This is a genomic window from Serratia sp. H1w (assembly GCF_000633355.1).
Classification (GTDB): Bacteria; Pseudomonadota; Gammaproteobacteria; order Enterobacterales; family Enterobacteriaceae; genus Chania.
The window spans coordinates 1-115,343 of sequence record NZ_AYMQ01000045.1; the positions used below are offsets into that span (position 1 = coordinate 1).

Annotated in this window: 99 protein-coding genes, 5 tRNA genes and 1 pseudogene (1 of these 105 running past the window's edge); 70 read left to right on the forward strand and 35 right to left on the reverse strand. The window is 55.4% G+C overall.

Annotated elements, in window-relative coordinates:
• On the forward strand, positions 1 to 2,009 hold a 2,009-nt coding region (locus U869_RS0108635), incomplete at its 5' end, for an RHS repeat-associated core domain-containing protein (RefSeq protein WP_025123973.1).
• A 3-nt stretch (positions 2,010 to 2,012) separates the two neighbouring features.
• Positions 2,013 to 2,498, forward strand: coding sequence for a hypothetical protein (locus U869_RS0108640; protein WP_025119085.1), 486 nt, complete (start codon positions 2,013 to 2,015; stop codon positions 2,496 to 2,498).
• A 48-nt stretch (positions 2,499 to 2,546) separates the two neighbouring features.
• On the opposite strand, the gene U869_RS0108645 is transcribed toward U869_RS0108640, so the two are convergent.
• Positions 2,547 to 3,032, reverse strand: coding sequence for a hypothetical protein (locus tag U869_RS0108645; protein ID WP_025119084.1), 486 nt, complete (start codon positions 3,030 to 3,032; stop codon positions 2,547 to 2,549).
• A gap of 199 nt (positions 3,033 to 3,231) precedes the next feature.
• The gene (locus U869_RS0108650; protein WP_025119083.1) at positions 3,232 to 3,858 is read right to left on the reverse strand and encodes a DNA-binding protein; all 627 of its coding nucleotides are present in this window, start codon (positions 3,856 to 3,858) and stop codon (positions 3,232 to 3,234) included.
• 270 nt (positions 3,859 to 4,128) lie between these two features.
• Between U869_RS0108650 and rhuM the strand changes: the two are divergent.
• Positions 4,129 to 4,788, forward strand: a pseudogene (rhuM, locus tag U869_RS0108655) (RhuM family protein); the annotation flags it as partial.
• A 56-nt stretch (positions 4,789 to 4,844) separates the two neighbouring features.
• Here the strand turns inward: rhuM and xylB are convergent.
• Positions 4,845 to 6,296, reverse strand: a complete 1,452-nt coding sequence (xylB, locus tag U869_RS0108660) for a xylulokinase (protein WP_025119081.1) — start codon at positions 6,294 to 6,296, stop codon at positions 4,845 to 4,847.
• A 48-nt stretch (positions 6,297 to 6,344) separates the two neighbouring features.
• Complete coding sequence (xylA, locus tag U869_RS0108665; RefSeq protein WP_025119080.1) at positions 6,345 to 7,664, reverse strand: xylose isomerase; 1,320 nt, start codon at positions 7,662 to 7,664, stop codon at positions 6,345 to 6,347.
• Positions 7,665 to 8,056: 392 nt separating this feature from the next.
• Between xylA and xylF the strand changes: the two genes are divergently transcribed.
• The 4 genes from xylF to xylR all read left to right on the forward strand — a co-directional run bounded on the left by xylF (position 8,057) and on the right by xylR (position 13,069).
• Entirely contained in the window at positions 8,057 to 9,055 is a 999-nt protein-coding gene (gene xylF, locus U869_RS0108670) for a D-xylose ABC transporter substrate-binding protein (protein WP_025119079.1), read from the forward strand.
• A gap of 26 nt (positions 9,056 to 9,081) precedes the next feature.
• The gene (locus U869_RS0108675; protein WP_025119078.1) at positions 9,082 to 10,623 is read left to right on the forward strand and encodes a xylose ABC transporter ATP-binding protein; all 1,542 of its coding nucleotides are present in this window, start codon (positions 9,082 to 9,084) and stop codon (positions 10,621 to 10,623) included.
• Complete coding sequence (gene xylH / locus U869_RS0108680; protein WP_025119077.1) at positions 10,601 to 11,785, forward strand: xylose ABC transporter permease XylH; 1,185 nt, start codon at positions 10,601 to 10,603, stop codon at positions 11,783 to 11,785. The genes U869_RS0108675 and xylH overlap by 23 nt, the downstream gene beginning before the upstream one ends.
• Before the next feature lie 105 nt (positions 11,786 to 11,890).
• Positions 11,891 to 13,069 carry a D-xylose utilization transcriptional activator XylR gene (gene xylR, locus U869_RS0108685; protein WP_025119076.1) on the forward strand — a complete coding sequence of 393 codons (1,179 nt, stop codon included), beginning with the start codon at positions 11,891 to 11,893 and terminating at the stop codon, positions 13,067 to 13,069.
• Between the two features lie 237 nt (positions 13,070 to 13,306).
• Here the strand turns inward: xylR and U869_RS0108690 are convergent, their stop codons facing one another.
• The 12 genes from U869_RS0108690 to U869_RS31860 form a co-directional block, all read right to left on the reverse strand.
• Positions 13,307 to 14,806, reverse strand: a complete 1,500-nt coding sequence (locus U869_RS0108690; RefSeq protein ID WP_025119075.1) for a helix-hairpin-helix domain-containing protein — start codon at positions 14,804 to 14,806, stop codon at positions 13,307 to 13,309.
• A 5-nt stretch (positions 14,807 to 14,811) separates the two neighbouring features.
• Complete coding sequence (locus U869_RS0108695) at positions 14,812 to 16,341, reverse strand: PP2C family serine/threonine-protein phosphatase (protein ID WP_025119074.1); 1,530 nt, start codon at positions 16,339 to 16,341, stop codon at positions 14,812 to 14,814.
• Positions 16,341 to 17,381, reverse strand: a complete 1,041-nt coding sequence (locus tag U869_RS0108700; protein WP_025119073.1) for a TerY-C metal binding domain-containing protein — start codon at positions 17,379 to 17,381, stop codon at positions 16,341 to 16,343. The genes U869_RS0108695 and U869_RS0108700 overlap by 1 nt, the downstream gene beginning before the upstream one ends.
• Before the next feature lie 84 nt (positions 17,382 to 17,465).
• Positions 17,466 to 18,104, reverse strand: a complete 639-nt coding sequence (locus tag U869_RS0108705) for a VWA domain-containing protein (RefSeq protein WP_025119072.1) — start codon at positions 18,102 to 18,104, stop codon at positions 17,466 to 17,468.
• Entirely contained in the window at positions 18,101 to 18,745 is a 645-nt protein-coding gene (locus U869_RS0108710) for a TerD family protein (RefSeq protein ID WP_025119071.1), read from the reverse strand. The genes U869_RS0108705 and U869_RS0108710 overlap by 4 nt, the downstream gene beginning before the upstream one ends.
• Before the next feature lie 20 nt (positions 18,746 to 18,765).
• Positions 18,766 to 19,404 carry a VWA domain-containing protein gene (locus U869_RS0108715; protein ID WP_025119070.1) on the reverse strand — a complete coding sequence of 213 codons (639 nt, stop codon included), beginning with the start codon at positions 19,402 to 19,404 and terminating at the stop codon, positions 18,766 to 18,768.
• A 218-nt stretch (positions 19,405 to 19,622) separates the two neighbouring features.
• Positions 19,623 to 20,096, reverse strand: a complete 474-nt coding sequence (locus U869_RS0108720; protein ID WP_025119069.1) for a tellurium resistance protein TerW — start codon at positions 20,094 to 20,096, stop codon at positions 19,623 to 19,625.
• Positions 20,097 to 20,098: 2 nt separating this feature from the next.
• Positions 20,099 to 21,055: an HpcH/HpaI aldolase/citrate lyase family protein gene (locus tag U869_RS0108725; RefSeq protein ID WP_025119068.1), complete on the reverse strand. Its 957-nt coding sequence runs from the start codon at positions 21,053 to 21,055 to the stop codon at positions 20,099 to 20,101.
• On the reverse strand, positions 21,055 to 22,134 hold the full coding sequence (locus U869_RS0108730) for a cysteine protease StiP family protein (protein ID WP_025119067.1): 1,080 nt from the start codon (positions 22,132 to 22,134) through the stop codon (positions 21,055 to 21,057). Before U869_RS0108730 ends, U869_RS0108725 begins: the two co-directional genes overlap by 1 nt.
• 1 nt (position 22,135) lies before the next feature.
• Entirely contained in the window at positions 22,136 to 22,909 is a 774-nt protein-coding gene (locus U869_RS0108735; protein ID WP_025119066.1) for a hypothetical protein, read from the reverse strand.
• Complete coding sequence (locus tag U869_RS31855; protein ID WP_025119065.1) at positions 22,902 to 24,032, reverse strand: phosphoribosyltransferase domain-containing protein; 1,131 nt, start codon at positions 24,030 to 24,032, stop codon at positions 22,902 to 22,904. Before U869_RS31855 ends, U869_RS0108735 begins: the two co-directional genes overlap by 8 nt.
• A gap of 3 nt (positions 24,033 to 24,035) precedes the next feature.
• Entirely contained in the window at positions 24,036 to 25,100 is a 1,065-nt protein-coding gene (locus U869_RS31860) for an ATP-grasp domain-containing protein (protein WP_025119064.1), read from the reverse strand.
• 325 nt (positions 25,101 to 25,425) lie between these two features.
• On the opposite strand from U869_RS31860, the gene U869_RS0108750 reads away from it, so the two are divergent.
• The 7 genes from U869_RS0108750 to U869_RS0108780 all read left to right on the forward strand — a co-directional run bounded on the left by U869_RS0108750 (position 25,426) and on the right by U869_RS0108780 (position 31,422).
• On the forward strand, positions 25,426 to 26,013 hold the full coding sequence (locus U869_RS0108750) for a TerD family protein (RefSeq protein WP_025119063.1): 588 nt from the start codon (positions 25,426 to 25,428) through the stop codon (positions 26,011 to 26,013).
• Positions 26,013 to 27,179 carry a TerD family protein gene (locus U869_RS0108755; protein ID WP_025119062.1) on the forward strand — a complete coding sequence of 389 codons (1,167 nt, stop codon included), beginning with the start codon at positions 26,013 to 26,015 and terminating at the stop codon, positions 27,177 to 27,179. The genes U869_RS0108750 and U869_RS0108755 overlap by 1 nt, the downstream gene beginning before the upstream one ends.
• A 23-nt stretch (positions 27,180 to 27,202) precedes the next feature.
• Positions 27,203 to 27,658, forward strand: a complete 456-nt coding sequence (locus U869_RS0108760; protein WP_025119061.1) for a tellurite resistance TerB family protein — start codon at positions 27,203 to 27,205, stop codon at positions 27,656 to 27,658.
• Positions 27,659 to 27,682: 24 nt separating this feature from the next.
• Positions 27,683 to 28,726 (forward strand): TerC/Alx family metal homeostasis membrane protein, encoded by a 1,044-nt coding sequence (locus U869_RS0108765; protein ID WP_025119060.1) that lies wholly within the window; start codon positions 27,683 to 27,685, stop codon positions 28,724 to 28,726.
• 56 nt (positions 28,727 to 28,782) lie between these two features.
• Positions 28,783 to 29,361, forward strand: coding sequence for a tellurium resistance membrane protein TerD (gene terD / locus U869_RS0108770; protein ID WP_025119059.1), 579 nt, complete (start codon positions 28,783 to 28,785; stop codon positions 29,359 to 29,361).
• Positions 29,362 to 29,433: 72 nt separating this feature from the next.
• Positions 29,434 to 30,009, forward strand: a complete 576-nt coding sequence (locus tag U869_RS0108775) for a TerD family protein (protein ID WP_025119058.1) — start codon at positions 29,434 to 29,436, stop codon at positions 30,007 to 30,009.
• Positions 30,010 to 30,180: 171 nt separating this feature from the next.
• Entirely contained in the window at positions 30,181 to 31,422 is a 1,242-nt protein-coding gene (locus U869_RS0108780; RefSeq protein ID WP_025119057.1) for a VWA domain-containing protein, read from the forward strand.
• Positions 31,423 to 31,608: 186 nt separating this feature from the next.
• Here U869_RS0108780 and U869_RS0108785 read toward each other — a convergent pair whose 3' ends face one another.
• Positions 31,609 to 32,301: an HAD family hydrolase gene (locus U869_RS0108785; protein ID WP_025119056.1), complete on the reverse strand. Its 693-nt coding sequence runs from the start codon at positions 32,299 to 32,301 to the stop codon at positions 31,609 to 31,611.
• Between the two features lie 266 nt (positions 32,302 to 32,567).
• Between U869_RS0108785 and U869_RS0108795 the strand changes: the two genes are divergently transcribed.
• The 4 genes from U869_RS0108795 to U869_RS0108810 all read left to right on the forward strand — a co-directional run bounded on the left by U869_RS0108795 (position 32,568) and on the right by U869_RS0108810 (position 35,027).
• Positions 32,568 to 33,602: a YeeE/YedE family protein gene (locus U869_RS0108795; RefSeq protein WP_025119055.1), complete on the forward strand. Its 1,035-nt coding sequence runs from the start codon at positions 32,568 to 32,570 to the stop codon at positions 33,600 to 33,602.
• Between the two features lie 4 nt (positions 33,603 to 33,606).
• A complete protein-coding gene (locus tag U869_RS0108800; protein ID WP_025119054.1) occupies positions 33,607 to 33,834 on the forward strand; it encodes a sulfurtransferase TusA family protein in 228 nt (75 codons plus the stop codon).
• A gap of 177 nt (positions 33,835 to 34,011) precedes the next feature.
• Positions 34,012 to 34,635: a histidine phosphatase family protein gene (locus U869_RS0108805; RefSeq protein WP_025119053.1), complete on the forward strand. Its 624-nt coding sequence runs from the start codon at positions 34,012 to 34,014 to the stop codon at positions 34,633 to 34,635.
• A 155-nt stretch (positions 34,636 to 34,790) separates the two neighbouring features.
• Positions 34,791 to 35,027 (forward strand): DUF4282 domain-containing protein, encoded by a 237-nt coding sequence (locus U869_RS0108810; RefSeq protein ID WP_025119052.1) that lies wholly within the window; start codon positions 34,791 to 34,793, stop codon positions 35,025 to 35,027.
• A gap of 49 nt (positions 35,028 to 35,076) precedes the next feature.
• Here U869_RS0108810 and U869_RS0108815 read toward each other — a convergent pair whose 3' ends face one another.
• The gene (locus U869_RS0108815; RefSeq protein ID WP_025119051.1) at positions 35,077 to 35,826 is read right to left on the reverse strand and encodes an NAD(P)-dependent oxidoreductase; all 750 of its coding nucleotides are present in this window, start codon (positions 35,824 to 35,826) and stop codon (positions 35,077 to 35,079) included.
• Between the two features lie 630 nt (positions 35,827 to 36,456).
• Here U869_RS0108815 and bglF point away from each other — a divergent pair.
• On the forward strand, positions 36,457 to 38,337 hold the full coding sequence (bglF, locus tag U869_RS0108820; protein WP_025119050.1) for a PTS beta-glucoside transporter subunit IIABC: 1,881 nt from the start codon (positions 36,457 to 36,459) through the stop codon (positions 38,335 to 38,337).
• Positions 38,338 to 38,360: 23 nt separating this feature from the next.
• The gene (locus U869_RS0108825; RefSeq protein ID WP_025119049.1) at positions 38,361 to 39,761 is read left to right on the forward strand and encodes a glycoside hydrolase family 1 protein; all 1,401 of its coding nucleotides are present in this window, start codon (positions 38,361 to 38,363) and stop codon (positions 39,759 to 39,761) included.
• Between the two features lie 267 nt (positions 39,762 to 40,028).
• Here the strand turns inward: U869_RS0108825 and U869_RS0108830 are convergent, their stop codons facing one another.
• The gene (locus U869_RS0108830; RefSeq protein WP_025119048.1) at positions 40,029 to 40,628 is read right to left on the reverse strand and encodes an HD domain-containing protein; all 600 of its coding nucleotides are present in this window, start codon (positions 40,626 to 40,628) and stop codon (positions 40,029 to 40,031) included.
• 129 nt (positions 40,629 to 40,757) lie between these two features.
• On the opposite strand from U869_RS0108830, the gene U869_RS0108835 reads away from it, so the two are divergent.
• The 3 genes from U869_RS0108835 (at position 40,758) to U869_RS0108845 (ending at position 43,290) form a co-directional block, all read left to right on the forward strand.
• Positions 40,758 to 41,183, forward strand: coding sequence for an organic hydroperoxide resistance protein (locus tag U869_RS0108835; RefSeq protein WP_025119047.1), 426 nt, complete (start codon positions 40,758 to 40,760; stop codon positions 41,181 to 41,183).
• A 211-nt stretch (positions 41,184 to 41,394) separates the two neighbouring features.
• Positions 41,395 to 43,089: a kdo(2)-lipid A phosphoethanolamine 7''-transferase gene (eptB, locus tag U869_RS0108840; RefSeq protein ID WP_025119046.1), complete on the forward strand. Its 1,695-nt coding sequence runs from the start codon at positions 41,395 to 41,397 to the stop codon at positions 43,087 to 43,089.
• Positions 43,090 to 43,213: 124 nt separating this feature from the next.
• A tRNA-Pro gene (locus U869_RS0108845) sits at positions 43,214 to 43,290 on the forward strand.
• Between the two features lie 324 nt (positions 43,291 to 43,614).
• Here the strand turns inward: U869_RS0108845 and U869_RS0108850 are convergent.
• Together U869_RS0108850 and U869_RS0108855 are read right to left on the reverse strand one after the other, a co-directional pair.
• Positions 43,615 to 43,962, reverse strand: a complete 348-nt coding sequence (locus U869_RS0108850; protein WP_025119045.1) for a glycosyl transferase family 1 — start codon at positions 43,960 to 43,962, stop codon at positions 43,615 to 43,617.
• Positions 43,959 to 44,249, reverse strand: coding sequence for a DUF6516 family protein (locus U869_RS0108855; protein WP_025119044.1), 291 nt, complete (start codon positions 44,247 to 44,249; stop codon positions 43,959 to 43,961). Before U869_RS0108855 ends, U869_RS0108850 begins: the two co-directional genes overlap by 4 nt.
• Before the next feature lie 663 nt (positions 44,250 to 44,912).
• On the opposite strand from U869_RS0108855, the gene dppA reads away from it, so the two are divergent.
• The 5 genes from dppA to dppF all read left to right on the forward strand — a co-directional run bounded on the left by dppA (position 44,913) and on the right by dppF (position 50,601).
• Positions 44,913 to 46,520: a dipeptide ABC transporter periplasmic-binding protein DppA gene (dppA, locus tag U869_RS0108860; protein ID WP_025119043.1), complete on the forward strand. Its 1,608-nt coding sequence runs from the start codon at positions 44,913 to 44,915 to the stop codon at positions 46,518 to 46,520.
• A 166-nt stretch (positions 46,521 to 46,686) separates the two neighbouring features.
• On the forward strand, positions 46,687 to 47,706 hold the full coding sequence (gene dppB / locus U869_RS0108865) for a dipeptide ABC transporter permease DppB (protein ID WP_029987210.1): 1,020 nt from the start codon (positions 46,687 to 46,689) through the stop codon (positions 47,704 to 47,706).
• Positions 47,707 to 47,717: 11 nt separating this feature from the next.
• Positions 47,718 to 48,620 (forward strand): dipeptide ABC transporter permease DppC, encoded by a 903-nt coding sequence (gene dppC, locus U869_RS0108870; protein ID WP_025119041.1) that lies wholly within the window; start codon positions 47,718 to 47,720, stop codon positions 48,618 to 48,620.
• 14 nt (positions 48,621 to 48,634) lie between these two features.
• Positions 48,635 to 49,615: a dipeptide ABC transporter ATP-binding protein gene (gene dppD / locus U869_RS0108875; protein ID WP_025119040.1), complete on the forward strand. Its 981-nt coding sequence runs from the start codon at positions 48,635 to 48,637 to the stop codon at positions 49,613 to 49,615.
• A complete protein-coding gene (gene dppF / locus U869_RS0108880; RefSeq protein ID WP_025119039.1) occupies positions 49,612 to 50,601 on the forward strand; it encodes a dipeptide ABC transporter ATP-binding subunit DppF in 990 nt (329 codons plus the stop codon). The genes dppD and dppF overlap by 4 nt, the downstream gene beginning before the upstream one ends.
• 692 nt (positions 50,602 to 51,293) lie before the next feature.
• Here dppF and bcsG read toward each other — a convergent pair.
• Genes bcsG through bcsE form a run of 3 tightly spaced genes read right to left on the reverse strand, consistent with a single transcriptional unit; the run spans position 51,294 to position 54,651 of the window.
• Entirely contained in the window at positions 51,294 to 52,892 is a 1,599-nt protein-coding gene (bcsG, locus tag U869_RS29315) for a cellulose biosynthesis protein BcsG (RefSeq protein ID WP_051588636.1), read from the reverse strand.
• A 2-nt stretch (positions 52,893 to 52,894) separates the two neighbouring features.
• A complete protein-coding gene (gene bcsF / locus U869_RS0108890; protein WP_029987209.1) occupies positions 52,895 to 53,092 on the reverse strand; it encodes a cellulose biosynthesis protein BcsF in 198 nt (65 codons plus the stop codon).
• Complete coding sequence (gene bcsE, locus U869_RS0108895; RefSeq protein WP_025119038.1) at positions 53,089 to 54,651, reverse strand: cellulose biosynthesis protein BcsE; 1,563 nt, start codon at positions 54,649 to 54,651, stop codon at positions 53,089 to 53,091. The genes bcsF and bcsE overlap by 4 nt, the downstream gene beginning before the upstream one ends.
• A gap of 193 nt (positions 54,652 to 54,844) precedes the next feature.
• Here bcsE and bcsR point away from each other — a divergent pair, with 193 nt between their 5' ends.
• From bcsR to U869_RS0108940, 9 genes are all read left to right on the forward strand, one after another.
• On the forward strand, positions 54,845 to 55,039 hold the full coding sequence (gene bcsR / locus U869_RS0108900) for a cellulose biosynthesis protein BcsR (RefSeq protein ID WP_025119037.1): 195 nt from the start codon (positions 54,845 to 54,847) through the stop codon (positions 55,037 to 55,039).
• 3 nt (positions 55,040 to 55,042) lie between these two features.
• Entirely contained in the window at positions 55,043 to 55,780 is a 738-nt protein-coding gene (gene bcsQ / locus U869_RS0108905) for a cellulose biosynthesis protein BcsQ (RefSeq protein ID WP_025119036.1), read from the forward strand.
• Positions 55,777 to 58,380 carry a UDP-forming cellulose synthase catalytic subunit gene (gene bcsA / locus U869_RS0108910; protein WP_025119035.1) on the forward strand — a complete coding sequence of 868 codons (2,604 nt, stop codon included), beginning with the start codon at positions 55,777 to 55,779 and terminating at the stop codon, positions 58,378 to 58,380. Before bcsQ ends, bcsA begins: the two co-directional genes overlap by 4 nt.
• Before the next feature lie 64 nt (positions 58,381 to 58,444).
• The gene (bcsB, locus tag U869_RS0108915) at positions 58,445 to 60,754 is read left to right on the forward strand and encodes a cellulose biosynthesis cyclic di-GMP-binding regulatory protein BcsB (RefSeq protein WP_025119034.1); all 2,310 of its coding nucleotides are present in this window, start codon (positions 58,445 to 58,447) and stop codon (positions 60,752 to 60,754) included.
• A gap of 5 nt (positions 60,755 to 60,759) precedes the next feature.
• Positions 60,760 to 61,875 (forward strand): cellulose synthase complex periplasmic endoglucanase BcsZ, encoded by a 1,116-nt coding sequence (bcsZ, locus tag U869_RS0108920; RefSeq protein WP_029987208.1) that lies wholly within the window; start codon positions 60,760 to 60,762, stop codon positions 61,873 to 61,875.
• Complete coding sequence (bcsC, locus tag U869_RS0108925) at positions 61,857 to 65,330, forward strand: cellulose synthase complex outer membrane protein BcsC (protein ID WP_025119032.1); 3,474 nt, start codon at positions 61,857 to 61,859, stop codon at positions 65,328 to 65,330. Before bcsZ ends, bcsC begins: the two co-directional genes overlap by 19 nt.
• A gap of 285 nt (positions 65,331 to 65,615) precedes the next feature.
• The gene (gene hmsP, locus U869_RS0108930; RefSeq protein WP_025119031.1) at positions 65,616 to 67,628 is read left to right on the forward strand and encodes a biofilm formation regulator HmsP; all 2,013 of its coding nucleotides are present in this window, start codon (positions 65,616 to 65,618) and stop codon (positions 67,626 to 67,628) included.
• A gap of 303 nt (positions 67,629 to 67,931) precedes the next feature.
• On the forward strand, positions 67,932 to 69,224 hold the full coding sequence (locus tag U869_RS0108935) for a dicarboxylate/amino acid:cation symporter (RefSeq protein WP_025119030.1): 1,293 nt from the start codon (positions 67,932 to 67,934) through the stop codon (positions 69,222 to 69,224).
• A 320-nt stretch (positions 69,225 to 69,544) separates the two neighbouring features.
• The gene (locus U869_RS0108940) at positions 69,545 to 71,041 is read left to right on the forward strand and encodes a pitrilysin family protein (protein WP_025119029.1); all 1,497 of its coding nucleotides are present in this window, start codon (positions 69,545 to 69,547) and stop codon (positions 71,039 to 71,041) included.
• A 37-nt stretch (positions 71,042 to 71,078) separates the two neighbouring features.
• Here U869_RS0108940 and ppiC read toward each other — a convergent pair whose 3' ends face one another.
• A complete protein-coding gene (ppiC, locus tag U869_RS0108945; protein WP_025119028.1) occupies positions 71,079 to 71,360 on the reverse strand; it encodes a peptidylprolyl isomerase PpiC in 282 nt (93 codons plus the stop codon).
• Positions 71,361 to 71,599: 239 nt separating this feature from the next.
• On the opposite strand from ppiC, the gene rep reads away from it, so the two are divergent.
• The gene (gene rep / locus U869_RS0108950; protein ID WP_025119027.1) at positions 71,600 to 73,624 is read left to right on the forward strand and encodes a DNA helicase Rep; all 2,025 of its coding nucleotides are present in this window, start codon (positions 71,600 to 71,602) and stop codon (positions 73,622 to 73,624) included.
• A gap of 255 nt (positions 73,625 to 73,879) precedes the next feature.
• Here rep and ppx read toward each other — a convergent pair whose 3' ends face one another.
• Both ppx and rhlB read right to left on the reverse strand, forming a co-directional pair.
• Positions 73,880 to 75,373 carry an exopolyphosphatase gene (gene ppx / locus U869_RS0108955; protein WP_025119026.1) on the reverse strand — a complete coding sequence of 498 codons (1,494 nt, stop codon included), beginning with the start codon at positions 75,371 to 75,373 and terminating at the stop codon, positions 73,880 to 73,882.
• Between the two features lie 9 nt (positions 75,374 to 75,382).
• Positions 75,383 to 76,672 carry an ATP-dependent RNA helicase RhlB gene (gene rhlB / locus U869_RS0108960; RefSeq protein WP_025119025.1) on the reverse strand — a complete coding sequence of 430 codons (1,290 nt, stop codon included), beginning with the start codon at positions 76,670 to 76,672 and terminating at the stop codon, positions 75,383 to 75,385.
• Between the two features lie 131 nt (positions 76,673 to 76,803).
• Here rhlB and trxA point away from each other — a divergent pair, with 131 nt between their 5' ends.
• The 20 genes from trxA (at position 76,804) to U869_RS32180 (ending at position 94,972) form a co-directional block, all read left to right on the forward strand.
• Positions 76,804 to 77,130, forward strand: coding sequence for a thioredoxin TrxA (gene trxA / locus U869_RS0108965; RefSeq protein WP_025119024.1), 327 nt, complete (start codon positions 76,804 to 76,806; stop codon positions 77,128 to 77,130).
• 446 nt (positions 77,131 to 77,576) lie between these two features.
• Positions 77,577 to 78,836: a transcription termination factor Rho gene (gene rho, locus U869_RS0108970; protein ID WP_025119023.1), complete on the forward strand. Its 1,260-nt coding sequence runs from the start codon at positions 77,577 to 77,579 to the stop codon at positions 78,834 to 78,836.
• Positions 78,837 to 79,168: 332 nt separating this feature from the next.
• Complete coding sequence (gene wecA / locus U869_RS0108975; protein ID WP_025119022.1) at positions 79,169 to 80,266, forward strand: UDP-N-acetylglucosamine--undecaprenyl-phosphate N-acetylglucosaminephosphotransferase; 1,098 nt, start codon at positions 79,169 to 79,171, stop codon at positions 80,264 to 80,266.
• Positions 80,267 to 80,287: 21 nt separating this feature from the next.
• A complete protein-coding gene (wzzE, locus tag U869_RS0108980) occupies positions 80,288 to 81,340 on the forward strand; it encodes an ECA polysaccharide chain length modulation protein (protein WP_029987207.1) in 1,053 nt (350 codons plus the stop codon).
• A gap of 87 nt (positions 81,341 to 81,427) precedes the next feature.
• Entirely contained in the window at positions 81,428 to 82,558 is a 1,131-nt protein-coding gene (wecB, locus tag U869_RS0108985; protein WP_025119020.1) for a non-hydrolyzing UDP-N-acetylglucosamine 2-epimerase, read from the forward strand.
• Complete coding sequence (wecC, locus tag U869_RS0108990) at positions 82,555 to 83,817, forward strand: UDP-N-acetyl-D-mannosamine dehydrogenase (protein WP_025119019.1); 1,263 nt, start codon at positions 82,555 to 82,557, stop codon at positions 83,815 to 83,817. The genes wecB and wecC overlap by 4 nt, the downstream gene beginning before the upstream one ends.
• Complete coding sequence (rffG, locus tag U869_RS0108995) at positions 83,814 to 84,878, forward strand: dTDP-glucose 4,6-dehydratase (RefSeq protein WP_037408119.1); 1,065 nt, start codon at positions 83,814 to 83,816, stop codon at positions 84,876 to 84,878. The genes wecC and rffG overlap by 4 nt, the downstream gene beginning before the upstream one ends.
• Positions 84,879 to 84,947: 69 nt before the next feature.
• The gene (gene rfbA / locus U869_RS0109000) at positions 84,948 to 85,829 is read left to right on the forward strand and encodes a glucose-1-phosphate thymidylyltransferase RfbA (protein ID WP_025119017.1); all 882 of its coding nucleotides are present in this window, start codon (positions 84,948 to 84,950) and stop codon (positions 85,827 to 85,829) included.
• Positions 85,807 to 86,526: a dTDP-4-amino-4,6-dideoxy-D-galactose acyltransferase gene (gene rffC, locus U869_RS0109005; protein WP_025119016.1), complete on the forward strand. Its 720-nt coding sequence runs from the start codon at positions 85,807 to 85,809 to the stop codon at positions 86,524 to 86,526. The genes rfbA and rffC overlap by 23 nt, the downstream gene beginning before the upstream one ends.
• The gene (gene rffA, locus U869_RS0109010; protein ID WP_025119015.1) at positions 86,513 to 87,643 is read left to right on the forward strand and encodes a dTDP-4-amino-4,6-dideoxygalactose transaminase; all 1,131 of its coding nucleotides are present in this window, start codon (positions 86,513 to 86,515) and stop codon (positions 87,641 to 87,643) included. The genes rffC and rffA overlap by 14 nt, the downstream gene beginning before the upstream one ends.
• Position 87,644: 1 nt before the next feature.
• Positions 87,645 to 88,895, forward strand: coding sequence for a lipid III flippase WzxE (gene wzxE, locus U869_RS0109015; RefSeq protein ID WP_025119014.1), 1,251 nt, complete (start codon positions 87,645 to 87,647; stop codon positions 88,893 to 88,895).
• A complete protein-coding gene (locus U869_RS0109020; RefSeq protein ID WP_025119013.1) occupies positions 88,892 to 89,977 on the forward strand; it encodes a TDP-N-acetylfucosamine:lipid II N-acetylfucosaminyltransferase in 1,086 nt (361 codons plus the stop codon). Before wzxE ends, U869_RS0109020 begins: the two co-directional genes overlap by 4 nt.
• A complete protein-coding gene (gene wzyE, locus U869_RS0109025; RefSeq protein WP_025119012.1) occupies positions 89,974 to 91,341 on the forward strand; it encodes an ECA oligosaccharide polymerase in 1,368 nt (455 codons plus the stop codon). The genes U869_RS0109020 and wzyE overlap by 4 nt, the downstream gene beginning before the upstream one ends.
• Positions 91,342 to 91,349: 8 nt before the next feature.
• A complete protein-coding gene (wecG, locus tag U869_RS0109030) occupies positions 91,350 to 92,090 on the forward strand; it encodes a lipopolysaccharide N-acetylmannosaminouronosyltransferase (protein ID WP_025119011.1) in 741 nt (246 codons plus the stop codon).
• 344 nt (positions 92,091 to 92,434) lie between these two features.
• Entirely contained in the window at positions 92,435 to 93,838 is a 1,404-nt protein-coding gene (locus U869_RS0109035; protein WP_025119010.1) for an amino acid permease, read from the forward strand.
• Between the two features lie 135 nt (positions 93,839 to 93,973).
• Positions 93,974 to 94,050, forward strand: a tRNA-Arg gene (locus tag U869_RS0109040).
• Between the two features lie 70 nt (positions 94,051 to 94,120).
• A tRNA-His gene (locus U869_RS0109045) sits at positions 94,121 to 94,196 on the forward strand.
• Positions 94,197 to 94,243: 47 nt separating this feature from the next.
• Positions 94,244 to 94,330: transfer RNA gene (locus tag U869_RS0109050), tRNA-Leu, on the forward strand.
• Positions 94,331 to 94,406: 76 nt separating this feature from the next.
• Positions 94,407 to 94,483: transfer RNA gene (locus U869_RS0109055), tRNA-Pro, on the forward strand.
• Positions 94,484 to 94,723: 240 nt separating this feature from the next.
• Complete coding sequence (locus U869_RS32180) at positions 94,724 to 94,972, forward strand: hypothetical protein (protein ID WP_157834727.1); 249 nt, start codon at positions 94,724 to 94,726, stop codon at positions 94,970 to 94,972.
• Positions 94,973 to 95,628: 656 nt separating this feature from the next.
• On the opposite strand, the gene hemY is transcribed toward U869_RS32180, so the two are convergent.
• Genes hemY through hemC form a run of 4 tightly spaced genes read right to left on the reverse strand, consistent with a single transcriptional unit; the run spans position 95,629 to position 99,651 of the window.
• Entirely contained in the window at positions 95,629 to 96,822 is a 1,194-nt protein-coding gene (gene hemY, locus U869_RS0109070) for a protoheme IX biogenesis protein HemY (RefSeq protein ID WP_025119008.1), read from the reverse strand.
• Positions 96,823 to 96,825: 3 nt separating this feature from the next.
• On the reverse strand, positions 96,826 to 97,950 hold the full coding sequence (hemX, locus tag U869_RS0109075) for a uroporphyrinogen-III C-methyltransferase (RefSeq protein WP_025119007.1): 1,125 nt from the start codon (positions 97,948 to 97,950) through the stop codon (positions 96,826 to 96,828).
• Positions 97,951 to 97,972: 22 nt separating this feature from the next.
• Complete coding sequence (gene hemD / locus U869_RS0109080) at positions 97,973 to 98,713, reverse strand: uroporphyrinogen-III synthase (protein ID WP_025119006.1); 741 nt, start codon at positions 98,711 to 98,713, stop codon at positions 97,973 to 97,975.
• Positions 98,710 to 99,651: a hydroxymethylbilane synthase gene (hemC, locus tag U869_RS0109085; RefSeq protein WP_025119005.1), complete on the reverse strand. Its 942-nt coding sequence runs from the start codon at positions 99,649 to 99,651 to the stop codon at positions 98,710 to 98,712. Before hemC ends, hemD begins: the two co-directional genes overlap by 4 nt.
• 314 nt (positions 99,652 to 99,965) lie before the next feature.
• On the opposite strand from hemC, the gene U869_RS0109090 reads away from it, so the two are divergent.
• Positions 99,966 to 102,524 (forward strand): class I adenylate cyclase, encoded by a 2,559-nt coding sequence (locus U869_RS0109090; protein ID WP_025119004.1) that lies wholly within the window; start codon positions 99,966 to 99,968, stop codon positions 102,522 to 102,524.
• A 39-nt stretch (positions 102,525 to 102,563) separates the two neighbouring features.
• Here the strand turns inward: U869_RS0109090 and cyaY are convergent, their stop codons facing one another.
• Positions 102,564 to 102,884 carry an iron donor protein CyaY gene (cyaY, locus tag U869_RS0109095; RefSeq protein ID WP_025119003.1) on the reverse strand — a complete coding sequence of 107 codons (321 nt, stop codon included), beginning with the start codon at positions 102,882 to 102,884 and terminating at the stop codon, positions 102,564 to 102,566.
• A gap of 77 nt (positions 102,885 to 102,961) precedes the next feature.
• Here cyaY and U869_RS0109100 point away from each other — a divergent pair, with 77 nt between their 5' ends.
• From U869_RS0109100 to uvrD, 6 genes are all read left to right on the forward strand, one after another.
• Positions 102,962 to 103,156, forward strand: a complete 195-nt coding sequence (locus U869_RS0109100) for a lipoprotein (protein ID WP_304412823.1) — start codon at positions 102,962 to 102,964, stop codon at positions 103,154 to 103,156.
• 69 nt (positions 103,157 to 103,225) lie between these two features.
• Positions 103,226 to 104,050: a diaminopimelate epimerase gene (gene dapF, locus U869_RS0109105; RefSeq protein WP_025119001.1), complete on the forward strand. Its 825-nt coding sequence runs from the start codon at positions 103,226 to 103,228 to the stop codon at positions 104,048 to 104,050.
• Positions 104,047 to 104,751: a DUF484 domain-containing protein gene (locus U869_RS0109110; protein ID WP_025119000.1), complete on the forward strand. Its 705-nt coding sequence runs from the start codon at positions 104,047 to 104,049 to the stop codon at positions 104,749 to 104,751. Before dapF ends, U869_RS0109110 begins: the two co-directional genes overlap by 4 nt.
• Positions 104,748 to 105,659, forward strand: coding sequence for a tyrosine recombinase XerC (xerC, locus tag U869_RS0109115; protein ID WP_025118999.1), 912 nt, complete (start codon positions 104,748 to 104,750; stop codon positions 105,657 to 105,659). The genes U869_RS0109110 and xerC overlap by 4 nt, the downstream gene beginning before the upstream one ends.
• The gene (gene yigB / locus U869_RS0109120) at positions 105,659 to 106,375 is read left to right on the forward strand and encodes a 5-amino-6-(5-phospho-D-ribitylamino)uracil phosphatase YigB (protein WP_025118998.1); all 717 of its coding nucleotides are present in this window, start codon (positions 105,659 to 105,661) and stop codon (positions 106,373 to 106,375) included. Before xerC ends, yigB begins: the two co-directional genes overlap by 1 nt.
• 78 nt (positions 106,376 to 106,453) lie before the next feature.
• Positions 106,454 to 108,616 (forward strand): DNA helicase II, encoded by a 2,163-nt coding sequence (gene uvrD, locus U869_RS0109125; RefSeq protein ID WP_025118997.1) that lies wholly within the window; start codon positions 106,454 to 106,456, stop codon positions 108,614 to 108,616.
• Between the two features lie 144 nt (positions 108,617 to 108,760).
• Here uvrD and U869_RS0109130 read toward each other — a convergent pair whose 3' ends face one another.
• Positions 108,761 to 109,234 (reverse strand): WbuC family cupin fold metalloprotein, encoded by a 474-nt coding sequence (locus U869_RS0109130; protein WP_025118996.1) that lies wholly within the window; start codon positions 109,232 to 109,234, stop codon positions 108,761 to 108,763.
• 196 nt (positions 109,235 to 109,430) lie between these two features.
• Here U869_RS0109130 and ysgD point away from each other — a divergent pair, with 196 nt between their 5' ends.
• From ysgD to U869_RS0109140, 3 genes are all read left to right on the forward strand, one after another.
• Positions 109,431 to 109,502, forward strand: a complete 72-nt coding sequence (ysgD, locus tag U869_RS32875) for a YsgD/CorL family protein (RefSeq protein ID WP_363136375.1) — start codon at positions 109,431 to 109,433, stop codon at positions 109,500 to 109,502.
• 166 nt (positions 109,503 to 109,668) lie between these two features.
• The gene (gene corA / locus U869_RS0109135) at positions 109,669 to 110,619 is read left to right on the forward strand and encodes a magnesium/cobalt transporter CorA (RefSeq protein ID WP_025118995.1); all 951 of its coding nucleotides are present in this window, start codon (positions 109,669 to 109,671) and stop codon (positions 110,617 to 110,619) included.
• A gap of 132 nt (positions 110,620 to 110,751) precedes the next feature.
• Positions 110,752 to 111,813 (forward strand): AbrB family transcriptional regulator, encoded by a 1,062-nt coding sequence (locus U869_RS0109140; protein WP_025118994.1) that lies wholly within the window; start codon positions 110,752 to 110,754, stop codon positions 111,811 to 111,813.
• Here U869_RS0109140 and rarD read toward each other — a convergent pair.
• Together rarD and U869_RS0109150 are read right to left on the reverse strand one after the other, a co-directional pair.
• Entirely contained in the window at positions 111,805 to 112,692 is an 888-nt protein-coding gene (gene rarD / locus U869_RS0109145) for an EamA family transporter RarD (protein WP_025118993.1), read from the reverse strand. The two genes, U869_RS0109140 and rarD, sit on opposite strands and share 9 nt — an antisense overlap.
• Before the next feature lie 104 nt (positions 112,693 to 112,796).
• Positions 112,797 to 113,267: a thioesterase family protein gene (locus U869_RS0109150; RefSeq protein ID WP_025118992.1), complete on the reverse strand. Its 471-nt coding sequence runs from the start codon at positions 113,265 to 113,267 to the stop codon at positions 112,797 to 112,799.
• Between the two features lie 202 nt (positions 113,268 to 113,469).
• On the opposite strand from U869_RS0109150, the gene pldA reads away from it, so the two are divergent.
• Positions 113,470 to 114,351 carry a phospholipase A gene (gene pldA / locus U869_RS0109155; protein WP_025118991.1) on the forward strand — a complete coding sequence of 294 codons (882 nt, stop codon included), beginning with the start codon at positions 113,470 to 113,472 and terminating at the stop codon, positions 114,349 to 114,351.
• A gap of 46 nt (positions 114,352 to 114,397) precedes the next feature.
• Positions 114,398 to 115,343 carry the 5' portion of an ATP-dependent DNA helicase RecQ gene (gene recQ / locus U869_RS0109160; RefSeq protein WP_025118990.1) on the forward strand. The gene runs 887 nt beyond the window's last position, so only the first 946 of its 1,833 coding nucleotides appear in the window; the start codon lies at positions 114,398 to 114,400; its stop codon lies off the right edge, out of view.

Here is a 115,343-nt window from a genome sequence, read left to right on the forward strand (position 1 = left end):
AAGAAACCCGGTACGGTTCAGATCGCCTGAACAGAACGCTTCACTACGGCTATGACGTGGAAGGTCATCTGCTCAGCCTGGATAACGCCAACGGCGGCATCTATCGCTTTACCCGGGATGCAGAAGGCCGCTTGCAGGAAGAACAACGTCCGGATGATACCCGCTACGGTTACCGTTTTAATGCTGATGGGCAGGTTACCGAAGTTGTGCAGCGTGGTACTACAGACGACAAAGGGCACCGACCGGAGAAAGTTAGCCAACTGACCTACGATGCGCAAGGCCAGGTGATTGTGCGCCAGACTCAGACCGAACGGGTAACGTACCAGTGGGATGCGATGGGCAGCTTACTCAGCGCCAGCCGTACGCCTACCGAGCAGGGTGAGAAACTGGGTATCCAGCCCAATACCGTCACTTTTGAACGGGATGCGCTGGGGAGGATGACCAGGGAGCATAACGGCGTCGAGGCACTCACCTACCAGTATGATGCATTGGGCAACCTGATCACGCTTGGCCTGCCGAACGACGACCAGTTCCACTGGCTGCACTATGGCTCTGGGCACGTCACCGCCATCCGTTTCAATGATCAACTCATCAGCGAGTTTGAGCGCGATGCGCTGCACCGGGAGACCAGCCGTACCCAAGGTACACTGACGCAACATCGTCGTTATGACCGCCTGGGCCGCCGCCAGTGGCAAACCAGTATCAGCAACCGCCTCACAGATGCGCTCACCTATCCAGAGCAGGGAATCTTGTGGCGAGCCTATTATTATGATGAGCTGCACGAACTGGCGGCGGTGGAAGACAACAACCGGGGCATGCTGAGTTACGGCTATGATGTTGAAGGGCGGCTGCGTAGTAGCTATTCGGCACAAACCGGCCAAACCGCAGTACATTATGACCAGGCTGACAACGCGCTGATACTGCCGATGCAGACCCCGGAGAATTCGGCGTACGTCCGTGGCAGTGAACCTTATCAGGACAACCGGCTGACACGCTGGGAGCGATGGCAGTATCAGTATGATGCCTTTGGCAACATGGTGGAGCGGCGAAACGACGGTCTGGTCCAGCACTATCGGTATGATGCGGATAACCGTTTGGTGGGAGCCAAAGGCAGCGGGCCCAAAGGGCTGTTTGAAGCGCAGTATCATTATGACGCGCTGGGCCGCAGGTCAAGCAAGGTCGTTACCCTTCGTCAGGAACGGCATGAAACCCATTTCTTGTGGCAGGGGTTGCGGCTGTTGCAAAGTCGCACTGACGATAATCAGCAAACCTACTGCTACGACCCGAACGAAGCCTACACGCCGTTGGCCTGTATTGAAAAGCATTACACCGGGGACCGGTTGTACTGGTATCACACCGATCTGAACGGTTCACCACAGGAAGTGACCGACGCGCAGGGCGAGATGGTCTGGTCGGGGCAGTATGGGATATTTGGGCAGGTCACCCGGCAGACCGATGCCATGTGGAGCAACCTCAGCAGGCCGTTGGGCAGATTCAGCCAGCCGCTGCGCTACGCTGGGCAATATGTGGATGAAGAGACCGGGTTACATTACAATACTTACCGGTATTATGCGCCTGAGGTAGGGCGGTTTATCACGCCTGACCCGATTGGTTTGGCCGGTGGGCTGAATCTTTATCAGTACGCACCAAATCCGCTGAGTTGGGTCGATCCGCTTGGTTTGAGCTGTAAGCCGAACCATAAATCGGGTATGAGCACTAAAAAGTATGGGCATGCACGAAATCGACATGGCTCCCAACATAGTGAACAATCGATGAGGGATAGAGCAAGGTCTACTGGCAATCCTCAAGGTCACTTTAGTGATAATAGAATGATCGAAGAGGCATTCGAGAAGGCTCCAATAACACCAGGTGTTCATGACGTTAAAGTATCGCAGTCATCAAATGTTTACTATCCAAATGGAGCGACGAAGGACACATATATAGTCAAAGTGATTATAAGTGAAAACAAAGGGCCAGTTACAGCCTATCCTTATGTATTAGGAGATTAAAAAATGCAGGTAAAGTTAAGAATAAATGAAAAAAAAGTTGAGTTAGATGAGTTTTTAGATGAGGAGGAAATGGAGTTGTCGCCGTTTCATTTTTCACTTATAGAGCTGTCACAGTATGTCAATGGCTATATTGATATTGTGTTCAGTGAGGCCGAAAAAATAACTTTGGACTTGTTTTCTGATTTCTCAGTGTGTTTTGATGATATCGTTGACTGTATAAAATCTGCGAAACTATCTTCTAAAAAGAAAGAAACAATATGGTTTTGTGAGCAAGGTTCTGATTTTTACCTAGATTATGAGGTGGAAGGAGATATTATGGTGTTATCTTTTAGGAAAGGAAAGGGGGTCGGAATGATAAATAAAAATGTATCTGACTTCACGGTAGAGGTTAATAAGTCGGAGTATATCCACCATTGGATGAAGATCTTTGAGGAGTTAGCTAGACTATTCGAAGCTAAGCTTAATAGAAAAAACGCGTTACCCTTTTGAAAGGATTATTCATCCTGCCGCAGTGCTGCGACAGGGTTTTAATGATTATCAATCTGAATTTACGTTAGTGAAATTGTTTTTCTCGATAACATGATTTATAGAAAAGTAGCTAAAGAGGGCCATGAAAACTGTGAATATACAGCCGCTTATTATGAATGTAATAAAGCTTTTTAAGCTATGCTCTATAGGTGATGTCATCATTGAGTAAAGTGCTGAGCAAGTTACACCAATAAACATCAATGTTGCGTAATTAAAGAATTTTGCCAAAATCATTTTGTGTCTAAAGTTTGATGGTTTAATTAGTACGGTAGTAGGTGAGTGAGCAAAGGTTTTTTTAATAAGCCATAAAACAAGGATGATAGCTAATAAATGAATGAACCAATCTGGTGGAGAGTTAGGATTCACCACCCTATCAATTATTGAGTATACCATGGCACCCAAAAGAGACATGCTTAATGCGCTCAGATATCCTTTCATATGGTGGTAATGAAATTTATTATCCTCGTTGATTGGTACTAGGTATTGTTTTAGCATTATAACCTCTTCCGTGTTGAGATAATTACTAGGATATATTTATATTATCGTGAGTGAATTTTCAAGTTTATTTTTTTATACTGAAAGTTGCAAGAAAAAGCATTAGGGGTACTTGGTGAGAGTTACTCAATTATCAATATTAAATAGCTCCTTTTTTATCATGTGATTGATTCTCTTATTTGACTCCTGTGTTCGAGCATCAGACACCGTGATATACCGGTACAGGGCGAAGAGTCGCCGTGAAACTATCCCACACCTGGACCTCTGAAGTCGCAATGCGCATCCCCTTTTTTCTGAGTATTGCCACATCGGCGGCGATCCGCTGCATACCAAACCAAAACAGACCATCCAGCGCCGTTACCGCCAGCCCGTTTTCCAGCGCCTGTTTAAGCCTCTCGCGCGGCATTTTTATTTCTTTGGCAATCTCCCGGTAAGGCGCTGCGGTATCACCTGACGCTTCTTCTCGGCGAATGCGAGTAGACAGACAGTATTGAAATTCATCCGGCACCTTACTCAAATCAGCCTTTACGCTGTAAACACAGCCAAAGCGCTTGCCGTTAAACAAGACGTTTTTCTGGCTGAGTTGTAGTTCATCTCGCAACCCGGCAATCAGTTGTGGGGCGCGCACCAGCAGCAAACGAAAAGGCAGCTCAAAGCTGGTGACATAATCCACATTCAGCAAAGCGATGCGCAGACGCTCGATACTTCCAGCTTGTCCCAGGCGGCATTCTTCGATGACTTCAGCCCACTGCTGCGTAATGCGCGGTGTTTGATTAACTTCCGTGAAGCTGTATTTTTCAATCTGGTAATCAATACGTTCGACCATGCTAGTTTCCCTTCACCTACCCATCGGTGACTTTATCAACAGCCTACGATAACCGGAAGTCAATTTGTTGATGGTAGTGAGGTGGCGCACAACGCCCGGCGCATATACAAGGCAGGCGCTATATGCAGTCATTCCGCAACGTAGGGAATGCACCGTACCAACACAGGTCTGCCTACAAAATAAACGCTATTCGTGTAATGAGCTTCAACATGGTTCTTTGGCATACTAAACGCATTACAGCGTTGTAAGTCAGATTAAAACGGAGGCGATATGACAGATGTGAATCTAACATCATCCCCGGCAGGCGAATTTGTCATGTTCGCTAGTGGCGATGGAAGAGTTCGCGTTGAATGCCTTTTTGAATGCGACACTCTTTGGCTATCTCAGGCAATGATGTGTGAGCTGTACGGCAAAGCTAAAGCAACCATTAGCGAACACATCAAAAATATCTTTGAAGACGGCGAACTGGTCGAAAATTCAGTTGTTCGGTTTTACCGAACAACTGCCAGTGACGGAAAAAACTATCAGGTTCAATATTTTAGTTTGCCGATGATACTCGCCGTTGGCTACCGTGTCCGTTCCACCCGAGGCACCCAATTCCGCCAGTGGGCCACCCAAACGCTTCAGGAATACCTGATCAAAGGGTTCGTGATGGACGATGAGCGGCTTAAAAACCCGCCCGTTGGCTCATCCGCTGTGCCCGACTATTTCGACGAGATGCTCGAGCGCATCCGCGATATCCGCGCCAGCGAGCGCCGGGTGTTTTTGCGGGTTCGGGAGATCTTTGCGCTAGCCGCCGACTACCAGCCCTCCCTCACAGAGACAACGCTGTTCTTTCAAACCATCCAGAACAAACTGCATTTTGCCTGTACCGGTCATACTGTTGCCGAACTTATCCATCAGCGTTCCGATGCCAGCCAGCCTCAAATGCCCCCAAACTCCAAATCATCTGGGGGCACCAGTAAACACCATTCCAACCACAACTCTTACATCAACGGCAGCAAACACTCATACAACTGCCGGAAAGTCTCCCGTCGCTCAGCATAATGCCGATGACGTTCAGCATCCGGCGTATGGACTTGTTCCAGCGGCAACGCGGGCAGCAGTTCCGCCAGCGAACGCTGCGGATTTAACGCAATCTGCGCCAACCGTGCCGCGCCGAGCGCCGGGCCAACATCCCCGCCGGTGCGGTATTCCAACCGCTGGCCGCTGATATCCGCCAGCATCTGCCGCCAGAATGGGCTACGTGCGCCGCCGCCAATCAGCGTAATGCTGATCGGTTGCAGGCCGCTGGCGTGCAACACATCCATGCCGTCGGCCAATGCGAAACCTACGCCCTCCAACACTGCACGGGCCAAATCATTCGGGCCATGCTGATGGGTCAGCCCCCAAAACACGCCTTTGGCATTCGGGTTGTTGTGTGGCGTGCGCTCGCCGGAAAGGTAGGGCAGGAACCACAGCGGGGCTTCCGCTGGTTCTGCCTGCTCGACGTTGTGTAGCAGCGTCGCAACGCTGTTTACATTGGTCAGTTTGCATACCCAGTCAAGGCAGGAGGCAGCGCTGAGCATCACCGACATCAGGTGCCAGGTATTGGGCAGCGCGTGGCAGAAGCTGTGTACGGCGCTGGCCGGGTTGCTGAGAAAGCCGTCGCTGACGGCGAAGTAAACCCCGGAAGTCCCGAGCGACAGCATTGCTTGCCCGGCTTGATACAGCCCAACGCCTACCGCACCGGCAGCGTTGTCGCCTCCCCCTGCCACCACCGGTACTGGCGGCATACCCCAGCGTAGCGCCAGTTCATTGTGGATCCGGCCGGTGATCTGGTTGCCTTCAAACAGTGCTGGCATGTGATCGCGCGTCAGCCCGCAGGCGGCCAGCATGTCGTCGCTCCAGTCGCGTTTGGCGACATCTAACCACATCGTGCCTGCCGCATCCGACATATCGCTGGCGAACTCGCCGGTGATGCACCAGCGCAGATAGTCTTTCGGCAGCAGCACCTTATCGATCTGGCCGAAGACTTCGGGTTCGTGCTGTTTTACCCACAGCAGTTTGGGTGCGGTGAAGCCCGGCATCATCAGGTTGCCGGTGATTTCACGCGATTTCGGCACCGACTGTTCCAACGCCTGGCATTGTTCGAAGCTGCGGCCATCATTCCAGAGGATGGCGGGGCGTAGCACCCGCTGGCGCTTGTCCAGTAGCGTGGCGCCGTGCATCTGGCCGGTCAGGCCAATGGCCTTCACCTGTTGCAGGGCGTGTTGTTTGCCGAGCGCCAGCATGGCGCGATCGGTCGCCTGCCACCAGGCCTGCGGATCTTGTTCAGACCACAGCGGCTGTGGGCGGGAGATGTCCAGTGTTTCACCGTGGCTGGCCAGCAGTTGGCCCTGCTCGTCGAGCAGGATGACCTTTACGCCGGAAGTGCCGAGATCGATGCCGATATACATAGGGGCTCCTTTTGCTGAGCGGCGGGGTTAGCCGCCGCTGCTTACCCATTAACCGAACAGGTAACGGTTCACCAGATTTTCATATTTCTCTTGATGCCCGCTGTGGTGCTGCGGTGCCAGATTATGCTGTTCGGCATACTTCGCCAAGGCTTCCAGCGGTAGTTTTCCCTGCAAAATCTGCTGGCCCAGCTCGCCGCTCCAACCGGCATAGCGCTTGGCCACCTGTTGGTGCAGTTGGCCGTCTTCGATCATTTTCGCGGCCACCTTCAGCGAGAGGGCCATGGTGTCCATTGCGCCAATGTGGCCGTAGAACAGATCGTATTTATCCGTGCTCTGGCGGCGGACCTTGGCGTCGAAGTTCAGGCCGCCGGTGGTGAAGCCGCCCGCCTTGAGGATTTCGAACATCACTAGTGCGTTTTCTTCCACGCTGTTCGGGAACTGGTCGGTATCCCAGCCAAGCTGTGGATCGCCGCGGTTGGCATCGACGGAGCCGAAGATTCCGAGCGCAATTGCGCTGGCGATTTCATGGTGGAACGAATGGCCGGCCAGCGTGGCGTGGTTGGCTTCGATGTTGACCTTGATTTCCTTTTCCAGCCCGAACTGTTTCAGGAAGCCGTACACCGTGGCAACGTCGTAATCGTACTGATGCTTGGTCGGTTCTTGCGGTTTAGGTTCGATCAACAGCGTGCCCTGGAAGCCGATTTTGTGTTTGTGCTCGACCACCATTTGCATAAAGCGGCCGATTTGCTCGCGTTCCTGGCGCAGGTCGGTATTCAGCAGGGTTTCGTAACCTTCGCGGCCCCCCCACAGCACGTAGTTTTCCCCGCCCAGTCGTTGGGTGGCGTTCATGGCGGTATAGACCTGGGTGGCGGCCCAACTGAACACTTCCGGATCCGGGTTGGTGGCTGCACCTGCACCGTAGCGTGGGTGGCTAAAGCAGTTGGCGGTGCCCCACAGCAGTTTCACGCCGCTGTTTTGCTGTTGTTCAGCCAGCACGTCGGTCATCACCGCAAAGTTGTTCAGATACTCCTTCAGCGAAGCGCCTTCCGGCGAAACGTCCACGTCGTGGAAGCAGTAGAACGGCACGTTCAGCTTGTGGAAGAATTCGAATGCCACCTCGGCCTTACGTTTTGCCAGCCCCAGGGCGTCGCCCGGCTGTTGCCATGGGCGGTCGAACGCGCCAACACCGAACATGTCTGCGCCGTTCCAGCAGAAGGTGTGCCAGTAGCAGGCGGCGAAGCGCAAATGCTCGGCCATGCGTTTGCCCAGGATGATTTCATCCGGGTTGTAATGGCGAAACGCCAGGGGGTTGTTGCTGTGGGTGCCTTCGTAGCGAACTTGTTCCAGCTGATCAAAATAAGATTGCATTCTCAACTCCTTGGTAGCGGGGCCCGGCTTTACGGGATGAGTTAATCCTAGGAGTTCAAACCGGCGGTCACAATTACGTTATTTCACACTCAAATTCAAAGAATTATTAAATGTGCGGTAGATCTCATATTGGAGGTTAATTTGCTTAAGCGGCTGTGTGTCGGGCATTTTCATTTGCAGTAGTAGAATTTTACATGGCTAAAACATGATCGCTATCATAAAACCAACATTAAACCAAAAATCATAATTGGTGGGTAAAAATCAGTAATTGCCCAAGTGCAAATAAGCGACAACAATCCGTTGGTCGTTAATCAATAACCGGCTGTTTCATTATTACCCCTACAACGCATACCCACTTAAACATTATGGGTTATATAAACAAGGTATATAAGATGAAATTAAAGCACCTGTTACTCTCCGCCTGCGCCATGCTGGTGTTGGCCAGCCAACCGGGATTCAGTAAAGAAGTTAAGATCGGCATGGCGATCGACGATCTGCGCCTGGAGCGCTGGCAGAAAGACCGCGATATCTTCGTTAAAAAGGCCGAGTCGTTGGGGGCGAAAGTGTTCGTCCAATCCGCCAACGGCAACGAAGAAACCCAGATGGCGCAGATTGAAAACATGATCAACCGCGGCGTCGACGTGCTGGTGATCATTCCCTACAACGGGCAGGTGCTGAGCAATGTGATTAGCGAAGCCAAGCGCGAAGGCATTAAAGTGCTGGCCTACGACCGGATGATTAACAACGCCGATATCGATTTCTACATCTCGTTTGATAATGAAAAAGTGGGTGAGTTGCAGGCGCAAAGCCTGGTGCAGCGCGTGCCGCAGGGAAATTACTTCCTGATGGGCGGTTCCCCGGTGGATAATAACGCCAAGCTGTTCCGCAAGGGACAAATGAACGTGCTGCAACCGTTGATCGACAGCGGCAAGATAAAAGTGGTCGGCGACCAGTGGGTGGACGCCTGGCTGCCGGAAAATGCGTTGAAAATCATGGAGAATGCCCTGACCGCCAATAACAACCACATTGATGCGGTGGTGGCCTCCAACGATGCGACCGCTGGCGGCGCGATCCAGGCGCTGGCCGCACAAGGGTTGGCGGGCAAGGTTGCGATATCCGGGCAGGATGCCGATCTGGCGGCGGTAAAACGCATTATCGCCGGTACTCAGACCATGACGGTGTACAAACCGATCAGCAAGCTGGCCGATGAGGCCGCCGATATTGCGGTCCAACTGGGCAGTGGTGAACAGCCGAAATCCAACGCCACTTTAAATAATGGCAGTAAAGAAGTTCCTGCCTGGTTACTGACGCCGATCTCGGTCGATAAATCCAATGTCGACAGTACCATCGTTGCCGATGGTTTCCATAAAAAAGCCGATCTGGATAAATAAATTAATACCATCGATCGGAGGGAATTATGCCCTGTTTATTGGCAATGAAGAATATCAGCAAACAATTTGGCGCGGTTAAAGCGGTTGATAATGTCAGCCTGACGCTCGAAGCCGGCCAGGTCATGTCTTTATGCGGTGAAAATGGATCGGGCAAATCAACCTTGATGAAGGTGCTGTGCGGGATATATCCGCACGGCAGTTACCAGGGGGAAATTTATTTTTCTGGCGAGTTGATTAGTGCTAAAACCATTCGCGATACCGAGCAGAAAGGCATTGCCATCATTCACCAGGAACTGGCACTGGTAAAACAGATGACGGTGCTGGAAAACATGTTTCTCGGTGCCGAGTGGGGCCGCTTTGGCCTGATGGATTTTGATGCCATGTACCTGCGTTGCCAACGGATGTTGGCGCAGGTCAAGCTGGCGGTGGACCCTAATACCCGCGTTGGGGAGCTGGGGCTAGGCCAGCAGCAACTGGTGGAAATCGCCAAGGCCTTGAATAAGCAGGTGCGTCTGCTGGTGCTGGATGAGCCGACCGCCTCGCTGACCGAAAGTGAAACCGCCACCCTGCTGGCGATCGTGCAGGATCTGCGTCATCACGGTATCGCCTGTATTTATATTTCGCATAAGTTGAACGAGGTGAAGGCGATCTCGGATGTGATCTGCGTGATCCGCGATGGCAAGCATATCGGCACCCGCCTGGCGGCAGAGATGAGCGAGGAAGACATTATCGCCATGATGGTGGGGCGCGAACTGACGGAGCTTTATCCGCAGGAACCGCACAGCATCGGTGAGGTGGTGTTGCAGGTCGATAACCTGACCGCCTGGCATCCCATCAACCGGCATATTCGCCGGGTCGACGATGTGTCATTCACTCTGCGGCGCGGCGAAATCCTTGGCGTCGCCGGGCTGGTTGGCTCCGGCCGCACCGAAACCATGCAGTGCCTGTTTGGTGCCTATCACGGCCGCTGGCAGGGCAGCATTACCCTGGAAGGCCAACCCGTGGTGATCAATAACTGTCGTCAGGCCATGCGTTATGGCATCGCCATGGTGCCGGAAGACCGCAAACGTGACGGCATCGTGCCGGTGATGGGCGTTGGCGCCAACATGACTCTGGCGGCGCTGGATGATTTTAGCGGTCCACTGTCGATGTTGGACGATGCGCGCGAGCAGGCCACCATTCAGCAATCGCTGGTGCGGCTGAAGGTAAAAACCGCGTCGGCGGAGCTGCCGATTGGCCGTTTGAGCGGGGGCAATCAGCAAAAGGCAATCCTCGCCAAGTGCCTGCTGCTGAACCCGAAAATCCTGATCCTGGATGAACCGACGCGGGGTATCGACATCGGTGCCAAATACGAAATCTACAAGTTAATCAATCAGCTGGTGCAGCAAGGTATCTCGGTGATCGTCGTGTCTTCCGAACTGCCAGAAGTGTTGGGGTTAAGCGATCGGGTCTTGGTGATGCATGAAGGGAAAATCAAAGCCGCGCTGGAAAACCGCAATCTGACCCAGGAACAGGTGATGGAAGCCGCGTTGAGGAGTGACAAATATGTCGAAAAACACGCAATCTGAAGCAAGTATGCCACCATTGGCGGAGAAAAAGCCGCTATTGCCGCTTAAATCACTCAATCTGCAAGTGTTCGTGATGCTGGCGGCGATCGTCATCATTATGCTGTTCTTTACCTTCACCACCGAAGGGGCGTATCTCAGCGCGCGCAATATTTCCAACCTGCTGCGCCAGACGGCGATCACCGGCATTCTGGCGGTCGGCATGGTGTTCGTGATTATTTCGGCGGAAATCGACCTGTCGGTCGGCTCGATGATGGGCCTGCTGGGCGGTGCGGCGGCGATCTTCGATGTCTGGCTCGGCTGGCCGCTGCCGTTGACCATCGTGGTGACGCTGCTTGCCGGTTTGCTGCTTGGCGCGTGGAACGGCTGGTGGGTGGCGTACCGCAAGGTGCCGTCGTTCATCGTCACGTTGGCCGGGATGTTGGCGTTTCGCGGCATCCTGATCGGTATCACCAACGGTACCACCGTGGCCCCTACCAGCGATGCGATGTCGCAGATTGGCCAGAGTTATCTGCCGGGCGGTCTAGGCTTTGGCATTGGCGCGTTGGGGCTGATGGCGTTTGTGGCCTGGCAATGGCGCAGCCGCAGCAAGCGCGTACGGTTAGGCCTGCCGGTGCCTGCGGCGGGTGGCAACGTTGCCCGGCAAAGCATCATGGCGGTGATCGTACTTGGCTCCATCTATTTGCTGAATGACTATCGCGGCGTACCCACACCAGTGCTGATCCTGACGGCGCTGATGCTGGCGGGGATATTTATGGCCAGCCGCACCGCTTTTGGCCGGCGTATTTACGCCATCGGCGGCAATATCGATGCGGCGCGGCTTTCCGGGGTGAACGTCGAGCGCACCAAGCTGGCGGTATTTGCCATCAATGGCCTGATGGTGGCGATTGCTGGCCTGATCCTCAGTTCACGGCTGGGGGCCGGTTCGCCTTCCGCGGGCAATATCGCCGAGCTGGACGCCATCGCCGCCTGCGTGATTGGCGGCACTAGTCTGGCGGGAGGGATCGGCAGCGTGGCCGGTGCGGTCATGGGCGCGTTTATCATGGCTTCGCTGGATAACGGCATGAGCATGCTAGACGTACCGACCTTCTGGCAGTACATCGTCAAAGGCGCGATCCTGTTGCTGGCGGTGTGGATGGACTCGGCCACCAAGCGTCGTGCCTAAATAACGCTAAGCTAGTTGGCGGTACCTCACAATTCTGGCCGGATTTTAACTGCTCACTGAAAGGCTATGCTATTCAGTGAGCACGTGGTTTTTCGGGGATAGGGCATGTTCGAGAAGCGTTTCCGTATTACGTTGCTGTTCAACGCCAACAAAGTCTACGACCGGCAGGTGGTGGAAGGCGTAGGTGAGTATTTACAGGCATCGCAGAGCGATTGGGATATTTTCATCGAAGAGGATTTCCGCTGCCGTATCGACAACATCAAAGACTGGTTAGGGGATGGGGTGATTGCCGATTTCGACGATCGTGAAATCGAACAACTGCTGCATAACGTGAAGGTGCCGATCGTCGGCGTGGGCGGTTCTTATCACCGTGAAGCGGATTACCCGCCAGTGCATTACATCGCCACCGATAACCATGCGCTGGTGGAAGCGGCTTTCATGCATTTGAAAGAGAAGGGCCTGAACCGCTTTGCTTTCTACGGCTTGCCGGTTGAGGGAGGCAAGCGCTGGGCACAGGAGCGTGAGCACGCTTTTCGCCAGCTGGTGGCGAAAGAGCAATATCAGGGCGTGGTCTATCAAGGCATGGAGACGGCACCGGAAAACTGGCAGTACGCACAGAACCGGCTGGCGGACTGGGTGCAGACGCTGCCGCAGCAAACCGGCATTATCGCCGTCACCGATGCGCGGGCGCGGCATCTGTTGCAGGTGTGCGAGCATCTGGATATCGTGGTGCCGGAAAAGCTGTGTGTGATTGGCATCGATAACGAAGAGCTGACACGCTATCTGTCACGCGTGGCGCTGTCGTCGGTGGCGCAAGGCACCCGCCAGATGGGGTATCGTGCGGCGAAATTGCTGCATCAGTTGCTTAATCAGCGCGAGTTGCCGTTGCAGCGTATTCTGGTGCCGCCGGTCAAGGTGATTGAACGCCGCTCTACCGATTTCCGCTCGCTGCGCGATCCGGCGGTTATCCAGGCGATGCATTATATTCGCCACCATGCCTGCAAGGGCATCAAGGTGGAGCAGGTCTTGGATGCGGTGGGCATGTCGCGTTCCAATCTGGAAAAACGCTTCAAGGATGAAACCGGCCAGACCATCCATTACGTCATTCATGAAGAGAAGCTCGATCGCGCCCGCATCCTGCTGACCACAACGTCGCTATCAATCAACGAGATATCACAGATGTGCGGTTATCCCTCGTTGCAATATTTCTACTCGGTGTTCAAGAAAGATGATGATATGACGCCCAAAGAATATCGCGATAAATATGGCGAGGTGGTGTGCTAGGTCAGTTGTTACGATGTCGTGATACCCCTCACCCACAGGGAGAGGGGACCGTACTTGCCACAATTTTACTCCTGCATCTGTCTGAGCACGGGCGCAGCATGCAGCGCCCCTACGCAGGATCACATTAGCTGCAAACGACACCGGACAGCTCCCTCGCCCTTTGGGAGAGGGTTGGGGTGAGGGGAGTGGTGGCCTTTTGGCTGAAGAAAACCGAACTGCGTCCGCGCTCCTCTTAGCCTAGTTAGACACCAACTGCACCACGACTAACCTGCCGCCTTCTTCGGTGGAAAGCACGAACTGCACGCCATCGTTCAGCGCCAGCTTGTCGCCAATCGGCACGACCTTTTTATCCGGTAAGGACAACAGCCCGCTGATACCTTCATTCACCAGCCACCACTGATCGTTATGGAATACGAAATAGCCCACGCGTTTTTTCTGCGCGTCCGGTGTGCGTTCGTTGGGGGCGATCAGGCGGTTAACGTGCCAGGCATAAATCGACTGGCCGCTCCAGACCATCAGGCGATGATCGTCGGGGCGGAAGCTCCCGGCCTTACGTGAGGAGTACAGATTCAGGATTGGCAGCTTGCCCTTGAACGGTGTGCCGCAATACGGACAGGCCGGGCGATTCTTACCGGAGAACACGTACCATTTCTGCTCGCAGGCAGCGTTCTGGCACGGCTGGATCAGATCGACCGTTTTCACCAGCGCCGTTTCCCACTCATCGGCGGTTGGCCGCTTGGTCGGTTCGTGCAAGCCCTCGATGAACGCTCTTTCAAACAGCGGCGTCAGGTAGGGCCCCATTATGGTGTAGGGCACTTTCTGCGGATCGGCCCAAGGCAGCGAGGAAGGGCTGACCTGGTTGAGTTTGACCGCATTGCTGTGGTCGGTCGGGTGCTCAATAAACAGCGCTCTCTCGCCCATTGCCAGCGATTCATCGCGCATCTCATCGTCCATGTCATGGATCTTGCCGCCGCGCAGCGGATGGCGGAAGAACAGATACATGTAGATGAGCACGGACAAGGCGTGCCGGTCGGTAGAGATGCTTGGCAGAATGCGCTGCGGGTCCTCTTTCGGCAGATGGCTGGTTTTCACCACTTCCGGGGCGATAAAGTCCGGTGTGCCGACCACGTCTGGTGGATACTTGCCCGGAACAACCAGCCCGTCGACATCAATGATGCAGGCATGGCCCTGTTCGGGGTCGATCAGCACGTTTTTATAGCTCAGATCGCTGTGGCACAGGCCGGCGGCGTGCATACGCCGGACGGCCCGGGTCAGCAACAGGCACACCTTCAGGTAATTCAGGGTGTTGCCGCGTTCACGCGGATCGAGAAACTTGTTCTGGTTATTGGCGCTGGCGAACCATTTGCCTTCCTTCTCGCGGCCTTTAATGCCCAGGAAGTCGTTGTTCTTCGAGCCGTACTTGAAGAAGAAGTGGCTCTGGTAGGTGGGCACCACGATGCCGATTTTGCCGTCGTGTTCCACTATGCTGGTCGGCCAACAAAACAGCCCTTGCCAGTAATCGCCACCGGACTGTTCGAAAATGTTCTGCCGGTAGCGGCCGGTGATCATCTCGATGCGTTCTTTCGCCTGCTCGTTCTGCGGCTTTTTATAGAATGCCACCACGTAGGACTTATCCGGCGAAAAGTAGACGTCCTTCATCGAGCCGGAGCCGATGATTTCATCAACATACTGGATGGTTGCGCCATCCCTGGTGGTACAGGTAACAATATTTGCCATTTTACTCACCATGCCACGATCAGGGTCCGATCGTCGTGATTACCCGGGGAGAAGAAGTTCAGCCATTCAGCCAGCCGCTCTGCGGGCTGTGAGGGATCGCTCAGGCAGGGCGTCAGTTCCGCGATCAGTGCGTCCCACTTCTGGCTATTGAGCAGGCCGTTATCCGTTTCAAAGCGGGGATCGGAGACGCCGTCCGTCATCAGCACCAGATGGGAGACCTCGGTCCATTTACCGATGCTGATGCGCTTACTGAAGTTGGCATCGTTCACCGCATCGGCATCCAGGAAGCGCGTTTGGCCCGCATACTCGCCGCTATCCGGCGTACCCAGCACGCGTACCTTGCCGACTGGTCCGTAGGCCGCAATTGCCCCGTCGCCCAGCCAGAAAGAGGCGGCGAACAGCTCGTCCCCAGTGCGGAATGAAACGGTGACCAGCAAGGTGGTGGAATAGGATTTAACGCTCTCTTCCGCGCGGATGGATTCATTGCTGATGGTGTTGACGGCCATGATTGAGGCCTGGCGGAACAGGCGATTAAACGCTTCCCACACCACCCGCTGATCGTCCGTTTCCCAGCGAATAACGCATTGTTTTAGCTCTTTGCCTTTGTCGCTGTTCAACTGATCCGTCAGATAGCTGCCCACGGTTTGCGTCACGATGCGAGAACCTTCGCGCGAGTTTTTCGCGCTGCCTGCGCCGTCCGCTACCAGCATGATGTTCCAGCCGGTCTCGCTATTGCTGGCGATGTAAAAGTCATCGTCTCGGAAGGTGCCGGCATGTTCGTGCGAGCGCCCTCTGCGGCTGGCCGCCACGATGTTCACGCCGGGTTCCTGGATATGCTGATGGGCAACATGCGGTTTGAAATAGTGGGAGTCGGCCGGTGGCTCAACGATTTTCCACAGGCTGCGCGGATCGGGGTTGACGATAAAAGGGATCTTGGTAGAGCTTTGCGGCACCGCTGGGCAGGACCAGGTGACCGTGATTTCAAAGTCGCCGCTTTCGGTCGCGGTTCCCACTAGTGCAGACGTCGCGGGATCGAAAGTGATGCCGATATCTTGCGAGAACTCGACGGCCACCACTGCGGCGGTCGTGCCATCGTCCAGCACGATATCGATTTCAGAATGGAAGGGCACGCCGCTGCGGGCATTGGCCACGTTGATTTTTGCCTGTGGCTGAACGTTCAGAGGCATACTTACTGGCGTGGTAGTCCCTGATGGGATCTGGCCCGGTTTCAGGTCTTCTTTTGCAGTTTCAGGCACGGTGACGTCTCCTTGTTCTTCCAACGGAGTAAACGGCATTTTCTGCCAGTCAGCGGGGGTTGCCTCGGCTACCGGGATGTCTTCGCTTTTGGTGAGGATCACCTTCGGTATTTCTTCGGCGTCGGGCGGGGTCACTCTGGCCGTCACGTTCTTAATGAGAATGGTGAGTAAGGCGCCGATTTCCTCATCGGCACTGAGGCTGACAAGCTTGGCGTCGTCCACCGATGCTGTGGTTTCCTCCAGGATCAGCGTCAACACTTTCTGGTGTAGGTCTTCCATCAGCCTTTCCCTCGCGTCACGTCAAAATCAGAGTCGCCGCCGTTGTCCCTGAACGTCAGGCCCTTGTCGCACCACGGACAGATAACGTCATCGGGCCCGTTGATACACAGTAGCTTGCCGCAGCTACACATGGCGAACGCGCTGGCATTGCCGCAGTAAGGGCAACCCGGCACTCCGTGCAGCTCGCTGGTGTTAACTTGGATCGCGGACGCGGACTCATCGCTCCAGGCAAAATAATCCTCATCGATCGGGAAGCAGCCGTTGAGGTTAAAGCCGTTGATATTGAGCTTGAAATCCAGCGAGGAGAGGTTAACGGCCGGGCGCTCGTATTTCATCAGGTAAGGGCGGCGTGACTTGCTGCACCGGCCCGTCAGGGTAACGCAGTTCTCGTCGTAGGCTCTGGCGATATCATCTTTGGCCAGCCGTACAATGTGATCGGTGTGGGTGAGCAGCGGAGGCGCATCTTCCCCAACGCTGCGGCTGTGCGCGGAAACGGAAGCGGTGATCCACTTGATGAACTGGGTGAAATCACCTTCCTGGCTATCGGTGAACAGCAAGACGTTGTCGGTCAACTGCCGCAGGATGTTCATATCGGCGGAAGGGCCAAGGCCAATGGCGATTAGGTTGACCTTGCTCGCGTACTGTTCTTTCCAGCGTTTGATTTCGGGGATGGGGTCATCCGTTGGGCGGCCATCGGTGAGCAGGTAAACTACCGGTTTCCAGTCGCCTTTGCGTTCCTGGGTGGTTTTTCTGACCTGTTGGTCAAGCTGGTGGGTGAGCTCCCGCAAAGCCGCACCCAGATTGGTGCCACCGCCGATCGGCAGGCGCGGGGGATAAAATGACACCACCTCCACCAGCGGCACGATGGTTTTTGCTACCCCGGCGAAGGCGATCACCGATAGCCAGGCGGTCTCCAGCGCGTGGGGGTCTTTTTTCAGGTCGCTGACGATCCTTTGCAGGCCATCATTCATTTTCTTCAGGCTTTCCCCGATCATGGACTCCGAGCAGTCCAGTACCAGGAAAATAGGCAGTCTTCGCATGGTTAAAAACCTCGTCAGGCCGAAACTTCGTCGTGGGGGCGAGAAAAAACAGGCAAAGTCTCGGGTTGAGGCTTTGCCTGTTGGCTACAGAACCAGCTGTATTTCCGGTGGCGGCGGCGGCAGATTGTCCTGCCCGGCGGTGACACCGGCACTGGAACTGCCCGACGCCACGCTGGCTGACACCCATTTGAAGAAGCCGGAAAATGCCGTTGAATCCAGAGTTTCAAGGGCCACAACCTGGGAGGTCAGTTGCTTGAGGTGCTCATGTTTGGCCTTCGGCCCAACCGCGCAAGCGATAATGGAGCCGAAGGAGCGTTTTTTGACTTCCTTGATCGCCTCGCCATAGGCATAGCTGTCTGACGGGGTGCCATCGGTCATCAGGAACACCAAAGGCCGCCAGTCGCCTTTCTGATCGCCATCGGAACGATGAATATCGCGGTCAACGCACTGGATCAGACATTCCAGCGCGGCACCGGTGAAGGTGCCCCCTGCGCTAGGGACGACAATATCGCTAAATTGAAACTCTTCCAGCGAAGTCAGCGGGATAAACTCCCGGGCTTCGTTATCAAAGGTGATGATGGAGATATGCACGCTTTCCAGGGCATACGGATCCTGGCGTAGCGCGCTCATCATGGACTGAATGCCCACGTTAACGGCATGGATCGACTCCCCGCGCATTGACCCGGAGGTATCAATCAACAGATAAACGGGTAGCCTTCTCATTGCAGGTAGTTCTTCAAGTGGGACACGAAGGAGTCGGACTCGGAAGGCTCGCCAATCGCATTCAGTTTCCAGCCGGTGCTTTCACGCACCAACTCGGCAAACAGCATTGAACGCTGGCCATCAAAGGCGGCCCCGCCCGAAAGATCGAAACGCGCCATCTCCACGTTTTTGGCATCGACCGCACGGATAAAGGCGTTTTGCACCTTACCGAAGTGCTGCTTCAGCTCCTGGCCGTTATAAATCTGCACGATGAAGACGATTTTTTCATACTTGGGATCGAGGGAGTTCAACTGGGCGATGATCTGCTCGTCATCACCGTCGCCCGCGCCGGTGCGGTTGTCACCGGTCAGCCAGATGTGGCCCGACTTGTGGCGCAGGCTGTTGAAGAAAATGATGTCACCGTTGACCAGCGAAGGCCTGCCGTTTTCCACATCACCCAAATCGGTCACTTTGCCTTGGGCGTTACACAGGAAGGCGATGACGTCGAGGTCATACTCCGGCTCTTTCTTGCCAAACAAACCACCCAGCAGACCTTTCTTCTCTTCATTGATATCCCAGCCAAGCCCAATGGTGACTGAGGAAAGGTCGTGTTCGTTTTTACGCAGGCTGACGCTTTGTCCTTTACGCAAACTGACAGACATAAAATCTCCTTGAAAATGTTTTATAAAACAACGTTAACTTCGGGTGGTGGTGGGGGCAAATCGTCCAGGCCGATAACTTCCTTTTTACCTGACTCGACTTTCTGGCTGCCGACGGAAATGCTGGCCGACACCCATTTAAAGAAGGCTTTGATCGAGGTAGAGTCCGCCGTGTCTAGCTTGAGGACAATCTCGGTGATTTCCTGCAGCACTTTGGTTTCGGCGCTGTGGCCGGCGGCACAGGCAACGACCACGCCGGTTCGGGCGGCTTTAAAGTCGCTGACGCCTTTACGCCAGTCATCCGTTGGCGAGCCATCGGTCATGATGAACACCAGCGGGCGCCAGTCGCCTTTGGTCTCGGCGGTGGTTTTCTGCACTTCGTTGCTGATGCTGGTGGCTACTAATGAGAGAGCCTCACCTAGCGCAGTGGTACCGCTGGCCACCAGTTCTGGCAGCTTGAAGCTCAACAGATCGGTGAGGGGCACCGCCTGACGTGCGGAGGAATCAAAGGTGATCACGGAAACATAGGCGGTTTCGAGGGCGTAGGGATCTTGTCGCAGGGTAGAGAGCAGTGTTTGCACTCCATTTTTGACCGCTTCAATAGGTTCGCCCGTCATGGAGCCAGAAGTATCAAGTAGCAGATAGACCGGAAGTCTTCTCATAATTTCCCTTGCTTTATAGAGTGCCGAGTTTCTCCATCATAATTGTTCTGGTCGTTATCTCAACAGAAATACCCAGGGTTATTGGGAGATTATTCGCCCCTCACCCCAACCCTCTCCCATAGGGCGAGGGAGCCAGTTCAGCAACGTTGGCAGTACGTAGGGGCGCTGCATGCTGCGCCCGTGTGAAGGTCATATGCGAGGGGCAGGGCGTGGGGGCGTTATGGCTTTGGCTTGCTGGCCTGAATGCTGCGAACCAGCTCATCGATACAGCGTTCAACCACCATATCCACCGCTTCGCTGCGAGTCGTTTCGGTGATCCTGGCTAAGCGGTCAATTTTGCGTAACACCGACATTTTCAATGACAGCGAAACGGCTTTCTTCTTCTCTTTATCCAGATAGACCCGGCTGACGACTTCACCGGTTTTCAGCTCCGAGTTGGCCGCTAACGCATCCTGCATACGACGAAAATTCTTCTTGTCCAGATGGCCAGGCTGCGTCAACTGATAGGAATGCGTGGCCTTGCGGTATTTAATCTCCGCCTCGTAGGCATCTCTCAGTTCCTTGAGCACGCGTGTCAGGGTTGGCCCCGAGCAGTCTAACTCGGTGATGATCTTCTCTGCGGACACGGGTTTGCCGGAACTGAGCAAAATGGCCAGCTTGTAGATCCGTGCCTGTCGCGTATTGAGTTGCATGATTAATGGCTGCCTGCGTTGATGCTGAACCGGTGGTTTTCCTGGGATGACTCGGTGGCAATACCATACACCTGAGCGCGTGCCAGGATCTCTGACGCCCAGCGGCGATGGGTTGCCGGTTCACACATGGTGCCCTGCGATTTAAACACTGCCTGCGAGGAGTTAAGGATCCGCAGTGCATCGGTATGATCGTTGGCTTGCACCATCAGAGCCTTTTCGATCTTGCCGATCTGGTTCGGATGGATGGCCGTTTTGCCGACCAGGCCATGGGCGATATCGAGTGCCAATTCTCGATCCATAATCTGATGATCGTCAATGTGCTCGCAAACCGGTGCCGTCAACGCGAAATCACGCGGGGAAAACACGGCGACCAGCATTTTTATCACATAACCCATCGGGCCGTCATACAGTGTCAGGCTACGCGGTCTTCTGAGCGCGACCACGTTCATCAGGTCGTTGCCGCCGATACGCAGCGCGATAATCCGCCGATAGCACGGATGAAGGTGCAAGGCGTTGGCCAGCTCACGCATCTGCACCACGTCGAACACTTCTTCTGTCTCCAGCGTCGGCATCATGCACAGGTGCGAGTCCTGCATCATGCTCCACCAGTAAGGCAGCGAAGCCAGCGTGAATTTGGGCAGCACAAAGCCGTCCATCGCGCTGAAATCCATACTCGCCAGCAGCTGTTTACCCATTTCTTTATGTCGGGGCCGGACGAATACCAGTGGCCAGTGTTCGTTGCCATCCGCGGCCTTGGCCTGGGCCAGGGTCTGGGTAAGCTCGCGCAGATTGTCTAATGCCTGTGGGATATCGGCATCGCTGACGGCATCTTCCAGGCACACGATCAGTGAGCGTAAGCCGGCGATCTTGTTATTGAGGATCGTCTCGGCGATATCCGTTCTGGTGGCTGGCATATACAGCGAAGCGCCCAGCCGCCATGGGGAAAGTCGTTGGTTCATCAGAGCACCTTCTTGATAATGGTTACCGCACGGTACTGCCCGATCTCATCACCGACTTCGGTGATGGTCAGCCCCTTTTCGCGCGCCAGATAGACCAGCAGCGCGACGTCGGGATCGTCTACCGTTCGGACCAGAACGTGATCCGGTACTCTGCGTAGCACGGCTCGCGTGGCCTCTGCGATCCCTGGTTTAATTCGGTTAACACTGGCAACCTGATATTTCTCTGCCAGATTGCGGACTACCTGTTCGCTTTGCTGCTTCAGGAACGCCTTTCTGTCGGCATCCTGAGTGCAGGGTTCGATGGCTGCCAAATCCTGCGTGGCGCGATATTCAGCTACGGTATCAACCAGCAGGCGGCTGCATTCAAACCGGGCGAGATGATCGCATTGCACGCAGCCGTGCAGGCCTTCATTGGTCCAGATAGAGCGTGAGATCATACCGGAAACCGGCGCACCCATAATGCCAAATGGGATCAGCCAGTCGTCGTCGCTGGCGGACAGCCACGCACACCCACAGGGGTCGGCAAGTACGACCAGGCGGGGCTGAGCGGGATATCCAGGCCGGTCTTTCAGAGAGCGAACCAGTTCACCGGTAATGGCCCCTTTGCCCGTCCAGCCATCGACAAACACGATCCCTTCGGTACCGTGACGTTCCTCGATCCAGTCGAGCGCGACCATATCAATGCCCCGGTCGCGGATGATGCTGATGCCGTAATGATACGACGCTTTGCCCATGGCCCGCAGCGTTTGCTGGAGCATTACGCCCAGAGGAACACCCGCACGTACCAGGCTGGTCAGCACAATCGGCGTATCGCCAAACCGTGCAATCAGCGCAACGGCCAGCATCGAGACTTCTTTTGCCAGGCGTCCTGCTCCCTGATCGAGCGCACGGGTAAACAGGTCGAGGTGTGAAGGCGTCGGCTCCGGTTCCTGGCTCAACATTTCCGAGTAGTGACGGGCACCGGACTGGATCAGCTGTTCTTTCTGATCGACTGGCGTCATCTCCATTTCTACCGGTTGCAGTAGAAAGTGCACGTCCTCGGGCAGGTATGAACCGGAAAAGGGCACAAAGTCAGACATATTACTGCTCTCCGAAAATATGGCGGGAGATCGCTTCGGCGAACTGGCTCTGGCGCGGCAGGCCAAACCAGGTGCAAAGCTTCATAAAACGATGATCGCTGAGGCTGTCGCCCAAGCCGATAACCGGGAACACGCCGCGTTCCTGCCGCAGCTTTTCCAGCAGGAAGGTGACGGCCAGCCCTTTTTCTACCACGGTCGGCAACCAGGCAACGTTGTTGCTGTTACGGTGGACGTAGTAGCCGTCGGTAGGGAACAGCTGCTCAATCTCATCGGCGATGGCGTAAAGTTCGTCCAGGCGGGTGCTGTCGCGGTGTTTCATCACCAGATAGACCGGCGTGTCGCCGTATTCATAGTTGATCCGCGCCCAGCCATTGATATTCCGTTCGGCCATCAGTTCGGTGATCTTGTGCTGCATTGCCAGCAAATTGGCGGCATAAGGTTGCAGCTTTGCCAACATCAGCGCCTGCCAGGCGGCATCTGCCTGCCCCTGCGGGTTGAGGATCACCGCACCGTGCGTTGTCACCGCCCATGATTGGAACGGGATACTGACCCGGGCGATCTCTTCTGTGCCCCGCGCGGTCACCGGGATAAGCTCGGCATGCTCCAGCATCCAGTCTACCAGCATCGACTGTTCTTCGGTCATGAAGCTGCGTGGTTCCAGGCTGCGATCCAGGGCACCGGTGCGATACGGGGCCAGGTCAAGCTCGTCGACCATCTTGCGGCGTGTCTGGAACAAGGTGTCGTCCAGATCGGAGAAAATGACCGGCTTATTCATAGCAAATAACCTCAACGGTGGGGGCAACCTGTTGCAGCGCCGCAATTAACGCGGGGTCAACGCTTGCCGCTGGGGTCTCGGTACACAATAGGATCCGGTCAAAGTGTTGATGGGCCACATTGTAGACATAGTTGGGGATGCCCAACCCATAGTTATCGCCAAAGGCAATGGCGGACTGGATGGCGAACCCGGTGGCAATCGGCGAGCGGGTGGTGGAGCTGAATTTGACCTCCGCCCCCTGTTTTTCCAGGCGTTCTGCCAGCAGGAAGGGTTCCCAGACAAACTCGCTGCTGCCCAGCACCAACACTTTCTCTCCAGGATACGCCTGAATATCGCTGCCCAGATCGGCACTTGGCGCTGACATGCCCAGGCGGCCCCAGCTTTGTTTGCCGACGATCGGCACGCTGCCAGTGGCCGTGACGTTGACGGCTGGCATAACGGGGACCGGAGCATCTGGATTGGTTTCCCAGTGCCAGTCCCCCTGCACCAGTGAAACATACTGGATGGGGATTGGGCTACGCTGGGCGAGCGCATCGCCGCTCCAGTCCGTAAGCGTGACGGTGATGGCGCGGGCAATATTGTGCAACCCGGCATCCTGCTGCAAGGCCTGCAACAGGTTGATGAAGGTGTTACCGGTGGTGGCTTCATCGTCGATCAGCACCACGGTTTTGGCTGCGAGTACGCGACGGCGCAGCTCGGCATCCTGTGGCAGGTAAATCAGGTGATCGGTGGCATGGCTGTGGTTTTCTTTGAACTCGCACAGCAACTCACCGCCCTCAACCGGGTGACGGGTTGAGGTCAGATACACCGGATCGCTGACGCTACCCCGGACTTCGTCAAACACACCAGCGCCGAATCCGACGGCGGTTTCCGCCATGCCGATAAACAGCACCGGGCCTGCATCACAGGCCGGGAACAGCGCGGCCAACTGTTGATAGACAGCACGCATCGCGCTTGGCGGTACCGGAATATGGCGGCCCAACACTTTGCTGACGAACAGAAAGGCGCGTTTCGGGTTGCGCCGTTCGGCCACGTCGAACAGATCGTCCAGCGCGATCGTTCCGCCTGTAGGGGTGACCGTTAGCGTACCGCAGGACAACGTGCGGGAATAAATTGGCGTCATGGGTTAGTCCTTAACCAGCAGGTTGTCGAGCACGGGATGATATCTGACGACATCGGTAATGGAACGGACGATCGCTGGCGTAAACAGGGCGTTGGCCTCATCAATTACTTGCTGTTGGCTCATTACGCCTAGCTTATACAAGGCGAACAGGCCGGGCAGGTTGACGCCGCTGAAACGGGTATAGCCGATACCGCCTGACGGGCGCAGGTTGATTTCCAACAGCACCGGACGCCCGCTGGTGTCATTGCGGGTTTGTACGTTGACCAGGCCGTCGGCCTGCATCGCGCTGGCACAGGCTTTGGCGAGTTCAAACGCCTCGCCGTGGTTTTCCAGATATTGCAGCGCCCCTTCTTTGCGGCGTGCCACGGCAGCCAGGACGGTGCCTTGATCCACCAACATATCGACGGAATATTCCGGGCCTGGCAGATAAGGCATCAGCACCAGCGGCTCAAACGCACCGGCATCCGCCAGCGCGCTGAGGTAGCGCTGCGGGTTTACTTTGCGGTTTTCCGGGTGGGTAAAAGCGGCCATCGGGCCTACACTTTCATCAAAACGCCAAAAACCCATGCCATAAATACCTTTCACCGGTTTCACGCACAGTTGCGCGCCAGCAAAAGGCGAATGGCTAATCAGGTCGCGCAGCTCTGCCACCGACTCAATACGCAGGGAGGGGACGACTGGCAGCCCCTGTTGCTCCATAGCCTGGGCAAACGCCACTTTGTCATCGGCCAGTTCAAACATGGCCTGGCTTTTGGCTCCGGTAGTCAGCGAGACGCCGGCAGCCTCGATCTGTTGACGGTGTGATTCAAACCACTGGGTGTTGCGGCCCGTGTGGATGGCATTGATACCGCACTGTTTTACCGTCGAGAGGATAAAAGGCAACCGCAGCTCGTCTTCTTTCGGTTCGAACAGCGCCACGTCTGCCTGGGAGAGGATCTCGTTACGTTCATTACGGTGTGAGGCAACGACGGTCACGGCAGTTTGCTTGGTGTCAGCCAATGAAACCATGCCCTGAATAATATCCCGCTGGGAAGATAAGCCTTCCATGAGCCAAATTTTGAGTGTCATTTTTTGAGTGTACCGTTCAGGGCTTGAGGTGCTGGTTAAAAGGATCCGCGGCGTCAGTATACCGTTTTCAATGTCAATCATAACATGATGTCAGTCTAGAAGTGAAAATTTACGTTAAAAAGTGGCGTTAAAGGCAGTTTGTAGCCAAAAAATTACCAAATGTGAAAAAAATAAATTCTTTAAAAATAGTGTGTTAACCAAATTAAAGCCGCAGGTCAGCAAAATGGGGCTTGTGCGTGAACACCATCATGATATGATTTTCTACTCATGGATTTTGGTGTAAAAAAATCACTATTTTCAATACCAACTTGAAGGAACTCAGACCATGGTTTCATTAACCAAGAACCAGACCGTTTCGCTCAGCAAGCAGTCCTCTTCTATCAACCAGCTGCACTTCGGCCTGGGTTGGGATCCGATCAAGAAGAAAGGCGGTCTGCTGAGCAAGATGTTCGGCGGCGGCAGTGATGCCATCGATCTCGATGCTGGCTGCGTATTGCTCGATAGCGCGGGCAAAACCATCGACACCATCTGGTTTCGCAAGCTGGAGTCCAGCTGCGGCGCGGTAGTACACAGCGGCGATAACCTGACCGGTGAAGGCGATGGCGATGATGAAGTGATCAATGTAGAGCTGGCAAAACTGCCGGCGCAGGTGGAATACCTGGCCTTTACCGTTAACAGCTTCCGTGGGCAGTCGTTCAACGATGTCGAGAACGCCTTTTGCCGCGTGGTTGATCAGGCCAACAAGGAGCTGGCACGTTACGAGTTGCAAGAGCAGGGCGCTCACACCGGTATCGTGATTGCTTCACTGCGTCGTAACAACGGCCAATGGGATTTTACCGCGCATGGCAAAGCGTGCAGCGGCAGAACCATTGATGACATGCATGCTGACATTGTAGCTACCGTGGTGCGCTAATGAATATGACTCCGGGGGCCAATGCCCCAGTTCCAAGCAAATTACTGAAGGTGCGCGTGCTGTCTGGCGCACCGGTTGATGCCTCCGCTTTCCGTCTGTATGCCGATGGCAAAGTGAAGGGCGACGCGGACATGATCTTTTATGGTCAGCCCAAGAGCGATGACGCTACGGTATCGCTGACCAATGAAGGTCATAACGCCAACTTCGCGGTAGACGTCAGCCGTCTGCATCCGGACGTGCAGAAGGTGGCCTTTACGGTGACCTGCGAAGGGGCACAGACCGTGGCGGGCCTGCAACGCCTGCTGATCCAGATCGAAGCGGATAACGAAGTACTGCTGGTGGGTACCGTCGAGCTGAATGGCCGCCAGGAAGCCGCCTTGATCCTGGGTGAGCTGTACCGTCGCAACAGCGAATGGAAGTTCCGTTTTATCGCGCAAGGCTTCAACGGCGGGCTGAAACCGCTGGCTGAGCACTTTGGTGTGGATGTGGCAGATGCTCCGGCACCTGCCCCGGCGGCGGCTCCAGCGCCTGCTCCAGCCCCAACGCCGGAGCCAGCCAAAATCAGCCTGAGCAAGGTGTCGTTAACCAAAGAAAAACCGGCTATCAGCCTGACCAAGCGGGATAACTTTGGCGAGATCCGCATCAACCTGAACTGGCATCGCGGCAGCGGCCCAACAGGGTTACGGGCCATGTTCAGTTCGAACAAGGGCATCGATCTCGATCTGGGGGCGTTTGTCGAAATGGTCAACGGGGAAAAAACGGTGATCCAGGCGCTCGGTAAGCGTTTCGGTGACTACAACCGCGAACCCTATGTCCAGCTGCAAGGCGATGATCGCACCGGTGAAGTTTCGGACGGCGAATGGCTGCATATCAACGGACGTGAATGGAAAAACATCCGCGAAGTGTTGGTGTTTGCCTTCATCTACGAAGGGGTGGCCAGCTGGGATAAAACGGATGGCGTTGTCACGTTGCATATTCCTGACCAGCCGCCGATTGAAACACGTATGACGGAAGGCCAGAACAACCGCAACATGTGTGCCATTGCGCGTCTGGTGAATGAGAACGGCAGTATCAAGGTGGAGCGTGTTAACCGCTTCTTTAACGGACATAGTGATATGGATCAGGCATTCGGCTGGGGTTTCAGCTGGAGAGCAGGGTCAAAGTAACTAATTTCACAGAGGATTTCACCATGAGTTTTTTCAACAAGGTTAAAGGGGCATTCAATGCCAGCCGCGACGAGCTGACCAAGCAGGTGAGCCGTTTCAAGAACAAGAAGTTCATGCAGGGCACCGTTGCCGTGTGCGCGCGCATCGCCGTGGCCAGTGACGGCGTCAGCTCTGAAGAAAAACAGAAGATGATTGGGTTCCTCAAGGCATCTGATGAACTGAAAGTGTTCGAGACCGCTGAGGTCATCGAATTCTTCAACAAACTGATCGCCAGCTTTGAGTTCGATGTGGAAATCGGCAAGGGCGAAACCATGAAGTACATCCTGGCGTTGAAAGATCAGCCAGAAGCGGCCCAGTTGGCCATTCGGGTTGGTATCGCGGTAGCTAAAAGCGACGGCGACTTCGATCAGGATGAACAGAAAGCAGTACGCGAAATTGTGGCTGCACTTGGCTTTGAAGCGGCCGAATTCGGTCTTTAATGTAATATCCACTAAAGGTTAACTATGGTATCCACGCACATCGGCTTCCCGACCGAAACAGTCATTGTTTTCATTGTATTGGCTGTCGGGGCCATTTTTATCGACTTGTTTATGCACCGCGATGACAAGCCTATTTCGCTGAAGAGCGCAGCCTTATGGTCTGTGTTCTGGGTCGCCGTGGCGATGGCGTTTGCCGGTTTCCTGTATATCCACCACGGCGCCGAAGTGGCCAGCCTGTTTGTCACCGGTTATGCCTTAGAGAAGGTGCTGTCGGTTGATAACCTGTTTGTCATGATGGCGATCTTCTCCTGGTTTGCCGTGCCGGATCGCTTCCGTCACCGGGTGCTCTACTGGGGCATTATCGGGGCTATCGTGTTCCGCGGCATCTTCGTGGCCATCGGTACCGGCTTGCTCAGCCTCGGGCCATACGTTGAGATTGTCTTTGCGCTCATCGTTGCCTGGACGGCCGTGATGATGTTGAGAAGCGGCGATGACAATGATGAAATCGAAGACTACTCGCAGCATCTGGCGTATCGCATGGTCAAACGGTTCTTCCCGATCTGGCCGAAGCTCAGAGGTCACGACTTCCTGCTAAGCCAGAAAGAAGTGGATGAAGAGTTGGCCAAACCGGAAAACAAAGATGTGACCATCGGCCGTGGTGCCAAAGCCTGGCGCTATGCCACTCCGCTGATGCTGTGTGTGGCCGTGGTCGAGCTGTCCGACGTGATGTTTGCGTTTGACTCGGTACCGGCCATCATCGCGGTCAGCCGTGAGCCGCTGATTGTTTACAGCGCCATGATGTTCGCCATCCTGGGCCTGCGTACGTTGTATTTTGTGCTGGAAGCGCTGAAGCAGTACCTGACGCACCTGGAAAAAGCCGTTATTGTGTTGCTGTTCTTCATTGCGGTGAAACTGGGTCTTAATGCCACCGACCATATCTGGCATCATGGGTACAGCATTTCAGCCACGGCGAGCCTGTTTGTCGTGCTGGGCGTTCTTGCGGTGGGTATTCTCGCGAGCGTCATGTTCCCCGGCAAGCCCGACGCTGAGGAGAAAAAGGAGAGCTGATCTCCTGTCCAGCCGAAATCAACTTGAATGAATTTAATTTTTGAGAGGTTAGAACAATGAGTGTTTCTTTATCTAAAGGCGGTAATGTTTCCCTGAGTAAAGCAGCCCCAACCATGAAGAATGTGTTGATTGGTCTGGGTTGGGATGCACGCTCCACCGATGGTCAAGACTTTGACCTGGATGCCTCTGCCTTCCTGCTGGCCGCCAACGGGAAAGTGCGCGGTGATGCTGATTTCATTTTTTATAACAACCTGACCTCTTCGGACGGTTCCGTTACCCATACCGGTGACAACCGTACCGGTGAAGGCGACGGCGACGACGAGTCCCTGAAAATCAAACTGGATCTGATCCCGGCTGACGTCGACAAGATCGTGTTTGTGGTCACTATCCACGATGCGCAGGCTCGTCGCCAGAGCTTCGGCCAGGTATCCGGTGCCTTTATCCGTCTGGTGAACGATGACAACCAGACTGAAGTCGCTCGTTATGACCTGACTGAAGATGCATCCACCGAAACCGCCATGCTGTTCGGTGAGCTGTATCGTAACAACGCCGAGTGGAAATTCCGCGCGGTAGGTCAGGGTTATGCCGGTGGCCTGGCCTCCGTGTGTGCTCAGTACGGCATCAACGCGTCCTGATCGACAAGTTAGTTAATCTTACGGGCAGTACACCACTGCCCGTATCATCCCCTACAAAGCAGGAGCTTTAAAATGGCAGTTTCTCTCGTAAAAGGCGGCAACGTATCCCTGACTAAAGAAGCACCAACCATGAACATTGCCATGGCTGGCTTAGGTTGGGATGCACGCGTCACCGACGGCCAGGGCTTTGACCTGGACGCCTCCGTATTTATGGTTGGTGATGATGGTAAGGTGCTGGGCGACAGCAGCTTTATCTTCTTCAACAACAAGAAAAGTGCCTGTGGCTCCGTTGAGCATCAGGGCGACAACCGTACCGGTGAAGGCGACGGCGACGATGAGCAGGTCAAGATTGAGCTAAGCAAAATCCCTGCTGAAGTCAAAAAGCTGGTGTTCGCCGTGACCATCTATGATGCCGAAGCGCGTAAACAGAACTTTGGCATGGTCAGCAACAGCTACATGCGCATTTACAACAACGATAACGGCACCGAAATCGCTCGTTTCGACTTGTCTGAAGATGCTTCTACCGAAACCGCGATGGTCTTCGGCGAGCTGTATCGCCACGGCACAGAATGGAAATTCAAGGCAGTGGGTCAAGGCTTTGCTGGTGGCCTGTCCGCGCTGGCCTCGCAGCATGGTGTGAATATCTAAGTTAGCTAGTCACTTTAGCAGTTTGAACACGTTACTTGACTGCTGCACCGCACTAGCTCCCTCTCCCTTTGGGAGAGGGTTGGGGTGAGGGGGCATAAAACTCCCTCGCCCAGCCCCACCCGCTTCTATCCCCGTTACGGAAAATAGCTATTTTAACAGGAGGTTATCCTGATGATTTTACAGTCTGGCCAGAATCTGGTGGTGAATGGCACCCAGCTCAACCTGACGCTGAACTACCCCGCCAACCCCGGTTTTCGTAGTGAGCCTGACACAGCGGTATTCCTACTGAATGCCGAGGGCAAAGTCCGTGGCGATGCCGATTTCATCTTCTTCAATCAAACCGCTACCCCCAACCGCAGCGTCGTTTTGCAAACTACCCATCAAAGCAGCTCCCTCTCGCTAGATCTCAGCAAAATTGACGCCGACGTCAGCAAGATTGCCATCACGCTGGTGATCGACGGTGCCGATGCGGTCTCTGGGTTGCAACACCTGAAGATGGATGCACAGAACGTCGCGCAATACAGCGTGGAAACGCAAGGTCGCCAAGAGAAGGCGCTGATTGTGGCTGAGGTTTATCGCCATGCCGGTAACTGGAAACTGCGCGCATTGGGGCAGGGATTTAACGGTGGTCTGGAACCGCTGGCCTTGAATTATGGCGTTGATGTGGCTCAACCTGCCGCACCGGTGACTCCGCCGCCTACCGTCAGCCTGGAGAAAAAACTGCAGGACAAGGCTCCGCATCTGGTCAGCCTGGCGAAGAACGTGACGGTCAGCCTGGCGAAATTCAATCTGCAATCGGTTAAGGCCAAGGTCGCGTTCGTACTGGATGCTTCAGGATCGATGTCTGGGCAGTTCAAAAAGGGCAATGTCCAAGCGGTGCTGGACCGCATTGCCGTGCTGGCCGTGCAGTTTGATGATGACGGTTCGATGGATGTCTGGGGCTTTGCGGAAAAGCACGCCAAGTATCCCGATGTCACGCTGGATAATCTCGATGGTTATATCAAGGCGATCCAGGGCAGCGGTAAGCGCTCAATGTGGGAGATCCTGCCAAAGCTGGGCGGTACCAATAATGAACCGCCGGTGATGGAAGAACTGATCGAGACGTTTAAACACAGCGATATGCCGGTGTATGTGGTGTTTATTACCGACGGCGGCATCAGCAAAACGCGCCAGATCAAAGAGGCGATCAAACGTTCCGCGAACTACCCGATTTTCTGGAAGTTCGTCGGTTTGGGTGGCTCGAACTACGGAGTGCTGGAGAATCTGGATACCTTCACCGATCGCCGGGTGGATAACACAAACTTCTTTGCGATTGACGATTTTGCCACGATGAAAGAAGACCGTTTGTACGATCTGCTGCTGGAAGAGTTTAAAGACTGGTATGACGCTGCCAAGGCGGAGCGGATTATTTAGCTGTAATGCTCCTTCCCCTCACCCTAACCCTCTCCCAAAAGGAGAGGGAGCTAGTTCAGCGTCGTTGTCAGGTAATGTGGCGTAGGGGCGCTGCATGCTGCGCCCGTGTTAAGGCCAGGTGCGGGAGTAAAACTGTGGCACGTTAGGTCCCCTCGCCCAGTGGGAGAGGGTTGGGGTGAGGGGTGATTACTGCTCGGTCTTACCTATGACATTTGGCTCCGCCACGCGTATCCGTTTCACCGCAGAACGGCGCTTGGACCAGGCCGGATGGAAATGCCGCCAGTGCGCATCTTGGGCAGCCGCCAACAGTTCGTAATCCCCACGGGTGTCGCCCCAGGCTCTGAGATGATAATTCCCCATTGGGCCATAGATACTTTCCAGGCGTTCGACCTTCTGCCCGCAACGGCAGTTATGGCCGGTGATGTGTCCGGTGAGCTTCCCGTCGACGATTTCCAACTGGGTGCCAATCAGCTTGATGCCCAACCGATCGGCGAACGGCTGGAGCACCAGGGCGGGTGACGCGGAACAAATCGTGACTTCTGCGCCAGAACTAACTTCCATCGCCACAGCAATCAGCCCAGAAGGCCGCATCAGTTTGGTCCAATAGGCCGAACAAAACTTCTCCGCCTGCTCACGAAACCAGTGCTCATCCACCCCCGTCAGGAAAACCTTGATCAGGGTTTCTTTTAACTCGTCACGGGTGAGCTTTTTGCGCATATGCTTAAACGCAGGCTGCGCCAGCTGCAACAAGCGACGGGCAAAAACGCGTCGCCCAAAAGCGAAGCGCAAAAATGGGATAAAACTGTCATGGTGAGTTAGCGTTCCGTCGAAATCAAAAACCGACAAAACTTGTGTTGTACGACTTGCCTCTGTATCCATCTCTAAATCATACCTCTACTGTGCAACACCGGGCGTTCCCCCCAATCTGGTGGAATGATAGCAGAACTCCCCCGCAGGTTGAATTTTTGGCGGTATTGGCCCGCAAACCCACTTTCCTGCAACATCTAAAACCCGACCCCCTCCGCAATATCCCTCCTTTTTGTGTGACCTCTCTGCCTCTAGCGGGTAAAATGCCCGCGCCCAACCAAGGGCAGGCTTTTTACAATTTGGATATGGCGTAGCCATAAAAAAGGAGTTTTTCCCTTATGACAGGTCTGTTTCTGGGGTTCCTTCTTGGATTTATCATGCAACGCGGGCGCTTTTGTATGGCCGGCGGTCTGAGAGACCTCTATCTGTTTCGCGACGGGCGCATGACCCTCGCTATCCTCATCATCATCACCCTGCAAAGCATCGGTCTGTTCGCCTTCGTTGCCCTCGGCTGGGCCAAACTTCCCGGTGGGGATTTCCGTTGGCTGGCAACGTTGGTCGGTGGAGTCACCTTCGGTCTCGGCATGGGGCTGGCAGGCTCCTGTTCCACCGGCGCTTACTACCGCGCTGCCGAGGGGCTGGCCGGCAGCATGATTGCCGTGGTCGGTTTTGTGGTCGCCAGTTGGTATATCCGCCAGCTAGGCGGCAAGCAGTTGTTCGCTCCTATCAACGCCCCGACCTTAGCGGATGCTTCACTGATGCAGACGTTCGGCATGTCTCCCTGGCCTGCGGTGGTCGTGTTAACCGTGCTGACGGGTGTGCTGGTCTGGCGTCATCTGCAACGTAAATCCTTCCCCATCCCGCAACCTAAACCGCGTAAGCAAGGCATTGCCCATTGGTTGTTCGAAGCACGCTGGCATCCTTTCTTCAGCACGGTGCTGATCAGCGTGATTGCTTTGCTGGCATGGCCTTCCAGCCTCGAGTCGGGCAGGGTCGGCGGTTTGGGGATCAGTGGCCCCAGCGCACAGTTATTCTCGTTAATTACCGAAGGCAAGACCGGCTTCTTCGGTTGGGCTGGCTATCTGCTGATGGGGATTTTCGCCGGTGCGCTGGTGGCTGCCTGGGGAAGTCAGGAACTGCGGCTGCGCTCACCCGGCATTCCGACCATGGTCAAAAGCCTTTGTGGTGGCGGGTTGATGGGCATCGGCAGCGGACTTGCCGGGGGCTGTATGCTGGGCAATACCGTCGTCAACACCGCATGGTTCTCCTGGCAAGGCTGGCTGTTTATTCCGTGCATTCTACTGGGTAGTTGGCTGGTCAGCTATTTCACCATTATTCTTCCAAATCAATCTTGTAAAGTAAAAGAGGGCTAAAAATATGAAAACGATAACTCTGGATACTACCGGTAAACTTTGCCCGTTCCCGCTGATTGAAGCTAAAAAGCATATTGAGCAACTGGGGGCTGGCGATCTGCTGGTGATTGAGTATGACTGCGCACAAGCGACGGAAAACCTGCCGCGCTGGGCTGTAGAAGCAGGGCACAGCGTGACGGATTTCCAGCAGACTGGCGATGCTCGCTGGCAGATTAGTATTCAGAAGGGGTGAGGCATGCGGTGCCCCTAGAAATTCAACAACACTGTCACTGTGTCATCAACGACCTGAATCAGAAAGAATTGTATTCGCTTTCCTGGCATAAATGCGGCGTTATCTCGTATTGTTCGCCACGCTAATGTGTAGCCATAGGCTATAGTTAATGCCTCGTCATGGATGGAGAGGAACGTGATGCGTTTTATTGTTATCAGACATGCTGAATCACAATGGAATCGGGAAGGGATTATCCAGGGGCAGTTGGATAGCCCGGTTACTCAACAGGGCTACAGGCAGATAGCGGCGTTGATGGTGGCATTGAAGGAAACACCGTTCAATCAGGTTTTCAGCTCGCCTTCTGGACGTGCCATGACCACCGCGCAGGCGCTGGCAACGCATAGCCAATGTGCGGTCAGGAGCGATGTACGGCTGCATGAACAGCATTTTGGCTGCTTTCAGGGGCAACCCTACCATCAGGCAATGCGCAACCATCACGATATTATTTCCCGCATCTTTGCCGGGGAGCCATCGGCTTCGGCCCCTAACGGGGAGTCAGCTTTTGACGTTGCGCAGCGCTTGTTGGCCTTTTTCTTGAGTTTTCCCTCTTCTGCGCGCGGCACTTTTGGTGTGGTCACTCACGGGCATGCTCTTCAGGCGCTGATTTGGCGCTTGAAAGGCGGGAATTGGATCGATGATACCAGTCAATATGGTCACCCCAACTGTTGTTACTCAATCATTGAAGTGGGGAATGGGCAACTGCAATTGCAAAGCTGGGGAGTGGCCACGCATTTGCGAGCGTTGCAGCTGGCGCCGATTTAAAGTGGATCCGGCGTCAAACTCAAACAACATATAAACATAACTGCTTACTCTTTGTAATAATTGGCCGATATGCTTACTATCTGCTTGCCGCCTGGTATTTGAGTGGCGCATTGCCCTCTGTGGGAGGGTTAACCTTGACGAAGAAAGGATACACAGTGAAAAACATTTTCTTTTTTGACGCGATGCTGACGCCGAAAATAATTACCGGCGTTTATTGGCTCTGCCTATTGGGTATCTTGGTCGGTGGGATTGGTTCAATGTTCTATGGCGAGTTTTTCCGCGGCCTGCTGGGCATGATCTTTGGCGGTGTACTTACCCGTGTCTGTTTTGAAATGGTGATCATCGCCTTTAAAAACAACGAGTATCTGCGCAAGATTGCTGAAAAACCGTGATGTTGCGTAGGCTGGAGATGGCATCATTAGCGCCACCTTCCCGCCAATGTTAACTAAAGCCGAGCAGGGTGAACGCATCGTCCTCGGGGTAGTAGTCAAGCAGGCGCGTGGTTTCTTCTAACGATAATCGCTTATAGCGGTTGTTAGAGATGCCATGCACCACCGCATGCTGCACATCGGCAACCCGGATGCAACGATCGAGCAGATCGGCGGCATCCCGGTGGCTCAGGAAGGCGCTCATATCCCGTGCGCTGATCTGCTGGCCCACTTCCAGGGTCGTGAAGTTGGCAATCCGCACCGACAGTGCCGAAAGCCCCTCCTGATGGGCAAAATAGGCGGCGATACCTTCGCCAAACGCCTTGCTGGCCCCATACATGTTCTTTGGCTTCGGCGCATCGTCCGGGCGCACCTGATAATCCAACGGATAGCCTTCCACCGCTTGCGCGCTGCTGGCAAATACCACACGTCGGCAGCCAGCGTCCTTCGCTGCCCGGAAGATGTTGAATGTGCCCAGGATATTGTTGTTCATCAGTGAAGAGCAGAAATCGGCTTCTGCAGACGGATCGGCGGCTAAATGCAGGACAGTATCGATGTTGGCACAGGCCGCACGGCAAGCCTGGATATCGGTGATATCAAACGCCAACACCTCATCGTTGGGCCGTAAATGGGTAAGCAAGCCGATTTCTCTTTCCGCCAGGCGAAAGTCGTAACGGTGGCCTGCGAAGTGCCTGAATGCCGTCGCCACTCTGCCACCGGCACCGGTAATCAACACGCGACCAAGTTCTGTACGTAATGCCATGGCGGCTGCTTTCCCTAAAACAAATTTTCTGGAGACTAGTAATAATACCCTGAGCTTTTTTTGTCCACTATTTAGTTAGTATTTCTGATGTGTTAAACATCTCTATTAGGATGTTTCCTGTATTTTTGGCGACTTAAGTCAGGATTTTTAAGCATGCCCTCACCTTAAAGCGTTAGAGGCTGAGAAAACAAAACGAAGACTCAAAAATTTTAATGTGATGTTTTTTATGTATTTTTATTGATTTAGTGCGGTGTGCATCGTTTGCCAAAACGGTCATTTACGGTAACTTACACTTCAAAAATAAGTTAGATATTCTAATATTTTTTGTCTGGTTCTGCTTTCTCCACAGCGAGAACCCGCCGGGGGAAATAATGTATGCCGGATCACACTTCGGCAACTTTGTGGCGGAAAGCCTTGCCGCACCGAAAAACAGAATGTTACCGTCATAGCTCAACCGATTTAGGGTTGTCACTGCTTTGGCAGGCAAAACCTAAACCTCGAGTTTCTGTTTCCCCACGTTGGGAGCAGAGGCAGCGAGGTTTAGGTTTTTTTTTGCGCTGAATTCCTTCACGACGATTGGCCATCGTCGTTGGCCTGGGAGCAGCAAAGTTGAGCGTTAAGGATATAGCGATGAAATATCAGGAATTAGCCAGTGAGATCTTGGCCGGCGTCGGTGGCCGCGACAATGTGAAAAGCTTGGTGCATTGCGCCACCCGTCTGCGTTTTAAACTGCAAGAGCACAGTAAGGCGGATGCGGAGGCGCTGAAGAAGAATCCGGGCGTCATCATGGTGGTGGAAAGCGGCGGCCAGTTTCAGGTGGTGGTGGGCAACCACGTCGGGGATGTCTATAACGCCTTGGATGCCCAGCTTGGGTCGGGTGAGAAAGCCTCCGCCAGTGCATCAGAGGAGAAAAAGGAAAACCTGCTCAGCCGCTTTATTGACGTGGTTTCCGGCATATTTACCCCGCTGCTCGGTGTGATGGCGGCGTCGGGGATCCTCAAGGGCTTCCTGGCGTTGAGCCTGGCCTGCGGTTGGCTGTTGGATAGCAGCGGCACCTACAAGTTGCTGTTTGCGTCCAGCGACGCGCTGTTCTATTTCCTGCCGATCATGCTGGGTTACACCGCGGGCAAAAAATTTGGCGGTAATGTTTTTGTCACTATGGCTATCGGTGGAGCGCTGACGCACCCGTTGATGATGGGAGCTTTTGAGGCGGCCCAGGTTGTGGGCGCTCAGCCGGAATATTTCCTTGGTATCCCCATCACCTTTATCAACTACAGCTCGTCGGTCATCCCGATCATTTTTGCCGCCTGGGTATCCTGCCGCCTGGAGCCGCTATTTAACCGTGTACTGCACAGCGCCCTGCGAAACTTTGTGACGCCGCTGATGTGCCTGGTGATCACCGTACCGCTTACCTTCCTGCTGATTGGCCCTGCGGCAACCTGGCTGAGCCTGATGCTGGCCAACGGCTATCAGGCTATCTATGCCTTTAACCCGATCGTTGCCGGTGCCTTTATGGGCGCTGCCTGGCAGGTCTGTGTGATCTTCGGCCTGCATTGGGGGCTGATACCACTGATGCTCAACAATATGAGCGTGTTTGGGCGCGATACTCTGTCGCCGCTGCTGTTGCCTGCGGTCATGGGGCAAGTGGGCGCCACGTTGGGGGTGATGTTGCGTACCCGTGATGCCAAGCTGCGAGTGATGGCCGGGTCTGCCGTTACGGCCGGTATCTTCGGTATTACCGAGCCTGCGGTGTATGGGGTCACACTGCCTAATAAACGGCCCTTTATTTTCGGCTGCATCGGTGGGGCGCTGGGTGGCGCGGTGATTGGCTACTTCCACACGGCTACCTACTCGTTTGGTTTGGTCAGTATCTTCACCTTTGCCCAAATCATCCCGGCGGGCGGCTTTGATGCGACGGTATTGGGGGCCATTGCCGGTACTTTGGTGTCGTTTGTCTTTGCAGCCGTTGCCAGCTATCTGTTCGGCATCGTGCCGCCAGCGGAACAACCGGCTGAGGCTGAACCCGCCCCGCAGGCCACATCAGCTCCGCTCAACCGCAAGCAGCAGGTGACCAGCCCGATTGCTGGCGACATCATTCCGCTTGAGCAGGTGCAGGATGCCACCTTCGCCAGCGGCCTGCTGGGTAAAGGTGTGGCGATTGTGCCGCATCAGGGCCGTGTGGTTGCCCCGGTCGATGGCTATGTGGCATCGCTGTTCAAAACCAAGCACGCCATCGGCATTGAATCGGATGAGGGCGCCGAGGTGCTAATCCACGTGGGCATCGACACGGTCAAACTTAACGGCCTGCATTTTACTGCGCATATCAAAGAGGGCGACCGCATCAAGCAGGGCGATCTGCTGATCGAGTTTGACCAGGAGGCGATCCGTGCCGCCGGTTTTGATACCACCACACCGATCATCATCAGCAACAGCGACGATTATGTCGATGTACTCACCAGTGGCCAGAGCCCGGTGCAGGAACAGGCGCCGCTGCTGACATTATTACGTTAATCAGATTTATTGAGGAGAAAGCGATGAGTTGCAAATTTCCACAGCATTTTCTATGGGGCGGCGCGGTTGCGGCAAATCAGGTGGAAGGAGCGTATCTGGAGGATGGCAAAGGCCTTTCGACCTCAGATCTGCAACCCCAAGGGATCTTTGGCGGGCTGACGCCGCGTGTTGCTGGCGACAGCGGTATCAAGGATGTGGCGATCGATTTCTACCACCGTTATCCTGAAGATATCGCGCTGTTTGCCGAGATGGGCTTCAAATGCCTACGTACTTCCATCGCTTGGACGCGTATCTTCCCGCAAGGGGACGAAGAAGTACCTAATGAAGCCGGGCTGGCATTTTACGACCGGTTGTTCGATGAGATGGCGAAATACGGCATTCAGCCGCTGATCACCCTGTCGCATTACGAAATGCCGTATGCACTGACGCAAAAATATGGTGGCTGGGGCAATCGCCAGGTCATTGAATTCTTCGAGCGCTATGCCCGCACGGTGTTCGAACGCTATAAGCACAAGGTCAAACACTGGCTGACCTTTAATGAAATCAACATGTCGCTGCATGCCCCGTTCACCGGCGTGGGCCTACCGGAAGACAGCAGCAAGAGTGAGATTTACCAGGCGATCCACCATCAGCTGGTGGCTAGCGCCAAGGCGGCCAAAGCCTGCCATGAGATCGTGCCGGGCGGTAAGATCGGCAATATGTTGCTGGGTGGTATTCTGTATCCGCTGAGCTGTAAGCCGGAAGATCTGTTGGAAACCCAGCGCCAGAACCGCGACTGGATGTTCTTTGGCGACGTGCAGGTGCGTGGGGCTTACCCGGCCTACATGAAGCGTTTCTTCCGTGAGAACGACATTCAGGTGACCATCACCGAGGAAGATAAGCAGGCACTGCGTGAAACCGTCGACTTTATCTCGTTCAGCTACTACATGAGCGGCTGCGTCACCACCGACGAAGAACAGAACAAGACCGCCCGGGCCAATATCCTCAATATGGTGCCCAACCCGCATCTGGCAAGCTCGGAATGGGGCTGGCAGATCGACCCGGTAGGGCTGCGCTATCTGCTCAACGTGCTGTATGACCGCTATCAGAAGCCGCTGTTTATCGTCGAGAATGGGCTGGGGGCGAAGGACCGCATCGAAGCCGATGGCAGCATCAACGACGATTACCGCATCGACTATATCAACGACCATCTGGTGCAGGTTGCGGAAGCGATTGACGATGGAGTTGAGGTGATGGGGTATACCAGTTGGGGGCCGATCGATCTGGTCAGTGCATCTAAAGCGGAAATGGCAAAACGCTACGGCTTTATCTATGTCGATCGCGATGATGCGGGCAACGGTAGCCTGGAGCGCCGCCGCAAGAAGAGTTTCTACTGGTATCGCGATGTGATCCACAGCAACGGTAGCAGCTTGAAAATCAAGTAATCACCCCTCACCCTAACCCTCTCCCACAGGGAGAGGGGACCGATCGAGTTGGCTGGAAATTGGGCGCAGCATGCAGCGCCCCTACGCAGTACCACATTACCTATCAACGACGCCGGACAGTACCCTCGCCCTTTGGGAGAGGGTACTGATCGAGTTGGTTGGGAATTGGACGCAGCATGCAGCGCCCCTACGGAGTACCACATTACCTATCAACGACGCCGGACAGCTCCCTCGCCCTTTGGGAGAGGGCTGGGGTGAGGGGATTTGTTATATCACGTCGTTTTCCTGGTAGCGCTGCCGGGCATGTTCAAACCAGCGGGCCGGGACGTTATGTGGTGGTAGTAGCAGCGTTTGTAAACCTTGTTCGATGATGTAGCTGGCCTGCCGCCACAGCTCTGGGTCACCTTCGGTCAGCACTTCCAGCAGGCGCTGCTTTTCCACCAGATAGGTTTTGGCGAAGTGGCTATCGTATCGCAGCAGGGAGCGGGTGTTGTCGATCAAATCTGCCAGCTTGATGGTTTTGGCCTGTGGGGAAGCGCTGGCACTGTGCCGACGATCGCGGTTCTTGCGTTGATAGCGATTATCCGCGCTGCCGACGCTGACGTTGGTCAACATCGCCACCAAACCAGCAACCTGCGCGCCAAAATGGCTTTCGATATCGGCCAGCGTCGAGGGGGTATCTTCAACTGTGTCATGCAACCAGGCGGCGGCCAGCATCTCTTCGCTGTGTGGCACGCTGCTGACAATCTCCATCACTGCCTGTGGATGCACGATATACGGGTCGTTAGTGTATTTACGGCGTTGGTCGATTGCCCCATGTGCCTTGGTGGCATAGCGGCGGGCGCGTTCGGCCAGTGTGTCAGTCATCTTTTTGCTTTCCCTTCGGCATCCGATAGATCAATCTAGCATACCGTGCTTAACGTCAGCCGTGCAGCCAGGGTTTTGTGCAGAATGGTCTACACTGGATCGGGTCACTCACCCGAAAAGGAACCAACAATGTCTATTGAGAAAGTGGTTTATCGCGCCCATGCCAAGGCAACCGGTGGCCGAGATGGCCGTGCAATCTCATCCGATGGCGTATTGGACGTGAAACTAGGCGTGCCGAAAGAGATGGGCGGAGCCGGGGGCGAAGTCACCAACCCGGAACAGCTGTTTGCTGCGGGCTATTCGGCCTGTTTCCTGGGGGCACTGAAGTTTGTCGCCGCTAAGGAAAAGGTGAAAATTCCTGCCGAAGCCTCCATCGAGGGCACCGTGGGTATTGGTGAAATCCCCAACGGTTTTGGCATTGAGGTGCAGTTGGATATCAGCCTGCCAGGCGTTGAACGCAGCGTTGCGGAAGATCTGGTGAAGAAAGCCCATGTGGTTTGCCCGTATTCCAATGCTACGCGCGGCAATATCGATGTCACCCTTAACATTAAGTAATGTTTCCTGCCCAACACCCGTGAAACAGGGGGACAACGTTCCCCCGACCCTTCCCGCCGTTTTCCGCATTAAAGTGGCAAAAAATGCCTGTTTGGTGAGATTTTTCTTGATTCTGTAACTCAGATTAGTGCTTATTGCCCATCGGCTGAACCTGAGGGCATATCGACTGTCTCAAGGTGTCAGAACTTGAAGCCCGGGGCCACTGCGTTACATGAACAAAGTTAAATCGCTATCACAGCAGAATTTATCGTTATTGTTAGCGATCTATATCGGCATCTTTTTAAACCTTTCCGTTTTCTATCGTCGCTTTGATTCTTTTGCGCACGGCATTCAGGGGATCAAGGTTGTCTCGGCGGTGACGGAAATCATCGCTATTGTCTTGTTCACCTTCTTTATCATGCGGCTGGTATCCCTGGGGGGCCGGCTGTTCTACCGTATCGTTGCTTCTTTACTGGTGCTGATCTCCGTCGCCGCCAGCTACTACATGACGTTCTTCAACGTGGTGATTGGCTATGGGATTATCGTATCGGTGATGACCACCGATATCGATCTCTCCAAAGAAGTGATCGGTCTTAACTTCGTGCTGTGGATGATCGTGGTCAGCGCCTTGCCGTTGCTGTGTATCTGGAGCAACAACCTGCGCGACACCCTGATCGAACAGATGAAAACGCCGGGGCAGCGAATGAAGCCGCTGCTGATCATGTTGGCGGTGGTAGCGCTGGTGTGGGTGCCGCTGCGTACTCTGGATAAAAAGCAAAGCGCACAGGAAAAGATCACCAATATCGATCTGCCAAGCTATGGTGGCGTGGTTGCGCACTCTTATCTGCCTTCCAACTGGATTTCGGCGTTGGGGCTGTTTGCCTATACCCGCTACGATGAAAGTTCGGATGCAGCGAACATGTACGATCCGAGCAAGCACTTCACCTATGTTGCCCCCGAGGGGATTGATGATACCTACGTGGTGTTTATCATCGGTGAAACCACTCGCTGGGACCATATGGGTATCCTGGGCTATGAGCGCGATACCACGCCTAAGCTGTCACAGGAGAAAAATCTGGTGGCATTCCGCGGGCAGTCTTGCGATACCTCCACCAAGCTTTCGTTACGCTGCATGTTTGTGCGTGAGCATGGCACCTCGGATAATCCACAACGTACGTTGAAAGAGCAGAATATCTTTGCGGTGCTCAAAGAGTTGGACTTCACCTCCGAGCTGTTCGCAATGCAGAGCGAGGTGTGGTTCTACAACAACACCGATGTGGATAACTATTCGTTCCGTGAAATGATCGCCTCTGAGAAGCGTAACGACGGCAAGTCGGTGGACGACATGCTGTTGGTGGATGAGATGAAAGAGTCGCTGGCTCGTTATCCAGACGGCAAACATCTGGTGATCCTGCATACCAAGGGCTCGCATTACCTCTATTCGCAGCGCTACCCGCGCAGCTTTGCCCGCTATCAACCTGAATGTATGGGTGTTGATGAGTTCTGCTCCAAGGAACGCTTGATTAACGCCTATGACAACTCGGTGCTGTATACCGATACCTTTATCGACAGCGTGATCGATCAGGTGCGCGATAAGAAAGCCATCGTGTTTTATGCGGCTGACCATGGTGAATCCATTGGTGAGAACTCGCATCTGCACGGTACGCCGCGTGAAATGGCTCCGCCGGAGCAGTTCCGTGTGCCGATGATCGTCTGGGCTTCTGATAAATTCCTTGAAAACCCGCAGCATCAGAGCGCGTTTGAGCAGTTGCAGGCCCAGCAGCGTGTTGGCCAACCCCATCGTCACGTTGAGCTGTTTGACTCTATCCTCGGCTGCCTGGGGTACACCTCGCCAGACGGCGGTATTGTTGAGAGCAATAACTGGTGTCATATTCCGCAGAGCAAAGCGACTGAGAAAGAGCTGTAAGCCGGACCAGAAAGGCCGTATCCGGTCAGATACTGGCCTTTCTGGCGCTTTTCACACCACTTGATATGCCGTGGTGAAAAAGAGATTGACGCGTATACGGCCCGGCAGTAATATGCGCCCGCATCGGCGAGTAGCGCAGCTTGGTAGCGCAACTGGTTTGGGACCAGTGGGTCGGAGGTTCGAATCCTCTCTCGCCGACCACTTTCAAGAAAACCTGCTTTTTTAAGCAGGTTTTTTTACGTCTGGAGTTTATGAGGATGAGAACCTCCGCGGAGGTCGACAAATCTGCCGGGAGCAGATTTGCATATCGCGCCAGCGATACCCCGAAGGGGCGAGTATCATGGACGATACGAGTGAATCCTCTCTCGCCGACCACTTTCAAGAAAGCCCGCTTTTTAAGCGGGCTTTCTTACGTCTGGAGTTTGGGGTCAGTTCACATGCAGCGCCCCCTACGTAGCGCCACATTAGCTGCCAACGACGCTGAACTGGCTCCCTCGCCCTTTGGGAGAGGGTTGGGGTGAGGGGTTAGGCCGCTTTGCCAATGAAAAAATCGAAGTGGATTTGGTCGTAGGGGAAGATCACCCCGGCCGCGCCTTTATCGATAATGCCGCAACCCAGCAACGCCTGTAGATCCGTGTGTACGGCTTTGACATCCCGGCCAACGCGACGGGCAACTTCCCTGATTGCCAACTCCCCGGCTCCGGTCATGCTGTGCAAGATCTGCATTTTTTTGGGCGAGAGCGCCTTCCACAACGAATCCCAATCCAAAAAGGTGATGTAATTCCCCTGGTGTCGTTCGTCGCCTTCCAGCGCGGCATCCATATAGCGTTGAGCTTCCTCAAGAGAAGCTACTCGGATGGTGACAGTATTCATCTTTTGTCCTCTCTTAGCTGGGCAACCTCATCAAAGAAACTGCGTATCAGTGCTTTTGGGCTGGTGAATTTGATTGGCTGTTGTTTATCACCCAGGTGTTTGTGATCGCCTTTGCCTGCTTCATTGTCATAGCGTAAGCGGCAGATACCGTCTTTGACATAGGCGAAACGGTATTTGTAGTGATGAACACTGGCTCTGACCGAGGGTTCGACAAACCAAATAACCATTTGTACAAACTCGGTATCCGTCAGCGTGATCCTATCCTGAAAGACGAGTTGAGAAGGCATTTCCATCTCCTTCCTGTTGTTCAAATTAACAACACATCTTGGTGTTGTCAATAATGACAACACCAAGATGTCTGGCAAAACGCAAAAGCTTTTCAGGTCGAAAGGGTCATACCCCTATTTTTGGAAGCGGCCAGGCGAAATAGTGATAAATCCCGCATTGCCAACCCCCCAATCCCGCTCCCTCTTTTGGGGAGTGCCTCAGCATTTCCTCCTGTCTTTTAGCTAGATCACAAAAATAACCGTTCAGATATTCATCATTCAGCAACAATCTTTTTTGGTTTTTTATTGGAGTTTCATGCTGGCTAGAGATTGGTAACTGGTTCATGAAGCTGAGATGAAGGCCATAGCGCAAGTTTTAATGCTGTAAATGTTGCTGAAAGGTTTTTTTTATGTTTGCTTGCTGTTTCTCACAGTCTAGGTAAATCCCCACTGGTTATATTGACGGCACCCCAAACAGTTGGCAATTTGGTACCCTCAGGGATAAGAGCGAGAGGTGTATGAGTGAATTTCACACGCTCAAACGCCCTGCCATGATGCGTTCCATCCGGCATTCTCGCGCTTTATTTCTCCTGCCTTCGGGCACCGACCGCACAGGCCGCGTAACAAAAAATATAGGCTCTGGCGGTAATACACACACACCACATCACATACGGAGCACTAGCGATGACAAGTTCCTTGGGTAAATCAGGGATTCTGAAATTCGGTATCGGCCTGATTGCGCTGACCGTTGCGGCCAGCGTACAGGCAAAGACGCTGGTTTACTGTTCTGAAGGTTCTCCTGAAGGGTTTAACCCGCAGTTGTTCACCTCAGGCACCACCTATGATGCCAGCTCAGTGCCAATCTATAACCGCTTGGTTGAGTTCAAATTGGGTACCACCGAACTGGAACCCGGCTTGGCAGAGAAGTGGGACGTCAGCGAAGACGGTAAAACCTATACCTTCCACCTGCGCAAAGGCGTGAAGTGGCAAGACACCAAAGACTTTAAACCTACCCGTGATTTCAATGCCGACGACGTGGTGTACTCCTTCCAGCGTCAGCTCGATCCGAACCACCCTTACCACAAGGTTTCTGGCGGCAGCTATGAATACTTCCAGGGTATGGGCATGGGCGACCTGATCAGCAAAGTTGAGAAAGTGGACGACAATACCGTACGCTTCACGCTGACCCGTCCGGAATCACCATTCCTGGCTGACCTGGGTATGGACTTCGCTTCCATCCTGTCTGCGGAATATGCCGACAAGATGATGAAAGCCGGCACGCCAGAGAAAGTGGACCTGAACCCAGTGGGTACCGGGCCGTTCCAACTGGTGCAGTACCAGAAAGACTCCAAAATCCTCTACAAGGCCTTTGACGGTTTCTGGGGTACCAAGCCGAAGATCGATCGCCTGGTATTCTCCATCACGCCAGATGCTTCAGTGCGTTACGCCAAGCTGCAGAAAAACGAGTGCCAGGTCATGCCGTACCCGAACCCGGCTGACATCGCTCGCATGAAGCAGGACAAAACCATCAACCTGATGGAACAGCCTGGCCTGAACGTGGGTTACCTGTCGTTCAACACCGAGAAGAAACCGCTGGATAACGTGAAAGTGCGTCAGGCACTGACCATGGCGGTGAACAAACAAGCCATCGTTGATGCGGTTTATCAGGGGGCGGGTCAGCCTGCCAAGAACCTGATCCCACCAACCATGTGGGGCTATAACGACGAAGTCAAAGACTACGCGTACGATCCTGCCAAGGCCAAAGAACTGCTGAAAGAAGCGGGCATGCCAGACGGCTTCTCCATCGATCTATGGGCGATGCCGGTACAGCGTCCGTACAACCCGAACGCACGCCGTATGGCTGAGATGATCCAGTCCGACTGGGCGAAGATTGGCGTCAATGCCAAGATCGTCACTTACGAGTGGGGCGAATACCTCAAGCGTGCCAAAGACGGTGAGCATCAGACCGTGATGATGGGTTGGACCGGGGACAATGGGGACCCAGACAACTTCTTCGCCACGCTGTTCAGCTGTGCAGCCGCCAAAGACGGTTCCAACTACTCCCGTTGGTGCTACAAGCCGTTTGAAGATTTGATCCAACCGGCCCGTTCCGAAGCGAACCACGAAAAACGCGTCGAACTCTACAAGCAGGCTCAGGTGGTAATGCACGATCAGGCTCCGGCGCTGATTGTTGCTCACTCCACCGTTTACGAGCCAGTGCGTAAAGAAGTGAAGGGCTACGTGGTCGATCCGCTTGGTAAGCATCACTTTGAGAACGTTTCTCTGGACTAAGCCTGACTAATAAGGCGAGTTAAAGGACGAGGAAAGTTAATTTGCAGGGTCGCAATACGTTGCGGCTCTGCATTCCCGTCTCCAGAAGAATGTCGTGAAGCGTGTGAGTTTTAATAAGCCTGGCGGACGATGAGCTGCCGGGCACTTTATACAGAGAGTTCGGGATATGTTGCAGTTCATACTCCGACGTTTGGGGTTAGTTATCCCAACGTTTATCGGCATAACGTTGCTGACTTTTGCATTCGTCCATATGATCCCCGGCGATCCGGTGACCATCATGGCCGGGGAACGCGGGATCTCCGCAGAGCGCCATGCACAACTCATGGCAGAGATGGGGCTGGATAAACCGCTCTATCAACAATATTTCACTTACGTAACCAACGTGCTGCATGGCGATTTGGGTACGTCCCTCAAGAGCCGTATCTCCGTGTGGGAAGAGTTTGTTCCCCGCTTCAAGGCGACCCTGGAACTGGGCGTGTGTGCGATGCTGTTCGCGGTGATTGTCGGGATCCCGGTAGGGGTGCTGGCGGCCGTCAGACGAGGCTCGGTGTTTGACCATACCGCCGTGGGGATCTCCCTGACCGGCTATTCGATGCCGATCTTCTGGTGGGGCATGATGCTGATCATGTTGGTTTCGGTACAGCTCAACCTCACGCCCGTATCGGGGCGAATAAGCGATACGGTATTCCTCGATGACAGTCTGCCGCTGACCGGCTTTATGCTGATCGACACCCTGTTCTGGGGTGAGCCGGGTGATTTCACCGACGCCGTGATGCATATGATCCTGCCTGCCATTGTGCTGGGCACCATCCCGCTGGCGGTTATCGTGCGTATGACCCGTTCCTCCATGCTGGAAGTGCTGGGTGAAGACTATATCCGTACCGCGCGCGCCAAGGGCGTGAGCCGTATGCGGGTGATCGTGGTGCACGCATTGCGTAACGCTTTGCTGCCGGTAGTGACGGTGATCGGCCTCCAGGTTGGCACCATGCTGGCCGGGGCGATCCTGACCGAAACCATCTTCTCCTGGCCGGGCCTTGGCCGCTGGCTGATGGATGCGTTGCAACGCCGTGATTACCCGGTTGTTCAGGGCGGCGTATTGCTGGTCGCCTGTATGATTATTCTGGTTAACCTGCTGGTAGACGTGCTCTACGGCGTGGTTAACCCGCGTATTCGCCACAAGAAATAAGGGGCGCTCTGATGTCTCAAATTACCGAGTCTGTAGTGAAAGGTGCGCCGAAGCCAATGACCCCGTTCCAGGAGTTTTGGCACTATTTCAAGCGCAACAAAGGGGCCGTTGTTGGCCTGGTTTATATCGTTATCATGCTGGTGGTCGCAGTAGGTGCCGGGTTCCTGGCTCCACACGCGCCTGCCGAACAGTTCCGTGATGCCTTGCTTAAGCCTCCGGTCTGGGAGACTGGCGGTAGCTGGAAGTTCCTGCTGGGTACCGACGACGTGGGCCGCGATGTGCTGTCGCGCCTGATGTACGGTGCCAGGCTTTCGCTGTTGGTCGGCTGTCTGGTGGTAGTACTTTCGCTGGTCATGGGCGTGATATTCGGCCTGCTGGCCGGTTACTTCGGCGGCGTAGTGGATGCCATCATCATGCGCGTGGTCGATATCATGCTGGCACTGCCAAGCCTGCTATTGGCATTGGTGCTGGTGGCGGTATTCGGTCCATCGATAGTTAACGCCTCGTTGGCGCTGACCTTTGTTGCTCTGCCGCACTATGTCCGTTTGACCCGTGCTGCGGTGTTGGTGGAGGTGAACCGCGATTACGTGACGGCTTCCCGCGTGGCGGGTGCTGGGGCGGCGCGTCAGATGTTCGTCAATATCCTGCCAAACTGCCTGGCACCGCTGATCGTGCAGGCTTCTCTCGGTTTCTCGAACGCCATTCTGGATATGGCCGCTCTCGGCTTCCTGGGTATGGGTGCGCAACCGCCAACGCCGGAGTGGGGCACCATGCTCTCCGACGTATTGCAGTTCGCGCAAAGTGCCTGGTGGGTGGTGACCTTCCCAGGGGTGGCCATACTGCTGACGGTGTTGGCCTTTAACCTGATGGGGGACGGCTTGCGTGATGCTCTCGACCCCAAACTCAAGCAGTAACAGAGGAAGAGAGAATGGCGTTATTAAATGTAGACAAGCTTTCGGTGCACTTCGGTGACGAAGGTGCGCCGTTCCGCGCGGTAGACCGAATCAGCTATAGCGTAGAACAGGGCCAAGTGGTTGGTATCGTCGGTGAATCCGGCTCCGGCAAATCCGTCAGCTCGTTGGCAATCATGGGGCTGATCGATTTCCCCGGCAAGGTAATGGCCGAGAAGTTGGAGTTCAACGGTCAGGACCTACGGAAAATCTCGGAAAAAGAGCGCCGCCAACTGGTGGGCTCCGAAGTGGCGATGATCTTCCAGGATCCGATGACCAGCCTGAACCCGTGCTATACCGTGGGCTTCCAGATTATGGAGGCGCTGAAGGTGCACCAGGGCGGTAACCGCCGCACCCGTCGCCAACGCGCTATCGACCTGCTCAACCAGGTAGGTATTCCCGATCCGGCCTCGCGGCTGGATGTTTACCCGCATCAACTTTCCGGCGGGATGAGTCAGCGTGTGATGATCGCCATGGCGATCGCCTGTCGGCCCAAGCTGCTGATTGCGGATGAACCGACCACCGCACTCGACGTGACCATTCAGGCACAGATCATTGAACTGCTGCTCGAACTGCAACAGCGCGAAAATATGGCGCTGCTGCTGATCACTCACGATCTGGCACTGGTGGCTGAAGCGGCGCACCACATCATCGTGATGTATGCCGGGCAAGTGGTGGAATCGGGCAAGGCGGTAGAAATTTTCCGTTCGCCGCGCCACCCATACACCCAGGCACTGCTGCGTGCATTGCCAGAATTTGCTACCGATAAGGCGCGTTTGGCCTCGCTGCCTGGCGTGGTGCCGGGTAAGTACGATCGGCCGGAAGGTTGTTTGCTGAACCCGCGTTGCCCGTATGCTACCCAACGCTGTCGCGAAGAAGAGCCGGAACTGCGCAGCATTCCCGGCCGTCAGGTTAAATGTCACACACCGCTGGATGATGCGGGGAGGCCGACCGTATGAGCCAGAACCACCCTTTATTGCAGGCCATTGACCTGAAAAAACACTACCCGGTCAAGAAGGGGATGTTTGCCCCGGAGCGGCTGGTAAAAGCGCTGGATGGGGTTTCCTTTACCTTGGAGCGTGGGAAAACCTTGGCGGTGGTGGGTGAGTCTGGCTGTGGCAAGTCCACGCTGGGCCGCCTGCTGACCATGATCGAAGTTCCTACCGGTGGTGAACTGTATTACCAGGGGCAAGATTTGCTGAAGCCGGACGTTACGGCAGAAAAGCTGCGCCGCCAGAAGATCCAGATCGTGTTCCAGAATCCTTACGGATCGTTAAACCCACGTAAGAAGGTTGGGCAGATCCTTGAGGAGCCATTGTTGATCAATACCTCGCTGAGCCGCGCCGAACGGCGTGAGAAAGCGCTGGAGATGATGGCGAAGGTGGGCCTGAAAACCGAGCATTACGACCGTTACCCGCACATGTTCTCCGGCGGGCAGCGTCAGCGTATCGCTATTGCGCGTGGGCTGATGCTTAACCCGGACGTGGTGATTGCCGATGAGCCGGTCTCTGCGCTGGACGTGTCGGTACGTGCACAGGTGCTGAACCTGATGATGGATCTGCAACAGGATCTGGGGCTGTCTTACGTGTTTATCTCCCACGATCTGTCGGTGGTCGAGCACATTGCTGATGAAGTGATGGTGATGTACCTCGGCCGCTGCGTGGAGAAGGGCAGTAAAGACGCCATCTTCAACAATCCGCGCCATCCGTACACTCAGGCTCTGCTGTCCGCTACGCCGCGCCTGAACCCGGATATGCGCCGTGAACGTATCAAGCTGACCGGCGAACTGCCAAGTCCGATGAACCCACCGCCGGGCTGTGCGTTTAACGCCCGCTGCCGCCGTGCCTTTGGCACCTGCACCCAGCTGCAACCGCAGCTTAAGCAGTATGGCGATCAGATGGTGGCCTGCTTTGCCGTTGACCAGGAAGAAACGGCTGGGTCTTGAGACTCTGCTAGCACACCTCGCTTGGCTCAAAATATATGCTGTGCCCAGCTACCTCAATTGAATTGTCGCCAATCTAACGCCGGTAGAGATACCGGCGTTTTTTCAAATATTTGCTCTGGTAACTGTGGGTATTGATAGGGAATTCAATCTTGGACGCTGATATTTATGACGAAAAATGCAAGAGTATGGTTGGTCGTAGCGGTTATAGCCGGTGTAATTGGTCTTTGTAGCGGTTTTTTTAGCTTCATAATTTTAGTCGCTGCTGCCAGTGGTAGCGGTTGTAGTGGCCAGTGCTCCGTTTTATCAAATTCCGCTGCCGCTATAGGCATGTTCTTCTTGGGAGGGGCAATAGTTTCAGCGTTTTACTCAGTATTCCTCATTTGGACGAAGGAAGAGCAGGCCCCAAGGTTGTGAGGGAAGATTATCATGACGATAGTGAACCTTTTTGTTGCGCTGCTAGCCGGTTCTTCGTTCATTTTGCTGGTCAGCATCTCTGGATAGGATTTCTAACCGATCCGTTGAGCCACTTTATGCCTACGTGTGTGCTTTAATCCAACAGTTTATACAGCATAGATTGGCTGACACCTCTATCCGCAGTGGGTTTCAGCCTCTAGCCGCAAAACTAGAGGCCCCACCGCTTACTGAGGATAAGGCACCCAATCCCCACCGTTAAGGCGAATATACGCCTTGCCCTAGTACTGCATCACGATGGCATTGTCATTCTCAGAGATCACCGCCGTCTGCGGTAGGTTCTGGGTCAGCACTTGCCAATCGACGCTTGGCGCGGTGAACACCTTGCCATCTACCAGGCGGGAAACCAGTTCAGACAGTGCCAGATAGCTGCTCGGCGTTTTAATTTCCAGCGGGCTGCCCTGATGCGGAGCCTGCATCCCGATCAGCTTGATGCCAACCGGCGTATGGGTAATATTCAGGCTAGGGATATCCCGCAGGCCAGACATCTGCATCTTGTCACCCGTCAGCGCCGCGCCGTGCTCCGGTACAATCACCACCATCACCTTGCGCCCGGATTTCTGTAACTGGTCCAGGAAGGTGTTCAACTGATCAAACAGCTTCTGCGCCCGGGGCTGGTAATCGGCCGTCTTTTTACCCCCGACAAAACGGTTACCATCATGTAATGGAATAATGTTGAAGAAGGTCGCGGTACGGGCTTCGGACCCCTTTTGCTGCTGTTCGAGCCAGCGGTTGAGCAGTTCCAGATCGTTATAAATCGGTTCGCCGTCGAACGAAGCCAGTTCATTGCCGATCCCGGCCTGCGACATCAGCGGAGCCTGCATATCACCTTCTTCACGCAGCTCTTTCAGGAAGTTGCCGAACGCGCCGGAGTGATCCAGCATCAGTTGCTCTTTGAAGCCAAGCTTGGCCAGGTTATCAAACAGGTAGCACTGTTGATTGGCGGGTTGGTACAGATCGTGGTGAGAAGGCTGACCACAACTGGCACGTAACAGGCGGATAGCCGCTGGGCCGCTATAGGCAGTGGCCGAGTTGAAGTTGGTGAACATGATGTCCATCTTGGCCCACAACGGGTGGTTGCGCAGATTGACTGCGTCCAGATCGGCCCAGGCCAGCGAGCAGATGTTGATTATCAGTACGTCAAACGGCTGGGCATCGGTGGGCAGGGCGGCCGGGAAGGTGGTCGCTCTGGCTTTTTCCTGTTCGTAGAACTTATCCAGATAGGCCGTGAGGTTGGCACTGGTCGGTGGGCCATTGGCCGCAGGCTGATCGCCTGCGGGCGCAGCGGTGGCAGGTACCGATGCTGCATCCGATCCCGTGGCCGTGTTGGTTGCGGGCAGCAAGGACACTGCCGGGCCAGCAATGTTGACCACGTTCAACCACACCAATGCCGCTACGGTAAATACCGTGATGCGCAGCCATTGGGCCAGGAACAGATAGGCAATCAGCAGGACGAAGCCCGCGCCAATCATCTGCCAGTTAATAAAGCGGTTGGTCAGTTCCAGCAGGTAATCCGCGCTGAAACCGGTGAGCTGCGAGCCCTGGCTGAGAATGCTGTTAATCCCCGGCAGCCAGGTGTCGTGGTAGAACAAACCGATACCGATGGGAATGGCGATCAGGTGGCGCCAGCGATGCCACCGTGGCGACGGGATCGGCATCAGCAGAAACGCCATAAACACCAGGTTGGGCAGCGCATGGAAGTTCAGATAGCCGAACCACAGCAGGCCGAACTTGGCCAGGAAATAGAAGTTCCAGCCGCCCAGACCGCGCCAGTAACGCCATAAGGTACTGCCGGATTGCGTTTTTTTCTCGTCGCTCATGGTTATTTTTTACGCTTGATTTGAGAGGTGGAACCTGCGCGTACCCATAGCCCTGCCGACTTTAAATAGCGCGGTGATAACAACAAATTCTGCCAGGATCGATACCAGTTGGGAAAACGCCGGTGCAGCAGGTAGCCCGTAGGAATAAACACTATGGCGCACAAGATCACCAGTTGCACGATATCGCTAATACCGATCATGGGTGTTTCTCCAGCCCATAGCTCAAGAGTGTGAAGGGGACCGGCTCACGGCGTTCGGCCTGCTGGTCACTGACTACGGCGGCAGTTTTGGCCACGGTCGGTTGCAGCGTACTGGCGGGCAGCGAAAATTCGATTTGCTGCCGCAATAGCCTGATTTTATCGATAATATCCACATCCTGGTGCCAGACTACCCGATTGCTGAACGCCTCGCTGACCGGCAGACGGAAGATGAACTTTAGCGCGGTATCCAGATCGTTAATCCGGCAGGTGGAAAGGAACAGGAACAGCCGATTCTGGGCCACGGTCATGACATCGCCAAAGCGACGTAGGTGGCATAGCGTCATCGATTGTTGAGCGCTCAATCCAGGAGCGGGGCGCAGCGCGACCATCACCCCTTTGCCATCTTCCGGCAACAGGGTGTTATCCATTAGTGATGTCACCGCCCGGCTGAAATCTTCCAGCGGCAGGTAGCCTTTCAGTTGCAGTGGGCGTAGTCCGGTAAGCAGAGTATCGATATTTTCCGGAATATGGCGCGATAGCCGCTGCCCCTGAATGCCTTCCAGCATGGTCAAGAAATTGGAAAGTGGTGCCACATGGGGCACGATCAGATTGGCGCCACAGGCCAGCAGCAGGCGTTCGTCGCTGTAACGCAGGCTGGCGCTCATCTCTCGTACCACTATCTTCAACCCATCACCCCTGCTGCGGCGCAGGTTATGGATCTGATGGGCCAACTCGTCTATTTCGTCACTCTGATACAGGGCGAAGATCAGCGTGGCGGCGATGGTCAGCATACCGCGCTGCATCAGCTTGGTATTGTTCTCAAACAGTTGCCAACTGGACGATAGCGCAGGGGCACCCTCCAGGACACGCTGTTCAGCCAGGCACAGGCTTTCGTCGTTGCGTTCCGGGGTCGGTGAGGGCTGGTCGCTGTCGTCTTCCCCTTGCCAACCTTCCGGGCCTTCGGTGAGGGTGAACAACTGATTGGCGTTGATGCCGTTACCCGTACTCCACCAGTGCACCAGATACTGGGCACTGCTTTGCAGCCCTTGCAGGCTGGCCAGGCCGTTGAGAATACGGTGCTCGGCGGCGAGCTGGCCTTTGAGTTTATTTACGCCGCTACCGTGGCTGAGGATCACCAGCGTGCACTGTTGCTGATGTAGCCATTTGCCAAGCCGGGCGGCCCAGGTGCGTAGTTCATCACTGGTAAAGGTCTGCCACAGGCTGGCGTGGGCCAACAGGATCAGCAAGCGGTTGGTGGGCTTCAGCTCACGCATCAGGTCATCGCTCAGGTGCAACAGCGCCGCCTTTTTTTCCGGCAAACTATATAAGGGAACCTTGTTGATCGCTGAGGTTAGGGGCGTTGCCAATAATCTGTCGGCCTGGTCGCCACTGCAAATCAGAGCCAGTTGGGCGCTTTCGGCCTGGGCGGCGACAATTTGCCGGCAAAACAGGTTGGCATCGCTCTGGCGATCGATATTCACCCAGTACATGCCTGGGGATTGCATAACCGACAACTCTTGCCAAATGCGTCGGATACCTAATGAAAATGAGTGCGCCATGGATTTATTCTACTTTCGTTGAAAGTTTCGTAGACCAACCGGATCCGGTCACTTTAGAATCGTCACGTTAAAGTTATCATAGCAAATCTGTCCGCGGGGGCGAGATTATCCGTTAAGATTCATCTTATTGACCCCGTTTTTTCCGAACATTGCTATAGTCATCTAACATTAGCCTATTTTATGAGGCGGCAAGATGAATAATGATGCGTTGAGCAGCTTTCAGGCGAAGGCTCCGGTGGAACTTCAGGACGATTTGCAGGCCTTAAGCCGCGCCTTTTCGTTGCCCAAGCTAAACTATATCGATATTTCACGCCAGGAACGGCTAGCACAAATGATGGCCCGCTGGCCGCTGTTGGCGGAGCTGGCCAACAAGACGGGGAGTAGTTGAGTTATGCCGGTTATTGCGCTGCAAGGGGTTCGGGGCGGTCTTGGCACCACGTCAGTCACTGCGGCGTTGGCCTGGGCGCTACAGCAACTGGGCGAGTCGGTGTTGGCGATTGACTTATCGCCGGATAACCTGCTGCGATTGCACTTCAATACGCCTTTCGAACTGGACCGTGGCTGGGCTCGCGCAGAGCTGGACGGCACCGGTTGGCAGCAAGGGGCAATGCGTTACTGCAAAAAACTCGATTTTCTGCCATTTGGTCGGCTAAATGCGACGGAGCGGTTAAAAATTAGCCAATCAGAAAGTGGCACCGCGCAACGTTGGCAGGATTTTTTGGCGCAATTACGCGCTTCCGGGCATTATCGCTGGATCCTGCTGGATATCCCGGCGGGTGATGCCCCCCAGAATGAACAACTGCTGGCGCTGGCCGACCAGGTTTTCCTGTTGCTTAACCCCGATGCCAATTGCCATGCGCGCCTGCATCAGCAACCCCTGCCTACGGGGTGCCACCTGCTGATTAATCACTACTCCTCGGCCAGCCCGTTGCAACAGGATCTGCATCAGCTGTGGCTGCAAACGCTGGCAGGCCTGTTGCCGCTGGTGATCCATCGTGATGAAGCGTTGGCGGAGGCGATGGCGGTCAAGCAGCCGTTGGGAGAGTATCGGCCAGAAAGCCTGGCGGCTGACGAGGTGCTGACGCTGGCCAACTGGTGTCTGCTCAACCTGCAGGATGCCGAGGTATGAGCAGGGTATTGAGCCTGCTGCTGGTACCGCCTGTTCACCGGGCGGTGCAACAGCGCTATCGTGCTTATCGCCGCGCGGGAGCCCCGGGATTTACTGCTGGCCTCACCACCCTGATGGTGGCTATTGGCTGGCTGTTGCTGCGGTTTGAATCCCCGGCCTGGCAAAAAGTGCAGGCAGGCCAAAGCTATTGGTTCCCGCATATTTCCCCTTATCGCCCACGTCCGGCAGACACGCTGCGCTATTTCTTGCAGGGTTTCTGGCTGCTGCTGACGCGCAGCGGCCCAGCACCGATGGGGCGTTCCTACTTTGCCGGTTGGCACCGCTTGCAGTTGCGCTATGCCAACTGGTTGCAGAGTTTACCGCAGCGCTTGCAGGGTGCCGGTATGGAAGAACGCACGGTACAGCGCCTCAACCGAATGAATCACCGCGTACGCCGGGCACTGTTTACCATTGCGGCCATATTGGCCGGGTTGCTGGCTTTGCTGTGTATTTCTCAGCCCTTCGAACTGCCCGCCCAGTTTATCTTTGTCCTGCTGCTGTGGTGCATTGCCATGGTGGTACGCCGTATTCCTGGGCGGTTGCCCGGCCTGATGCTGATTGTGCTGTCGCTGACAGTTTCCTGTCGCTATCTGTGGTGGCGTTATACCTCAACGCTGAACTGGGACGACCCGCTTAGCCTGACCTGTGGCCTGCTGTTGCTGGGGGCAGAAACCTACGCCTGGGTGGTGCTGGTACTGGGCTACTTCCAGACCGTGTGGCCGTTGAACCGCCAGCCGGTGCCAATGCCTGCCGATAGCAACACCTGGCCAACCGTCGATCTGATGGTGCCGACCTATAACGAAGATCTGGGCGTGGTGAAGCCGACCATCTATGCGGCGCTGGGGATCGACTGGCCGAAGGATAAAATCAATATCTATATCCTCGATGATGGTAACCGGGCAGAGTTTAAAGCCTTTGCTGAGGAAGTTGGGGTGAAATACATTGCCCGGCCAACTCATGAGCACGCCAAAGCGGGCAATATCAACAACGCGCTGAAGCATGCCAGCGGTGATTTTGTTGCCATCTTCGACTGCGACCACGTTCCTACACGCTCCTTCCTGCAACTGACCATGGGCTGGTTCTTTAAAGACAAGAAGCTGGCGATGCTGCAAACGCCGCACCATTTCTTCTCGCCCGATCCGTTTGAACGTAACCTGGGGCGTTTTCGCCAGACGCCGAACGAGGGCACGTTGTTCTACGGGCTGGTGCAGGACGGCAATGATATGTGGGATGCCACCTTCTTCTGCGGCTCCTGTGCCATCCTGCGCCGTACTGCGTTAGATGAAATCGGCGGTATTGCGGTGGAAACGGTGACCGAAGATGCCCATACCTCGCTGCGCCTGCACCGCCTTGGCCACACCTCGGCCTATATTCGTATTCCGCAGGCTGCCGGGCTGGCAACGGAAAGCCTGTCTGCCCATATTGGCCAGCGTATTCGTTGGGCACGCGGCATGGTGCAGATCTTCCGGCTGGATAACCCGTTGCTGGGTAAAGGGCTGAAGTTTGCCCAGCGCCTGTGCTATGCCAACGCCATGCTGCACTTCCTGTCCGGCATTCCGCGCCTGATCTTCCTGACCGCACCGCTGGCGTTTCTGTTGATGCATGCCTACATCATCTTCGCACCTGCGTTGGCGATTGCGCTGTATGTGCTGCCCCACATGATCCACGCCAGTCTGACCAACTCACGTATACAGGGCAAATATCGCCACTCTTTCTGGAGTGAAATCTACGAAACCGTGCTGGCCTGGTATATCGCCCGGCCGACGACCGTGGCGCTGTTCAACCCGCATAAAGGCAAGTTCAACGTTACTGCCAAAGGCGGGCTGATCACGCAAGAGCACGTCGATTGGGTGATCACCCGCCCTTACCTGCTGTTGGTGGTCCTCAATCTGGCCGGTCTGGGATTTGGCGTGTGGCGCTTTTTCTACGGCCCGACGGACGAGATGATGACGGTGGTCATCAGCCTGGTTTGGGTGATCTACAACATGACCATCCTGGGTGGGGCGGTCGCGGTGGCGGTGGAGGCCAGGCAGGTGCGGCAGTCGCATCGCGTGGAGATTGCCATGCCTGCGGCGATAGCCCGAGCCGACGGACATCTGTTCCCCTGTACGCTGCGTGATTACTCCGACGGTGGGGTAGGTATCGAAATGCGCGTGCCGGATCAATTGCAAGAGCATGACCAGATTTCGCTGCTGCTTAAACGTGGCCAGCAGGAGTTCAGCTTCCCTTGTGTGGTGACGCGTTCCCATGGCCGTTCGGTGGGGATCCGCCTGGTCGAACTCTCGACGCGCCAACATATCGAGTTTATTCAATGCACCTTTGCCCGGGCTGACACCTGGGCACTGTGGCAAGACGGATTCCCGGAAGACCGGCCGGTGGACAGCCTGCGGGACGTACTGATGTTAGGTTTTCATGGCTACCGGCGCATGGCTGACTATGCGCCGCCAATGCTGCGCAGGATCCTGGTTGGCCTGACGTCGCTGGCAACCTGGATCCTGTCATTTATTCCGCATGGCGTAGGAAGAGAGCGTGCTCCAACGGCCCCAGAGACTGTGGCATAGGCTGTGTATCGTAACTGCCCGTTCGCAGGTTCTGTGAACCGGCCCCAACATTGATGATGATGCGATGACGAGAAAAATAACCTGGTTTACCGCGCTGGCCTTAGGCATCAGTAGCTTGTCTCAGGCGGAAACGGCCCCCACACCAGCGGCTAGCGTGACTCCGCCTGCGAGCACCGTGGCTGAAGCTCCGGTCACCGTACCTATGGGGGTGACAGCACCGCCAGCGTCCGACGCGCCGGTGCGTGATGTAAAACTGCCGTTTACCGAGGTCGCACCACCGCCTGGCACCTTTATTCTGCGTGGAACCCGTCCTGAGGGGCAGATTGAGTTTGGTGTGCGCAGTGACGAGGTGGTTTCGCAGGCGTTGCTTGACCTGGAGTTTACCCCTTCACCGTCGCTGATCCCGGTGGAGTCGCACGTCAAGATCTACCTCAACGATGAGTTGATGGGGGTAACCACCATCACCAAAGAGCAGTTGGGTAAGCCTAATCACATCCAGATGGCGATCGATCCGCGCTATATCACCGATTTTAACCGCATACGTCTGGTGTTTGTCGGCCATTACCAGAACATCTGTGAGAACCCGGCCAACAGTACGCTGTGGCTGGACGTCAGCAAATCCAGTTCGCTGAGCCTGCGCTACCAGACGCTGCCGGTGAAAAATGAGCTGTCCCATTTCCCGGAACCCTTCTTCGACAGCCGCGATATCCGGCCATTAACGTTGCCGATGGTGTTTGCCGGCCAACCGGATCTGGAGCAACAGCGCGCTGCGGGGATCCTGGCTTCCTGGTTTGGTACCAAGGCGCAATGGCGCGGTCAGTCTTTCCCGACGTTATTCAACCGCTTGCCTAACCAGCACGCCATCGTATTTGCCACCAATAAACAGCGTCCGGATTTCCTCAAGGATTACCCGGCGGTCAACGGCCCGACGGTGGAGATGATCAGCCACCCGGATAACCCTTATGTGAAACTGCTGCTGGTGCAGGGCCGTGATGATAACGACCTGATCACGGCGGTGAAGGGCATCGCGCAGGGCAATATCCTGTTCCGTGGCCAGAATCTGAGCGTGGATAAGGTTGAACAGTTAGCGGAGCGTCAGCCATACGATGCGCCAAACTGGGTGCGTACCGATCGGGCCATGAAATTCAGCGAACTGCAGCAATATGCCGAACAGTTGCAGACTAACGGCGTTGAACCTGGGCCGATCTCACTGTCGATGAACCTGCCGCCGGATCTGTTCCTGATCCACAGCACCGGCATCGATATGCAGCTGAAATACCGTTACACCTCGCCGCGTATTCAGGATGGTTCCCGCCTGAGTATCAGCCTGAACAATCAGTTTGTGCAGTCCTATTCTCTGGTGCCAGAGAATGAGAAGGGAGCGCAACTGCTGCGTTTGCCGCTGGCTCAGGGGCTGCTCGATTCCGACAAAGCGGTCAATATCCCGGCGCTGAAGTTAGGAGCCACCAACCAGCTGCGCTTTGACTTCGATTACACCACGTTGCTGGCCAGCGGTGCCGAAGGGCGCTGCGAAACCTATTCGCTGGTGCCAAACCATGCGGTGATCGACGGCAGTTCCACCATCGATTTCTCCGGCTATCGTCACTTTATCGCCATGCCCGATCTGCGCGCCTTCGCCAACGCCGGTTTCCCTTTCAGCCGCTTGGCGGATTTGTCACAGACGCTGGTGCTGGTGAACAAACAGCCACAGCCTGCGCAGGTCAGTGCCCTGCTCAACGCCATGGGTAACATGGGAGCGCAAACCGGCTACCCGGCGCTGGCCTTCTCACTGGCCGATGACTGGTCACAGGCCAAGGATAAGGACGCCGATATCCTGCTGATTGGTACCATCCCGCCGGAGCTGCGCGATGACAAGAAAATCAGCCTGCTGGTGGACGCGACCCTGAGCTGGGTGAAAATGCCGATGCACCAACTGCCGCTGCCGAGTATGGATGTGCAGCAGGATGACGCCACGCCAGACAGCAAAACCACCATCAGTTCGGAAGGCGCGATGGCGGCGGTGATCGGCGTGCAGTCACCGTTCCACGATCAACGTAGCATCGTGGCCCTGCTGGCAGACAGCCCTCGGGGTTATGAGTTACTGAATAATGCGCAAATGGACAGCGGCAAGCGTGCGGCGATGTTTGGTTCGGTGGCCGTGATCCGTGAGTCCGGTGTCGATAGCCTGCGTGTAGGAGATGTTTACTACGTCGGCCATCTGCCGTGGTGGGAACGGATCTGGTATGCGTTGTCGACGCATCCGCTGCTGCTCGGGGCAATAGCCGCGCTGGTGGTGGTGATCGTGGCCCTGTTGTTGCGGCGTGGTCTGAAGGCCTTTAGCCGTCGTCGTCTGTCACCGGAAGATCGGGATTAATTGCCATGGTAGGGATCAGCCTGCGTCGCCTGCTGCCTGGCCTGTTGCTGCTGTGTGCGTTCAGCACGGCAGCAAGCTGTGATTGGCCTGCCTGGCAGCAGTACAAACAGTTCTACATCAGCAATGAAGGGCGGGTCATCGATCCGAGCAGCCCGAAGCGCATCACTACGTCCGAAGGACAGAGTTATGGGTTGTTCTTCGCGCTGGTGGCTAACGATCGGCCCACCTTTGATAAGCTGCTGGAGTGGACCGAGAACAATCTGGCCTCCGGCGATCTGAGCGCCCATTTGCCCGCCTGGCTGTGGGGGCAGGACGACGCGCAGGCCTGGAAGGTGTTGGACAATAACTCGGCTGCTGATTCGGATATTTGGATCGCTTACAACCTGCTGGAGGCGGGGAGACTGTGGCAAAGCCGCCGCTATCAAACGCTGGGTACGCTGTTGTTGCAGCGGATTGGCCGCGAAGAGGTGGCGAATATTCCAGGTTTGGGGCTGATGCTGTTGCCGGGCAAGGTCGGTTTTGTCGCTGAGGATCGCTGGCGGCTCAACCCCAGCTATTTACCGCCGCAGTTGCTGGCCCGTTTTGCCCCACTGAACGGGCCGTGGCGAGCGATGCAAAAAACCAGCCAGCGGATGTTGCTGGAAACGGCTCCGCAGGGGTTTTCGCCGGACTGGGTCGAGTGGCAGTCCGGCAAAGGCTGGCAGCCTGATCCCGTCAAACCTAATATTGGCAGCTATGACGCCATCCGGGTCTATCTCTGGGCTGGTATGCTGGCGGACGATGATCCCCATAAAGCGGCGCTGGTGAAGCAGTTCCAACCGATGGTGCGCCTCACCGCCCAGCTTGGCGCGGTGCCGGAGAAAGCCGATACCGCCAGCGGCAAAACCAACGGCACCGGTCCGGTCGGTTTCTCTGCCGCCATGTTGCCGCTGCTGGCCGCACAACCCGATGTCCTGGCGGTGCAACGCCAACGCATTCAGGATAACCCTCTGGGTAACGATGCCTATTTCAGTGCCTCTTTGCTGCTGTTTGGCCAGGGATGGGATCAGCAACGTTATCGTTTCAATCGTCAGGGTGAACTTCAACCCGCCTGGGGTAGCCAATGCGCAACTTCACACTAGGCTGGCTAAGCCTGTTTCCATTAAGCCTGGCGCTGTTGCCGCAGGCGCAGAGTGCCGAGAGCGTTGCCCCGGAGCAGTGGCTACTGGAGCAGGTGCGTATCGGCGAGGCCAGCAACAAAGATGAGTTGGTGCGCCAATCGCTATACCGGCTTGAGCTGATGGACCCGAACAACCCGGACGTGATTGCGGCGCGTATGCGTTTGGCGCTGCGGCAGGGTAATCAGGTATTGGCGCAGCAACAGTTGGATAAGCTGAAGGGGGTTGCACCGCAATCGTCAGCATTTCGTCAGGCAGAAATGAACATGTTGCTGACCCAGCCGGAAACCCGCCAGAAACTGCAACAGGCACGCCTGATGGCAACTGCCGGGCGCCTGCCGGAGGCCAAAACCCAGTACGACGAGCTGTTCCATGGCAATCTACCGACGCTCGATCTGGCGGTGGAGTATTGGCGTCTGGTGGCTCGGTTACCCGGCCAGGAACCGGCGGCGATAAAGCAACTACAGGCATTGGATCAGCAATATCCCGGCAACGTTACGTTGCGTATGGCGCTGGCGCAGATGCTGTTCAGCCAGAATAGCGATGCCAAAGCCTACGATCTATTGCAGAGGGTGGCCGCCGATCCCGCAGGCCGTGGTCCAGCCGCGGATTTGTGGCTGGCAAAGGTTAAAGCGCTGCCGGTCAGCCCGCAAAGCGTGGCGGCGTTAAACCGGTTCCTGGGCGTGTTTGAAAGCGGCGAACAGGCACTTAGCGCGCAACAGGAACTGGCTCGGCAGCGGACGCTGTTGTCCGACCCGGCCTATCGTGCGCGCATGGCCGGATTGGCACAGGTGAACAGCGGCGGCAGCCGTGCGGCGATCCCTGAATTGAAACAAGCGTTAGCTAGTGCGCCCAATGATGCCGAAGTGCTTGGCGCGCTTGGCTTGGCCTATTCCCGCGCGGGTAACCGTCAGCAGGCGCTGAGCCTGTTCCAGCAGGCGCAGAAGGCCGATAAGAATAATTACGACAGCGGCAAGTGGCAGAGCCTGATCCAAACCACCCGTTACTGGCTGGCGATCGATGCGGGTGACAAGGCGTTGAAGGCCAATAACCTGCCGCTGGCGCAGCAAAAATATCAGCAGGCACGGCAGATTGATAACAGCGACAGCGATGCGCTGATCGGCTTGGGTGACGTTGCCGTGGCGGGTAAAGATGATGCCGCCGCCGAGCGCTATTATCAGCAGGCCCTGCGTCTGGATCCGAGTAGCGGCAGCGCGGTGCGCGGGTTGGTGAATATTTACCAACGGCAGTCGCCACAAAAGGCATTGGCCTATCTCAATAGTCTGCCTCGTGGGCAACAGAACAAGTTACGCAGCACGCTCGATGGGCTGCAACTGGACATGCTCAAGCAGCAGGCCGATGAATTAGCCCAGCGCCAGCAGTGGCCTGCGGCGGCAGAAAAGTATCGGCAGGCGCACCAGAAGGATCCTGATGACGTCTGGCTGACCTATCACTATGCGCAAACGCTGCGCCAGGCCGGGCAACCGCAGCAGGCCGACGTGCTGATGCGCCAGCAGGCCGCGAAGAAGCCCGGCGATCCACAACAGGTTTACGCCTATGCGCTCTACCTGGCTGGCAGCGATCGCGATAACCAGGCGCTGGCCCAGTTGCATACGGTGCCCAAGGCGCAGTGGAACGACGGTATGCGTGAAATGGCCCAGCGTTTACAGATGCAGGCCACGCTCGATCATGCCGAACGGCTGCGTGCTGCCGGTGATGAACCTGCGGCAATCGCCTACCTGCGTCAGCAACCCCCGGCAACGCGTATCGATCTGACCCTGGCCGATTGGGCGCTGGAGCGGGGAGAGTATGACGCCGCGCTGGCGGATTATCAGCGAGTACGGGTGCGTGAGCCAAATAACCCGGATGCGCGCCTGGGTGAAATCGAGGCTTATGTGGCGCAAGGTCAGCTGAGTGAGGCTCGCCAACGGCTGCAAACGGCACCGGCACAGCCAGATGAATCGATCAACGGTCAGCGCCGGGTTGCCAATGCCTGGCGGGCGGTGGGCGAACCGCAGAAAGCGACCGATATCTTCCAGCAGCTAAAAGTTGCCGCCCAGCAAGAGCCGCCAGGGCAGGTTAAAGCCTTGGTGTATCGTGATGCCGCCAGGTTGGAGCAGGCGCAACTGCAACCAGAGCCGGTGCAGCAGGATTATCGCCAGGCGATGGTGGCCAGCTGGATTGCGCCAACGGTCCCTGCGGATAATGACGGTTACACCCGGCTAACCCGCAATAACGCGACGGATGATTGGTTAAAGCGCGGCATCCGCTCCGATGCCGCCGATCTCTATCGCCAACAGGACGTCAGGGTCACGCTCGATCACGACTACTGGCGTTCAAGCGGCACCGGTGGCATCTCGGATTATCAGGCGCATGACACCATGTTGCAGGTGGATATGCCGCTGTATGACGGCCGGGCGTTCTTGCGTACCGACACCGTCCAACTGAACGCGGGCAGTTTCTCGACCGATAATAACGGCAAGTACTTCGAAACCTTTGGCACCTGTAATACCCAGGGCTGTAGCGGTGACCAACGACAGAAAACCACCGGCACCAGCGTGGCGGCCGGTTGGGCCAACGACCATTGGCAAACCGATATCGGCACCACCCCGATGGGATTTGAGGTGGTGGATTGGGTCGGTGGCGTGGCCTATAGCGGCGACTGGAACCACATCGGTTGGACGCTGGGGGCTTCGCGGCGGCCGGTAACCAGCTCGCTGTTGGCCTTTGGCGGCACCCGCGATCCGAACACTGGCATTACCTGGGGTGGCGTGCGTGCCACCGGCATTAACCTGAGCGCCAGTTACGACCGTGGTGAAGCCAACGGCGTATGGGCTGATCTCAGTGCTCATCAACTGACTGGCCAGAACGTTGAGGATAACCAGCGTGAGCGCTTGATGGCCGGCTATTACTACAAGGTGATTAACGAAGATAACCGCCGTGCCACCGTTGGGTTGAGTACCATGCTCTGGCACTATCAGAAGGACTTGAGCGGTTACTCTCTTGGCCAGGGGGGTTATTACAGCCCGCAGCAATATGTTTCGCTGGCGGTACCGGTGAACTATCGCCAACGCACGGAAAACTGGTCGTGGGAAGTGGGGGGCTCGGTGTCGATCTCGCACTCGAAAACCAACGATGAAAAGCGCTATCCTCTGCAAGGGCTGATACCTGATTCTCTGCCAGACAAGGGCGCGATAGAAAGCGGGGGCTCCTCCTCCGGCGTAGGCTATACGCTGCGCGCTCTGATCGAACGCCGTCTCAGTTCCCATTGGACGCTGGGAGCCGGTATCGATATTCAACAGGCCAAAGACTACACGCCTAGCCATGCGTTAATTTATCTGCGTTACTCGCTCGCGGGTTGGCAGGGCGATCTCGATTTGCCACTGCAGCCGCTGACGCCGTACGCCGACTTTAAGTAATCTTAAATTGGTCGATTCATGGTGTCGCCCACAGGGTTGTTTTGCTACCCTGTGGCTATTCCGGTTCGGATAATACCGAAACCCGTGCTTTTCCTGCTGTTGACAAGCGGTTGATAAGGCAAAGGCGCGGGGCAATCGAGTATACTCAAGCCGCTTATCCAGCAAGCAATATTTCCCTTTACCCCGGTTCTTTTTTTGTAGCAGAGACTGGGGTGAGAAGCGTCACCTTAAGCACGGCGCTGCACCATCCGGCATTTTTTCAGTTAACTCTAGGGGAGCAGGTTTTTGCGGGTCAGGCGTTCGTTAACGATTAAGCAGATGGCGGCGGTGTCTGGTGTGGCGCTGGTGACGATCTGTATCTTCATCGTGATCCAGTTATTCCACTTTGTGCAGCAGCGCAGGGATGACTACGTCCAGCAATTGGAGAATGTGGCTCACGCCGTACGCCAAGCCCTGTCAGAAGCGGTGTTGCGCATGGATGTGCCAGAAACCAAACGCGTACTCAATGGCCTGCGGCCGGTGGGGATCCTCACCCGGGCAGATATCGTCCTGCCGAACGAGTTTCAGGCGTTGCACGCCGATTTCCCGCCGGAACGCCCAGTTCCCGCATTAGTGGCGCGTATTTTTGAGCTGCCGGTACAGATTTCAGTGCCGCTCTATTCGATTGAACGGGTGCCGGCCAATCCTCAGCCGCTGGCTTATCTGGTGTTGCAGGCCGATTCGTACCGCATGTATCAGTTTATCCTCAGCACGCTGTCGACCATGTTGTCGACCTACCTGCTGTTGGCACTGATCCTGTCGGTTGCCGTGAGTTGGTGCATGAACCGGCTACTGGTTTATCCGTTGCGCGCCATGGCGCGTGAGCTGCAAAATATCTCTGCAGAAGATATCCCATACCACCAATTGACGCTGCCTAGCCAACATCAGGACGACGAATTAGGCTTGTTGGTGCGTAATTACAACCGCAACCATCAAGCGCTGGCCAAGGCGCATACCGCCATGAGCCGCCTGAGCACCCATCACTCGATTACCGAATTGCCTAATCCGGCGTTGTTTACCGCACTGCTTGAACAGCATATTGCTACCAGCATGCGGCCACCGCGCTTTAACCTGCTGGTGGTGGGTATCGAAACCCTGCATGAAGCCTCCGGCGTGTTGAACCCCTCAATGCGTGAGGCACTGTTGCTGGCGTTGGCGAAAAAACTGCGTCAGGTCATCGGTGTGGACTGCGTGCTGGCTCAGTTGAGCAACGCCGAGTTTGCCATCCTGGCGAAAAATATCGAACAGCCCCTTCACGCCATGCAACTGGCCAGAAAAGTGATGGCGGCCATCAATGCGCCGTTGAACCTGCAACAGAAGATGCCGCTGCGGCCAAGTGCCAGTATCGGCATTGCCCATTACCCCAATCCAGGGGAGAGTGCGGAGCAACTGCTGCGCAGCGCTACCTCGGCCATGATGTCGGCGCATCGTGAGGGTAAAAACCAGATCCTGTTCTTCGAGCCTTGCCTGACCGAAAAAACCCAAAAGCGCCTGACGCAGGAAAGCGAGATCCTGCAAGCCATAGAGCAACGCCAGTTTATGTTGTTCCTGCAGCCTCAGTGGGATATGCAAACCTGCGAAGTGACCGGCGCGGAAGCGTTGTTGCGTTGGCAACTGCCCGATGGCCAGATCATTCTCCCGGCGGAGGTGATCCCGCTGGCGGAAGAGTTGGGCGTAATGGTGCCTCTCGGTAACTGGGTGCTGGAAGAGTCATGTCGTATTCTGGCCGCGTGGCAATCCCAGGGCATCACGTTGCCGCTGGCGGTCAATATTTCGGCGCTCCAGTTGCAGCATAAAGACTTTGTGCCTCACCTGAAGCGGCAGTTGGACGAGCAGCAGATCGACCCACGTAAACTGTTGCTGGAAATCACCGAGACGGTGCGGATCCACGACCTCGATCGGGCGCTGGAATTGCTCCGTGAATTGCACGACTTAGGCGTGTCGATTGCCCTGGATGACTTTGGTATGGGCTATGCCAGCCTGCATTATCTCAATCGCCTGAAATCCCTGCCGATCGATCTGATTAAAATCGACAAGAGCTTTATTGATGGGTTGCCAGAGGATGATGCGATGGCGCGGATCGTCAGCTCGATTTCCGAGGTGCTTCACCTGCCGGTGATGGCGGAAGGGGTGGAAACCGAGGCGCAGCGAGACTGGTTGCTACAGCACGGCATTCGCATTGGCCAGGGCTTCCTGTTTGCCAAACCTTTGCCCCGTGAGGCGTTTGAAGCGCAGTTTGCCCCTGTTACCAAAGCGTGATTTGAATTTTCTGTCGCTGAATTTTTATCTTCCCGCCGGTACTTTTGCCGCGGGAGATCCCCAGCTCGTCCCCCTTCTTTATGGCTACCTATTCTGAGTTAATGCAAAGAAAAGCTTACGTAACGCCGGAACTTGTACACTGACTGACGCGTTTCAGCTCTTAAATTCACACCAACATGCCTTGATTACGACAACAAGTTATTTCCATGTTGTTATGGGGGTGTTATTTTCCGCGCAAGCGAAAATACAGGATGGACGATTGATTGCCCGCCTGCCGCGTTGTCTCCCCCAAAGGATGTGCATATGAAAACAACTATATTTAAGAGCCTCTATTTTCAGGTATTAACAGCGATTACGCTGGGGATCCTGCTTGGCCATTTCTACCCTGACCTTGGTGCCCAGATGAAACCCCTGGGTGATGGATTTGTTAAATTAATCAAAATGATTATCGCTCCGGTGATTTTCTGTACCGTGGTGACCGGCATCGCGGGCATGGAAAGCATGAAGGCCGTGGGCCGTACCGGGGCGATTGCCCTGCTGTACTTTGAGATTGTCAGTACCATTGCGCTGCTGATCGGTCTGGTCATAGTTAACGTGGTGCAGCCGGGCGCCGGGATGAACGTCGATGCGGGAACGCTGGATGCCAAAGCGGTGGCCGTATATGCCGAGCAGGCTTCTCAGCAGGGCATCGTGCCATTCCTGCTGGATATTATCCCGGGTAGCGTAGTTGGCGCCTTTGCTAGCGGTAACATCCTGCAGGTGCTGTTGTTTGCGGTACTGTTCGGTTTTGCTCTGCATCGCCTGGGTGAGAAAGGCCAGGTGATCTTTAACGTCATCGACAGCTTCTCCCGCGTGATTTTCGGCATCATCAATATGATCATGCGCCTGGCGCCGCTGGGGGCCTTTGGTGCCATGGCGTTCACCATCGGTAAATACGGTGTAGGCACCCTGCTACAACTGGGCCAGCTGATTGTCTGCTTCTATATTACCTGCGTGCTGTTTGTGGTGGTGGTACTCGGCTCGATTGCCCGCTACAACGGCTTCAACATCTTCAAATTTATCCGCTATATCAAAGAAGAACTGCTGATCGTACTGGGCACCTCGTCTTCCGAATCGGTGCTGCCACGCATGCTCGATAAAATGGAGAATCTGGGGTGCAAGAAATCGGTGGTGGGGTTAGTCATCCCAACCGGTTACTCGTTCAACCTTGACGGTACTTCAATCTATCTGACAATGGCCGCGGTGTTTATCGCCCAGGCGACCAACACCCATATGGACATCATGCATCAGGTGACGTTGCTGGTGGTGTTGCTGCTCTCCTCTAAAGGGGCTGCAGGGGTGACCGGCAGTGGCTTTATCGTACTGGCAGCGACCATTTCGGCGGTAGGGCATTTACCGCTGGCCGGCCTGGCGCTGATCCTCGGTATCGACCGCTTTATGTCCGAAGCCCGTGCCTTGACCAACCTGGTCGGTAACGGTGTAGCGACGGTAGTGGTAGCCAAATGGTGTAACCAACTGGACGAAAAGCAGCTGCAAGACGTGCTGAACAACAGGGCAGATAAGGTTTCTGCTGACAAAAAGCTGCCTTCTGCCTGATTCTTTTTCCTCCCTTGTGTATCGGCTGCAGCCGCAGCCGATACCATTTCCGCTTGCTTATTGCTCATTTTTTCTCCATAACACCCTACCGGCTATTATTTTTCACTGTGATGAGTGACATCCGCAAAGGCGCGCGGTCTAACAGAATGGTACACTTTGCGCTTTCCACCCTACGGTGAAACTCAGGGTGTGATTGTTGCTGTGCCACGCACAGTTCAGGCCGTACTCGTCGTCATCGTGGCGAGACGCAGCCTTATATTCCATTGACTGGAATACCTTATTCGCATAAAAAATTGGCTAGTCATTAAGTAGGGGTTCACATGCAGGGCACCAGAATTCGTCTTTTAGTGGGTGGGCTGCTGTTGGTTGCGGCCAACGGCAGTGTGCACGCTGAAGCGCTACAACCTGATCCTGCCTGGCAGCAGGGGCAGTTGAATAACGGGTTCTCTTGGCAGATCCTGGATACACCACAGCGCCCGAGCGATCGCGTTGAGTTACGGTTGATGGTCAATACCGGATCGCTGGTGGAGTCTTCCCAGAAGATCGGTTTTGCCCATCTGTTGCCGCGTATTGCGATTACGCGCAGCGAGAGTTTTACCCAGCCGCAGCTACAGTCGCTGTGGCAACAGAGCGTGGACAGTGAACGGCCATTGCCGCCAGCCATCAGCTCTTATGATTTCACCATCTACAACCTGAGCCTGCCCAATAACCGCCCCGATCTGTTGAAAGAGGCGCTGGCCTGGCTGGCGGATACCACGGGCAAGTTGGCTATCGATGAGCCAACGGTAGAAGCGGTGATGAACGCCAATATGGATCCGATCGGCACCTTCCCGCCGAATCCCAAAGACACCTGGTGGCGTTATCGCCTGAAAGGCTCAACGCTGCTGGCACACGATCCGGGTCAGCCGGTCAAGCGGCCGGTCAATATCGAACAGCTGCAGAAGTTTTATCAGCAGTGGTATACCCCGGACGTCATGACGCTGTACGTCGTGGGTAAAGTCGATAGCCGTAGCCTGAGTGAGCAGATCAACAAGGCGTTCTCGCCTCTGCAAGGTAAGCGCGAGACACCGGCAACCATGCCAACTCTGACGCCATTGCCGCCGCAGCCGGTCAGCCTGATCAGCGATCAGGTAAAGCAGGATACGCTGTCGATCATGTGGGATACGCCATGGCATCCGATCCGCGATTCGCAAAGCCTGAGCCGTTACTGGCGCAGTGATATGGCCCGTGAAGCCCTGTTCTGGCACATTCAGCAGGTGCTGCAAAAGAGCGATCAGAAAAATATCAAGCTGGGCTTCGACTGCCGGGTGCAGTATCAACGTGCCCAGTGTGCGATCCATCTGAACTCACCGAATGACAACCTGAACAACGGCCTGGCGTTTATTGCCCGCGAATTGGCCAATGTGCGTAATAACGGTCTGTCTCAGGATGAGTTTAACGCCCTGCTGGCACAGAAGACCGATCAGTTGAGCAAACTGTTTGCCACCTATGCCCGCACCGATACCGACGTGCTGATGAGCCAGCGTCTGCGTTCACAGCAGAGTGGTGTGGTGGATATTGCTCCCGAGCAATACCAGAAGCTGCGTCAGGCCTTCTTGTCGTCGCTGACGCTGGAATCGCTGAATCAGGAACTGAAGCTGCAACTGTCGCAGGATGCCACCTTGGTGCTGTTACAGCCTAAGGGGGAGCCGGAGATGAACATGAAGCAGTTGCAGGAAACCTACAACGGCATCATGACGCCAGCACCAGCCGTGGTGAGTGAAGAGCCAAAGCCGGCTGATGCGACTCCAGCGGCACCGGAAACCAGCGCCCAGTAATCACGGCCCCTCACCCTTTGGGTGAGGGGAAAATCGCTTAACTGCGATACAGCACCTTGATGATGTGATAGCCGAACTGGGTTTTCACCGGGCCATAAGGCTTGAGCAACGGGATGCTGAACACTGCCTTATCGAAGGCGGCGACCATGGTTCCCTTGTTGAATTCACCCAAAGAGCCGCCGTTGCGCTTGGACGGGCAGCTCGAATATTTGCGCGCCAGCGTATCAAAGCTGACGCCGCGCTTGAGTTTAGCCATCAGCTCGTTTGCCAGCGTTTCGTTATCCACCAGAATGTGCAGGGCACTCGCGGTCTTGGCCATCGTTTTATCCGTTTAGTCATGAAGAATTCGCCGCATTATACCTGTCTTACCCTATGAATTTCGAGTTGTAGCTAGGCGACAAGAGCGTAAATCCCCAGGAGCTTATTTTTGATAAGTGACTGGGGTTTATGCTCGCAGGTAACAACGCTACAACTTGAAAGGCGACGGGTATAAATCTGGTCGGCGCTTTCTGCTACAATTCATCCCCCCAGCACACCACTATTGAGCAATAAAACGCCATGCGATTAAACCCCAGCCAACAACAAGCCGTCGAATTCGTTACCGGGCCCTGCCTGGTGCTGGCCGGTGCCGGTTCCGGCAAAACGCGTGTGATCACCAATAAAATCGCCCATCTGATCCACCAGTGTGGTTATCAGGCCAAACATATCGCCGCCGTGACCTTTACCAACAAGGCAGCGCGCGAGATGAAAGAGCGTGTGGCGCAAACCATGGGGCGCAAAGAGTCGCGTGGCCTGATGATCTCAACCTTCCATACGCTGGGGCTGGAAGTGATCAAACGCGAATATGCCGCGCTGGGGATGAAATCCAATTTCTCGCTGTTTGACGATCAGGATCAGCTCGCGTTGCTGAAAGAATTGACCGAGAAGTGGCTGGAAAATGACAAAACATTGGTGGCGCAGCTGATTTCGACCATTTCCAACTGGAAGAACGATCTGGTGGATCCGCAACGGGCCATGGGGCTGGCGCGCTCCGAGCGGGACAAACTGTTTGCCCACTGTTACGGGCTGTACCATGACCATATGAAGGCCTGTAACGTACTGGATTTTGACGATCTGATCCTGCTGCCCACCTTGTTGCTACAGCGTAATGAGGAAGTGCGCGAACGCTGGCAGAACCGGATCCGCTATCTGCTGGTGGATGAATATCAGGACACCAACACCAGTCAGTATGAGCTGGTGAAACTGCTGGTGGGCAACCGCGCACGTTTTACCGTGGTGGGGGATGACGATCAGTCCATTTACTCCTGGCGTGGGGCACGCCCGCAAAACCTGGTGTTGTTACAGGAAGATTTCCCAGCGTTACAGGTCATCAAACTGGAGCAGAACTACCGTTCCAGTGAACGTATTCTGAAGGCCGCCAACATACTGATTGCCAACAACCCGCACGTATTCGAGAAACGCCTGTTCTCCGAGCTGGGCTACGGCGAAGAGTTGAAGGTGGTGACGGCTAACAATGAAGATCATGAGGCCGAACGGGTGGTGGGGGAGCTGATCGCCCATCACTTTGTGAAGAAAACCAATTATGGCGACTACGCGATCCTTTATCGCGGTAACCACCAGTCGCGGTTGTTTGAAAAAATGCTGATGCAGAACCGCATTCCGTACAAGATTTCCGGCGGCACGTCGTTCTTCTCGCGTCCGGAAATCAAGGATTTGCTGGCCTATCTGCGGGTGCTGACCAATCAGGATGACGACAGCGCCTTCCTGCGCATCGTCAACACGCCAAAGCGGGAAATTGGCCCGGCGACGCTGCAAAAGCTGGGGGAGTGGGCCAATCAGCGCAACAAGAGCCTGTTCCGTGCCAGCTTCGATCTTGGCCTGGGCCAGTATTTGACCGGCCGGGGATTGGAGTCATTACAGCGTTTCACTCATTGGTTGGAAGGGATTATCCAGATGGTGGAGCGTGAGCCGGTGGCGGCAGTGCGCGATCTGATCCGTGGCGTCGACTATGAAAGCTGGCTGTTTGAAACCTCGCCCAGCCCGAAAGCGGCCGAAATGCGCATGAAAAACGTCAACACGCTGTTTGGCTGGATGACCGAGATGCTGGAAGGCAACGATCTGGACGAGCCGATGACGCTGACCCAGGTGGTCACGCGCTTTACTCTGCGCGACATGATGGAGCGCGGCGAAAGCGACGAAGAGTTGGATCAGGTACAACTGATGACCCTGCATGCCTCCAAGGGGCTGGAGTTCCCCTATGTGTTCCTGGTGGGAATGGAGGAGGGGTTATTGCCACATCAGAGCAGTATTGATGAGGATAATGTCGATGAAGAGCGACGTTTGGCCTATGTGGGGATCACACGCGCCCAGAAAGAACTGATTTTCACCCTGTGCCGTGAACGTCGCCAATACGGCGAGTTGGTACGCCCTGAGCCCAGCCGTTTCCTGTTGGAACTGCCGCAGGATGATTTGGCCTGGGAGAGCGAGCGCAAGGTGGTGAGCCCGCAAGAGCGGATGCAGAAAGGGCAGAGCCATTTGGCCAGCGTGAAAGCGATGTTGGCCAAGGCCAAAGGCGGTAGCTGACCCCGAGGATTCTCCCCTCACCCCAACCCTCTCCCAAAGGGCGAGGGGGCTGTCCAGCGTTGTTGATAAGCCGGTGCCGCTACGGGAAACGTTGGAATATTAGCGAACTCGCTCGGTTCCCTCTCCTTGGGGCGAGGGGGCTATCCGGCGTCGTTGATGAGCCCGTGTTGCTTCGGGAAACGTTGGAATATCAGTGAACTCGAGCGGTTCCCTCTCCTTGGGGAGAGGGTTAGGGTTAGGGTGAGGGGACTACTCTCAGTGCTGCTCTTCTAAAAACAGCGGCCAGTGGGCATAGCTCTGCCAATGGCTTTCCTGATCCAGCGCCTCTGCGCGTAGCGGATGCCGTTCCAACCAGCCTTGCGGCAAAATCACATGCAGCTCTTCATCGTTGGCACGCAAGCGTACCGCAGGCAGGGTATCGTCACGGCGGCGGCTGGCAAAGATGATGGCCAGACGTAACAGACGGCACATGCGCTGTGCCACACGCGGCGGTACGGCATTCTGTTGGCTTAGCAGCGGTAGATCGAGGGCGTTGCTCTGGTTTTGCAGCAGGGTGGCTAACAGTTTTTTCTGTGCCGGGGTAAAGCCGGGCAAATCAAGATGGCTGACTAGATAGGCGGCGTGTTGGGGCGCCTGTTTGAAATCGACGCTCAGGCCGATTTCGTGGATCAGACAGGCCGCATGCAGTAGCTCGCGACATCGCGTATCCAGTTGCCATTCATTGGTGGTTTGCAGACAGAAGTTCGCAGCCAACTGGCTGACACGTTCGGCCTGATCGATATCCAGCAGATAACGGCGTTGCAGGTTACGCAACGTGCGGCTGCGGATATCCTGTTCGACCGGCAGATGCAGCATGCCATACACCAGCCCTTCGCGCAGAGCGCCACCGGCCAGCGTCATACTTTCGATACCCAGCTCCTGGAAAATGGCCAGCAGTATCGACAGGCCGCTTGGGAACACCAAGGCGCGTTCCAGCGTCAGCCCTTCGATTTCCAGTTCTTCCAGCTTGCCACATTGAATGGCCCGCTGTTTTAACTGCCGCAGCTTGGGCAAGGTAATGCGTTCATCCATTCCCTGCGCCACCATGATTTCCTGTAGCGCTTGCACGGTACCGGATGCGCCGACGCAAATCTGCCAGCCATGTTGACGAAGTTGTGGGACGATGGGCCGCACCATTTCACGCGCGGCCTGTTCGGCGGCTTCGAAATTATCCCGCTCCAGATTGCGATCGCTGAAGAAGCGCTCAAGCCAGGTGACACAGCCCATCGAAAGGCTATACAACTGCGCGGCCTGCGCTCCAGTGCCTGCAACCAACTCCGTGCTGCCACCCCCGATATCGACCACCAGACGCCGATCAGGGCCGCCGGTAGTGTGGGCAACGCCATGGTAAATCAGGCGGGCTTCTTCTTCGCCGCTGATGACCTGCACGGGGCAGCCAAGGATGGTTTCGGCGGTTTGCAGGAATTCGGCTGCGTTATTAGCCAGGCGTAGCGTTGCAGTAGCGACGACCCGGATCTGATCGCGCGGGATGTCCTGCAGGCGTTCCGAGAACAGCCGCAAGCATTGCCACCCGCGCTGCATGGCTTCCTGTGACAGGTGATTGTGCTGATCCAGCCCGGCCGCCAGGCGCACTTTGCGCTTGATGCGAGCCAGCGTCTGGATACTGCCAGCCACCTCACGTACCACCAACATATGGAAACTGTTGGAACCCAGATCGATGGCGGCATAGAGGGTGCTGGAACCTGGCATAGTTATCTATCAGCCCGAACGTTTACGGTTGTTACGCGGCGCACCACCACGACGTGGCGCGGAAGAGTTACGGCGTGGGCCGTTATTGCCACGTGGGCGCACCAGGCGCTTAGGTGCAGGCAGATCGCTCATCAGCGCATCGCTGTTGTACTTGCTCACAGGAATGCTGTGGCCGGTATAGGTTTCGATGGCTGGCAGGTTAAGCGCGTACTCTTCACAGGCCAGGCTGATGGAGTGACCGCTTTCACCCGCGCGGCCAGTACGGCCAATACGGTGTACGTAGTCTTCGCAGTCGTCCGGCAGATCGTAGTTGAAGACGTGAGTCACCAACGGGATATGCAGGCCGCGTGCGGCGACATCGGTGGCGACCAGGATATCCAGGTTGCCTTTGGTGAAGTCATCCAGAATACGCAGGCGTTTTTTCTGCGCCACGTCGCCGGTCAGCAGGCCTACGCGGTGACCGTCAGCGGCCAGATGGCCCCAGATGTCTTCACAGCGGTGCTTGGTGTTGGCGAAGATGATGCAGCGATCTGGCCACTCTTCCTCGATCAGCGTCTGTAACAGGCGCATTTTTTCTTCGTTGGAAGGGTAGAACAGCTCTTCCTTAATGCGGTGGCCGGTTTTCTGTTCCGGTTCAACTTCCACATATTCGGCATTGTTCATCTGCTCAAAGGCCAGTTCGCGTACGCGATAGGACAGGGTGGCAGAGAACAACATGTTCAGGCGTTGATCGACCGCAGGCATGCGGCGGAACAGCCAACGGATATCTTTGATAAAGCCCAGATCGTACATGCGGTCGGCTTCATCAAGCACCACAACCTGGATAGCACCCAGATCGATATAGTTCTGTTTGGCGTAGTCGATTAAACGACCGGTGGTGCCCACCAGAATATCCACGCCGCTTTCCAGCACCTTCAGCTGTTTGTCGTAGCCGTCGCCGCCGTAGGCCAGGCCAAGCTTCAACCCGGTAGACTGCGACAGGGCTTCTGCATCGGAATGGATCTGTACTGCCAGTTCACGTGTAGGCGCCATGATCAAGGCGCGCGGCTGGTTGGTCTGGCGACCTTCTTTCGCCGGGTGGGACAGCAAATAGTGAAAAGTAGACGCTAAAAATGCCAGCGTCTTTCCGGTACCGGTTTGCGCCTGACCTGCAACGTCGCGCCCACTGAGGGTGAGCGGCAATGCCAACGCCTGGATGGGCGTGCAGTTGTGAAACCCTTTTTTCTCAAGGGCTTCAAGGACTAACGGGTGCAGGGCGAAGTCGGAAAACTTCTGTTCGGTCAAGTGTGTTTTGCTCATAGTGTGGTAGAATATCAGCTAACTATTGCTTTACGAAAGCATATCCGTTGAAATAAAAGCGGTGAAATAAAATCACCCAAGTTGGTTTGATGCTACACCAACAAGGTAGACCTAATCCTGTGGAGTAGAACATGAGCGATAAAATTATTCACCTGACTGACGACAGCTTCGATACCGATGTACTGAAAGCCGAAGGGCCTATCCTGGTCGATTTCTGGGCTGAATGGTGTGGTCCGTGCAAGATGATTGCTCCGATCCTCGACGAGATTGCCGAAGAGTTCGCCGGCAAGCTGACCATTACCAAACTGAACATCGATCAAAACCCGGCTACCGCGCCTAAATACGGCATCCGCGGTATCCCGACGCTGTTGTTGTTCAAGAACGGTGAAGTGGCAGCGACCAAGGTCGGCGCGTTGTCCAAGGGCCAGCTCAAAGAGTTCCTTGAAGCGAATCTGTAATTAGGGCGGGAAGCCCCGTGACGGGCGTCTGGAGGGGGATTTTCATTCACCGCTAGACGCCTGCCAAGAAGCGTGTTAAGTTTAACCATACTGCATTTAGAACTTGCCATAAGTATTAAATCTAAAGAGTCTGAATCTAAGCATTACTCTACGTTGAACCATCGGCACTAGCATTTTACTGTGACCCGAGCCGTGTTTTGACGATCAAACGGTTTTACAAAAAATCAGTTTTAAGGCACCTTCGATCTTAAACCGTCAGCGTGTGCGCCCCAGCTAAGCCATTTCTTACTGCGGTGACCCAGCTTCCCGGCGATCGAACGTCCAGTAACAGGCACGCATACCCGATCAACTTCACTTAGTAGCTTGAAAGGCGAATGGGTTTAACACGCTGCCATACCATTCACGATACTAGTTCGAGACACACCCCGAGTTTAAGAACCCCCACTATGAATCTTACCGAATTAAAGAATACGCCGGTTTCTGAGCTGATTACTCTCGGCGAAAATATGGGGCTGGAAAACCTGGCCCGCCTGCGCAAACAGGACATTATCTTCTCTATACTCAAGCAACATGCGAAAAGCGGAGAAGATATCTTCGGTGATGGCGTGCTGGAGATATTGCAGGATGGATTTGGTTTCCTCCGTTCCGGAGACAGTTCCTACCTCGCAGGCCCCGACGATATCTACGTTTCTCCTAGCCAAATCCGCCGTTTCAACCTCCGCACAGGTGACACCATTTCCGGTAAGATTCGTCCGCCAAAAGAAGGCGAGCGCTATTTTGCCCTGTTGAAAGTTAACGAAGTCAACTACGACAAACCGGAAAACGCCCGTAACAAGATCCTGTTCGAAAACCTGACGCCGCTGCACGCTAACTCACGTTTGCGTATGGAACGTGGCAACGGCTCTACCGAAGATCTGACGGCTCGCGTACTGGATCTGGCATCGCCAATTGGCCGCGGCCAGCGTGGTCTGATTGTGGCACCACCGAAAGCCGGTAAGACCATGCTGCTGCAAAACATCGCGCAGAGCATCGCTTACAACCACCCAGACTGTGTGCTGATGGTGTTGCTGATCGACGAACGTCCGGAAGAAGTGACCGAGATGCAGCGTCTGGTAAAAGGCGAAGTTATCGCTTCTACTTTTGACGAGCCAGCATCTCGCCACGTACAGGTTGCCGAAATGGTGATCGAGAAGGCCAAGCGCCTGGTCGAGCACAAAAAAGACGTGATCATCCTGCTGGACTCCATCACCCGTCTGGCACGTGCCTACAACACCGTCGTACCTGCCTCGGGCAAAGTGCTGACCGGTGGTGTGGATGCCAACGCCCTGCATCGTCCGAAGCGTTTCTTCGGTGCGGCCCGTAACGTTGAGGAAGGCGGCAGCCTGACCATCATCGCTACCGCACTGGTCGATACCGGTTCGAAGATGGACGAAGTGATTTACGAAGAATTTAAAGGTACGGGTAACATGGAACTGCATCTGGCGCGTAAAATCGCCGAGAAGCGCGTATTCCCTGCTATCGATTACAACCGTTCCGGTACGCGTAAAGAAGAGTTGCTCACCACCTCTGAAGAACTACAGAAGATGTGGATCCTGCGCAAGATCATTCACCCAATGGGCGAGATCGACGCGATGGAATTCCTCATCAACAAGTTGGCGATGACCAAAACCAACGACGAATTCTTCGACATGATGAAACGCTCATAATTAAGTAAAATATTCGAGGAACGCCACGCCTAGTCGTGGCGTTTTTTGCTTTTGGCGGATACGATAAGTAACAGTAAAGGAAAGTAAGTTATTCCTGCGACTTATTGAGAACTCATCTTATTTGCGCCAGTTGTAGCGTTGCAGCAAGACACGTCTTGGCATCGATAAGTTGAATGTCTTTACCCTATGAGTTTCAAGCGCAGGTAACGACACTGCGGTTTGAAGGGCGGCGGGTATTTTGTCATAGGAAATGACTGAAAGGTTGCTTGGTCATGTGGCGCGGTTTGTTACCCATGTTAAGCTGCCTCATCTTCTTCAGAGATTTGTTAACCGTGAACTTACTCACCATGAGTACTGAAATTCTTTTTGTTTTTCTGTTTTCTCTGGCTTTTTTATTTGTTGCTCGCAAGGCAGCAAAACCTATTGGTTTGGTTGATAAGCCTAATTATCGCAAACGTCATCAGGGGTTGATCCCGCTGGTGGGTGGGATTTCAGTTTACGCAGGCATCTGCTTTGCCTTCCTGATCACCGACCAGACGATTGCGCACGGTAAACTCTACCTCGCCTGTGCTGGCGTCCTGGTTTTCGTCGGGGCGCTGGACGATCGTTTCGATATCAGCGTCAAGATCCGCGCCACCATCCAGGCGTTGGTCGGTATTGCCATGATGGTGTTTGCCGGCCTTTATCTGCGCAGCCTTGGCTATGTGTTTGGCGGTTGGGAAATGCAGCTGGGGCCGTTTGGTTACCTGGTGACGCTGTTTGCCGTATGGGCCGCGATTAACGCCTTTAACATGGTCGATGGTATCGATGGCCTGCTAGGCGGTCTCTCTTGCGTGTCGTTTGGCGCGATGGGGATCCTGCTGTATCAAGGCGGCCATAGCGATCTCGCCTTCTGGTGCTTCGCCATGCTGGCGGCCATTGTTCCCTATATTCTGCTCAACCTCGGCATCCTTGGCCGTCGCTATAAAGTCTTTATGGGCGACGCCGGCAGTACGCTGATCGGTTTTACCGCCATCTGGCTGCTGGTGCAAAGCTCGCAAGGGCCAAATCATCCGATCAAGCCGGTGACCGCGCTGTGGATTATCGCCATCCCGCTGATGGATATGATTGCCATCATGTATCGCCGCCTGCGTAAAGGCATGAGCCCGTTCTCGCCAGACCGTCAACACATCCACCATTTGATAATGCGTGCGGGCTTTACGCCTCGTCAGGCCTTTGTGCTGATCACCTTGGCCGCGGCGCTGTTGGCAGCGATTGGCGTGGTGGGCGAACGCCTGACTTTCATTCCTGAATGGGTTATGTTGGCATTATTCTTGCTTGCATTCTTTTTCTATGGCTATTGCATCAAACGTGCATGGCGGGTTGCGCGCTATATCAAACGTCTCAAGCGCCGCCTTCGTCATTCCACGAACAATAAGCAAGTACCTTAACCTTGAGGCTTTAGGGCAGTGATGATTCCTGAAACAACGTCTGACAAGAATACCCCGGTGGTCGATAACGAGCTCGATATCCGCGGTCTGTGCTGCACCCTGTGGCGTGGCAAAAAATGGATTATCGGTTTTGCGGTGCTGTTTGCTGCCGTTGCGCTGATCGTTTCCTACCTGGTGAAACAGGAGTGGAGCGCCACGGCGATCACCGATAAACCTACGGTGAATGCGTTGGGGGGATATTACTCTCAGCAGCAGTTCCTGCGTAATCTGGATCTGCGGACTCTGCCCGCGGTTGCCAGCGATCAGCCAGGTATCGCCGATGAAGCCTATAATGAATTTATCATGCAGTTGGCCGCCTATGACACGCGCCGTGATTTCTGGCTGCAAAGCGATTACTACAAGCAGCGCCAGGAAGGGGATGCCCGTGCCGATGCGGCGTTGCTTGATGACCTGATCAACAATATCCAGTTTACGCCGCGCGATGACAAGAAAGTGCTCAACGACAGCGTGAAGCTGACCGCAGAAACGGCGCCAGACTCCAACCATCTTCTGCGTCAGTATGTTGCCTTTGCCAGCCACCGTGCGGCGCAGCATCTGAACGAAGAGATCCAGGGTGCCTGGGCGGCACGGACTACCTCGATGAGTGCCCAGGTAAAGCGTCAGGAAGCGGTAGCCGATGCGGTTTATCAACGCGAACTCAAGACCGTGCAGCAGGCGCTGAAAATCGCCGAGCAGCAGGGGATTAGCCGTACGCAGACCGATACGCCAGCGGAACAGCTACCTGACTCCGACCTGTTCCTGTTGGGCAAGCCGATGCTGCAAGCGCGCCTGGAAGGGCTTCAGGCTTCCGGCCCTACGTATGATCTGAGTTACGATCAGAACCGGGCGATGCTGGCAACCTTGAACGTTGGCCCGACGTTGGATGCCAAATTCCAGACCTACCGTTATTTACGTACGCCGGAAGAGCCGGTGAAACGTGATAGCCCACGCCGGGTATTCTGGCTGATTATGTGGGGCGCAATCGGTGGCCTGGTTGGTGCGGGCGTGGCTCTGGTACGCCGGCCACGTAGTTAACCCATACTATAATAATTTCGCTGTTGGGCTCCTCGGAGCCCAACTTTGCAGGTTCGCCTGCACTTCACCGACCAAAAGAGATTCGCTGTGAAAGTGTTGACTGTTTTTGGCACCAGACCGGAAGCCATTAAAATGGCACCTCTGGTACATGCTCTGGCTCAGGATGATGCCTTTGAATCAAGAGTCTGCGTTACGGCACAGCATCGTGAGATGCTGGATCAGGTATTGCGTTTGTTTGAAATCGTACCGGATTACGACCTGAATATTATGAAACCTGGCCAGGGGCTGAGTGAGATCACCTGCCGCATTCTGGAAGGGTTAAAGGGCGTACTGGAGGATTTCAAACCGGACGTGGTGTTGGTGCACGGTGATACCACGACCACCATGGCGACCAGCCTGGCGGCGTTTTATCAGCGTATCCCGGTGGGACATGTGGAAGCGGGCCTGCGTACCGGTAATCTCTATTCTCCGTGGCCTGAAGAGGCCAACCGCAAGTTGACGGGGCATTTGGCGATGTATCATTTCTCGCCAACCGAAAACTCACGTCAGAACCTGCTGCGCGAATCGCTGCGGGACGACCATATTTTCGTCACGGGCAACACCGTGATCGATGCGTTGCTGTGGGTGCGCGATCGCATCATGCACAACCAGGAATTGCGCGAGAGCCTTGATCAGCGTTATCCGTTCCTGGATGCCAGCAAGAAACTGATCCTGGTTACCGGCCACCGCCGTGAAAGCTTTGGTGGCGGGTTCGAGCGCATCTGTAGCGCCCTGGCCGAGATTGCCTGCCAGCACCCAGACGTGCAGGTGGTGTATCCGGTGCACCTCAACCCGAACGTTAGCGAGCCGGTCAACCGTATTTTGAAGGGCATCGATAACATCATTCTGATCGATCCGCAGGATTACCTGCCGTTTGTCTATCTGATGACGCGATCTTATCTGATCCTGACCGACTCTGGCGGCATTCAGGAAGAGGCGCCATCGCTGGGTAAACCGGTGCTGGTAATGCGTGATACTACCGAGCGGCCAGAAGCGGTAGACGCGGGCACGGTACAGCTGGTGGGCACGGACGTAGCTAAAATTGTTGATGCGGTAACCCGGTTATTGACAGACGAAGGCGAATACCACGCCATGAGCCGGGCGCATAACCCATACGGTGACGGGCATGCCTGCCAACGTATCCTCGAAGCTTTAAAGAATCATCAGGTGACACTATGAGTTTTAACACTATTTCAGTTATTGGCCTGGGTTATATCGGCTTGCCAACGGCGGCGGCGTTTGCTTCCCGCAAGAAAAAAGTGGTGGGCGTAGATGTTAACCAGCACGCGGTAGATACCATCAACCGTGGAGCCATCCACATCGTCGAACCCGATCTGGATCGCGTGGTAAAAGAAGCCGTTGAAGGCGGTTATTTACAGGCTGTGACTAAACCACTGGCGGCCGATGCTTTCCTGATTGCCGTGCCAACGCCGTTCAAAGGGGATCACGAACCCGATCTGGCCTATGTCGAAGCTGCCGCCAAGTCACTGGCTCCGGTACTGAAAAAAGGCGACCTGGTGATCCTGGAGTCCACCTCACCGGTGGGCGCTACCGAGCAAATGGCATTGTGGCTGGCAGAGGCGCGTAGCGATCTGAGCTTCCCGCAGGATGCCGGTGAGCAGGCCGATGTCAACATTGCCTACTGCCCTGAGCGTGTGCTGCCTGGTCAGGTGATGGTCGAACTGATCCAGAATGACCGTGTTATCGGCGGCATGACGCCGAAATGCTCCGAGCGCGCCAGCGCGCTGTACAAAATTTTCCTCGAAGGTGAGTGTGTTATCACCAACTCGCGCACCGCCGAGATGTGCAAACTGACGGAAAACAGCTTCCGTGACGTTAATATCGCGTTTGCCAACGAGCTTTCGCTGATCTGCGCCGATCAAGGCATCAACGTGTGGGAACTGATCCGCCTGGCTAACCGCCACCCGCGCGTCAACATCCTGCAACCCGGCCCAGGCGTGGGTGGACACTGCATCGCCGTGGACCCTTGGTTCATCGTGGCGCAGAACCCGCAGCAGGCTCGTCTGATCCATACCGCGCGTCTGGTTAACGACGGCAAACCACTCTGGGTGGTCGATCGCGTCAAGGCAGCCGTGGCAGATTGCCTGGCGGCAACCGACAAGCGGGCTTCCGAAGTGAAGATTGCCTGCTTCGGTCTGGCGTTCAAACCTAATATCGATGACCTGCGTGAAAGCCCGGCGGTTGAAGTGGCTCACCTGATTGCCGATTGGCACGTGGGTGAAACCCTGGCGGTAGAGCCAAACGTTGAGCAACTGCCCAAGTCACTGGCAGGCCACGTTACGCTGAAAACACTGCCAGAGGCGTTGCAGCAGGCAGACGTGATCGTGATGTTAGTCGATCATAAACAATTCAAGGCGATCAAGCCGGAAGAGATTAAGCAGTCCTGGATCGTGGACACCAAAGGAGTTTGGCGTTGAAACGTATTTTGGTCACCGGCGGTGCCGGATTTATCGGCTCTGCCGTAGTCAGACATATCATCGAAGGAACCCGCGATAGGGTGGTGGTGGTTGATAAGCTCACCTATGCCGGTAACCTGGAGTCGCTGACCGGTGTGGCAGACAACGAACGCTATGCTTTCGAACAGGTCGATATCTGCGACCGTGCCGCACTGGATCGCGTATTTGCGCAGTACCAGCCGGATTTCGTGATGCACCTGGCGGCGGAAAGCCACGTAGACCGCTCAATCGACGGTCCCGCGGCCTTTATCGAAACCAACATCGTGGGTACTTACACCATGCTGGAGGCCGCCCGCCATTATTGGCAGGCACTGGCGGCAGAGAAAAAACAGGCTTTCCGTTTCCACCATATTTCGACCGATGAAGTGTACGGCGACCTGCACGGCACCGACGATCTGTTTACCGAAACGACGCCTTACGCGCCAAGCAGCCCATACTCTGCCTCCAAGGCTTCGAGTGATCATCTGGTGCGCGCCTGGTTGCGTACCTACGGTTTCCCAACCGTAGTGACCAACTGTTCCAACAACTACGGCCCTTACCACTTCCCTGAGAAGCTGGTGCCGCTGGTGATCCTCAACGCGATTTCTGGCAAACCGCTGCCGGTCTACGGCGACGGTGCACAGGTGCGTGACTGGCTGTATGTGGAAGACCATGCGCGGGCGTTATATCAAGTGGTGACCGAAGGTGTGATTGGGGAAACCTATAACATCGGCGGCCACAACGAGCGCAAGAATATCGAAGTGGTGCATACCATCTGCGATCTGCTGGAAGAACTGGCACCTAACAAACCGCAGGGCGTGGCGAAGTATCGCGATCTGATCACCTATGTGACGGATCGCCCCGGCCACGATATGCGTTATGCCATCGATGCAGGCAAAATTGAACGTGAACTGGGTTGGCGCCCGCAGGAAACCTTTGAAAGCGGCATCCGCAAGACGGTCTCCTGGTATCTGAACAATGAAACCTGGTGGCGCCGCGTGCAAGATGGGTCTTACGCCGGCGAGCGTTTAGGCCTGAACTAATCATCCCATTCAGGAGCACGCACGGAGGGCGGCAAGCGCCGTGCGGCGGTCAAAAGTTCAGGAGTGAAAATGAAAGGTATCATTCTAGCCGGCGGTTCGGGGACGCGTTTGCACCCGATCACCCGTGGCGTCTCCAAGCAGTTGCTGCCCATTTACGATAAACCAATGATTTACTATCCGCTCTCGGTGCTGATGCTGGCCGGGATCCGCGACATTCTGATTATCTCCACGCCTGAAGATCTGCCCTCGTTTCGCCGTTTGTTGGGCAGCGGTGAAGAGTTTGGCATCAACCTCAGCTACGCCGAGCAACCGAGCCCGGATGGGTTGGCACAGGCCTTCCTGATTGGCGAAGAGTTCATCGGCGGCGAGCCAAGCTGCCTGGTGTTGGGCGACAATATTTACTTCGGCCAGGGCTTCAGCCCGAAACTGAAAAGCGTGGTCCAGGGTCTGCAAGGCGCCACGGTATTCGGTTATCAGGTCATGGATCCCGAGCGTTTTGGCGTGGTGGAGTTCGATGATAACTTCCGTGCGCTGTCGATTGAAGAAAAGCCGTTGAAGCCGAAGTCCAACTGGGCGGTCACCGGCCTTTACTTCTATGACCATCAGGTCGTGGACTTCGCCAAGCAGGTGAAGCCTTCCGAACGCGGCGAGCTGGAAATCACCAGCATCAACCAGATGTATCTGGAGCGTGGCGAACTGAGCGTCGAGCTGCTGGGGCGTGGTTTTGCCTGGCTCGATACCGGTACCCACGACAGCCTGATCGAGGCCAGTACCTTTGTGCAGACGGTAGAAAAGCGTCAGGGGTTCAAGATTGCCTGTCTGGAAGAGATCGCCTGGCGCAACGGTTGGCTGGATGATGAAGGTGTAAGGCGGTCGGCGCAGGCGTTAGCCAAAACCGGCTATGGCAAATATCTGTTGGATTTACTGCATGTCCGTCCACGCCAATATTGAGCCGTTAGGCTGGGAAAGCGAGTATTTCCAACTTGCCAGCGCCAAGCTGCATTTTGACGATGCCGCTCCCGCGCTTACTGCCGCTGCATTGGATGCTTTTGCGCTGGTTCAGGCCAAGATCCCGGCTCAGCGCCTGGATTTAGCCGATAGTTTGGCCGCCGCAGGGTTTCGGCTGGTGGAGGGCGAGGTGGATTTTGCCCTGGCGATTGGCATAGATTGTGCATTAGATTTACCGGCCATCCGCATCGCCCAGCCTGACGATATTCCACTGCTGCGTACGGTGGCGGCCAAGGTGTTTGCCGCCAGCCGTTTTCGTGCGCCTTGGTATCAGCCGCAGGACAGCGGGCGTTTTTACGCCACCTGGATTGAAAAGGCGGTGCTGGGGACGTTTGACCATCAATGCCTGCTAGTGCTGGGCAGTGATGGGGAGCCTGAAGGGTTTGTCAGCCTGCGCGATATCGGCCAGCAAGAGGCGCGTATCGGTTTGTTGGCGGCATTCCCAGGTGTACAAGGGAAAGGGACCGGTTCACGGTTGATGGCTGCCGCGATCGCCTGGTGCCAGCAGCAACAGCTGCAGCGCCTGCGGATCGCGACTCAGATCAGCAATATCGCCGCGTTACGGCTCTATCAACGGCACGGTGCCACCATTACGAGCACCGCGTATTGGTTCTACAGAGGTTTACATGATCCCATTTAACGCTCCACCGGTTGTTGGCACGGAACTCGATTACATGCAGGCTGCCATGGGCAGCGGCAAACTCTGTGGCGACGGTGGTTTTACCCGTCGCTGCCAGCAGTGGATGGAACAGCATTTTGGCTGTCCGAAAGTGTTGCTGACGCCGTCTTGCACCGCGTCGCTGGAAATGGCCGCCATCCTGCTGGATATCCAGCCGGGTGATGAAGTGATCATGCCGAGCTATACCTTCGTCTCCACTTCTAACGCCTTTGTGTTGCGTGGTGCGGTGGTGGTGTTTGTCGACCTGCGTCCAGACACCATGAACATCGATGAAACCAAGATTGAAGCGGCGATCACCGATAAAACCCGTGCCATCGTGCCGGTGCATTACGCTGGCGTGGCCTGCGAAATGGACACCATCATGGCGCTGGCGAAGAAGTACAACCTGATGGTGGTAGAAGATGCCGCGCAGGGCGTGATGTCCACCTATAAGGGTAAAGCCTTGGGGACCATCGGCCATATCGGTTGCTTCAGTTTCCATGAGACCAAAAACTACACCGCTGGCGGTGAAGGTGGCGCAACGCTGATTAACGACCCGGCCCTGATCGACCGTGCCGAAGTGATCCGCGAGAAAGGCACCAACCGCAGCCAGTTCTTCCGTGGTCAGGTGGATAAATATACCTGGCGCGATATCGGTTCCAGCTACCTGATGTCAGATCTGCAAGCCGCCTACCTGTGGGCGCAGCTGGAAGCCGCCGAGCCAATCAACCAGCGCCGCCTGAAGCTGTGGCAGAACTATTATGACGCTTTCAAACCATTGGCGAATGCAGGGCGCATCAGCTTGCCGACTATTCCGGCCAACTGCGTGCACAACGCCCATATGTTCTACATCAAGCTGAAAGACGTGCAGGATCGCACCGCGTTTATCGACTATCTGAAAGAAGCCGAAATCATGTCGGTGTTCCATTACATCCCGCTGCATGCTTGCCCGGCAGGTGAGAAGTTTGGCCGTTTCTCCGGCGAAGACCGTTTCACCACCAAAGAGAGCGAGCGCCTGGTGCGTCTGCCGCTGTTCTTTAACATGTCAGACGTCAATCAACGTACGGTGATCAATACCATCCTGAGCTTCCTCGCCTGATATGTCACTGGCAAAAGCATCGATTTGGACCGCTGGCTCCACGCTGATCAAGATCGGCGTGGGATTGCTGGTGGTAAAAATGCTGGCGGTGGCCTTCGGCCCCAGCGGGGTCGGGCAGGCGGGTAACTTCCGCCAACTGATCACCGTGTTGGGCGTGCTGTCGGGTGCCGGGATTTTTAACGGTATCACCAAGTATGTGGCGGAGTACCATCAGGATCCGCAACGCTTGCGGTTGGCGGTGGGGACCGCTTCCAGCATCGTGCTGGGCTTCTCAACCCTGCTGGCATTGGTGTTCCTGTTTGCCGCCGAACCGATCAGCCGTGGGCTGTTTGGCCATGGCGACTATGTGAATGTGGTACGGGCGGTGGCGTTTATCCAGATGGGGATTGCCTACGCCAACCTGTTCCTGGCGATCCTCAAAGGTTATCGCGATGCGATGGGCAACGCCCTGGCGGTGATCGCCGGTAGCCTGATCGGCGTGGTGGCTTTCACACTATGCTTTAAACTGGGCGGTTATGAAGGCGCGCTGGCCGGGTTGGCTCTGGTTCCTGCCTTGGTGGTATTACCTGCCGGTTTCATGCTGTGGCGGCGCAAAGTGTTGCCACTGCGCTATCTGAAGCTGGCCTGGGATAAGGCGCTGGCAACCCATCTTGGCAAGTTTACCCTGATGGCGCTGATCACCTCCGTGACCTTGCCGGTCGCCTATGTAATGATGCGTAACCTGCTGGCAGAACATTACGGCTGGGATGAAGTGGGGATCTGGCAAGGAGTGAGCAGTATCTCCGATGCCTACCTGCAATTTATTACCGCTTCGTTTACCGTTTATCTGCTGCCGACATTGTCGCGTCTGCAAGAGAAAAGTGCCATCTCACGCGAGATCGTGCGCTCGCTGAAGTTTGTGTTGCCTGCGGTGGCCGCCGCCAGCTTTACCGTCTGGCTGCTGCGTGACTTTGCCATCTGGCTGCTGTTCTCAGAGAAATTCGTTGCCATGCGCGATCTGTTTGCCTGGCAACTGGTGGGCGACGTGCTGAAGGTCGGAGCCTACGTTTTCGGCTACCTGGTGATTGCCAAGGCGTCACTGCGTTTTTATATTTTGACAGAGGTCAGCCAGTTCGCCTTGCTGACGCTGTTCTCGCACTGGCTGATCCCGCTGCATGGCGCATTGGGGGCGGCACAGGCCTATATGGCAACCTACATCGTGTATTTCGCGCTCTGTAGCTGCGTATTTATTCTTTACCGTAGACGAGTATGACCATACTAATCCACGTACTGGGATCTGATATCCCACATCATAATCAGACGGTGCTGCGCTTCTTCAATGATGTGCTGGCCGCACGCCTGCCCGCAGATCATGTGTGTCATTTTATGGTGGCAGCCAAAGATGTTGCCGCGCTGGGCCACTTTCCCAAACTGACCATCGAGGCTTTCCCGGGTAAAAAGAGCCTGGCAGAGGCGGTGATTGCGCGTGCCAAGGCCAACCGTGACACTCGTTTTTTCCTGCATGGCCAATTTAACGCAGCGCTGTGGCTGGCTTTGCTGAGTGGCAAGATCAAGTCGCGTCAGGTGAGCTGGCATATCTGGGGGGCCGATCTGTATGAAAACGCCACCAGTTGGAAATATCGCCTGTTCTACGTGCTGCGCCGCATTGCTCAGGGGCGGGTTGCCCATGTGTTTGCCACCCGAGGCGATCTGATCCACTACCAGCAACGACATGCGCGCGTTCCGGCTTCGCTGCTGTATTTCCCAACGCGGATGGATCCTGCCCTGACGGGGATTGAAGTCGAAAAGAACCTGGCCGGGCCGATGACCATCCTGGTAGGGAACTCTGGCGATAGCACCAACCGCCATATCGAGGCGCTACAGGCGATCCATCAGCAATTTGGTGCCAAGGTGCGGGTGATTTTGCCGATGGGCTACCCGGCCAATAATGACGCCTATATTGCCAAAGTGCGCGAGGCGGGTCTGAAGCTGTTCTCTGAGCAGAATCTGCAACTGCTGACCCAGCAGGTGGCGTTTGACGATTATCTCAATATCCTGCGTGAGTGCGATCTCGGCTACTTTATTTTCGACCGTCAGCAGGGTATCGGCACGCTGTGCCTGTTGATCCAGTTCGGTGTGCCTTTTGTGCTCAGCCGCAAGAACCCATTCTGGCAAGACCTGGCCGAGCAGCATCTGCCGGTGCTGTTCTATGGCGATTCGCTGGATGAAGCGGTAGTGCGCGAGTCACAACGCCAACTGGCGACGTTGGATAAACAGTCCATCGCCTTTTTCAATCCGAACTATGTTGATGGCTGGCAGCAGGCATTGGCGCTGGCGGCAGGAGAGCATCCATGACGCTGGCTCAGTTTGGCGGGCTGTTTGTTGTTTATCTGATCGGGGCGCTGTTTGTGCTTTTCCTGACCTATCAGGAGTTTCGGCGCGTCCGCTTCAACTTTAACGTCTTCTTTTCCCTGCTCTATCTGCTGACGTTTTATTTTGGCTTCCCGCTGACCTGCCTGCTGGTGTTCCAGTTTGACGTCGCCGTGGTGCCGGTAGAATACCTGCTGTACGCGATCCTTTCTGCGACCAGCTTCTACGCGATTTACTATGTCAGCTACAAGACGCGGTTGCGTAAACGCACTAATCAGCCGCATAAGCCGGTGTTCACCATGAACCGGGTAGAAACGCATATCACCTGGATATTGTTGGCGCTGGTGGCGATCGGCACCGTTGGCATCTTCTTTATGCAGAACGGATTCCTGCTGTTCAAGCTCAATTCCTATAGCCAAATCTTCTCCAGCGATGTGTCCGGGGTGGCGCTCAAACGCTTCTTCTACTTCTTTATCCCGGCGATGTTGGTGGTCTATTTCCTGAAACAGGATCTGCGTGCCTGGTTCTTCTTCCTGGCGGCCACGGTGGCGTTTGGTATTCTGACCTACGTGATCGTAGGCGGTACTCGTGCCAACATCATTATCGCCTTCTCGCTGTTCCTGTTTATCGGCATCGTTCGCGGCTGGATTTCGCTGTGGATGCTAGTGGCCGCCGGGGTGTTCGGCATTGTCGGCATGTTCTGGTTGGCGCTGAAACGCTATAGCCTGGATGTCAGCGGTCCAGAGGCGTTCTACACTTTCCTGTATCTGACGCGCGACACCTTCTCGCCGTGGGAAAATCTGGCGCTGCTACTGCAAAATTACGACAAGATCGATTTCCAGGGGCTGGCACCGACCGTGCGTGATTTTTACGTGTTTATCCCAGCCTGGCTGTGGCCGGGTCGGCCGGATCTGGTGCTGAATACCGCCAACTACTTTACTTGGGAAGTGCTGGACAACCACTCCGGGCTGGCGATTTCCCCTACGCTGATCGGTTCGTTGGTGGTGATGGGCGGCGTGCTGTTTATCCCGCTGGGAGCGGTGGTGGTCGGTCTGATCATCAAGTGGTTCGACTGGCTGTATGAACTGGGTAAAAGCGAGCAGAACCGCTTTAAGGCGGCTATTTTGCAGGGCTTCTGCTTTGGCGCGGTGTTCAATATCATTGTGCTGGCGCGTGAAGGGGTGGATTCCTTTGTCTCGCGCGTAGTGTTCTTCTGCATCATTTTTGGTGCCTGCCTGGTAGTGGCAAAATTACTGTACTGGCTGTTTGATGCCGCCGGGCTAATCAAGACTCGAATTATGCGCAAGCGCGCGTTGGCCCCGGTTGCCAACTCCCTTGTGCCAAGGTAATAGTGACGATGGAAGCAAAGATTTCGGTTCCCAAGTATGAGCTGCGCGGTTTCAGTCTGTGGGGCTTTCGCAGCATGGCGCAGTGCATGGATTTTCTGTTCGACGGTGGCAGGGTAAAGCAAGGTACTCTGGTGGCGATGAACGCCGAGAAAATCCTCAACGCGGAAACCGATCCGGCGCTGCATGCCCTGTTGGATGAAGCGGAGTACAAGTATGCCGACGGGATCAGCATGGTGCGTTCTATCCGCCGTAAATATCCAGGGGCGGAGGTGTCTCGCGTGGCCGGGGCCGATCTGTGGGAGGCCATGATGCAGCGCGCCGGGCAGGAAGGTACGCCAGTATTTTTGGTTGGCGGCAAGCCTGAGGTGTTGGCAGAGACCGAGCAGAAGCTGCGTAGCCAGTGGAACGTGAATCTGGTGGGTAGCCAGGATGGTTATTTCACGCCGGAACAACGTGATGCGTTGTTTGAGCGCATTCGTGCCAGCGGCGCGGAAATCGTGACGGTAGCGATGGGCTCACCAAAGCAGGAAATCCTGATGCGGGATTGCCGCAAGGTACATCCAAAAGCGTTGTATATGGGGGTAGGCGGCACCTATGACGTGTTTACCGGCCATGTGAAGCGTGCACCCAAGGTGTGGCAGAATCTTGGCCTGGAGTGGCTGTATCGACTGCTCAGCCAGCCGAGCCGTATTCGTCGCCAACTGCGGCTACTCAAGTTCGTCGGCTATTACTACACCGGCAAGATGTGATCCTCTGGCTGGAGCAGGTCCACTGCTCCAGTTTCTGTTTTTGCCCAAATATTCTCCCTATCGACCATAACTTCGCCATAGCTATAACCTCGATCAATCATTCCCTCTTCACTTATTCCATAAGGTTTTAATTCGCGGTTTGCTTATAGCGGCGAAATGCGAAACCATACCGCCCGCAAATTTCCCCAGGCCAAGCGGCAGCTCCTCACCATTAAATTGTGCGGATTGCTCATTACGTTGCGTTTTGTCTGGCGCGGGATGAATTACACTCATCTTGTTTAAAACAATAATGACCGGCATCAGTCGGCACGCAAACACAATCAAAAAAATATGACTGAGGATTTATGGCAAGCAAAGAAAAACCACAAGGTTTACATCGCGGGTTGGAAGCCCGGCATATAGAGCTGATCGCCCTGGGTGGGACGATCGGCGTAGGTCTGTTTATGGGATCGGCCAGTACGTTGAAATGGGCGGGGCCTTCGGTGCTGCTGGCCTATATCATCGCTGGCCTGTTTGTGTTCTTCATCATGCGCTCAATGGGCGAGATGCTGTTCCTGGAGCCGGTAGCGGGTTCCTTCGCCTTCTATGCCCATAAATACATGAACCCCTTTTTCGGCTATCTCACCGCCTGGGGCTACTGGTTTATGTGGCTAGCCGTGGGGATATCGGAAATCACGGCTATCGGCGTCTATGTGCAGTTCTGGTTCCCAGAGATACCCCAATGGCTGCCTGCGTTAATTGCGGTCGCCATGGTCGCACTGGCCAACCTGGCGGCGGTGCGTTTGTATGGTGAGTTGGAGTTCTGGTTTGCCATGATTAAAGTCACCACCATTATCGTCATGATCCTGGTGGGACTGGGGGTGATCTTCTTCGGGTTCGGTAATGGCGGGCACCCGACCGGGTTTGCCAACCTGACGGCTCACGGCGGTTTCTTTGCCGGTGGCTGGAAAGGCTTCCTGTTTGCGCTATGTATTGTAGTGGCCTCTTACCAAGGGGTGGAACTGGTCGGCATCACTGCCGGGGAAGCCAAGAACCCACAGGTGACGCTCAAGCGTGCGATTAACAACATTCTGTGGCGCATCCTGATTTTCTATGTCGGGGCCATCTTTGTCATCGTCACCATCTTCCCGTGGAACGGTATTGGTACCGCAGGCAGCCCGTTTGTGCTGACCTTTGCCAAAATCGGTATCGTTGCCGCTGCCGGTATCATCAACTTTGTGGTGCTGACCGCCGCGCTTTCTGGTTGTAACAGCGGCATGTATAGCGGTGGCCGCATGCTCTATGCCTTGGCCAAGAACCGCCAACTGCCTGCGGCCTTGACCAAACTTTCGGCCAGCGGTGTCCCGGTCAACTGTATCGCCATTACCATCATCTGCCTGTTGGTGGGATCGGCGCTGAACTATGTGATACCCAATCCTCAGCAGGTGTTTGTGTATGTCTACAGTGCCAGCGTATTGCCGGGCATGATGCCGTGGTTCGTGGTGCTGATTAGCCAGATCTACTTCCGCCGTGCTCATAAGGAAGCGATGAAGACCCATAGCTTCAAGTCGTTTATGTTCCCTTATGTGAACTACCTGACCATCGCTTTCCTGATTTGTGTGCTGGTTGGCATGGGCATCAACCCGGATACGCGGATTTCGTTGTTGGTAGGGACGATTTTCCTGGCCGCGGTGAGCCTGTGCTACTTTGCGTTCGGTATGCACAAAGTCCATCATGAGCCTGAAAAGCGTACAGAAAGTCAGCGCTAACTCTTAGAAAAGGGCCCTGCGGGGCCCTTTCTGCTGCAAGAGTGAGCAAAGGGTCAGCGAACTCAACATTTCTGAGAAAAAGCACTAGACAGGATGGGCATAAAACCGTAGTATCCCCACCCGCAACGGCGCTACGCGCCCGTAGCTCAGCTGGATAGAGCGCTGCCCTCCGGAGGCAGAGGTCTCAGGTTCGAATCCTGTCGGGCGCGCCATTAATTTTGTGCGCAGGAGCTGCGGTGGTATGATTACCGCGTGAAGTAAGTAGTAGATAAAGTAGTTATGGTGGCTATAGCTCAGTTGGTAGAGCCCTGGATTGTGATTCCAGTTGTCGTGGGTTCGAGCCCCATTAGCCACCCCACTTTACCTAGGGTAAAGTAAAAGAATTGAAAGCTGTTTTGTGACAGTGCGAAGGTGGCGGAATTGGTAGACGCGCTAGCTTCAGGTGTTAGTGTTCTTACGGACGTGAGGGTTCAAGTCCCTCTCTTCGCACCACACACAAAATGTCTGATAAATTTAATATTTACATAGACATAAGCTTAGAAATTCAGTAGTATCAGCAACAAGAAATCGGCGAGTAGCGCAGCTTGGTAGCGCAACTGGTTTGGGACCAGTGGGTCGGAGGTTCGAATCCTCTCTCGCCGACCAATTTCAAGAAAGCCCGCTTTTAAAGCGGGCTTTTTTACGTCTATCATACGGGCGCAGCATGCGGCGCCCCTACGCACCCGCCAACGATGCTGAACTAGCTCCCTCTCCCTTTGGGAGAGGGTTGGGGTGAGGTTATACAGATGACTTCAAAGCTGAATAATTTTGTTTTTAAAGGAAATTATCAGAACTAAGCAGAGAGGTAACGCAGGGAATGTGGCTGGGCAAGGAATGGGGTAAACAATGCAACGACTTCTGGAGCACATCGGCTTCATGCCAGCGTTGCCCCAAAGATTGGTCGTTTTACTTCTAGCTAAAGTTTCTGCGCAATCAGAGATTGATGGTGCCGAAAGAGAAGTCTACGTTGTTGAAAGCGGTGATGATTTTGTTAATCAGTTTCATAGTGGCAGTCTCCAGAGAGTCATTGATAATGTGATTCACGTCACACAAATAGGCTACACCTGGCCGCTAATTCGATCAAGCATTTTGTGATGTAACTCACAAAAATATTAAACCGTTGTTTTATTTTAAAAGCCGTCATTTTCTTGAGTGGCTGGTTGATGGCAAACCCGACGCATTTCTGACCTGTCTCCTTTTCCCCTTTCTGTGTATGCCCTTTGTCGTTAGTTTGATACATTTAACTTAATGATTTAAAACAATAAAAAAGACTTGTCACTCACGCGTCGTTTTAAGGCGACAGGTTCCGTTATGAGGTTAAAAGCAGCGTGCGGGCAGACAAAAATAAGGGGTTAAACGGGAGGTGTTTTAAACCTTTTAAATTCAACATGATGCGTTTATTGTCTGTTTATAACCCCCACTAATCGAAAGTTGGCACGCCAAGTGCATTATCTCTAGCGTAGATGCTCATTCCACTTCTTATGTTCGCCTTAGGCCTCATAAACCCAGGAATGATGCAGAGCCGATTTTAGGGTGCCTATTGCCCACCAGAACGATGAAAGGGTTGCTTGCAACGGCTTCATCACACTCAGGGCAAAACGTTGAGTGAGGCACCACCCCAGTTGTCCTAGACCTGATTGCTTCTTTTATACACTTGTCTCGCGGCAAGTGTTTTTTTTTGCCTTAAGGAAAGTTTCAGGCGAAAAAAAGGGCCCAGCACGTATGCTGAGCCCGGTTAAACGAGGCGAGAGTTATTCGCCGTTTTGCTTGAGCGTTAACATCAGCCCTTCACGGCGCATCTGTGTGGCTTCATCTGAGCGATGCAGTTTATCCAGTGCGTCGGCCAACCAGGCGTAGTCGTAGGCATCTGGCCGCTGTTGCAGCGCGGCATGGAACGCATCGCTGGCTTGCTGCCATTCGCCGTGCTTCATCAGTAACTGGCCCAGCGTGCTGTTGAGCAACGGCGTCGCGCCATGCTGTTTGATCTGTTGGCGTAACACTTTTTCCAACTGCTCCGGGTTGCCGGACTTGATGCGCGGGATCAGCAGCACCAGCCGCTCATCGTATTGGCGTTTCAGACCGTCCAGCACGATGCTTTGTGCCAGTTCATGGTCATTACACTCAATAAGGTGTTCTACCATCGCGACCTGAAGCGGGATTTCGTGGCGGATTTTACGGCTCTGATCTTTCCACCAACGTTTCAACCCTTCACTGCCTTCATCGGCCATAGCCTGATTCATCAGACCGATATAAGCCTGCTGCTGTAAAGCTTGAAGCTCTTCTTCGCTGTGTAGACTGATTTTGTTCATCGAAGGCAGAATTTCCAGCAGCGAGGCATAGGCACCGGTGCGCAGATAGGCCTGCTCCGCCAGCCGCAGCACTTCCGGGTGGCGCGGTGCCTGATTCAGCAAGCGATCGACGCCGTGCCGTGCCGCATGGGCTTCGCCCTGCGCCAGTTGAATACGCACGCGAGTAATGTCTACCGGTAACTGATCGGTGTCAGCCGCTTCGGCGGCACGTTCCAGATATTGATTGGTACGGAAGTCATCACCACGTTGTTGCGCTGCTTCCGCCGCCAGCAGGTAGTTAACCACGGGTTGTTCGGCATGATCGGCATTACGGGTCAGTAGTTTTTCGACCTGCTTGTAATCGCCTTCCGCCAGTTTGATCAGCGCAGCTTTGGTTTGTTTACGTGCGCGGCTGCGCTTGCGGCCAAGGAACCAGCCACGGGTACGCGCTCCGGTACGGAACACGCGGCGCAGGATCCATTCGATGACAAACAGCGCCAGGAACAGTAGCACGGCCATAATCACCAGGCCGGTGACGCTGGTCTCAACGTTGTAATTGTCGGTCTGGATCAGCACATAGCCTTGATGGCCGGCCAGCATCGGCCCCAGCACCAGGCTGGCGATCAGCACCAGGAACAGGAATAACACGCGTAACATGGCTTATCCCTCCTGGTGAGTGGCAGGGGCCTGGGCCAACAGATTACGTACCCGGGTCTGCATCAGTTTTTCCAGCATCGGCTGGCTTTTCAGCTGGCCTGGCACGTCCATTGAGATGGATTGCTGACTCAGGTTGCCCAACTCTTCCAGAAACGCCTTGGTGGCCGGATCGGTAGTATCGAAGTAGGCGCGTACCCAGGTCGATACCGTTTCCAGCGACTGTTTATACACTTCGTTCTGATGGCGAGGGATCGCCTGTGCGGCAACCAGTAGGCGCGAACGGATATTCTCGCGCAGGTAGATATCCTGATTCGGTGCCAGCAGTGGTTCAGCACTGCTATCACGACGGCGGACGGTAATAAAGTCCGCCATAAAGTTGTGCCAGCTTTTGGTCAGGTTTTGGCGCCATTCGCTCAATGAACTGGACAGTTCGCCGTCGTCTTCGTCCATTGGCCGTTCGTCACGGTTATTATCCGCCAGACGCAGGTCGTCGACCTGATTGGACAGTTGGTTGACCTTGAGGATGATGCCGTCAAAATCCACCTGGGCTACGGCTGAGAGGGTGCCGACATCTTCAGTGATGGCGCGGCGAATATCGAGCAGACTCGGATCGTTCATCTCTGCCAGGCTGGCGTCGGCGCTTTTCAGCAGTGCGGCCGCGGTGGTGACATCCTGATCGCTCCACAGTTTACGGCCCGCCATTTTCACCAGGAAGTCTGCCTGCGCCAGCAGCCAGGTCTTGGCATCGCTGCCGGAAATCGTGGCTACTTTTTCTTGCAGCTCATTGAGCTGACGGACCAACGTGGTTTGCTCGCGATCGGCAGCCTCCAGCGTTTTACCTTGCTGTTGCAGCAAGCCTTCCAGCGCGCTCTTTTCCTGCTGCTGGCTTTGTTTCATTTCTGCCAGCTGTTGCTGCAAAGCCTGGTTAGCGGCGATCAATGTCTGCGCCTGCTGGTGCGTGTGATAATAGCCGCCAGCACCCAGAGCGATGACCAGCACGATGGCAATCGCACCTAATACCGGGCCGGTATTTTTACCTTTCCGGTTGTCAGCGGCTGGCTTCTGGGGGCTCTCAACCGCTGGGTTTGATTCTTCAACCGCGGCGGATGGAGTGTTTTGTTCCGTCATAGTGGCACATCCCATAGTCAGGTTATTGTAGCGCGCGGATCAGCGCGTCATTATCTGCGTTTTCAGCTACCCGAATCGTGCTCCAGCCCAGCTCCTGGGCAAGGGTAGCAAGACGTTCACTGACCACGACCAGGCGGCAACGTAACAGCCACGAAGAACGATAGTAATCAGGAACTAAAGTATAGAGCTGTTGTAACATTTCGCCGCTGGTCACTACCAGCGTATCGATACCGGCGCGTTGCCAGTGCGCGCTTTGCTCACTGCCATCATAGTGCACCGGGCTGCGTTGATAACACTCATAATAGCTTACCGCCGCGCCGCGCTCAGCCAGCGTGTCGCCGAGCAGTTCACGGCCCCCGTTGCCCCGCATGATCAACGCCTGTTTACCGGCAAGCTTTTGTAATGCCGGCATTAGCAGCAGCATCTCGCTGATCTCACGTTCACGCGGGTATTCTACCGGCAGGCTGCTGATGCGGTGCATTGCCAGCGCGGTGGTACGGCCAATAGCATAATAGGACAACTGGCCAGGCCATTGAAGCCCGGCACGGTTGATCACCGAACTGGCATAGCTGACGGCGTGCTGTGACAGGGCAAACACCAAATCGCCAGTGTGCAATCCGGCCAGCCCCTGAGGCAAGCGGGCAAGATCGTTACCGGGTGCGAAGTCGATCAGCGGCACATGAAAGGCAACCCGGCCAAGTGCGCGCAGGCGGCTCACCAGTTGCTCTCCAGCGGGAGAAGGGCGGGTTACCAGAATGGTCATGCAGGAGGATTTCCCTGGTAAACGTCATGCAGGATCTCGCGGGCACCGGCGGCCAACAGTTCTTCTGCCAGTTCTACGCCCATTTGCTCTGCCTGTGCCGACGGGCCACGGCGTTCACCGCAGACCATCTGGCTGCCGTCGGGAGCGCCCACCAGCGCGCGTAACCACAGCTCGTCGCCTACCAGTTCGGCATAGCTGCCGATCGGAACCTGGCATCCGCCTTCCAGTCGTGTGTTCATGGCACGCTCGGCACGGACACGAATTTCGGTTTCGCGGTGGTTGAGCGGAGCCAGTAAGGCGCGGGTGACGTCATCGTCAAGGCGGCATTCGATACCCACCGCCCCCTGACCGACCGCAGGCAAGGATTCTTCAGCGCTCAGCGGGGAACGGATACGCTGTTCCAGGCCCAGGCGTTTTAATCCGGCTACAGCCAGAATAATTGCATCGTAATCTCCGTTATCCAGCTTGCCCAGGCGGGTGCCGACGTTGCCCCGCAGATCGCGCACGATCAGATCCGGGCGACGACGACGCAGCTGGCACTGACGGCGCAGGCTGGAGGTACCCACCACGCTGCCCAGCGGCAGTTGGTCGAGCGAGGCAAAGTTGTTAGAAACGAAAGCATCGCGCGGATCGTCACGTTCGCAGATGGTGACTAATCCCAGACCTTCAGGGAAATCGACGGGGACGTCTTTCATCGAGTGCACGGCAATATCCGCCCGGCCTTCCAGCAGCGCCAGCTCAAGTTCTTTGACGAACAGGCCCTTACCGCCAACCTTGGCCAGCGGCGTATCCAGAATGATGTCGCCGCGCGTGACCATTGGCACCAGCTCGACCTGCAAGCCCGGATGGCTAGCCATCAGGCGCTGCTGAACATAGTGTGCTTGCCAGAGGGCAAGTGGGCTCTGACGGGTGGCAATTCGAATAATTTTGTCTAACATGCTGGTTACCGTTTTTATAATTCGCCGTCCATCCTACCACTGAGGACGAAAACTGTCAGTGCAAGAAGCCACAGGCGGAGAAAGGACAACGGAATCAAAGGGACGTGAGGGAAAGTTGGCGGTAGTTCACACTGCGAGTAAATCGTTTATAGAAGCGCTACGGTAAGTGTGGAGCTTTACCTCCTTTACGGTCAATCAGCAAGGTGTTAGATTGATCACGTTTCCAGCAATAAGTCGTCAAATATTCTTCTAAACTAAAGACGCAGCGGGAATACGGGTTTTTTTCAAGCATCGGGATAATCAGGCGAGACGTCTTGTACCTCTACATCGAGACACTGAAACAAAGACTGGATGCGATCAACCAACTACGTGTCGATCGTGCCCTGGCGGCCATGAAGCCCGCGTTCCAACGGGTCTACAGTCTGCTGCCTACCTTATTGCACCACCATCATCCACTGATGCCGGGCTACCTCAACGGTAACGTTCCCCATGGCATCTGTATCTACACGCCTGATGAAACCCAGCAAGCTTATCTCAATGATTTAGAAGACAAATGGGGCAGCCCGTTTGAAAAGATGGCCACGGGTGAACTGCCGATAACCGCGCTTTACTCTATGGGGAGTACCTCCTCGATCGGCCAGAGCTGTACGTCGGATCTCGATATCTGGGTCTGTCACCAATCCTGGCTGGACAACGAAGAACGCAACCGCTTACAGCAGAAATGTAGCCTGCTGGAGAAATGGGCGGCCTCGATGGGGGTGGAAGTCAGCTTCTTCCTGATCGGCGAAAACCGCTTCCGTCATAACGAAAGTGGCAGCCTGGGCGGTGAAGACTGCGGGTCGACCCAACATATCCTGTTGCTCGATGAGTTCTACCGCACGGCCGTGCGCCTGGCGGGGAAACGTATCCTGTGGAACATGGTGCCGGGCGAAGAAGAAGCGCATTACGATGAGTACGTGCTGTCGCTGTATTCCCAGGGTGTGTTAACCCCGAATGAGTGGCTGGATCTCGGTGGATTGAGCACGCTCTCTGCCGAAGAGTATTTCGGTGCCAGCCTGTGGCAGTTGTATAAGAGCATCGATTCGCCGTACAAGGCGGTGCTGAAAACGCTGCTGCTCGAAGCCTATTCGTGGGAATACCCCAAAACTCAGCTGCTGGCGATGGGGATCAAACATCGTCTGCACCAGGGTGAGATCGTCTGTTTCGGCCTTGATGCTTACTGCATGATGCTGGAGCGCGTCACCCACTACCTGACCGAAATCAACGATACCACCCGTCTGGATCTGGTTCGCCGCTGCTTCTATCTGAAGGTCTGCGAGAAGCTGTCGCTGACCAACAACGCCAGTATCGGTTGGCGGCGCGAAATTCTCAGCCAGTTGGTCAGTGAATGGGGCTGGGACGCAGAGCGGTTGGAGATCCTCGATAACCGGGCCAACTGGAAGATCGAACGGGTGCGCGAAGCCCATAACGAACTGCTGGATGCGATGATGCAAAGCTATCGCAACCTGATCCGTTTCGCTCGGCGCAACAACCTCAGCGTCAGCGCCAGCCCGCAGGATATCGGGGTGCTGACCCGTAAACTGTACGCTGCCTTTGAAGCGCTACCGGGTAAGGTCACGCTGGTTAACCCACAGATTTCACCAGACCTGTCAGAAAACGATCTGACCTTTATTCACGTGCCGGTTGGCCGCGCCAACCGCACCGGCTGGTACCTGTATAACCAGGCACCGGAGATGAGCTCGATCGTCAGCCATCAGCCGCTGGAATATAACCGCTATCTGAACAAGCTGGTCGCCTGGGCCTATTTCAACGGCCTGCTCACGTCGCGCACCCGCTTGCATATCAAGAGCGGCAATATCTGCGACACTGCCAAACTGCAAGAACTGGTTGCCGATGTGTCGCACCATTTCCCGCTGCGTTTGGCCGCACCTACGCCGAAAGCGCTCTACAGTCCATGTGAAATCCGCCATCTGGCGATTATCGTCAACCTGGAAAACGACCCGACGGCGGCTTTCCGCAATCAGGTGGTGCATTTCGATTTCCGTAAGCTGGACGTGTTCAGCTTTGGCCAGCAGCAACAGTGCCTGGTTGGCAGTATCGATCTGTTGTATCGCAACTCGTGGAACGAAGTGCGTACCCTGCATTTCAGCGGTGAGCAGTCGGTGCTGGAAGCGTTGAAGACCATTCTTGGCAAGATGCACCAGGATGCCGCTCCGCCAGAGTCGGTGGAAGTGTTCTGCTATAGCCAACACCTGCGTGGCCTGATCCGTACCCGCATTCAGCAACTGGTTTCCGAGTGTATTGAGCTGCGCCTTTCCAGCACCCGTCTTGAGCCGGGCCGCTTTAAAGCGGTGCGTGTGGCAGGGCAAACCTGGGGCCTGTTCTTTGAACGCCTGAGCGTATCGGTGCAGAAGCTGGAAAACGCCGTGGAGTTCTACGGGGCGATCTCCAACAACAAACTGCATGGCCTGTCGATCAAGGTCGAAACCGATCAGGTGCATTTGCCGCCGGTAGTCGATGGTTTTGCCAGCGAGGGGATCATCCAGTTCTTCTTCGAAGACACCACGGATGACAAAGGCTTCAATATCTACATTCTGGACGAGTCGAACCGGGTTGAGGTTTATCACCATTGTGAAGGGAGCAAAGAGGAGTTGGTGCGCGACGTCAGCCGTTTCTACTCCTCCTCACACGATCGCTTTACCTACGGCTCCAGCTTTATCAACTTCAACCTGCCGCAGTTCTATCAGATTGTGCATCTGGATGGCCGCACCCAGGTGATCCCATTCCGCAGCAATGCCTTGTCGAACCTGTGCGTCACGGTCGCCGACGGCAATCTAGCGCAGCCTCTGAAGCAGCAATTCCAACTGCACTAAAACATGAGGGCGCAGCAGTATGCGCCCTATCAGCAGAACTCAGCTAAAGCTGAGCGTCTCACCGGACTGGGTGCTGGCTGCCTCGCTAAGCAACTCGTAAAACTCCCGGCCGCTGCGATCGCATTGCCAGCTCTCGTCACGATAACTGAAGTGATAGCCTCCGGTCTTGGTGGCCAGCCACACCTGGTGTAACGGCTCCTGACGGTTGATCACAATCTTGCTGCCGTTTTCGAAGCTGAGCGTCATCACGCCACCGTTGGTTTCGTAATCGATGTCCGCATCGCCGTCAAAATCGTCCAGGGTCTGTTCAATATTCAGCATCAGTTGGTCGGCCAACTGATGAAACTCGCTATCGTTCATAATCATTCCTATTGCTTTTCATGATCCACCTGCGATTATAGTGAGCTTGGACGCATGAATTACAGGCATTAATGCAAATGAAAAAACAACTACGCTATGCGCTGATGGCCGTATTGCTGGCCGGGCTCTCTGGCTGTGGCCTGAAGGGCCCGCTGTATTTTCCGCCGAAGGACAAACCGGCAGAGCAACCGGTGACCAGTGTCGGTACCGTAAGCAAAAACCAACAAGAACCCGCTGGCACTCAGCAGCAACCGTCGATGAACAACCAGTAATGAGCATTTATGGTGGCTGATGCCGCCATAAATATCAGACGGTACGTCGTCCAGATAGCGGAGTATGATATGCAGTTCTCCAAAATGCACGGTTTGGGCAACGACTTTATGGTGGTCGATGCCGTTACACAGAACGTCTACTTTTCACCTGAGCTGATCCGCCGCCTGGCCGATCGGCATTTGGGTGTGGGTTTCGACCAGCTGTTGGTGGTAGAACCGCCTTACGATCCCGAACTCGATTTTCATTACCGCATTTTCAATGCCGACGGTAGCGAAGTGGCTCAGTGTGGCAACGGTGCCCGCTGCTTTGCCCGCTTTGTGCGCTTGAAAGGGTTGACCAACAAACGTGATATCCGCGTCAGTACCCAGACCGGGCGCATGATCTTGAGCGTCACCGATGATGACCTGGTCAGCGTCAATATGGGTGAGCCGAACTTCGATCCGCAGATAGTGCCATTCCGCGCCACCAAAGAAGAAAAAACCTACATCATGCGTGCGGCGGAGCATACGGTACTGTGCGGTGTAGTCTCTATGGGCAATCCGCATTGCGTGCTGCAAGTGGACGATGTGAAAACCGCCAAGGTGGAGCTGCTGGGGCCGGTACTGGAAGGGCACGAGCGTTTCCCGGAACGCGCCAACATCGGCTTTATGCAGGTCGTCAGCCGTGAGCACATCAAACTGCGGGTTTACGAACGCGGCGCGGGTGAAACCCAGGCTTGCGGTAGCGGTGCCTGTGCTGCCGTAGCGGTGGGTATTGTGCAGGAGCTATTGTCAGAGGAAGTTCATGTCGAACTGCCCGGCGGCAGCCTGCATATTCGCTGGAAAGGGCCAGGGGAACCGTTATTTATGACCGGCCCGGCCACCCATGTTTATGACGGATTTATTCATTTATGAAGCAGGTCGACGATCAGATAGCCACGGGCATTGAGCTGGATGATGAGACGGTGATGCAGTATCTGATGCAGAATCCGGACTTCTTTATGCGCAATGCACGGCTGGTTGAACAGATGCGAGTGCCTCACCCGGTGCGCGGTACGGTATCGCTGGTGGAGTGGCATCTGGCGCGTCAGCGCAACCAAATCACTCAGTTGGAAGAAGAGATCACCTTGCTGATGGAGCAGGCCAGCGCCAACGAAACGTTGTTTGGCAGCCTGCTGCACCTACAGGCCGATCTGGCCACCGCCAGCAGCCTGCAAGACATGCTCAACCGCTTGCAGCGTTGGGCGCGCGGGTTTGGGCTGGCAGGGGCGAATATCCGCCTGTTTAGCGATCGCTGGAATATTGGCGCGCCGTCGGATTTCACCCACCTTGGCCTGACTCCTTCGGCGTTTGAGCCGCTGCGCATTCAGCGCCTGGGCGATCGCTATCATTATCTCGGTAGCCTCAATGGCCCCGAGTTGCTACTGCTGTTACCGCAGGCCAAACAGGTCGGCTCCGTGGCGTTATCGTTGATGGGCGAGCAGGGCGAGCTTGGCATGGTGATCTTCAGCAGCCGTGATCCCCAACATTATCAGCAGGGGATGGGCACCGTGATGCTCGGCCAACTGGCGCGCATGTTGCCAAAACTGCTGGAACGCTGGATAGAACGCGCATGACCAGCGTAGCGGCCAACCTGCAACCGCCGGTGGACGCTTTCCTGCGTTACTTGAAGGTGGAGCACCAGCTCAGCCCACTGACCCAGATCAGCTATTCGCGCCAGTTGCAGGCGTTAATCGTCATGGCGAGCGAGCTGGGCGTCAGCGAATGGCCGATGTTGGATGCCGCCAGAGTGCGTCAACTGGCGGCCCGCAGTAAGCGTGCCGGGTTGCAGTCTTCCAGCCTGGCGCTGCGCTTGTCGGCATTACGCAGCTTCCTCGACTGGCTGGTCGGCCAGGGCGTGATAAGCGCCAATCCTGCCAAAGGCATCCGCACGCCACGCAGTGGTCGCCATTTGCCCAAGAATATCGATGTCGATGAAATGAACCAGTTGCTGAACATCGATCTGAACGATCCGCTGGCGGTTCGCGATCGCGCGATGCTGGAGGTGATGTACGGTGCCGGGCTGCGTCTGGCCGAGCTGGTGGGATTGGATTGCCGCCATGTCGATCTGGCTGGTGGTGAAATCTGGGTGCTGGGGAAAGGCAGTAAAGAACGCAAATTACCGATTGGCCGTATGGCGGTCAACTGGCTGGAACACTGGCTGGCGTTGCGCGATCTGTTTGCGCCGCAGGATGATGCCATGTTCCTCTCCAACCAGGGCAAGCGCATCTCGGCGCGTAATGTGCAAAAACGCTTTGCCGAGTGGGGCGTCAAGCAGGGCGTCAACAGCCATATCCATCCGCACAAGCTGCGCCACTCCTTTGCTACCCATATGCTGGAATCGAGCGGCGATCTGCGCGCGGTACAGGAGTTGCTGGGGCACGCCAACCTGACCACCACGCAAATTTATACCCACCTCGACTTTCAACATCTGGCCAACGTGTACGATGCCGCGCATCCACGCGCCAAACGAGGGAAATCCTGATGCACTTTTACCGTCCGTTACGCCCACTGGCCGCGCTTACTTTCGATCTGGACGATACGCTGTATGACAACCGTCCGGTGATCAAGCAAACCGAACATGAGTCGGTGGCGTTTTTGCAGAACTACCATCCGGGTTTGAGCCACTTCCAGTCGGTGGATTTTCATCGCCTGCGTCAGGAACTGCGTGAACAGGATCCGGAGATTTACCACGACGTGACCCAATGGCGCTGGCGTGCGGTTCATCTGGTGTTGAGCCGGCAGGGTTTACGCGATGCTGAAGCGTCCATCGGTGCCGATGCGGCAATGCAGAACTTTGCCCTGTGGCGCAGCCGTATCGATGTCCCAGAGGCCACCCATGCCACCCTTCGGGCGTTGGCGCAGCGTTTCCCGCTGGTGGCGATCACCAATGGCAATGCCGACCCGGCCCAATGCGGATTGGAGCCGTATTTCCAGTTTGTGCTGCGTTCCGGGCCAGATGGCCGTGCCAAACCGTATCAGGATATGTATCAACTGGCGGTCGAAAGGCTGGGAATAGCGCCAGAACAAATTCTGCACGTCGGCGATGATCTGACCACCGATGTTGCAGGGGCGCTGCGTTCCGGCCTGCAAGCCTGCTGGATCAACGACCGTCAGCGCAGCCTGATGCAGGTGGCCGACAGCCGTCTGCTGCCACATATTGAGATTTCGCAGTTGGCATCGCTGACAGCATTGTTATAATCCCAGCAGAACTCTGTATAAATTCCCAGTGGAAAACGCGTGGAAGGCGGGTTTTCCCTTTACCTATTAATGGTGCCTATGGACGTTTCCGACCTGCTCGACAGCATGAATGAAAAACAACGCGAAGCCGTGGCTGCGCCACGCAGCAACCTGTTGGTGCTGGCCGGTGCAGGCAGCGGCAAGACCCGGGTGCTGGTGCATCGCATTGCCTGGTTACTGGCGGTGGAGAACTGCTCGCCGTATTCCATCATGGCGGTGACGTTCACCAACAAGGCGGCGGCAGAAATGCGCCACCGTATCGAACACCTGATTGGCACCAGCCAGGGCGGTATGTGGATCGGTACCTTCCATGGGCTGGCCCACCGCCTGCTGCGTGCTCACCATATGGATGCCAACCTGCCGCAGGACTTCCAGATCCTGGATAGCGAAGACCAGCTGCGTCTGCTGAAACGCATCGTGCGGGCGCTGAACATTGATGAGAAGCAATGGCCGCCGCGCCAGGCGATGTGGTACATCAACGGCAAGAAAGACGATGGCCTGCGTCCACAGCATATCGAAAGCTACGGCAACCCGGTGGAAGCCACCTGGTTGCAGATTTATCAGGCCTACCAAGAGGCTTGCGATCGGGCGGGGCTGGTGGATTTTGCCGAGTTGCTGCTGCGCGCCCATGAGCTGTGGCTGAACAAACCGCATATCCTCAATCATTACCGCGAGCGCTTCACCAACATCCTGGTGGACGAATTCCAGGACACCAACCGTATTCAGTACGCCTGGATCCTCATGCTGGCCGGGGATAAGGCCAACGTGATGATCGTAGGGGATGATGACCAGTCGATCTACGGCTGGCGTGGTGCGCAGGTAGAAAACATCCAGCGTTTCCTGAAGGATTTCCCCGGTGCAGAAACGGTGCGCCTGGAGCAGAATTACCGTTCAACCAGCACTATCCTGAAGGCGGCCAACACCCTGATAGCCAATAACGATGGTCGCATGGGCAAAAACCTGTGGACCGAAGGGGCCGAAGGCGAGCCGATCTCGATTTATTGTGCATTTAATGAGCTGGATGAAGCCCGTTTTGTGGTTAACCGCATCAAGGCTTGGCAAGACAACGGTGGCGCATTGAACGACTGCGCCATTCTGTATCGCAGTAACGCCCAATCGCGCGTGCTGGAAGAAGCCTTGCTGCAAACGTCGATGCCATACCGCATTTATGGCGGCATGCGCTTCTTCGAACGCCAGGAGATCAAGGACGCATTGGCCTATCTGCGGCTGATCGCCAACCGCAACGACGATGCGGCCTTTGAGCGCGTGGTTAACACCCCTACGCGCGGCATTGGCGATCGTACCCTCGACGTAGTGCGCCAGACGGCACGAGACCGCCAACTGACGTTGTGGCAGGCTACGCGTGCGCTACTGCAAGATAAGGTGCTGGCGGGCCGCGCAGCGTCCTCCTTGCAGCGTTTTCTGGAACTGGTGGACTCACTGGCCCACGAAACAGCCGAAATGCCGCTGCATGTGCAAACCGACCGGGTGATCCGCGATTCCGGGCTGTTTATCATGTATGAGCAGGAAAAGGGCGAGAAAGGCCAGGCGCGTATCGAAAACCTTGAGGAACTGGTCACGGCCACCCGCCAATACAGCTATCAGGATGAAGACCAGGATCTGATGCCGTTGCAGGCTTTCCTGTCCCATGCCGCACTGGAGGCGGGGGAAGGGCAGGCAGATGCCTATCAGGATGCGGTGCAACTGATGACTCTGCACTCGGCCAAAGGGCTGGAGTTCCGCCAGGTATTTATCGTTGGGATGGAAGAGGGCATGTTCCCAAGCCAGATGTCGCTGGACGAAGGCGGCCGCCTGGAAGAGGAACGCCGTCTGGCCTATGTGGGCCTGACCCGTGCCATGCAAAAACTGACGCTGACCTATGCGGAAACGCGCCGCCTGTATGGCAAAGAGGTGTATCACCGGCCATCACGCTTTATCGGTGAGATCCCAGAGGATTGCGTAGAGGAAGTGCGCCTGCGCGCCAGCGTATCCCGCTCGGTGAGCCACCGCCGGATGGGGACACCGATCAGTGAAAACGATACCGGCTACAAACTGGGCCAGCGTGTGCGCCATGCCAAGTTTGGCGAGGGGACTATCGTCAATCTGGAAGGTAGCGGTGAACACAGCCGGTTGCAGATTGCGTTTCAGGGGGAAGGCATCAAGTGGCTGGTTGCCGCTTACGCCAAGCTGGAAACGGTGTAACTCCCCTCACCCTAACCCTCTCCCAAAGGGCGAGGGGACCGATCGAGTTCGCTATCCGTTGCTGAATTTACCTGAACACGGTACCTGATTACGGCACCGTACTAGCTCCCTCTCCTTTTTGGGGAGAGGGTTGGGGTGAGGGGATCAGTGACCGTAACGATCGCCTACATTAGCTGTAGCATACCAACGCATCACCGCTTCGATACCCTCGCCACCTTCCGGTGGTGCCCAATGCATACAATCCTCTTCACCGAGCGCCTGATAAGGGCCTTGCTTCACTTCAAACACCACGCCACCCGGATCGACAGACAGCACGGCATGCCAGGTAGATGCAGGCATCTCCAGCACCTTGGTTTCTTCGCCCAGCAGGGTTCGCTGGGTGACCACACCCGCGTCATCAAACTGCAACACCACAAAACGACCACGCAGCGGGGTGAGTAACTCCCAGGTCTGCGGGTGGCGGTGTGGCCGGATATAGGTGCCCGGCTCCATGGCAATCGCCAGGCGCTGTACCGGATCGCTCAACTCTTCGTGCAAGGTACGGTGGGCACGCAGGCGTGGCAGTTTGGCTGCCTGTTCGCTCATGGTGGTCAGGTCGTGGGCGGTAATCTGTTTCATGTCTTCAATCCGCAATATTTCTGTGCGCTAATCTTAGCAAGTTTCACGGCTGCGGTCAGAGATCGCTACCCGGTTTTCCGAAGGTTGCGATCGTGTGACAAACGGGCCGTGAGCGTGCCGAATTGTTGCGCAACTTTCCGCCCTAAGCGGTTGACAGGCTTTTTCTTCTCGGCGTAACATGCGCGCACGAATCTCAATGAGGACACACGCCTTGGACACACCCAGTAGATACTGGCTCACAGACCTGGATACCAGGTACAACTTCTAAGGCTATCCCATTGCGCTGATACCCTTCGTGGTTGTCGGCGACCCTCTCTAGCGTCGCTCCGAGTCAGATCTCTTCATGGTCTGGAACGAGCGGGTATTGCATACTTCCCTCGCTTTCTGTGCTTCAATGCGTGGTCTACCCCGTTACCATTAGGGAGTTTTGGCACATGCTAAGCGCTTTTAAATTAGATAACAGCCGCTTATCCCGTCTGGAGTTGGATGACTCAGATGATTTGACCTCGTCGTTGTGGGTTGACTTGGTCGAGCCGGAGGAAGGCGAACGCGAGCGCGTGCAAAATGAGTTGGGCCAAAGCCTGGCGACACGCCCCGAACTGGATGATATCGAAGCCTCGGCCCGTTTCTTCGAAGACGATGACGGCCTGCATATCCACTCCTTTTTCTATTATGAAGATGCTGAAGATCACGCGGGTAACTCCACCGTGGCATTCACCATCCGTGATGGCCGTCTGTATACCCTGCGTGAACGTGAGCTGCCCGCTTTCCGGCTTTATCGGATGCGTGCGCGCAATCTGCGCATGGTGGACGGCAACGCCTACGAACTGCTGCTGGATCTGTTCGAAACTAAAATCGAACAGCTGGCCGACGAGATCGAAAACGTCTACAGCGATCTGGAAAAGCTCAGCCGGGTAATTATGGAAGGGCACCAGGGCGACGAATATGATGAAGCGCTGTCCACGCTGGCCGAGCAGGAAGACATCGGTTGGAAAGTGCGCCTGTGCTTAATGGATACCCAACGTGCGTTGAATTTCCTGGTGCGTAAGGCGCGTCTGCCAACCAGCCAACTGGAGCAGGCGCGAGAAGTGCTACGCGATATCGAATCCCTGCTGCCGCATAACGAATCGCTGTTCCAGAAGGTCAACTTCCTGATGCAGGCGGCGATGGGCTTTATCAATATCGAACAGAACCGCATCATCAAGATCTTCTCGGTGGTTTCGGTCGTGTTCCTGCCGCCAACGCTGGTGGCCTCAAGCTACGGGATGAACTTTGAGTTTATGCCTGAGTTGCGTTGGTCGTTCGGCTACCCAGGCGCGATTGCGCTGATGATCGTGGCAGGGCTGGCACCTTATCTGTACTTCAAACGCAAGAACTGGCTGTAAATCCGCTTGTGACTCGCTTCGGGTGGTGGTCTGCACCACCGCCCCATTTTATCTCCAATGATCCCTCCATCGCCTGTCAAACCGCGGTAGAATACCTGCCACTGCTTATCGGCTCGTAAGGCATGCGTTTTAATGGAGAAGTTCCCGCGCGTCATTCAATGGCTGATCCTGCTGCTGGCTTCGCTGGTGTTGGGGTTTGGTTTACAGGCCTTCCACGTTCCCGCAGCGCTGCTGCTGGGGCCGATGATCGTCGGCGTAGCGATGGGGTTGTTCGGCGCTTCGGTGCGTATCCCTGGCCCGCTGTTTATCGCCGCCCAGGCAATTCTGGGCTGTATGATCGCTCAAAGCCTCTCTCCCAATATTCTTACCCCTCTGATAGCCGACTGGCCACTGGTGTTGCTGGTGTTGATCGCGACGCTGATGGCGAGCGGAATTTCTGGCTGGTGTCTGGTACGTTTCAGTGGGTTACCCGGCCCAACAGGTGCCTGGGGCTCTTCTCCCGGTGGTGCTTCGGCCATGGTGGCGATGGCGGGGGATTTCGGTGCGGACGTGCGGCTGGTGGCATTTATGCAGTATCTGCGGGTGCTGTTTGTTGCGACAGCAGCGGCGGTGGTGGCACGTATTGGTCTGGGTGATGAAGCCGGACAAGGGAGTGCCGCGATGGAGTGGTTCCCGGCGCTAGACTGGCGTTTTGCCGGTACGTTAGGCGTTGCCATTATCGGTTCCTGGCTGGGGCCACGCCTGCGCATTCCTTCTGGCGCGCTGTTGTTGCCGATGATCGCCGGGGCAGCATTACACTCCACCGGCATCATGCTGTTACAGGTGCCAGAATGGCTGTTGGCGTTGGCCTACACGCTGATTGGCTGGAGCGTCGGGTTGCGTTTTACCCGGCCAATCTTCTTGCTGGCACTGCGTACTTTGCCACAGATGGTGGTGTCGATTTTAGCGCTGATGCTGTTTTGCGGCGGGCTGGCGTGGATGTTGACCCAGTTCCTACCGGTCGATCTGCTGACGGCCTATCTGGCCACCAGCCCCGGCGGGCTGGATACCGTGGCGATCATCGCCGCAGGCAGCCGGGTGGATCTCTCTTTTGTGATGGCAATGCAGACGCTGCGGCTATTCACGATCCTGCTGACGGGCCCGGCGATGGCGCGATTTATCTCTAATCACGCCACGCCTGCGCAATCAACGTAGCTTGCGCTGTTGGTACAAGGCATCTAGCAGGAACAACACCAGCGCCGCCCAGATAAAGCCAAAGGTCACCAGCTTATCCTGGCCGACGGTCTCACCGTAGAAGGTCACCGCCAGCAGGAACATCAGCGTTGGCCCCAGGTATTGGAAGAAGCCGAGCGTTGACAGGCGCAGGCGGGTGGCCGCTGCGGTGAAGAACAGTAGCGGAATGGTGGTGACCACCCCGGCGGCAACCAGCAGCAGATTCAGCGACCAGGGGTTGGCGCTCAAGTGACTGGTTGGGCTGTCGGCGATCAGGAACAGGTAAATCGCGGCTATCGGCAGCAGCCACAGGGTTTCGATCAGCATGCCGGTTTGGGCATCAATGGCAATCTTCTTGCGCAGCAGGCCGTAGAAGGCAAAGCTGAAGGCCAAGCCCAGCCCAATAAGGGGCAGTGAACCATACTGCCACAGCTGCACCAGCACCCCGGTAAAGGCTAACGCCACGGCTATCCACTGCATCCGGCGGAAACGCTCCCCCAGGAACAGCATCCCCAGTAGCACATTGACCAGCGGATTGATGAAATAGCCCAGGCTGGCTTCCAGCATATGGTGGTTATTCACCGCCCAGATAAACAGTAGCCAGTTTCCCCCTACCAACAGCGCGGTGACGGCCAGCAGCAGTAGCCGCTTGCGGTTTTTACAGGCGGCCCGCACCCGCGGCCAGTTACGACCCAATGACACCAATCCCAACATAAAGAAGAACGACCAGATCACCCGGTGGGTCAGGATTTCATCGGCAGGGACCTGCTGGATCAGTTTGAAATAGGCGGGGGCGATACCCCAGATAAAATAGGCAGCCAGAGCAAAGAAAATGCCCTGCCGCGTCTGTTGCGCGTCCATGACGGTTACCGGGTGGGAAAAGAAGATGCGGTGATTTTACTGGAGATAACCAGTTGTGTCCCACAATTGTGTGGTCTGTGGGGCACAACCTGCTGCGGGTGCCCTTAGCCCACCAGATAGGTGGCGGTGGCGCTGGCGATATGCAAGCCGTCGTGGTTGTGCAGCTCAACGCGTGCTACCGCCACTTTATTACCGCTGCGCAGTACGCTGGCGGACGCGACAAAATGCTCACCGCGGCCTGGGCGCAGATAGTCGACGCGCAGATCGATCGTCCCCATGCGTGACAGGCGAGAGGCCAGCTCTTCTTCGATCAGCGGATCCTGACGCATCAGCACGCTGCCCACGCACGCCAGCCCGGCGGCAACATCCAGTACGGAAGCGATCACGCCGCCATGCAGGATCTTCTGTGCGGCGTTGCCTACCAGCTTTGGCTGGTTGGTGAAGCTCAACTCCACATAGTCGTCTTCAAAGCGGCGTAGCTCTAGCCCCAATTCACGGTTAAACGGCATGTGATAGACGAAGATTTCGCCTATCTTCTGGCGGGCGGCTTCGAGGGTCAAAAGTGTGTGTGACATAGTTCCTTTCTTCATTTGAGTTTTGCCAGCCGATATACTGGTCAGTCCAGGTTAATGACTTGTGGATTTTATGCTTATCTTTTGTTGCTTTCCAGGCCTGCCAGATAAATGTATTCCCTAGTGCGGTAAATCCGGCAATGTGTGTAAAATAGCCTGCTTTTATTTCTGGTTTTTTCCTTATCTTTCGAGAGTGAACAAAATTATGCGCGTTCTGTCTGGGATAGTGATGGCGATGCTGTTTGCGCCAGTAGTGGTGCAGGCCGATGAGGCCAGCAGTGAGCAAAAGAATCTGAACAAACCGGCGATTCGCGGCAGCATCATTGGCAATATGCTGCAAAACTATGATAACCCGTTCACTCTCTACCCTTATGAAACTAACTACCTGCTGTATACCGATACCAGCGATCTGAACAAGGAAGCCATCAAGTCATATAGCTGGGCGGAAAATGCCCGCAAGGATGAGGTGAAGTTCCAACTCAGCCTGGCCTTCCCGATCTGGCGCGGCATTGCTGGCGAGAACTCGGTATTGGGGGCTTCTTACACCCAACGTTCCTGGTGGCAGCTCTCCAACCATGATGAGTCCTCACCGTTTCGTGAAACCAACTACGAACCGCAGATTTTTGTCGGCTGGGCTACGGCGTATCAGTTTGCTGGCTGGACGTTGCGCGATATCGAAGTGGGTCTGAACCATGAGTCCAATGGCCGTGAAGATCCTACCTCGCGTAGCTGGAACCGTGGCTATGCGCGTCTGATGGCGCAGAATGGCGACTGGCAGGTCGAGGTCAAGCCCTGGTTCCGCTTCTCGGAAAGCGACAGCAGCGATGATAACCCGGATATCACCAAATATATGGGCTATTACCGCCTGACGGTGGGTTATGCCCTGGGGGAAAGCGTGTTCAGCGCCGAAGGGCAATACAACTGGAATAGCGGATTTGGTGGCGCGCAGTTAGGCTGGAGCTATCCAATCACCAGCCATGTGCGTTTCTATACCCAGGTCTTCAGCGGCTACGGCGAATCGATGATTGATTACAACTTCAAGCAGACACGGCTTGGTGTTGGTGTCATGCTTAACGATATTATGTAATGGCGGTGTCAGTCAGGCACCGTGATAGTGATAAATGGGGAAGTGTGTGTCAACCGCAGCAGTGATAAACAGAGAGTTGCTGGCAGAGCAGGTATTACGCGATACCTTCGGCTACCAGCAGTTCCGTCCGGGTCAACAAACGATTATCAACGCAATTATCGGCGGCCAGGATTGCCTGGTGGTGATGCCGACCGGCGGGGGTAAATCGCTGTGCTACCAAATCCCGGCGCTGGTGATGGATGGACTGACGCTGGTGGTATCCCCACTGATTTCGTTGATGAAAGATCAGGTCGATCAGCTCTTGGCCTATGGTGTTTCTGCCGCCTGCTATAACTCCACGCAAACACGGGAGCAGCAGCAAGAGGTGATGGCGGGTTGCCGCAGCGGCCAGATCAAAATGCTGTATATCGCCCCCGAACGGCTGATGATGGACAGCTTCCTTGAGCTGTTGGATCACTGCCCGCCGGTGATGCTGGCGGTGGATGAGGCGCACTGTATTTCCCAGTGGGGCCACGATTTCCGTCCGGAATACCGCGCTCTGGGTCAGCTGAAGCAACGTTTCCCGAGCATGCCGGTAGTGGCGTTGACCGCCACCGCTGATGAAGCCACACGGGGGGATATTGTTCGTCTGCTGTCGCTAGAAGATCCGCTGATCCAGATCAGCAGCTTCGATCGTCCCAATATCCGCTACACGCTGGTGGAGAAGTTCAAACCTCTCGACCAACTGTGGCGCTTCGTGCAGGACCAGCGCGGCAAAAGCGGCATTATTTACTGCAACAGCCGCGCCAAGGTGGAAGACACCACCGCGCGCCTGCAAAGCCGTGGATTGAGCGTTGGGGCTTATCACGCCGGGCTTGACAATGAGCGCCGCTCGCAGGTGCAGGAAGCCTTCCAGCGTGATGATTTGCAGGTGGTGGTCGCCACCGTGGCCTTCGGCATGGGCATCAACAAACCCAACGTACGTTTTGTGGTGCACTTCGATATTCCACGCA

Coding starts and splice junctions, on each gene's coding strand:
- hemC (WP_025119005.1), bottom strand. CDS start 99,651: ATGTTAGACAAAATTATTCGAATTGCCACCCGTCAGAGCCCACTTGCC.
- trxA (WP_025119024.1), top strand. CDS start 76,804: ATGAGCGATAAAATTATTCACCTGACTGACGACAGCTTCGATACCGAT.
- U869_RS0108830 (WP_025119048.1), bottom strand. CDS start 40,628: ATGACTGACACACTGGCCGAACGCGCCCGCCGCTATGCCACCAAGGCA.
- U869_RS0108780 (WP_025119057.1), top strand. CDS start 30,181: ATGATTTTACAGTCTGGCCAGAATCTGGTGGTGAATGGCACCCAGCTC.
- xerC (WP_025118999.1), top strand. CDS start 104,748: ATGACCAGCGTAGCGGCCAACCTGCAACCGCCGGTGGACGCTTTCCTG.
- terD (WP_025119059.1), top strand. CDS start 28,783: ATGAGTGTTTCTTTATCTAAAGGCGGTAATGTTTCCCTGAGTAAAGCA.
- U869_RS0108825 (WP_025119049.1), top strand. CDS start 38,361: ATGAGTTGCAAATTTCCACAGCATTTTCTATGGGGCGGCGCGGTTGCG.
- U869_RS0108710 (WP_025119071.1), bottom strand. CDS start 18,745: ATGTCTGTCAGTTTGCGTAAAGGACAAAGCGTCAGCCTGCGTAAAAAC.
- U869_RS0108735 (WP_025119066.1), bottom strand. CDS start 22,909: ATGAATAAGCCGGTCATTTTCTCCGATCTGGACGACACCTTGTTCCAG.
- wzyE (WP_025119012.1), top strand. CDS start 89,974: ATGACGCTGGCTCAGTTTGGCGGGCTGTTTGTTGTTTATCTGATCGGG.
- U869_RS0108815 (WP_025119051.1), bottom strand. CDS start 35,826: ATGGCATTACGTACAGAACTTGGTCGCGTGTTGATTACCGGTGCCGGT.
- xylB (WP_025119081.1), bottom strand. CDS start 6,296: ATGTATATCGGCATCGATCTCGGCACTTCCGGCGTAAAGGTCATCCTG.
- xylH (WP_025119077.1), top strand. CDS start 10,601: ATGTCGAAAAACACGCAATCTGAAGCAAGTATGCCACCATTGGCGGAG.
- U869_RS0108645 (WP_025119084.1), bottom strand. CDS start 3,032: ATGCTAAAACAATACCTAGTACCAATCAACGAGGATAATAAATTTCAT.
- U869_RS32180 (WP_157834727.1), top strand. CDS start 94,724: ATGCAACGACTTCTGGAGCACATCGGCTTCATGCCAGCGTTGCCCCAA.
- U869_RS31855 (WP_025119065.1), bottom strand. CDS start 24,032: ATGACGCCAATTTATTCCCGCACGTTGTCCTGCGGTACGCTAACGGTC.
- dapF (WP_025119001.1), top strand. CDS start 103,226: ATGCAGTTCTCCAAAATGCACGGTTTGGGCAACGACTTTATGGTGGTC.
- U869_RS0109020 (WP_025119013.1), top strand. CDS start 88,892: ATGACCATACTAATCCACGTACTGGGATCTGATATCCCACATCATAAT.
- U869_RS0108940 (WP_025119029.1), top strand. CDS start 69,545: ATGCAGGGCACCAGAATTCGTCTTTTAGTGGGTGGGCTGCTGTTGGTT.
- dppC (WP_025119041.1), top strand. CDS start 47,718: ATGTCTCAAATTACCGAGTCTGTAGTGAAAGGTGCGCCGAAGCCAATG.
- wecC (WP_025119019.1), top strand. CDS start 82,555: ATGAGTTTTAACACTATTTCAGTTATTGGCCTGGGTTATATCGGCTTG.
- bcsA (WP_025119035.1), top strand. CDS start 55,777: ATGAGCAGGGTATTGAGCCTGCTGCTGGTACCGCCTGTTCACCGGGCG.
- uvrD (WP_025118997.1), top strand. CDS start 106,454: ATGGACGTTTCCGACCTGCTCGACAGCATGAATGAAAAACAACGCGAA.
- rho (WP_025119023.1), top strand. CDS start 77,577: ATGAATCTTACCGAATTAAAGAATACGCCGGTTTCTGAGCTGATTACT.
- rffC (WP_025119016.1), top strand. CDS start 85,807: ATGTCCGTCCACGCCAATATTGAGCCGTTAGGCTGGGAAAGCGAGTAT.
- U869_RS0109110 (WP_025119000.1), top strand. CDS start 104,047: ATGAAGCAGGTCGACGATCAGATAGCCACGGGCATTGAGCTGGATGAT.
- U869_RS0108705 (WP_025119072.1), bottom strand. CDS start 18,104: ATGAGAAGGCTACCCGTTTATCTGTTGATTGATACCTCCGGGTCAATG.
- U869_RS0109130 (WP_025118996.1), bottom strand. CDS start 109,234: ATGAAACAGATTACCGCCCACGACCTGACCACCATGAGCGAACAGGCA.
- U869_RS0108805 (WP_025119053.1), top strand. CDS start 34,012: ATGCGTTTTATTGTTATCAGACATGCTGAATCACAATGGAATCGGGAA.
- wecG (WP_025119011.1), top strand. CDS start 91,350: ATGGAAGCAAAGATTTCGGTTCCCAAGTATGAGCTGCGCGGTTTCAGT.
- U869_RS0108730 (WP_025119067.1), bottom strand. CDS start 22,134: ATGTCTGACTTTGTGCCCTTTTCCGGTTCATACCTGCCCGAGGACGTG.
- bcsQ (WP_025119036.1), top strand. CDS start 55,043: ATGCCGGTTATTGCGCTGCAAGGGGTTCGGGGCGGTCTTGGCACCACG.
- U869_RS0108855 (WP_025119044.1), bottom strand. CDS start 44,249: ATGCCTTCTCAACTCGTCTTTCAGGATAGGATCACGCTGACGGATACC.
- bcsB (WP_025119034.1), top strand. CDS start 58,445: ATGACGAGAAAAATAACCTGGTTTACCGCGCTGGCCTTAGGCATCAGT.
- cyaY (WP_025119003.1), bottom strand. CDS start 102,884: ATGAACGATAGCGAGTTTCATCAGTTGGCCGACCAACTGATGCTGAAT.
- U869_RS0108800 (WP_025119054.1), top strand. CDS start 33,607: ATGAAAACGATAACTCTGGATACTACCGGTAAACTTTGCCCGTTCCCG.
- hemX (WP_025119007.1), bottom strand. CDS start 97,950: ATGACGGAACAAAACACTCCATCCGCCGCGGTTGAAGAATCAAACCCA.
- U869_RS0108750 (WP_025119063.1), top strand. CDS start 25,426: ATGGTTTCATTAACCAAGAACCAGACCGTTTCGCTCAGCAAGCAGTCC.
- U869_RS0108835 (WP_025119047.1), top strand. CDS start 40,758: ATGTCTATTGAGAAAGTGGTTTATCGCGCCCATGCCAAGGCAACCGGT.
- dppB (WP_029987210.1), top strand. CDS start 46,687: ATGTTGCAGTTCATACTCCGACGTTTGGGGTTAGTTATCCCAACGTTT.
- corA (WP_025118995.1), top strand. CDS start 109,669: ATGCTAAGCGCTTTTAAATTAGATAACAGCCGCTTATCCCGTCTGGAG.
- U869_RS0108760 (WP_025119061.1), top strand. CDS start 27,203: ATGAGTTTTTTCAACAAGGTTAAAGGGGCATTCAATGCCAGCCGCGAC.
- U869_RS0108795 (WP_025119055.1), top strand. CDS start 32,568: ATGACAGGTCTGTTTCTGGGGTTCCTTCTTGGATTTATCATGCAACGC.
- U869_RS0108640 (WP_025119085.1), top strand. CDS start 2,013: ATGCAGGTAAAGTTAAGAATAAATGAAAAAAAAGTTGAGTTAGATGAG.
- dppD (WP_025119040.1), top strand. CDS start 48,635: ATGGCGTTATTAAATGTAGACAAGCTTTCGGTGCACTTCGGTGACGAA.
- bglF (WP_025119050.1), top strand. CDS start 36,457: ATGAAATATCAGGAATTAGCCAGTGAGATCTTGGCCGGCGTCGGTGGC.
- wzxE (WP_025119014.1), top strand. CDS start 87,645: ATGTCACTGGCAAAAGCATCGATTTGGACCGCTGGCTCCACGCTGATC.
- U869_RS0108650 (WP_025119083.1), bottom strand. CDS start 3,858: ATGGTCGAACGTATTGATTACCAGATTGAAAAATACAGCTTCACGGAA.
- bcsE (WP_025119038.1), bottom strand. CDS start 54,651: ATGGCGCACTCATTTTCATTAGGTATCCGACGCATTTGGCAAGAGTTG.
- U869_RS31860 (WP_025119064.1), bottom strand. CDS start 25,100: ATGACACTCAAAATTTGGCTCATGGAAGGCTTATCTTCCCAGCGGGAT.
- rfbA (WP_025119017.1), top strand. CDS start 84,948: ATGAAAGGTATCATTCTAGCCGGCGGTTCGGGGACGCGTTTGCACCCG.
- U869_RS0109150 (WP_025118992.1), bottom strand. CDS start 113,267: ATGTCACACACACTTTTGACCCTCGAAGCCGCCCGCCAGAAGATAGGC.
- pldA (WP_025118991.1), top strand. CDS start 113,470: ATGCGCGTTCTGTCTGGGATAGTGATGGCGATGCTGTTTGCGCCAGTA.
- hemD (WP_025119006.1), bottom strand. CDS start 98,713: ATGACCATTCTGGTAACCCGCCCTTCTCCCGCTGGAGAGCAACTGGTG.
- U869_RS0109100 (WP_304412823.1), top strand. CDS start 102,962: ATGAAAAAACAACTACGCTATGCGCTGATGGCCGTATTGCTGGCCGGG.
- U869_RS0109035 (WP_025119010.1), top strand. CDS start 92,435: ATGGCAAGCAAAGAAAAACCACAAGGTTTACATCGCGGGTTGGAAGCC.
- yigB (WP_025118998.1), top strand. CDS start 105,659: ATGCACTTTTACCGTCCGTTACGCCCACTGGCCGCGCTTACTTTCGAT.
- rffA (WP_025119015.1), top strand. CDS start 86,513: ATGATCCCATTTAACGCTCCACCGGTTGTTGGCACGGAACTCGATTAC.
- xylA (WP_025119080.1), bottom strand. CDS start 7,664: ATGCAATCTTATTTTGATCAGCTGGAACAAGTTCGCTACGAAGGCACC.
- U869_RS0108775 (WP_025119058.1), top strand. CDS start 29,434: ATGGCAGTTTCTCTCGTAAAAGGCGGCAACGTATCCCTGACTAAAGAA.
- U869_RS0108850 (WP_025119045.1), bottom strand. CDS start 43,962: ATGAATACTGTCACCATCCGAGTAGCTTCTCTTGAGGAAGCTCAACGC.
- U869_RS0108935 (WP_025119030.1), top strand. CDS start 67,932: ATGAAAACAACTATATTTAAGAGCCTCTATTTTCAGGTATTAACAGCG.
- rep (WP_025119027.1), top strand. CDS start 71,600: ATGCGATTAAACCCCAGCCAACAACAAGCCGTCGAATTCGTTACCGGG.
- U869_RS0108725 (WP_025119068.1), bottom strand. CDS start 21,055: ATGAACCAACGACTTTCCCCATGGCGGCTGGGCGCTTCGCTGTATATG.
- U869_RS0108765 (WP_025119060.1), top strand. CDS start 27,683: ATGGTATCCACGCACATCGGCTTCCCGACCGAAACAGTCATTGTTTTC.
- bcsC (WP_025119032.1), top strand. CDS start 61,857: ATGCGCAACTTCACACTAGGCTGGCTAAGCCTGTTTCCATTAAGCCTG.
- U869_RS0108715 (WP_025119070.1), bottom strand. CDS start 19,404: ATGAGAAGACTTCCGGTCTATCTGCTACTTGATACTTCTGGCTCCATG.
- wzzE (WP_029987207.1), top strand. CDS start 80,288: ATGATTCCTGAAACAACGTCTGACAAGAATACCCCGGTGGTCGATAAC.
- dppA (WP_025119043.1), top strand. CDS start 44,913: ATGACAAGTTCCTTGGGTAAATCAGGGATTCTGAAATTCGGTATCGGC.
- dppF (WP_025119039.1), top strand. CDS start 49,612: ATGAGCCAGAACCACCCTTTATTGCAGGCCATTGACCTGAAAAAACAC.
- xylR (WP_025119076.1), top strand. CDS start 11,891: ATGTTCGAGAAGCGTTTCCGTATTACGTTGCTGTTCAACGCCAACAAA.
- bcsR (WP_025119037.1), top strand. CDS start 54,845: ATGAATAATGATGCGTTGAGCAGCTTTCAGGCGAAGGCTCCGGTGGAA.
- bcsF (WP_029987209.1), bottom strand. CDS start 53,092: ATGATCGGTATTAGCGATATCGTGCAACTGGTGATCTTGTGCGCCATA.
- xylF (WP_025119079.1), top strand. CDS start 8,057: ATGAAATTAAAGCACCTGTTACTCTCCGCCTGCGCCATGCTGGTGTTG.
- rhlB (WP_025119025.1), bottom strand. CDS start 76,672: ATGAGCAAAACACACTTGACCGAACAGAAGTTTTCCGACTTCGCCCTG.
- U869_RS0108690 (WP_025119075.1), bottom strand. CDS start 14,806: ATGGCAAATATTGTTACCTGTACCACCAGGGATGGCGCAACCATCCAG.
- eptB (WP_025119046.1), top strand. CDS start 41,395: ATGAACAAAGTTAAATCGCTATCACAGCAGAATTTATCGTTATTGTTA.
- hemY (WP_025119008.1), bottom strand. CDS start 96,822: ATGTTACGCGTGTTATTCCTGTTCCTGGTGCTGATCGCCAGCCTGGTG.
- ppx (WP_025119026.1), bottom strand. CDS start 75,373: ATGCCAGGTTCCAGCACCCTCTATGCCGCCATCGATCTGGGTTCCAAC.
- rarD (WP_025118993.1), bottom strand. CDS start 112,692: ATGGACGCGCAACAGACGCGGCAGGGCATTTTCTTTGCTCTGGCTGCC.
- U869_RS0108700 (WP_025119073.1), bottom strand. CDS start 17,381: ATGCGAAGACTGCCTATTTTCCTGGTACTGGACTGCTCGGAGTCCATG.
- U869_RS0108675 (WP_025119078.1), top strand. CDS start 9,082: ATGCCCTGTTTATTGGCAATGAAGAATATCAGCAAACAATTTGGCGCG.
- bcsZ (WP_029987208.1), top strand. CDS start 60,760: ATGGTAGGGATCAGCCTGCGTCGCCTGCTGCCTGGCCTGTTGCTGCTG.
- bcsG (WP_051588636.1), bottom strand. CDS start 52,892: ATGAGCGACGAGAAAAAAACGCAATCCGGCAGTACCTTATGGCGTTAC.
- ppiC (WP_025119028.1), bottom strand. CDS start 71,360: ATGGCCAAGACCGCGAGTGCCCTGCACATTCTGGTGGATAACGAAACG.
- U869_RS0108720 (WP_025119069.1), bottom strand. CDS start 20,096: ATGCAACTCAATACGCGACAGGCACGGATCTACAAGCTGGCCATTTTG.
- U869_RS0108785 (WP_025119056.1), bottom strand. CDS start 32,301: ATGGATACAGAGGCAAGTCGTACAACACAAGTTTTGTCGGTTTTTGAT.
- U869_RS0108695 (WP_025119074.1), bottom strand. CDS start 16,341: ATGGAAGACCTACACCAGAAAGTGTTGACGCTGATCCTGGAGGAAACC.
- U869_RS0109140 (WP_025118994.1), top strand. CDS start 110,752: ATGGAGAAGTTCCCGCGCGTCATTCAATGGCTGATCCTGCTGCTGGCT.
- U869_RS0108755 (WP_025119062.1), top strand. CDS start 26,013: ATGAATATGACTCCGGGGGCCAATGCCCCAGTTCCAAGCAAATTACTG.